At 67.8% G+C, this 115343-nt stretch carries 93 protein-coding genes and 1 tRNA gene (2 of these 94 cut by a window edge); 36 read left to right on the forward strand and 58 right to left on the reverse strand.

The features are described from left to right. Positions 1-55, forward strand: the 3' end of a protein-coding gene (locus tag ASF60_RS10000) for an MOSC domain-containing protein (RefSeq protein WP_056183931.1). 716 nt of this gene lie to the left of the window's left edge; the window shows 55 of its 771 coding nt (coding positions 717-771); its start codon lies off the left edge, out of view; the stop codon is at positions 53-55. A gap of 51 nt (positions 56-106) precedes the next feature. Here ASF60_RS10000 and ASF60_RS10005 read toward each other — a convergent pair whose 3' ends face one another. The 6 genes from ASF60_RS10005 to ASF60_RS10030 are packed head-to-tail and all read right to left on the reverse strand — an operon-like array spanning position 107 to position 6379. Further along, positions 107-1651: an amidase gene (locus tag ASF60_RS10005; protein WP_056183933.1), complete on the reverse strand. Its 1545-nt coding sequence runs from the start codon at positions 1649-1651 to the stop codon at positions 107-109. A 54-nt stretch (positions 1652-1705) separates the two neighbouring features. Next, the gene (locus ASF60_RS10010; RefSeq protein WP_056183936.1) at positions 1706-2419 is read right to left on the reverse strand and encodes an ABC transporter ATP-binding protein; all 714 of its coding nucleotides are present in this window, start codon (positions 2417-2419) and stop codon (positions 1706-1708) included. Continuing rightward, positions 2416-3159: an ATP-binding cassette domain-containing protein gene (locus ASF60_RS10015; protein WP_082507844.1), complete on the reverse strand. Its 744-nt coding sequence runs from the start codon at positions 3157-3159 to the stop codon at positions 2416-2418. Before ASF60_RS10015 ends, ASF60_RS10010 begins: the two co-directional genes overlap by 4 nt. Next, the gene (locus ASF60_RS10020) at positions 3156-4247 is read right to left on the reverse strand and encodes an ABC transporter permease subunit (protein WP_056183939.1); all 1092 of its coding nucleotides are present in this window, start codon (positions 4245-4247) and stop codon (positions 3156-3158) included. The genes ASF60_RS10015 and ASF60_RS10020 overlap by 4 nt, the downstream gene beginning before the upstream one ends. Beyond that, the gene (locus tag ASF60_RS10025) at positions 4244-5116 is read right to left on the reverse strand and encodes a branched-chain amino acid ABC transporter permease (RefSeq protein WP_056183941.1); all 873 of its coding nucleotides are present in this window, start codon (positions 5114-5116) and stop codon (positions 4244-4246) included. Before ASF60_RS10025 ends, ASF60_RS10020 begins: the two co-directional genes overlap by 4 nt. 9 nt (positions 5117-5125) lie before the next feature. Continuing rightward, positions 5126-6379 carry an urea ABC transporter substrate-binding protein gene (locus ASF60_RS10030; protein WP_056183943.1) on the reverse strand — a complete coding sequence of 418 codons (1254 nt, stop codon included), beginning with the start codon at positions 6377-6379 and terminating at the stop codon, positions 5126-5128. 412 nt (positions 6380-6791) lie between these two features. On the opposite strand from ASF60_RS10030, the gene ASF60_RS10035 reads away from it, so the two are divergent. From ASF60_RS10035 to ASF60_RS10060, 6 genes are all read left to right on the forward strand, one after another. Beyond that, positions 6792-7898, forward strand: coding sequence for a ring-opening amidohydrolase (locus ASF60_RS10035; RefSeq protein ID WP_056183945.1), 1107 nt, complete (start codon positions 6792-6794; stop codon positions 7896-7898). Between the two features lie 3 nt (positions 7899-7901). Further along, positions 7902-9323 (forward strand): dihydropyrimidinase, encoded by a 1422-nt coding sequence (hydA, locus tag ASF60_RS10040; RefSeq protein WP_056183948.1) that lies wholly within the window; start codon positions 7902-7904, stop codon positions 9321-9323. Positions 9324-9399: 76 nt separating this feature from the next. Next, a complete protein-coding gene (locus ASF60_RS10045; RefSeq protein WP_056184333.1) occupies positions 9400-10392 on the forward strand; it encodes an ABC transporter ATP-binding protein in 993 nt (330 codons plus the stop codon). Between the two features lie 29 nt (positions 10393-10421). After that, complete coding sequence (locus tag ASF60_RS10050; RefSeq protein WP_056183949.1) at positions 10422-11696, forward strand: ABC transporter substrate-binding protein; 1275 nt, start codon at positions 10422-10424, stop codon at positions 11694-11696. Between the two features lie 92 nt (positions 11697-11788). Then, on the forward strand, positions 11789-12736 hold the full coding sequence (locus tag ASF60_RS10055) for an ABC transporter permease (protein ID WP_056183951.1): 948 nt from the start codon (positions 11789-11791) through the stop codon (positions 12734-12736). A 1-nt stretch (position 12737) separates the two neighbouring features. Next, complete coding sequence (locus ASF60_RS10060; protein WP_056183953.1) at positions 12738-13628, forward strand: ABC transporter permease; 891 nt, start codon at positions 12738-12740, stop codon at positions 13626-13628. Positions 13629-13954: 326 nt separating this feature from the next. On the opposite strand, the gene ASF60_RS10065 is transcribed toward ASF60_RS10060, so the two are convergent. From ASF60_RS10065 to ada, 7 genes are all read right to left on the reverse strand, one after another. Beyond that, complete coding sequence (locus ASF60_RS10065) at positions 13955-14974, reverse strand: ABC transporter ATP-binding protein (RefSeq protein WP_056183956.1); 1020 nt, start codon at positions 14972-14974, stop codon at positions 13955-13957. Then, positions 14971-16032 carry an ABC transporter ATP-binding protein gene (locus ASF60_RS10070; RefSeq protein ID WP_056183959.1) on the reverse strand — a complete coding sequence of 354 codons (1062 nt, stop codon included), beginning with the start codon at positions 16030-16032 and terminating at the stop codon, positions 14971-14973. Before ASF60_RS10070 ends, ASF60_RS10065 begins: the two co-directional genes overlap by 4 nt. Next, a complete protein-coding gene (locus ASF60_RS10075; RefSeq protein ID WP_056183960.1) occupies positions 16029-16958 on the reverse strand; it encodes an ABC transporter permease in 930 nt (309 codons plus the stop codon). The genes ASF60_RS10070 and ASF60_RS10075 overlap by 4 nt, the downstream gene beginning before the upstream one ends. Then, positions 16958-17911, reverse strand: a complete 954-nt coding sequence (locus ASF60_RS10080) for an ABC transporter permease (protein WP_056183962.1) — start codon at positions 17909-17911, stop codon at positions 16958-16960. Before ASF60_RS10080 ends, ASF60_RS10075 begins: the two co-directional genes overlap by 1 nt. 173 nt (positions 17912-18084) lie before the next feature. Beyond that, positions 18085-19701 carry an ABC transporter substrate-binding protein gene (locus ASF60_RS10085; protein WP_056183965.1) on the reverse strand — a complete coding sequence of 539 codons (1617 nt, stop codon included), beginning with the start codon at positions 19699-19701 and terminating at the stop codon, positions 18085-18087. Between the two features lie 302 nt (positions 19702-20003). After that, entirely contained in the window at positions 20004-22316 is a 2313-nt protein-coding gene (locus tag ASF60_RS10090) for a TonB-dependent receptor family protein (RefSeq protein WP_056183966.1), read from the reverse strand. A gap of 255 nt (positions 22317-22571) precedes the next feature. Then, complete coding sequence (ada, locus tag ASF60_RS10095; protein ID WP_056183968.1) at positions 22572-23693, reverse strand: bifunctional DNA-binding transcriptional regulator/O6-methylguanine-DNA methyltransferase Ada; 1122 nt, start codon at positions 23691-23693, stop codon at positions 22572-22574. A gap of 1166 nt (positions 23694-24859) precedes the next feature. Here ada and ASF60_RS10100 point away from each other — a divergent pair. Then, positions 24860-26836: an HAD-IIIC family phosphatase gene (locus ASF60_RS10100; protein WP_056183970.1), complete on the forward strand. Its 1977-nt coding sequence runs from the start codon at positions 24860-24862 to the stop codon at positions 26834-26836. Positions 26837-27122: 286 nt separating this feature from the next. On the opposite strand, the gene ASF60_RS10105 is transcribed toward ASF60_RS10100, so the two are convergent. After that, positions 27123-27197 (reverse strand) — tRNA-Val (locus ASF60_RS10105). A gap of 274 nt (positions 27198-27471) precedes the next feature. Here ASF60_RS10105 and ASF60_RS10110 point away from each other — a divergent pair. The 4 genes from ASF60_RS10110 (at position 27472) to ASF60_RS10125 (ending at position 40068) form a co-directional block, all read left to right on the forward strand. Then, positions 27472-28518: a hypothetical protein gene (locus tag ASF60_RS10110; RefSeq protein ID WP_056183971.1), complete on the forward strand. Its 1047-nt coding sequence runs from the start codon at positions 27472-27474 to the stop codon at positions 28516-28518. An 80-nt stretch (positions 28519-28598) separates the two neighbouring features. Continuing rightward, positions 28599-30719, forward strand: coding sequence for a glycosyltransferase family 2 protein (locus tag ASF60_RS10115; RefSeq protein ID WP_056183973.1), 2121 nt, complete (start codon positions 28599-28601; stop codon positions 30717-30719). A 513-nt stretch (positions 30720-31232) separates the two neighbouring features. Next, positions 31233-38654 carry a type I polyketide synthase gene (locus ASF60_RS10120; RefSeq protein WP_156633975.1) on the forward strand — a complete coding sequence of 2474 codons (7422 nt, stop codon included), beginning with the start codon at positions 31233-31235 and terminating at the stop codon, positions 38652-38654. A 37-nt stretch (positions 38655-38691) separates the two neighbouring features. Further along, positions 38692-40068, forward strand: coding sequence for an aminotransferase class I/II-fold pyridoxal phosphate-dependent enzyme (locus tag ASF60_RS10125; RefSeq protein WP_056183977.1), 1377 nt, complete (start codon positions 38692-38694; stop codon positions 40066-40068). 437 nt (positions 40069-40505) lie between these two features. Here the strand turns inward: ASF60_RS10125 and ASF60_RS10130 are convergent, their stop codons facing one another. Both ASF60_RS10130 and ASF60_RS10135 read right to left on the reverse strand, forming a co-directional pair. Then, complete coding sequence (locus ASF60_RS10130; RefSeq protein WP_082507846.1) at positions 40506-41882, reverse strand: Nramp family divalent metal transporter; 1377 nt, start codon at positions 41880-41882, stop codon at positions 40506-40508. Positions 41883-42071: 189 nt separating this feature from the next. After that, a complete protein-coding gene (locus ASF60_RS10135; protein ID WP_056183982.1) occupies positions 42072-43769 on the reverse strand; it encodes a methyl-accepting chemotaxis protein in 1698 nt (565 codons plus the stop codon). 1081 nt (positions 43770-44850) lie between these two features. On the opposite strand from ASF60_RS10135, the gene ASF60_RS10140 reads away from it, so the two are divergent. Together ASF60_RS10140 and ASF60_RS10145 are read left to right on the forward strand one after the other, a co-directional pair. Beyond that, complete coding sequence (locus ASF60_RS10140) at positions 44851-45837, forward strand: DUF2865 domain-containing protein (protein WP_056183984.1); 987 nt, start codon at positions 44851-44853, stop codon at positions 45835-45837. An 82-nt stretch (positions 45838-45919) separates the two neighbouring features. Next, on the forward strand, positions 45920-46837 hold the full coding sequence (locus ASF60_RS10145) for an MBL fold metallo-hydrolase (RefSeq protein ID WP_056183986.1): 918 nt from the start codon (positions 45920-45922) through the stop codon (positions 46835-46837). A 6-nt stretch (positions 46838-46843) separates the two neighbouring features. On the opposite strand, the gene ASF60_RS10150 is transcribed toward ASF60_RS10145, so the two are convergent. After that, positions 46844-47623 carry a DUF1499 domain-containing protein gene (locus ASF60_RS10150; RefSeq protein WP_056183988.1) on the reverse strand — a complete coding sequence of 260 codons (780 nt, stop codon included), beginning with the start codon at positions 47621-47623 and terminating at the stop codon, positions 46844-46846. 139 nt (positions 47624-47762) lie between these two features. On the opposite strand from ASF60_RS10150, the gene ASF60_RS10155 reads away from it, so the two are divergent. Continuing rightward, positions 47763-48245, forward strand: a complete 483-nt coding sequence (locus ASF60_RS10155; protein WP_056183991.1) for a MarR family winged helix-turn-helix transcriptional regulator — start codon at positions 47763-47765, stop codon at positions 48243-48245. Here ASF60_RS10155 and ASF60_RS10160 read toward each other — a convergent pair. Both ASF60_RS10160 and ASF60_RS10165 read right to left on the reverse strand, forming a co-directional pair. Then, positions 48242-48970, reverse strand: a complete 729-nt coding sequence (locus tag ASF60_RS10160; RefSeq protein ID WP_056183993.1) for an HAD family hydrolase — start codon at positions 48968-48970, stop codon at positions 48242-48244. The genes ASF60_RS10155 and ASF60_RS10160 overlap by 4 nt on opposite strands. Then, entirely contained in the window at positions 48960-49499 is a 540-nt protein-coding gene (locus tag ASF60_RS10165) for a hypothetical protein (RefSeq protein ID WP_056183995.1), read from the reverse strand. Before ASF60_RS10165 ends, ASF60_RS10160 begins: the two co-directional genes overlap by 11 nt. A gap of 117 nt (positions 49500-49616) precedes the next feature. On the opposite strand from ASF60_RS10165, the gene ASF60_RS10170 reads away from it, so the two are divergent. The 3 genes from ASF60_RS10170 (at position 49617) to ASF60_RS10175 (ending at position 52649) form a co-directional block, all read left to right on the forward strand. Next, positions 49617-51014 carry an aminotransferase gene (locus ASF60_RS10170; RefSeq protein ID WP_056183997.1) on the forward strand — a complete coding sequence of 466 codons (1398 nt, stop codon included), beginning with the start codon at positions 49617-49619 and terminating at the stop codon, positions 51012-51014. A gap of 358 nt (positions 51015-51372) precedes the next feature. Further along, positions 51373-51531 (forward strand): hypothetical protein, encoded by a 159-nt coding sequence (locus ASF60_RS24350; RefSeq protein WP_156633977.1) that lies wholly within the window; start codon positions 51373-51375, stop codon positions 51529-51531. Between the two features lie 167 nt (positions 51532-51698). Next, positions 51699-52649, forward strand: a complete 951-nt coding sequence (locus ASF60_RS10175; protein WP_056183999.1) for a metallophosphoesterase — start codon at positions 51699-51701, stop codon at positions 52647-52649. Positions 52650-52700: 51 nt separating this feature from the next. Here ASF60_RS10175 and ASF60_RS26005 read toward each other — a convergent pair whose 3' ends face one another. The 8 genes from ASF60_RS26005 to ASF60_RS10210 form a co-directional block, all read right to left on the reverse strand. Beyond that, positions 52701-52829, reverse strand: coding sequence for a hypothetical protein (locus tag ASF60_RS26005; protein WP_274533552.1), 129 nt, complete (start codon positions 52827-52829; stop codon positions 52701-52703). Positions 52830-52950: 121 nt separating this feature from the next. Beyond that, positions 52951-54483: an acyl-CoA carboxylase subunit beta gene (locus tag ASF60_RS10180; protein ID WP_056184002.1), complete on the reverse strand. Its 1533-nt coding sequence runs from the start codon at positions 54481-54483 to the stop codon at positions 52951-52953. 159 nt (positions 54484-54642) lie between these two features. Further along, positions 54643-55638 (reverse strand): phosphatase PAP2 family protein, encoded by a 996-nt coding sequence (locus ASF60_RS10185; RefSeq protein WP_082507848.1) that lies wholly within the window; start codon positions 55636-55638, stop codon positions 54643-54645. An 80-nt stretch (positions 55639-55718) separates the two neighbouring features. Next, positions 55719-56564 (reverse strand): ATP12 family chaperone protein, encoded by an 846-nt coding sequence (locus tag ASF60_RS10190; RefSeq protein ID WP_056184003.1) that lies wholly within the window; start codon positions 56562-56564, stop codon positions 55719-55721. Positions 56565-56618: 54 nt separating this feature from the next. Then, positions 56619-57296, reverse strand: a complete 678-nt coding sequence (locus ASF60_RS10195) for an HAD-IA family hydrolase (RefSeq protein ID WP_056184006.1) — start codon at positions 57294-57296, stop codon at positions 56619-56621. Between the two features lie 30 nt (positions 57297-57326). Continuing rightward, positions 57327-57803: a hypothetical protein gene (locus ASF60_RS10200; RefSeq protein ID WP_082507869.1), complete on the reverse strand. Its 477-nt coding sequence runs from the start codon at positions 57801-57803 to the stop codon at positions 57327-57329. Positions 57804-57978: 175 nt separating this feature from the next. Next, positions 57979-59409 carry an RluA family pseudouridine synthase gene (locus ASF60_RS10205; protein ID WP_056184009.1) on the reverse strand — a complete coding sequence of 477 codons (1431 nt, stop codon included), beginning with the start codon at positions 59407-59409 and terminating at the stop codon, positions 57979-57981. 90 nt (positions 59410-59499) lie between these two features. Beyond that, positions 59500-60747 carry an Hsp70 family protein gene (locus ASF60_RS10210; RefSeq protein WP_056184336.1) on the reverse strand — a complete coding sequence of 416 codons (1248 nt, stop codon included), beginning with the start codon at positions 60745-60747 and terminating at the stop codon, positions 59500-59502. A 632-nt stretch (positions 60748-61379) separates the two neighbouring features. Between ASF60_RS10210 and ASF60_RS10215 the strand changes: the two genes are divergently transcribed. Then, on the forward strand, positions 61380-63503 hold the full coding sequence (locus ASF60_RS10215) for a putative bifunctional diguanylate cyclase/phosphodiesterase (protein ID WP_244478384.1): 2124 nt from the start codon (positions 61380-61382) through the stop codon (positions 63501-63503). A gap of 63 nt (positions 63504-63566) precedes the next feature. Here ASF60_RS10215 and ASF60_RS10220 read toward each other — a convergent pair whose 3' ends face one another. The 6 genes from ASF60_RS10220 to ASF60_RS10245 all read right to left on the reverse strand — a co-directional run bounded on the left by ASF60_RS10220 (position 63567) and on the right by ASF60_RS10245 (position 71013). After that, the gene (locus tag ASF60_RS10220; RefSeq protein WP_056184012.1) at positions 63567-65063 is read right to left on the reverse strand and encodes a carboxypeptidase M32; all 1497 of its coding nucleotides are present in this window, start codon (positions 65061-65063) and stop codon (positions 63567-63569) included. Between the two features lie 231 nt (positions 65064-65294). Further along, a complete protein-coding gene (locus tag ASF60_RS10225) occupies positions 65295-66611 on the reverse strand; it encodes a replication-associated recombination protein A (RefSeq protein WP_056184340.1) in 1317 nt (438 codons plus the stop codon). A 91-nt stretch (positions 66612-66702) separates the two neighbouring features. Next, a complete protein-coding gene (locus tag ASF60_RS10230) occupies positions 66703-68181 on the reverse strand; it encodes a Do family serine endopeptidase (protein ID WP_056184014.1) in 1479 nt (492 codons plus the stop codon). Between the two features lie 121 nt (positions 68182-68302). Next, positions 68303-69010 carry a hypothetical protein gene (locus tag ASF60_RS10235; RefSeq protein WP_056184017.1) on the reverse strand — a complete coding sequence of 236 codons (708 nt, stop codon included), beginning with the start codon at positions 69008-69010 and terminating at the stop codon, positions 68303-68305. 259 nt (positions 69011-69269) lie between these two features. Next, positions 69270-69599 (reverse strand): phasin family protein, encoded by a 330-nt coding sequence (locus ASF60_RS10240; protein ID WP_244478385.1) that lies wholly within the window; start codon positions 69597-69599, stop codon positions 69270-69272. A 160-nt stretch (positions 69600-69759) separates the two neighbouring features. Continuing rightward, positions 69760-71013 carry a glycosyltransferase gene (locus ASF60_RS10245; RefSeq protein ID WP_056184022.1) on the reverse strand — a complete coding sequence of 418 codons (1254 nt, stop codon included), beginning with the start codon at positions 71011-71013 and terminating at the stop codon, positions 69760-69762. Between the two features lie 163 nt (positions 71014-71176). Here ASF60_RS10245 and ASF60_RS10250 point away from each other — a divergent pair, with 163 nt between their 5' ends. Both ASF60_RS10250 and ASF60_RS10255 read left to right on the forward strand, forming a co-directional pair. After that, entirely contained in the window at positions 71177-72451 is a 1275-nt protein-coding gene (locus tag ASF60_RS10250) for a glycosyltransferase family 4 protein (RefSeq protein ID WP_056184024.1), read from the forward strand. A gap of 125 nt (positions 72452-72576) precedes the next feature. Then, complete coding sequence (locus ASF60_RS10255) at positions 72577-72759, forward strand: hypothetical protein (protein ID WP_056184342.1); 183 nt, start codon at positions 72577-72579, stop codon at positions 72757-72759. 169 nt (positions 72760-72928) lie between these two features. Here ASF60_RS10255 and ASF60_RS10260 read toward each other — a convergent pair whose 3' ends face one another. Further along, positions 72929-74611: an acyl-CoA dehydrogenase family protein gene (locus ASF60_RS10260; RefSeq protein WP_056184026.1), complete on the reverse strand. Its 1683-nt coding sequence runs from the start codon at positions 74609-74611 to the stop codon at positions 72929-72931. 212 nt (positions 74612-74823) lie between these two features. Continuing rightward, positions 74824-75696 (reverse strand): DMT family transporter, encoded by an 873-nt coding sequence (locus ASF60_RS10265; protein WP_056184028.1) that lies wholly within the window; start codon positions 75694-75696, stop codon positions 74824-74826. Between the two features lie 156 nt (positions 75697-75852). On the opposite strand from ASF60_RS10265, the gene ASF60_RS10270 reads away from it, so the two are divergent. Further along, positions 75853-76737, forward strand: coding sequence for a YihY/virulence factor BrkB family protein (locus ASF60_RS10270; protein ID WP_056184030.1), 885 nt, complete (start codon positions 75853-75855; stop codon positions 76735-76737). 127 nt (positions 76738-76864) lie between these two features. Further along, the gene (locus tag ASF60_RS10275; RefSeq protein ID WP_056184031.1) at positions 76865-77689 is read left to right on the forward strand and encodes a transglutaminase-like domain-containing protein; all 825 of its coding nucleotides are present in this window, start codon (positions 76865-76867) and stop codon (positions 77687-77689) included. Positions 77690-77850: 161 nt separating this feature from the next. Here the strand turns inward: ASF60_RS10275 and ASF60_RS10280 are convergent, their stop codons facing one another. Beyond that, the gene (locus ASF60_RS10280; RefSeq protein WP_056184033.1) at positions 77851-79626 is read right to left on the reverse strand and encodes a glucan ABC transporter ATP-binding protein/ permease; all 1776 of its coding nucleotides are present in this window, start codon (positions 79624-79626) and stop codon (positions 77851-77853) included. Between the two features lie 247 nt (positions 79627-79873). Between ASF60_RS10280 and ASF60_RS10285 the strand changes: the two genes are divergently transcribed. From ASF60_RS10285 to ASF60_RS10295, 3 genes are all read left to right on the forward strand, one after another. Continuing rightward, positions 79874-80647: a motility protein A gene (locus ASF60_RS10285; protein ID WP_056184035.1), complete on the forward strand. Its 774-nt coding sequence runs from the start codon at positions 79874-79876 to the stop codon at positions 80645-80647. A 61-nt stretch (positions 80648-80708) separates the two neighbouring features. Continuing rightward, positions 80709-81542, forward strand: a complete 834-nt coding sequence (locus ASF60_RS10290; protein WP_056184037.1) for an OmpA/MotB family protein — start codon at positions 80709-80711, stop codon at positions 81540-81542. A 333-nt stretch (positions 81543-81875) separates the two neighbouring features. Next, entirely contained in the window at positions 81876-83567 is a 1692-nt protein-coding gene (locus ASF60_RS10295) for a methyl-accepting chemotaxis protein (RefSeq protein WP_056184039.1), read from the forward strand. Between the two features lie 124 nt (positions 83568-83691). On the opposite strand, the gene ASF60_RS10300 is transcribed toward ASF60_RS10295, so the two are convergent. Next, complete coding sequence (locus ASF60_RS10300; RefSeq protein ID WP_056184041.1) at positions 83692-84189, reverse strand: CAP domain-containing protein; 498 nt, start codon at positions 84187-84189, stop codon at positions 83692-83694. A 31-nt stretch (positions 84190-84220) separates the two neighbouring features. Then, a complete protein-coding gene (locus ASF60_RS10305; protein WP_056184044.1) occupies positions 84221-86908 on the reverse strand; it encodes a DUF3772 domain-containing protein in 2688 nt (895 codons plus the stop codon). A 599-nt stretch (positions 86909-87507) separates the two neighbouring features. Between ASF60_RS10305 and ASF60_RS10310 the strand changes: the two genes are divergently transcribed. Then, complete coding sequence (locus ASF60_RS10310) at positions 87508-88056, forward strand: HNH endonuclease (protein WP_056184046.1); 549 nt, start codon at positions 87508-87510, stop codon at positions 88054-88056. 6 nt (positions 88057-88062) lie between these two features. Here the strand turns inward: ASF60_RS10310 and ASF60_RS10315 are convergent, their stop codons facing one another. The 4 genes from ASF60_RS10315 to ASF60_RS10330 form a co-directional block, all read right to left on the reverse strand. Further along, positions 88063-88326 (reverse strand): hypothetical protein, encoded by a 264-nt coding sequence (locus tag ASF60_RS10315; protein WP_156633979.1) that lies wholly within the window; start codon positions 88324-88326, stop codon positions 88063-88065. Positions 88327-88406: 80 nt separating this feature from the next. After that, the gene (locus tag ASF60_RS10320; RefSeq protein WP_056184050.1) at positions 88407-89330 is read right to left on the reverse strand and encodes an outer membrane protein; all 924 of its coding nucleotides are present in this window, start codon (positions 89328-89330) and stop codon (positions 88407-88409) included. Positions 89331-89532: 202 nt separating this feature from the next. Next, positions 89533-90387: an outer membrane protein gene (locus ASF60_RS10325; protein ID WP_056184052.1), complete on the reverse strand. Its 855-nt coding sequence runs from the start codon at positions 90385-90387 to the stop codon at positions 89533-89535. Positions 90388-90670: 283 nt separating this feature from the next. Beyond that, positions 90671-91552 (reverse strand): outer membrane protein, encoded by an 882-nt coding sequence (locus ASF60_RS10330; protein ID WP_056184054.1) that lies wholly within the window; start codon positions 91550-91552, stop codon positions 90671-90673. A gap of 218 nt (positions 91553-91770) precedes the next feature. Between ASF60_RS10330 and ASF60_RS10335 the strand changes: the two genes are divergently transcribed. Continuing rightward, positions 91771-92097, forward strand: coding sequence for an MmcQ/YjbR family DNA-binding protein (locus ASF60_RS10335; RefSeq protein WP_082507851.1), 327 nt, complete (start codon positions 91771-91773; stop codon positions 92095-92097). Between the two features lie 30 nt (positions 92098-92127). Here the strand turns inward: ASF60_RS10335 and glmM are convergent, their stop codons facing one another. From glmM to ASF60_RS10365, 6 genes are all read right to left on the reverse strand, one after another. Next, positions 92128-93471, reverse strand: a complete 1344-nt coding sequence (gene glmM / locus ASF60_RS10340) for a phosphoglucosamine mutase (protein ID WP_056184059.1) — start codon at positions 93469-93471, stop codon at positions 92128-92130. A gap of 238 nt (positions 93472-93709) precedes the next feature. Further along, entirely contained in the window at positions 93710-95626 is a 1917-nt protein-coding gene (ftsH, locus tag ASF60_RS10345; protein WP_056184061.1) for an ATP-dependent zinc metalloprotease FtsH, read from the reverse strand. Positions 95627-95853: 227 nt separating this feature from the next. Beyond that, the gene (gene tilS / locus ASF60_RS10350; protein ID WP_082507852.1) at positions 95854-96819 is read right to left on the reverse strand and encodes a tRNA lysidine(34) synthetase TilS; all 966 of its coding nucleotides are present in this window, start codon (positions 96817-96819) and stop codon (positions 95854-95856) included. A gap of 56 nt (positions 96820-96875) precedes the next feature. Further along, positions 96876-97838 (reverse strand): tol-pal system protein YbgF, encoded by a 963-nt coding sequence (gene ybgF / locus ASF60_RS10355; RefSeq protein WP_056184066.1) that lies wholly within the window; start codon positions 97836-97838, stop codon positions 96876-96878. A gap of 203 nt (positions 97839-98041) precedes the next feature. Continuing rightward, positions 98042-98563, reverse strand: a complete 522-nt coding sequence (gene pal, locus ASF60_RS10360) for a peptidoglycan-associated lipoprotein Pal (RefSeq protein ID WP_056184345.1) — start codon at positions 98561-98563, stop codon at positions 98042-98044. Between the two features lie 378 nt (positions 98564-98941). After that, positions 98942-99331: an Hpt domain-containing protein gene (locus ASF60_RS10365; protein ID WP_082507853.1), complete on the reverse strand. Its 390-nt coding sequence runs from the start codon at positions 99329-99331 to the stop codon at positions 98942-98944. A gap of 146 nt (positions 99332-99477) precedes the next feature. Between ASF60_RS10365 and ASF60_RS10370 the strand changes: the two genes are divergently transcribed. Continuing rightward, a complete protein-coding gene (locus ASF60_RS10370; protein WP_082507854.1) occupies positions 99478-99903 on the forward strand; it encodes a response regulator in 426 nt (141 codons plus the stop codon). Between the two features lie 10 nt (positions 99904-99913). On the opposite strand, the gene ASF60_RS10375 is transcribed toward ASF60_RS10370, so the two are convergent. Then, positions 99914-100885 carry a WcbI family polysaccharide biosynthesis putative acetyltransferase gene (locus ASF60_RS10375; protein ID WP_244478386.1) on the reverse strand — a complete coding sequence of 324 codons (972 nt, stop codon included), beginning with the start codon at positions 100883-100885 and terminating at the stop codon, positions 99914-99916. A gap of 108 nt (positions 100886-100993) precedes the next feature. On the opposite strand from ASF60_RS10375, the gene ASF60_RS10380 reads away from it, so the two are divergent. After that, positions 100994-102043 carry a GSCFA domain-containing protein gene (locus ASF60_RS10380; protein ID WP_056184348.1) on the forward strand — a complete coding sequence of 350 codons (1050 nt, stop codon included), beginning with the start codon at positions 100994-100996 and terminating at the stop codon, positions 102041-102043. A 31-nt stretch (positions 102044-102074) separates the two neighbouring features. Here the strand turns inward: ASF60_RS10380 and hemC are convergent, their stop codons facing one another. Continuing rightward, positions 102075-102998 (reverse strand): hydroxymethylbilane synthase, encoded by a 924-nt coding sequence (gene hemC, locus ASF60_RS10385; RefSeq protein ID WP_056184069.1) that lies wholly within the window; start codon positions 102996-102998, stop codon positions 102075-102077. Between the two features lie 253 nt (positions 102999-103251). On the opposite strand from hemC, the gene ASF60_RS10390 reads away from it, so the two are divergent. Then, a complete protein-coding gene (locus ASF60_RS10390; RefSeq protein WP_056184072.1) occupies positions 103252-103599 on the forward strand; it encodes a hypothetical protein in 348 nt (115 codons plus the stop codon). A 59-nt stretch (positions 103600-103658) separates the two neighbouring features. Then, positions 103659-104087: a hypothetical protein gene (locus tag ASF60_RS10395; RefSeq protein WP_056184074.1), complete on the forward strand. Its 429-nt coding sequence runs from the start codon at positions 103659-103661 to the stop codon at positions 104085-104087. Positions 104088-104093: 6 nt separating this feature from the next. On the opposite strand, the gene ASF60_RS10400 is transcribed toward ASF60_RS10395, so the two are convergent. Together ASF60_RS10400 and ASF60_RS10405 are read right to left on the reverse strand one after the other, a co-directional pair. Beyond that, positions 104094-104393 (reverse strand): antibiotic biosynthesis monooxygenase family protein, encoded by a 300-nt coding sequence (locus ASF60_RS10400; protein ID WP_056184077.1) that lies wholly within the window; start codon positions 104391-104393, stop codon positions 104094-104096. Positions 104394-104426: 33 nt separating this feature from the next. Further along, positions 104427-105293 (reverse strand): Kdo hydroxylase family protein, encoded by an 867-nt coding sequence (locus tag ASF60_RS10405; protein WP_056184080.1) that lies wholly within the window; start codon positions 105291-105293, stop codon positions 104427-104429. A gap of 326 nt (positions 105294-105619) precedes the next feature. Here ASF60_RS10405 and ASF60_RS10410 point away from each other — a divergent pair, with 326 nt between their 5' ends. Both ASF60_RS10410 and ASF60_RS10415 read left to right on the forward strand, forming a co-directional pair. Beyond that, positions 105620-106087 carry a hypothetical protein gene (locus ASF60_RS10410; protein WP_056184082.1) on the forward strand — a complete coding sequence of 156 codons (468 nt, stop codon included), beginning with the start codon at positions 105620-105622 and terminating at the stop codon, positions 106085-106087. 55 nt (positions 106088-106142) lie between these two features. Further along, complete coding sequence (locus ASF60_RS10415; protein ID WP_056184084.1) at positions 106143-106460, forward strand: hypothetical protein; 318 nt, start codon at positions 106143-106145, stop codon at positions 106458-106460. 72 nt (positions 106461-106532) lie between these two features. Here ASF60_RS10415 and ASF60_RS10420 read toward each other — a convergent pair whose 3' ends face one another. Further along, on the reverse strand, positions 106533-107006 hold the full coding sequence (locus ASF60_RS10420; protein WP_056184085.1) for an Hsp20 family protein: 474 nt from the start codon (positions 107004-107006) through the stop codon (positions 106533-106535). Between the two features lie 180 nt (positions 107007-107186). On the opposite strand from ASF60_RS10420, the gene ASF60_RS10425 reads away from it, so the two are divergent. Continuing rightward, positions 107187-108167 carry an alpha/beta fold hydrolase gene (locus tag ASF60_RS10425; RefSeq protein WP_056184087.1) on the forward strand — a complete coding sequence of 327 codons (981 nt, stop codon included), beginning with the start codon at positions 107187-107189 and terminating at the stop codon, positions 108165-108167. A gap of 3 nt (positions 108168-108170) precedes the next feature. Here ASF60_RS10425 and hisN read toward each other — a convergent pair whose 3' ends face one another. Both hisN and ASF60_RS10435 read right to left on the reverse strand, forming a co-directional pair. Next, positions 108171-108959 (reverse strand): histidinol-phosphatase, encoded by a 789-nt coding sequence (gene hisN, locus ASF60_RS10430; RefSeq protein WP_056184090.1) that lies wholly within the window; start codon positions 108957-108959, stop codon positions 108171-108173. A gap of 148 nt (positions 108960-109107) precedes the next feature. Further along, positions 109108-111081, reverse strand: a complete 1974-nt coding sequence (locus tag ASF60_RS10435; protein WP_056184091.1) for an AI-2E family transporter — start codon at positions 111079-111081, stop codon at positions 109108-109110. A gap of 589 nt (positions 111082-111670) precedes the next feature. On the opposite strand from ASF60_RS10435, the gene ASF60_RS26010 reads away from it, so the two are divergent. Further along, the gene (locus ASF60_RS26010; RefSeq protein WP_443136749.1) at positions 111671-112729 is read left to right on the forward strand and encodes a methyl-accepting chemotaxis protein; all 1059 of its coding nucleotides are present in this window, start codon (positions 111671-111673) and stop codon (positions 112727-112729) included. Between the two features lie 92 nt (positions 112730-112821). Here ASF60_RS26010 and pncB read toward each other — a convergent pair whose 3' ends face one another. The 3 genes from pncB to ASF60_RS10455 form a co-directional block, all read right to left on the reverse strand. Continuing rightward, entirely contained in the window at positions 112822-114114 is a 1293-nt protein-coding gene (gene pncB, locus ASF60_RS10445; RefSeq protein ID WP_056184095.1) for a nicotinate phosphoribosyltransferase, read from the reverse strand. 208 nt (positions 114115-114322) lie between these two features. After that, positions 114323-114826 carry a pyridoxamine 5'-phosphate oxidase family protein gene (locus ASF60_RS10450; protein WP_056184098.1) on the reverse strand — a complete coding sequence of 168 codons (504 nt, stop codon included), beginning with the start codon at positions 114824-114826 and terminating at the stop codon, positions 114323-114325. Between the two features lie 65 nt (positions 114827-114891). Next, positions 114892-115343, reverse strand: the final stretch of a protein-coding gene (locus ASF60_RS10455; RefSeq protein WP_162241303.1) for a GGDEF domain-containing protein. Its footprint extends 868 nt past the window's final position; the window shows 452 of its 1320 coding nt (coding positions 869-1320); its start codon lies beyond the right edge, outside the window — the gene reads right to left on this strand; the stop codon is at positions 114892-114894.

Here is a 115343-nt window from a genome sequence, read left to right on the forward strand (position 1 = left end):
TCTGGAGGTGCTGAACGACGGAGACCTGCAGATCGGTGACGTCGTGACGGTCTGATACGAACCTCCGCCTACGGCGGAGGGCATGAGGCAGATCGCGCCGGGTGCTTCAGCCGATGAGGGCGGGGGCGCGCCGGTGATGCGTCGCCTGTTCGTAGTCGTAGGCGTAGCCGAGGAGGTCAGCCTCGCTCCACATCCGGCCGACGAAAATCAGGTTGAACGGCGCGCCAGAGGCGTAGAAGCCGGCCGGTACCGTCACGCCGGGCAGGCCCGCGATATTGATCTCGCACACCGTGGTCTCGTTGATCGCCTGCCCGCTGTGAAGGGGCGGGAGTTCGTCGCGCATCTGTGGGAAGACGAGGCCATCGAGGGCGTTCGCCTCGAGGACCGCGTCGAAGATCGCCAGGTAGGCTTCGCGCAGGGTGAGGAAGGCCGAGAGATCGGGCGGAGTGGTCGGGTGGGCGAGGATCGGCGCGAAGGCCGGAATGGCGTGCAGATGGCGCAGAACGCCGTTCGGGCCGAAGGCATCCTCGTCCTTCGTCGCATCGGCGAAGGCCTCGACGCTGCGGAGGGCGGCGCTGGGACCGAGGCGCTGGAGGTAGAGGTGCAGATCGTAGGGCACCGATTCCATGCCGCGCGCATCGAAGTGGTTCAGGCCCGGGGTCGGACGAGCGAGCGCGGCAAAGCCGGTCTCCGCGAAGGGATCGGCCACCAGGGTGGCGCCGCGCGCGGCTATCTCTCCTTGCGCGCGCGCATAGAGGTCCGTCGCCTCGGCCGAGAGCGGCAGGTCGCGCCAGCCCGGTCCGTACAGGCCGAGGCGCCTGCCTCTCAGCGCTTCAGTATCGAGGCGCGACGTGTAGCCACCCTTCGGCCGCTTGCCGATGCCCGCCACGGTCTTGGGGTCGGCGGGGGTGTAGCCGGCCAGCACGTCGAGGGTGAGTGCGGCGTCGCGGACGCAGCGGGCGATCGGGCCGACCACGTCGCGGGTGCTGCCGGCGAGCGGCACGACGCCGGCATTGGGCACCAGGGCGAAGGTCGGCTTGATCCCGACCAGCCCTTGCGCCGAGGCGGGGTTCTGGATCGACCCGCCGGTCTCCTCGGCGAGGCCCAGCACCGCGAGGCTGGCGCCGACGGCCGTCGCCGTCCCGGCACTGCTGCCGCCGGGCAGGCTCCCGGGGGCGGCCGAGTTCAGGGTCGGGCCGGCCCAGCTGTCATTGGCGTGGCTGCCGGTGGCGCTCAGCACCGGCACGTTGGTCTTGCCGAGCATGACGCAGCCGGCGGCTCGCATCCGCGCCACCACGGGCGCGTCGGTTTCCGGGATGAGATCGACCCCGCCGGCCCGGGCGCTGAGACAGCGCCAGCCCGCAGTCGTCGGCAGCCCCGCCATGTCCATCGGGTCCTTGATCACCACGGGTACTCCCGCCAGGGGACCCAGCGCCTCGCCGGCGGCGCGACGCGCGTCGATGGCCCGGGCATCGGACAGGGCGTCCGGGTTCATGATGATGAGGGCATTGTAGCGTGGATTGTGGGTCGCGATGCGGTCGAGGAAGGCCAGCGTCAACGCCTCGGCGCTGACGCCGCTGGCGAAGGCTTCGGCCGCATCGGCCAGTGTCATCTCGATCACGTCGAAGGGAGCGGGTGTCTTGGCATCCATGCCGGATGTCTCCTGTGGCGGAAGAGGCAGCGGTCCAAGGCAGATGGGCAGGCCTCAGGCCATGCCCAGGAACTCGTCGATCATCGTCCGGTCGCGGGCGATGTCGGGCGGCACCTCGCGGGTGATGCGGCCCTTCTGGAGGATGAGCACGCGCTGCGAGAGCGAGGCGATGAAGTTCAGGTTCTGCTCCACCAGCAGTACCGTGAGTCCGCGCTGCCGACCGATCGCCTGCAGCGTCTCGATGATCTCTTCGATGATCGAGGGCTGAATGCCTTCCGTGGGCTCGTCCAGGAGGATGATGCGGGGCGATCCGCACAGGCAGCGGGCCAGCGCCAGCAATTGCTGCTCGCCCCCCGAGAGGGCGCCGCCCGGCCGGTCGAGATAGGCGTTCAGGCGGGGAAAGAGGGTCAGGATGTCGATGATCGTGGCGTCCTCCTTCTCCGGACCGAGAAGGCACCCCATCCGCAGATTCTCGTGGACGCTGAGCGCCGGAAAGATCTCGCGCCCCTGCGGCACGTAGCCGATTCCGGCTCGGGCTCTGGCCGTTGGCGAGAGGCGCGTGATGTCGCGCCCATCGAAGGTGATCGATCCGGCGGTGGCGGGCAGGTTGCCGGTGAGCGTCCGCAGCAGGGTCGACTTGCCCATGCCGTTATGGCCGAGGATGCCGACGAATTCGGCCTCGCCGACATGCAGCGAGACGCCGCCGAGGATCGGAATGCGGCCGTAGCCGGCATGCAGGTCGTGGACGTTCAGGAGCGGAGCGGTCATGCGGCCTGCTTGCCCAGGTAGACGTCGCGGACGCGGGTGTCGGCCAGCACGGCGTCAACATCCCCCTCCATCAGGATCCGGCCCTGGTTGAACACCGTCACGGTCTTGGCGATCATTCGGATGAAGGGCATGTCGTGCTCCACCACGATGACCGCGTGGGTCCGGTTGATCTCGCGGATCAGGGCGGCGGTGCGCTCGACCTCCTCCTTGGTCATCCCGGCGGCGGGTTCGTCGAGGAGGATCAGCTCGGGTTCCTGGGCCAGCACCATGGCGATCTCGACCCATTGGCGCTGGCCGTGGGCGAGCTGGCCGACGAGGCGCGTGGCGATCTCGGTGAGCTTCAGGCGGGTCAGCGTCTCCTCGACGATGGCGCGGGTGCGCGCGAGGGACTTCTTGCGGCCGGCGGCGACGAACACGTTCTCGCGCACCGAGAGGCCGTTGAAGACGTTGGGCACCTGCGTCTTGATGCCGACCCCAAGGCGCGCGATCTCGTGCGGGTGCGCGGCTGTGATGTCGGTGTCGCGGAGGTGGATTCTGCCCGCGCTGGCGGTCAGCTGACCGGTGAGCATCTTGAAGAAGGTGCTCTTTCCCGCGCCGTTCGGGCCGATTAGGCAGCGCAGCTCGACCTCGCCGAGAACGAAGTCGACCGCGTTGACGGCGGTCACGCCACCGAAGCGCATGGTGGCGCCCTTCGCTTCCAGCAGGGGGCGGATGGGGTTCGGCGTCGGCGCCATGCTCATCGGTGGACCTCCCCGGCAAGCGCCGCACCCGGAGCCGGTCCGATCGGCTTGGTCCTCAGTCGTCGTCCGGTCAGAGAGGCGCCGGCGCGTTGGAGGAGGTTGCGGGCGACCGGGACCAGCCCCTGCGGGATGAGCAGCACGAAGATGACGAGAATGACGCCCAGGCCGAGATTGGAATCGATGACGCTCTGGGAGCCGGCCTCGATGGTCAGCCACTGGATCAGGACCGCCCCGAGGATCGGCCCCAGGAGGGTGCCGAGCCCACCCACGAGCACGAAGATGATGACCTGGGCCGACATGGTCAGGCCGAACACCGTGGGGCTGATGAAGCCGCCCCAGTTGGCGAAGAGGCAGCCGGCGAGGCCCGCGATGCCGGCCGAGATCATGAAGGCGAGGAGCTTGTAGAGTCGCGGGTCGTAGCCGATGAGCTGCGCCCGCGTCTCGTTCTCGCGGATCGCCACGACGACCCGGCCGAACCGACTCGCCAGGATGGCGCGCAGGACCATGTAGACGACGATCAGGCTGCCCATTGCGGCGTACCAGATGCCTTCCGGATCAAGCTGGTTTCCCGCGTCGCCCGGCAGGTTCAGGGCGGGAATGGCCGGGATGCCGTTGAAACCCCCGAGCTCAGCCTCTCCGATCCGGTACTGGCTGCCCGAGGTGGTGTTCACGAGCTGGAACAGGATGACCGAGACCGTCAGGGTGATCACCCCGATATAGGCGTCCGAGATCCGGCCGTAGAACATGAAGTAGCCGAGCAGTCCCGCGAACAGCATCGGCACCACGATGGCGAGCAGGACCGGCAGGGTCGAGTCGCCCAGGTTCAGGACCGCGATGGCATAGGCGTAGCCTCCGAGCCCCAGGAAGGCGGCCTGTCCGAACGACATCACGCCGCCATAGCCCCAGATGAAGCCTTGGCTGAGGGCGAACATCGCCAGGGCCACGAAGCTCGTCATCTGCACGAGGCCGAAGGTGTCGAGGACGTGCGGTGCGCCGAAGAGGATAACGGCACCCGACGCGACCATGGCGAGGAAGCTCAGGGCCGCCGGACGAGCCAGGGCGCGGAGCGGCGACGGGGGACGGGTCATAGGCTGCGCCTCAGGTAGCGGCCGGTGATCCCCTGGGGCAGCACCCGGATGAGCAGGACTGCGGCGACCAGAAGGGCCACATCGCCGATGACGGGGGTGGTCTTGAACGAGACGAGTTCGTTGATGAACCCGAACAGGGTGGATGCGAGCCCCGTGCCGGTGATGATCGCCGGGCCGCCGCCCAGCACGGTGATGAAGGCGCGCGAGATGTAGGCCGCCCCCATGGCCGGGGAGATGCCGGAGATCGGTGCGAGCACGCCGCCGGCGAGACCGGCGAGGCCCGCCCCGAGGGCGAAGGTCGCCATGTAGATCCGGTCCGGCGAGACCCCCAGGGAAGCGGCCATCCGCGGGTTCTGCATGGTGGCGCGCAGGATCAGCCCGAACTTCGTGAGGCGCAGCAGCAGGTACAATCCGGCCAGCGCCGCGCAGGCCACCGCCACGATGACCAGGCTGTAGAGGCTCGCGCCGTAGCGTCCGATCTCGAAGCTGCCGACCGGCGTGGACACGCCCCGAACGACGTTGCCGTAGACCGACGTCACGAGGCCGATGAGCCCGAGGCTGATGCCCCAGGTCGCTAGCATCGTGTCCATCATGCGCCCGTAGAGAAAGCGGATGACGGTGCGCTCGAGGACAAGGCCGATGAGACCGACCACCAGGGGCGGCAGCACAAGCATGGCGACCCAGATGTTGAGGCCGGCATCGGTGGCGGCGACCGCTGTGTAAGCCCCGAGCATCATGAACTCGCCATGGGCGAGGTTGATGATCCGCATCATGCCGTAGATCACCCCCAGGCCGAGGGTGATCAGCGCCAGCGTAGCGATGCCCGCCAGGACGTTGAAGGATAAAAGGCCGACGAGATCGGGCGCCATGCTCGGCTCTCAACCCTTGAGGTCAGGGGTAAATTGCTTGTTGATCTTCGGATTCTTCAGGAGGTCGCAGGCGCCGGCCGTGTCGGCGGGAAACTGCTCCGGGAAGCTCGCGAGAATCTCCCACTTCTTGTCCTTCGGCCGGGCCAGGTAGGTGTTGCGGATGGTGTGATGGGTCGCCCCGTCCATGGTCACCTTGCCGGTCGGCCCCTCGTAGGAGATGCCGGATTCAAGGGCGGCGAGGACCTTGTCGCGGTCGAGGGAGCCGGCCTTCTTCACGCCCTCGGCCCAGAGCATGATGCCGTCATAGGTGGCGGTGTCGAGTTCACTGAGATCCGTGACATCGGCGCCGAACTTCGCCTGCATGCCCTTCACGAATTCGACGCTCCGGGCGTCCGGCAGGTCGTTATACCAGCCGTAGCAGGTGACGATGCCGTTGGTGGTCGAGGCATCCATGGTGGTGAGTTCGTCGCCCAGCCCGAAGACCGAGCTGGCGACGGGAATCCGGCTCTTCATGCCGGCAGCGTCCCATTGACGGTAGAAACCCGAATGGTTGGCGCCGACCAGGGCCGAGAGCACGAGGTCCGGCTGGGCCTGCTGGATCCGGCTGATCGCGGAGGAGAAGTTCGTCACGTCGAGGGGGAAGAAGTCGGTGCCGGCGACCGACCCGCCACCCTCGTTCATGAACTTCGTCATCCAACTCGCGGTGATGTGCCCGTAATTGTAATCCGCCGCGATGATGTAAGCCTTCTTGCCCCAGGTCTTGAGCGCGTAGTCGACGAGGTGGTTGACCGTCTGGGCCGGAGTGGTTCCCGTGCAGAAGACGTTGCGGTCGCAGACGCCGCCCTCGTACTGGGTGTTGTAGAAGTACAGGGTCTTGGAACGACCGAAAATCGGCCGGATGGCCTCGCGCGACGCCGAGGTGATGCCGCCTTGGATGACGTCGACCTTCTCTTTCAACGCCAGCTGCTGGGCGTACTGGGTGTAGAGCTGCATGCTCGACTGCGTATCGTAGGCAAAGATCTTGATCGGCCGACCCAGTAGGCCGCCAGCCTTGTTGATCAGGTCCACCGCGTATTCGGTGGTCTCGATCATCCGCTTGCCTTCCAGGCCGAGGGCGCCGCTGCCGTCGAGGAGGCTCCCGAGCTTGATCGGCTCACCGGCGGCGAGGCCGTTGCGCGCGAAGAACGGCATGGCCACCGCGCTTGCGGCAGCGGCGGTCCCCAGCTTGAGCGCGCCACGTCGGCTGATCGTCGAATGGGTCATGCGTACGCGCTCCATGGCATTGCGGCCGGGAGGGCTCGTCCGCCGGGCGGCGTCGGGACCCCTCGAAATCCGACATGGCAAGACCAATGCCAACAAATCCCACAGATCGGTCATTCGGACGAAGGAACGGATGGATTGCCGCCCGCATGTTCAGATCGGACAAACCGGCGCCATCAGTGCCGCCTCGAAAGCCACAAACCGCGCACGACCGATGCCCCCAGCCCCAGCGCGTCGCCCCGCTTTGCATCGAGCGCCGATCGCACCCGGCTCCGCCTTATCGGCAAGAGCCATACCGTTGCGGCCCCGATCACCGTTGCCGGTTCGGGAGCGCGGCGTGCGCAAACCAGCACTCGCGTGGGTCGTTCGGTCGGCCTAGCCTATGGGTCCGTTCCCGCTCTCATCCGATCGTCCCATGCCCGAATGTCTCGTCTTCCGCGTGCCGACGCGGCATCCCGCCGATGTCTCGGGTGTGATGGACCTCATCGCGTCTGGAGCCCTCGCGGCGTCGGAGATCGTTGCGATCTTCGGCAAGACCGAGGGCAACGGCTGCGTCAACGATTTCACTCGCCAGCTCGCCGTGATGGCGCTGGAAACCGCTCTGGCCGGCGCCATCGGCTGCTCGCCGGACGATGTCGGCGCGCGTATCGCCCTGGTGATGTCGGGTGGGACGGAGGGCGGCCTGTCCCCTCACCTGCTGGTTCTCGGCCGTCGCGGCGATGCCCCGATCCCCGGTGCGACGGCGCTCGCCGTCGGTACCGCCTTCACCGCCGATTTTCGGCCCGAGGAGATCGGCCGCATGGCGCAAGTGCGGGCGACGGCCGATGCTGTCGCTCTGGCCATGGCCCGGGCCGGGATCGACGGTCCCAACGACGTCCATTTCGTCCAGGTTAAATGCCCGCTCCTCACCAGTGCGCGCATTCAGGCCGCCGCGGCGCGCGGCCATGACGTCGCCACCCACGACACCTATGCGTCGATGGGGCTGTCGCGCGGCGCCTCGGCGCTCGGTATCGCGCTCGCCCTCGGCGAGGTGGCGGCCGAACATCTGTCGGACGCGGTCATCGGCGTGCGGCCGGACCTATTTTCAGGCCGTGCCAGCGCCTCGGCCGGCATCGAGCTGATGCGCAACGAGATCATCGTCCTCGGCAACGCCTTGGGTTGGGCCGGCCCTTACGCCATCGCCCACCGGGTCATGCGCGACGGCATCGATGTCTCTGCGATTCTCGGCGTGCTGGCGGATCTCGGGGTCGGCGCTGCGGGCCAACTGAGTTCCGAGGATTCCGAGCGCGTCGTCGCCCTGTTGGCGAAGGCCGAACCCTCACGGGACGGGCTGATCCGCGGGCGGCGCCACATCATGAACGATGACAGCGACATCAACGCCACGCGGCACGCCCGCGCCCTCGTGGGTGGGGTTGCCGCCGCTGCGATCGGGCGGACCGACCTCTTCGTCTCGGGCGGCGCCGAGCACCAGGGCCCGGATGGCGGCGGGCCGGTGGCGATCATCGCCCGCGTGAGGACCTGAGACATGCCCGCGTTCGACCTCGCCATCCGGGGCGGCACCCTGGTCACCGCCACCGACACGTTTCGCGCGGATCTCGGCATCCGCGATGGGCGCATCGCGGCGGTGGCCGAGCGCATCACCGATGCGGCCCGCTCCCTCGACGCCTCCGGCCTCCTCGTCTTGCCCGGCGGCATCGACAGCCACGTCCACATCGCCCAGGCATCCGGCCCCGGTATCGTCATGGCGGACGATTTCGCCTCGGCGACCCGGGCGGCGGCGGCCGGCGGCAACACCTGCGTGATGCCGTTCGCGCTTCAGCCGCGCGGTGCATCGCTGCGGGAGGCGACGCACGCCTACCGGGCGCTGGCGGAAGGGCAGTGTCACATCGACGTGGCCATTCACCTCATCGTCTCGGACCCGACCCCCGCGGTGCTGGGGCAGGAGCTGCCAGCCCTGATCGCCGAGGGCTACACGTCTTTCAAGGTCTTCATGACCTATGACGACCTCGTCCTGAACGACCGCCAGATCCTCGACGTCTTCGACCTCGCCCGTCGCGAGGGCGCGCGCGTCATGGTCCACGCGGAGGGCTACGACGCCATCCGGTACATGACCGAGCGGCTCGAGAAGGCCGGTGAGACCCGCCCCTTCGGCCATGCCTTGTCCCGGCCGCAACTGGTCGAGCGCGAGGCGGCGCATCGAGCGATCGCCCATGCCGAACTCGTCGACCTGCCGATCGTCATCGTCCACGTCTCAGGCGAGCAGGCGATGGAGCAGATTGCCTGGGCCCGGGGGCGCGGCCTGAAGGTCCACGCCGAGACCTGTCCGCAGTACCTGACGCTGACGGCCGACCACATGAAGGGTCTCGGCTCCGACGACCCGATGGAGGGGGCAAAATACGTGTGCTCGCCGCCCCCGCGCGAGGCCTCCAACCAGGCGGCGATCTGGCGCGGCATCCAGTCCGGCCTGTTCGACGTGGTCTCGTCCGACCATTGCCCATTCCGCTACGACGATCCGGCCGGCAAGTTGACCGCGAAGGGCCGGACCTCCTTCCGCTACGTGCCGAACGGCATCCCGGGTATCGAAACCCGCTTGCCCATCCTGTTTTCGGAGGGGGTCTCGGCCGGCCGCATCTCCCTCAACCGCTTCGTGGAACTGACCGCCACGAACCATGCCAAGCTGTACGGTCTCTACCCGCGCAAAGGCTCGATCGGCGTCGGGTTCGATGCCGACCTGACGCTGTGGGACCCGAACCGCCGCGAGACGATCCGGCAGGCCAACCTCCACCATCATTCGGACTACACGCCCTGGGAGGGCTTCGCGGTGACGGGCTGGCCAGTGATGACCATCGCGCGCGGCGAAATCATCGCCGAGGATGGGCGGATCACCGGCGCTTTCGGGCGAGGCCGGGTGATCGACCGGGCTGTTCAATCCGCGCCGTTGTCCTGATCGAGCGCCGCGACATCCGGGGCGAATCAGATAGCGTCTGGCCCGCGGCTTGCTGGACACGCATCGGGAGGCCAACATGGACGTCGAGCTGATCTGCCTGACCAAGCGCTACGGCAACACCGTTGCGGTGGATGGCATAGACCTGAAGGTCCGTTCGGGCGCCTATTGCTGCCTGCTCGGCCCCTCCGGCTGTGGCAAGACCACGACCCTGCGGATGATCGGCGGCCACGAGACCGTGTCCGGCGGCGACGTGGTCATCGGTCCGCGCGCCGTCGGCGATGCCACGCCGGCCGAGCGGGGCACAGCGATGATGTTCCAGAGCTACGCCCTGTTCCCCCACCTCAATTGCCGCGACAACGTCGCCTTCAGCCTGAAGATGCGGGGCGTCGCCAAGGCCGAGCGCCGCGCCAAGGCGCTGGCGATGCTGGACCTCGTGCAGATGGCGCATCTGGCCGAACGTCTGCCGGCCCAGCTCTCCGGTGGCCAGCAGCAGCGCGTGGCCCTCGCCCGCGCGCTGGTCACCGGACCCAAGGTTCTGCTCCTCGACGAACCCCTGTCGGCCCTCGATCCGTTCCTGCGCGTGCGGATGCGGACCGAGCTCAAGCGGCTACAGGCCGAACTCGGGATCACCTTCATCCACGTCACCCACAGCCAGGAGGAGGCGATGGCCCTCTCCGACATCGTGGTTGTGATGAATGGCGGGCGCATCGAGCAGGCGGCGGCCCCGCGCGACGTGTTCGAGCGCCCCGCCACCGCCTTCGTCGCCCGCTTCATCGGCGGCCACAACATCATCCGCCTGCCCGACGCGACCGAGGTCGCCGTGCGCGCCGACCGGATGCGCCTCGGTCCGGAGGCCGGTCCGGAGGCTGTGCCGGCCCGCGTCGTCTCGGTCGAGTATCAGGGCACCAGCGTGCATGTGGGCTTCGAGGCGGACGGGGTCGGGGGGACCGGCGCCACGCCGCTCACGGCCGTCATCGACGATGCGGCCTATGCTGGGCACCCCCTCGCCCTCGGCCAGACCGTTCCGCTCGGCTGGGATGCCGATGCCGCCCACCGGTTGGGTGCCTGACCCGATCTCCGTTCCGTAGAGGACCCTGCATGACGACCACGATCAAGCTGAGCCGCCGCACCCTCCTCCAGGGTGCGGGTGCCACCGGACTGGCGCTCGGTGCCGGTCCGATCACGGGCTTTCCCAACGTGATCGCCGCCGAGCCGGTGACCCTGCGCTACCTCGGCACCGCCGTGAACCAGTCCGGCGACATCGCCCGGAAGGTGAAGGAGGATCTAGGGATCACCATCGAGTACATCCCCGTCGTCACCGACGAGGTGACGAAACGCGTGGTGACGCAGCCGAACTCCTTCGACCTGCTGGATACCGAATTCTTCAGCCTGAAGAAGCTGATCCCGTCGGGCAACATCCAGGGCATGGATGCCCGCCGGATCAAGCAGGCCGACAACATCACGCCCGTCTTCACCAAGGGAGAAGTCGCAGGCAAAAAGATTGGCGACCAGGGTACGGCCCCCAAGAAGGTATTCTACCTCGAGGGACAAAATTCGAAGAATTTCGCCGGTTCGGCCACCGAGTGGATCACGCTGATCCCGACCACCTACAACGCCGACACGCTGGGCATCCGACCCGACCTGATCAAGCGCCCGATCTCGAGCTGGAAGGAACTTCTGAACCCCGAGTTCAAGGGCAAGGCCTCGATCCTCAACATCCCGTCCATCGGCATCATGGACGCCGCCATGGTGATCGAGGCGACCGGCGATTACACCTATCCCGACAAGGGCAACATGACGAAGGCCGAGATCGATCGCACCATCAAGGTGCTGATCGAGGCCAAGCGCGCCGGTCAGTTCCGCGCTTTCTGGCAGGACTTCAACGAATCCGTGAACCTGATGGCGTCGGGCGAGACGGTGATCCAGTCGATGTGGTCGCCCGCCGTCACCAAGGTGCGCTCCCAGGGCGTGGCCTGCACCTACCAGCCTCTCAAGGAGGGCTACCGCGCCTGGGCCACGGGTTTCGGCCTGCCCAAGACTCTGACCGGCCGCAAGCTCGACGCCGCCTACGACTTCATCAACTGGTTCCTGTCCGGCTGGGCCGGCGCCTACCTCAACCGCCAGGGCTATTACTCGGCGGTGCTGGAGACCGCCAAGGCGAACATGGAACCCTACGAGTGGGCCTACTGGATGGAGGGGAAGCCCGCCGAGAAGGACATCAAGGGGCCGGATGGCAGCGTGCTGGAGAAGGCCGGCGCCACCCGCGACGGCGGCTCCTTCGAGACCCGTATGGGCTCGGTCGCCTGCTGGAACGCCGTCATGGACGAGAACACCTACATGGTCCGCAAGTGGAACGAGTTCATCGCCGCGTGAGCGGGGCGTGTGACGTTGCTCTCTCCCGCCTGCTCCGCAGGCCCCCTCCCCCCGCAAGGGGTGAGGGATCGGTGTCTCACGAGGGTTGAGCCATGACCGACATCGCCCTCCCCGCCATCGCGAACACCGCGACCGCATCGGCATCGACCACAAGCCTCACGGCCAAGACGCGCCGGCGCCGGGTGCTGGCTTATCTTCAGGCCGCCCCGATGGCGCTGGTGTTTCTGGTGTTTTTCGTGGTGCCGCTGGCGCTGACCTTGATCGTCAGCTTCTGGTCGTACAACGAGTACGAAATCATCCCGGCGTTCACGGTGCAGAACTACATCGACGTGTTCGAGGGCTGCCTCAACACGGCCGATGCCTGCACCACCGTTCGGACCTACCTGTCGACCCTGAAGTTCTGCGCCCTGACCTGGGCCTGCACCCTCGTGATCGGCTTCACGGTGGCGTACTTCGTCGCCTTCCACGTCCGCTCGAAGACGATGCAGATGGCGCTGTTCCTCGTCTGCACCATTCCGTTCTGGACCTCGAACGTGATCCGGATGATCTCCTGGATCCCACTGCTCGGCCGCAACGGCCTCGTCAACGACACGCTGATGGGACTGGGCCTGATCCGGGCCCCGATCGAGGGCCTGCTCTATTCCGACTTTTCGGTGGTGCTCGCCTTCGTCCACCTGAACACGGTCTTCATGATCGTGCCGATCTTCAACAGCATGGCGCGCATCGACCGCTCGCTGATCGAGGCGGCCTATGATTCCGGGGCCACCGGATGGCAGACTCTCTGGAACGTGGTGGTACCGCTTGCCAAACCCGGCATCGCCATCGGGTCGATCTTCGTGATCACCTTGGTGATGGGCGATTTCGTCACCGTCGGCGTCATGGGCGGCCAGCAGATCGCCTCGGTCGGCAAGGTCATCCAGGTCCAGATGTCCGCGCTGCAGCTGCCGGCGGCGGCCGCCAATGCCGTGGTGCTGCTCGGCGCCGTGATGCTGATGATCGTGGCGATGACCCGCCTGATCGATCTCCGGAAGGAACTCTGAGTTGAGCGACCGGCCCCGCTCCCCGGCCTTCTACGCGTTAGCGGCGTTCTTCGCCCTGTTCGTCGCCTTTCTGTACGGGCCGACGCTGACCATCCTCGTCCTCAGCTTTCAGGGACCGCAGGGTGGCTTGACCTTTCCAATGAACGGCGTCTCGACGCACTGGTTCGGAAAGCTCTGGGCGGGCCTCGGCATTGTCGACATCTGGGGGGCGCTGTGGCGCTCGCTCCGCCTCGGCCTCGTGGTGATGGGCCTTACCGTCGTGATCGCGTTCTACGCCGGCCTCGCCTTCCGCAAGCGCTTCCGGGGCGAGGGCATGCTGTTCACGATTGCCGTGGCGAGCCTGATCGTGCCGTCCATCGTGGTCTCCCTCGGCATCGGCCTGGAATTCCGTCTCCTCGACGACGCCGTCAACTGGGCCGCGGCCGCGACCGGCTGGGGCTGGCTGCAGGAGCACGGCACCCTGATGGGGCTCTACACCTCGGCGCTGGGCGCACACCTGACTTGGACGCTGCCCTTCGGTCTCCTGATCATGTTTGCGGTCTTCAACCGGTTCGATCCGGCCTACGAAGAGGCCGCCCGTGATCTTGGCGCCACCGGTTCCCAGACCCTGCGCCACGTGGTGGTGCCGATCCTGGGGCCGTCCCTGGTCGGCGTCGCCCTGTTCGGCTTTACCCTGTCCTTCGATGAACTCGCCCGCACCAGCCAAGCCATCGGCGGCCGCAATACTCTGCCGCTGGAACTGCAGGGCCTCACCACCACCGTGACCACGCCGGAGATCTATGCGCTCGGCACCCTTACCACCGGCATGTCGCTGGCAGTGATCGGTCTGGCGCTGGGGACAAGCCTATACCTCCAGCGGCGCAAGGCGAGGGCTGGCTTGCGGCTGGGGTGACGTCGGAGGCCCGGGGCGCATCGCCCTCGCAGACCGACATTCGCCGCGGCGTTCCTCACGCGGGATCAGCGATCGCATCGACCGATTTGCCTGTCGAAACTCACGCGTAGCACCACGTCATCCCGGACCCGCGGAGCGGAGCCCGGGATCCAAAAACGCAGGTCGTGCAAGATTTTACACCGTCGGCGGCTCTGGATTCCGGGCTCGCCTGCGGCGCCGCGGAATGACGATGCGCCATGTTTCACTGTCGCATTGGCACGAAGCTCTCTCTCTGCCTGCAAACGCCGCCTGCCCGGAGACGGCAGGTCTGTGACCTCAAGTTCGCGTTACGAAACCCCTTCCAGTACCGGTGCTTTGTCCGCCTGGAAGGCCGCGTGCGCCACATCCGTGCGCCAGCAGGCGGCGCGGTGGCTGGGCTCCACGTCCACGTAAGCAGGCGCCTCGATCCGGCAGCGTTCCTCCGCAAGAAAGCAGCGCGGCGCGAAGGGGCAGCCCGGCGGGCGATTGGCCAGATCGGGAGGGCTGCCCGGAATCGTCTTGAGGCGCGTGCCCTTGGCGAGCGCTCCGTCGGCGCGGCTGCGCAGGAGGCCAATCGTATAAGGATGGTGTGGATTCAGCACCACGTCACGGGCGGAGCCTTCCTCGACGATGCGGCCGGCATACATGACGGCAATCCGGTCGGCGACCTCCACGGCGGCGCCGAGATCGTGCGTGACGAAGATCGTCGAGAGGCCGAGTTCGGCCTGCAACTCGCGGAGCAGCAGCAGGATCTGGATCTGCACCGTGGCGTCCAGCGCCGTGGTCGGTTCGTCGGCGAGCAGGACCTGGGGTCGGCAGGCGAGCGCCAGGGCGATCATCGCGCGCTGGCGCATGCCCCCCGACATCTCGTGCGGATAGGCGTCGAGGCGCCGCTCCGGGCTCGGAATGCGCACCCGCTCGAACAGTTGCAAGGCACGCTGGCGTGCCGCCCCGGCGCTGATCCGCTCGTGCTGGCGGATCGCCTCGGTGATCTGCTGGCCGACGGTATAGACCGGGTCGAGGGCCAGCAGCGGTTCCTGGAAGATCATCGCCACAGCGCGGCCGCGGAGCGCCCGCAGGGCCTTGGGCGACATCGCCATGACGTCCGCGCCACCGACCCGGATCTCGCCGCCGATCCTGGTCTTGCGCTCCGGGTTCAGGCGCATGATCGCCCGCAGGGTCACGCTCTTGCCGGAGCCGGATTCACCGATCAGCGCTACCGCTTGGCCGCGCTCCAGAGTGAGGTCCACGCCGTCGACGGCCTCGACCACGCCGCCGAATACGACCGTCAGACCCCGGATCGCGACCGCGGGTTCGGATGCGCTCATGCGGCGACCCTCCGGGCTTGTGCCAGGGAATGCCCCGAGTTCGGCTGGCGGGCGAGGCAGGCGACCCGATGGATGGAATCGAGGGCGTCCAACGGCGGAACCGTGCCGCGACAGACGGGCTCCACCAGCGCGCAGCGCGGATGGAAGCGGCACCCGGCGGGCGGGTCGATCGGGTTCGGCGGGTCGCCGGCGAGCGGCGCCACTTGCGTGCGCGCATCCGGGTCCATCGAGGGCATCGAGGACAGGAGGGCCGCCGTGTAGGGGTGGGCGGGGGCGGCCAGCACCGTGTCCGCCGGCCCGATCTCCACCACCTGGCCGAGATACATCACCGCCACCCTGTCGCAGATGAAGCGCACGACATTGAGGTCGTGACTGATGAACAGGTAGGTGAGGTTGAACTCCTGCTTCAGGTCCATCAGCAGGTTCAGCACCTGTGCCTCCACCGACTTGTCGAGGGCGGACACGGCTTCGTCGAGGACCACGAGACGCGGCTCGAGAGCCAGCGCGCGGGCGATGTTCACCCGCTGGCGCTGGCCGCCGGACAACTCGTGCGGATAGCGCGCGGCAAAGCGCGCCGGCTCCAACCCGACCCGAGCGAGCAGGCTGCGGGCGCGCTCGATGGTCCGCCGCTTCGGCACCCCGTGCACCCGCGGCCCGAAGGCGATCGAGCCCTCGACGGTCATGCGTGGGTTGAGGGAGGAGTAGCTGTCCTGGAAGACCATCTGGGCCTGAGCGCGGAAGTCGCGCAGCGGAAGCGCACGGCTGCCGATGCGCTCGCCGTCGAACAGCAGGTTTCCCTGATCGTGTGCGATCAGGCCCATGATCAGCCGGGCGGTGGTCGATTTTCCGCAGCCGGATTCGCCGACCACCCCGAGGGTTTCCCCCTTCAGGATCTCGAAATCGACGCCGTCGACAGCGCGTACCACGGCCTTGGCGCCGCCAAAGCCCTTCTTGACCGGAAAATGCTTCACGAGGCCGTCGACCGTGAGAAGCGGCTGAGCCGGCCCCCCCCGGTCGCGGGCGAGCGGAACGGTGGGGCTGCCGATGGGCATGCTCATGCCTTCACCTCCATGGCGGACCGCAATCCGTCGGAGAACAGGTTGAACGAGATCGAGACGATGAAGATGGCCAGTCCCGGCAGGGCCGCGACCATCGGATTCACGTAGATCGCCGTGCGCAGGGTGTTGAGCATCAGGCCCCATTCGGGTTCTGGCGGCTTCACCCCGAGGCCCAGGAAGGACAGGCCCGAGGCCAGGATCATCGATACGCTGATCAAGCTGGTGGCGTAGACGAAGATCGGCCCGAGCACGTTGCCGAGGACCTGCACGCGCAGGATCGTCAGGGTCGAGGCGCCCGACAGCCGGGCCGCGTCGACGTAGTCCCGGGCGCGGATCTGAGTCGTCACGCTCTCGGCCACCCGGGCGATCTGGGGGACGAACACGCAGGTCAGCGACACGATCGAGTTGAAGATGCCGGCCCCCAGCGCCCCCGACAGCGCGATGGCGAGCAGCACGGAGGGAAATGCGAAGAACACGTCCACCGTGCGCATCAGGACGGTGTTGACCCAGCCTCCGACATAGCCAGCCAGGATCCCGATGGCGGACCCGATGATGAACGCCAGGATGACCGGCGTCACACCGATGAACAGCGACAGGCGGCCGCCCAGCATCAGGCGGCTCAGCATGTCGCGGCCGAGTTCGTCGGAGCCGAGGATGTAGGTCGCATCGCCGATCGGCTTCAGGCGCCGCAGCATCGACCCGCGATACGGGTCCATCGGGGTGATCCAGGGCGAGAGCACCGCGATGGCGATGATCGCCAGGATGATGCAGGCGGCCACCATCGCCACGGGATCGCGCAGGAGCTTGTGGCCGACCTGTCCCCAGAACCCCCGCGACGGCACGAAGGCGTCCGCCGCGGCCGGTGCCGGGGCGGCTCCGCCGGCAATGTCGAGGACCGGCGCTGCGGCCTGTGTCGCGAGTGCCATCAGCCCCTCTCGATGCGCGGGTCGAGCGCCGTCTGCACGACGTCGACGATGAGGTTGAGGGCGACGAAGAACATCGCCAGGACGAGGATCGAGCCCTGAAGCAACGGCAGGTCGCGCTGGAAGATCGCGGCATTCAGGAGGAAGCCGGTGCCGGGCCAGGCGAACACGGTCTCGATCAGGATCGAGCCGCCGAGGAGGTAGCCGAGCTGCAAGCCCATGATGGCGAGTGCCGTCGGCGCGGCGTTCTTCACCACGTGCTTGAACACGCCGAACTCGCTCATGCCCTTGGCCCGGAGCGCGCCGACGAAGTCCTGGGCGAGGATGTCGCCGACTAGGGCGCGGATCGTGCGGGCGATGACACCCATGGGGATCACTGACATCGTGAGGGCCGGCAGGATGATGTAGCGCAGATGGTCGAAATCGGGTCGCCAGTTACCCGAGCCATCCGGGCCGGCGCCGGTCGGCGGCAGCCATCCGAGCTGGGCCGAGAACACGATCACCAGCACCATGCCGAGCCAGTAATGCGGCACGCTCACCCCGAAGACCGAGACCGCCGAGGCGAGCCGGTCCAGGATCGAATTGCGGAAATAGCCGGCGACGAAGCCGAACAGGCAGCCGAAGGTGAAGCCGATCAGCGTCGCTACGGAGGCCAGAATCAGGCTGTTGACCACTGCCCGGCCGACTTCCTGCACCACGGGACGGCCGGTGGCGATGGAGGTGCCGAGGTCGCCCTGGAGCACGTGCCAGAGCCAGATCACGTACTGCACCGGCAGCGGCTTGTCGTAGCCGTAGGCCGCCCGCATGGCGTCGATGGTCTCCTGCGTGGCGTCCACCGGGAGCACGGCGCTCAAGGGGTCGCCGGGGGCGAGGTGAACCAGCATGAAGCAGACGACGCTCACGCCGAGCGCCACGGGCGTGACGGTGAGCAGGCGCTGGACAATGAATTTCAGCATGAGCGCATCCGAATTTCCTCTCGGGTTACGCGGCCCTCCTCCCCCTGTAGGGAGGAGTTGGAGGTGGAGGTGGCTCCGCCGGCCTCCGCACCGTGAGGGTCACCCAACCACCCCCACCCTCAAGCCCTCCCCACAAGGGGGAGGGAGGCGTGTTCAGCCCATGATCCGTCGCATCACTTGCCCATTGAGATCGGCGAGAAGTCCTGGAACCAGTTCTGCGCCTGCACGAAGCCCTTCACCTTGGGACTCATGGCGCGCGGGTTGGTGTCGTGGGCCACCATCAGGAACAGAGCTTCGTTGACGTACTTCTCGTGGACCTTCTCCAGGACCTTGGTCTGCTCGGCCGGATCGAAGGTGGTGCGGACCTGATCGAACAGCTTGTCCATCTCAGGGTCGCAGTAATAGCCCCAGTTGGTACCGTTTGGCGCCGCCAGGTTACATTGCAGATGCCGGATGAAACCGGTGAAGGGGTCCTGGATGAAGTAGGAGAAGTTGATGCCCGTCGCCTTGCGCGACATGTCGGACTTAGCGCCGGCGCGCCACAGGTTAATCAGCGTGTTCCACTCGACCACTTCGAATTCGACCTTGATGCCGACATCCGCGAGGTTCTGCTGGATGAATTCGTTCATCGGCAGAGGCTGCATCTGGCCAGAGCCCGAGGGCGCGATCAGGATCTTGGTGACGATGGGTTTGTTGGGGCCGTAGCCGGCCTCGGCCAGCAGCTTCTTGGCGGCCTCCGGATCGTAGGTCGGCTTGAAGGTGGGCTTGCCGAACCAGGCCGAGCCCGGCGGCATAAAGCCTTGCGCCGGGATCATCAGACCGTTGAGCAACTCCTTCATGCCTTCCCGGTCGATGGCGAGGTTGGCCGCCTTGCGGACGCGGATGTCGTTCCAGGGCGAGCCCTCGACGCGTGAGAGGTGCCAGGTCCAGTTGTGCGGGTAGGCGTTGGTCACGATGCCGAAACCGGCAGCTTTGAGCGAGGCGACGGCGTCCGGCGGGGGCGCCTCGATCCAGTCGACCTGACCGGACCGGAGGGCGGCGACGCGGGCATTGGCCTCGGGCAGCGGCACCAGCACCAGCTTATCGAGCTTCGGCACCCGTGCCTTGTCCCAGTACTCCTTGTTCGGCGCCATTTCGGCGCGTTCGCGTGGGGCGAATAGGGTCAGCTTCCACGGACCCGTACCCGAGGGGGTCTTGGCGAACGCGTCCCAGCTCTTGCCGAGCTTGTCCCATTGGGCCGGCGACGAGATCATGATCCAGGCGATCTGGTAGGGCAGCGTCGCGTCCGGGTTCTTGGTGATGACCTCGAGGGTGGTCGGATCGATGGCGCGGTAGCTGGCGACGGCCGGGATGCGCGAGCGTCCCTGGGCCGACTGGCGCGGATCGAATTGCGGCGCGTCGGTCTTCAAGAGCTTGTCGAGGTTCCAGACCACCGACTCCGCCGTGAAGGGCGAGCCGTCATGAAAGGTCACGCCCTCGCGCAGCTTGAACGTCCACTTGGTGTTGTCGGCGGGATCGACGGTCCAGCTGGTGGCGAGGCCCGGCACCAGCACCGACGGCTTCGTTGCGGAGGAGAGGTCCCAATTGATCAGCCCGTCATAGACGGTGTAGCCCATGAACCGCATGCCCTCGCCGCCATTGTCGGCCTGACCGGTCGTCAACGGGATATCTGAGGCGGTCATGCCGATCTTGAGGACGCCCTGGGCCAGAGCGGCAGGCATCATCGCGCCGGACAGCAGGGCCGCTGCGAGGAGGCGGGACTTCGACCAACGAGAGACTGGAGCAAACATGCGACGGGAGGTTTCCTGGGGGAGCCAGCGGCTGACGAAGCCGTGAATGCAAACCGCCGGCCAACCCGTCTGACGTCCGCGGAGTCGTGAGGACGATCGACCGTGACGCCGTCTTCGGCACTTGCTCATTCAGACGTCGCGATAGGTTGCTCAGGTAGGAGGCAACCCCGTCGGTACGGCGCTTGTATGGCTCCGATCCGGCTCAAAATTTCGGAGCCCAAGCGCAATCCGGCCATTTAGGCGCAGCAAGTGCCTCAATAATAAGCATTTCTGTCGATGCTGGGGCCCACAGATCCGGACCGTCAGAACGACCGTTTCATCCCGCCGACGACGTTGCGCGGCGCTCCGGCGAAGATCGAGCCCGTGGTGGCCGAGAGAACATCCGCGCCGCTCTCCAAACCTGTGACGCGATTGAGCGAGCTGGCAAGGTTCTGGGCCGACGCGACATAGGTTCTGTCGAGCAGATTGCGAACCTCAAGATAGAGGCTGAGGCGCTTGGCGTAGCCGCCCGCCAAGTCCGTCGCGTAGTGAAGATTGGCGTTGAGGAGGGCGTAGCCCGGCACCCTGAGTTGGTTTCCATTGTCGATGAAGACGCCGTCCTGCACCACGGTTTCGAGAAAGGCCCCGACCCCGTTGAAGAGGCCGCCGACCTGCTCGTACCCCACCCGGGCCAGGACTTGGTGCTGCGGAACTCCGGGAATGAACTTTCCGGCCCGATTGAGGCGGGCCGCGAACGCTCCCGTGCTCACCGACTCGGAGAAGCGCGTGTAGATCTGGTTGTCGAAGGTATAGGCCAGCGTTCCGCGCCAACCGGGGGCGAAGGCCCATTCGCCGCCGAGTTCGAGCCCGCGATGTTCGGAGGCCGGTGCGTTGACGAAGGAGCTCAACCGTCCGCCGCCCGGAGCTTGCGACAGGAGTTCGTTGCGAAAGAACTCGTAGAAGCCCGTGAGGCTGACGCGCAGGGATGCCGCCGGCGTCCAGTCGGCCCCGAGATCGAAGCCGAGGTTCTCCTGTGCCTGGAGTTGGGTGTTGTTGCCAGGGAGGCCGGCGCTCGTGACGAAGAGATTGCTGCCCGTCGGCGTCGCGTAGCCCGAAGCGACCCGGGCGCGGATACTCCAGGGCTCCCCCGCTCGGAAAACCAGAGCAAGCTCCGGTGCGACGTTGAGGAAACTCCGCGAGGCGTCGATCACCGCCGCCGTGCGGCCGGTCGCACCGTAACCGTAGGCGACGTTCCGCCCGGTAATGGTGGTGTTCGTCGCGCTGAACCCGAGAATGCCGATCCAGGACTCGGACAGGGCCACCTCCGTGCGGGCGCGGCCGCCGAGATTGCTCTGGTCGCCGCGGAGATCGCCGATCTGCGCTCCCAGGGCGGGACCCTGCCCCAGAGTGCGGTTGAAGGTGGTGAGATGGTTGACAAGAATATCAGTGTTGAAGGCGATGTATCCGATTGCCGGTCGACCCATCAGATCGTAACGGCTCGTCAGATCGGTGAGGACGGTCAGGGACGGATAGGACCCGCGAAAGGCCGAGGTGTAGAACGGCTGATCGAAGTTGCGCTCGTCGAAGCCAAGCTGAGTCCGCCAGGTGGTTTGACCCTCGAAATCGTGCTCCCAGCGCAGAGCCACGACCGTGCGTCGATCGTCGCGCCCGAACGCGCCCTCGGGGGCGGTGACCGGCACGGTGGCGCCGAAGGCCCCGTTGCGCAGCAGGTTCGTGAGCGTGCAGCCCGGCGCCGCCGTCGCAGCGACGGCGCAGCCGCGTTGATAGGGGTTGAGCCGGTACTGGTCGAGGGAGGAGCGGGCGGGCAGCTCCGTTCTGAGCTGATTGTTGATCACCTTCAGCGTGAAGCGGTTGTCCGGCGTTGGGGTGTAGCTCGCCAGCACATTGATGGTCTGCGTGTCGTAGGCGCTGTGGTCCTGATAGCCATCCGCTCGCACATTGCTGGCGAACAGGCTGATCTCGATGGGCCCGCTGACGCCGCCGGCGGTGAAGGCGTTGCTCAGGGAGCCGAAGCTGCCCGCATCGGTGCCGATCTCATAACCGTCGATCTCCCGCCCGGTCCGGGTGCGGAAGGCCAGGGCGCCGCCGGTGGCGTAGTTGCCGAACAGGGCCGATTGCGGCCCCCGGAACACGTCGATGCGTCCGTAGGCACGCGGGTCCACGAGGTCGAAGCGCGAGGCGCCGTCCGGCTGGGTCAGAACGAATCCGTCCTCCAGCACGACCATGTTGCGGATGACGCCGGTGGACCGGGCATTGTTGCCGCGGATGGAGATGACGACGTCGCGGCCGCCATTGCCCTGGCGCACGCTGACGCCCGGGCTGTCGAGGAGCACCGATCCAATGCTGGTCGCCGCACGTTCGACGATGGTGCCGGGCCCCGCGATGCGGTTCGCGGCCGCTCCCGCCGGCTGCTCGATCACGCCCGGCGCTGACCCGGGCGGAGCCGACCCGGCGAACGGCACGGCGTTACGGGACTCACCCGCGACCGCGAGTTCCTCCAGGACGATACCGTCGGCCGCCGCTTCGGCCAGGACGACGACCGGTTGCAAGATCAGGGTCGGCACCGCTGTCAGCACCGCGAGCCATGCGGCTCCCCCGATGGCACCGGGCGGCATCGCCGGGCACCGGCAGTCAGGGGAGAGAGCGGCCATGTTGTGTCTCGACCACCAAGGGCCCGCGGGTGACGCCGCGCCGTGTGGGTCGGCGGGGAAACGCGGGCTGTCGCGGCCAGGATTCGAACGGGTGTTCGGCCGGCAGGCACATCCTAAAGTATGGAGGTGTGTTGTAACCCCTGATTCGGTTGTGGCGACAGCGCATGCAGCGGAGTGTGGCGCATGCATCACGCCGGCAGATGGATGGCCGTGGCCTCTTCAGGACGCGGCGTCGTCACAATCGCCGGGATCGCCCACGCATGCGCTCCTCTCACGGTCCAGGAGATCGCGTTTGCGGCCAACGCCCCAGCGATAGCCGGAGAGCGACCCATCCGACCGCACCACGCGATGGCACGGGATGGCAACCGCCAGCCGGTTGGACCCGCAGGCCAGTGCCACCGCACGTGTGGCCTTGGGCGATCCAATGGCCCGGGCGACCTCCGCATAGGTTGTCGTGGTACCGACCGGCACCGCCCGTAGGGCTTGCCAGACCCGTTGCTGAAAGGCGGTGCCGCCGATATCGAGGGGCAACTCCAGCCCGAGGCCGGGCGCCTCGACGAAGCCAACGACCTGCGCCACCCAACCGTCGAACTCGGGGTCGCCGGCCGAGAGCGTGGCCTTGGGAAACCGGTCCTCCAGGTCGCGCATCAGGGCTTCGGGATCGTCCCCGAGGAGGATCGCGCAGACTCCCCGGGCCGTGGCCGCGACCAGAATCGCCCCGAGCGAACATTGCCCCACCGCGAACCGGATCGCGATGCCGGTCCCACCCTTCCGGTAGGTCGACGGGCTCATGCCGAGCCGCTGCGTGTCCTGCGCATAGAAGCGGCTCGCCGCATTGTACCCAGCTTCGAACACGGCTTCGGTGACCGAACCGGCCTGCGGCAGGCTTCGCGCCAAGCGCTCCACGCGCTTCGCGTCCGCGTACGCCTTCGGGGTGATCCCGGTGCTGGCGCGAAACACCCGGTGAAAATGAAATGCGCTCATTCCGGCCGCCTTCGCCAGCACATCGAGGGAGGGGATGCCGTCCGACGCTTCGATCATCCGACAGACCCGGATGACGGCCTCGATCTGCCGGTCGGCCAAGGCCGCCTCATTGGGCCGACAGCGCCGGCAGGGGCGGAACCCCGCCGCTTCGGCCTCGGCGCAGGTCGCGTGAAAGCTGACGTTGCCGGGTTTCGCTGGGCGTGCGGCACAGCTCGGGCGGCAATACACGCCGGTGGTGCGGACCGCATACACGAAACGGCCATCGGCCCGGGCATCGCGGGTCGCCAGAGCCGTCCAGCGTGCCGCATCCTCGACCTCGGGAAGCGTCGGCGTGGGCTCCGCTTTGACCCGCTGCATGACGATGCGTGCTCCGTTCTCCGCGAGTGACCCGAAGCGGCGTCCCCCGACGCTCGGACCTTAGCCCCGATCCGACCCGGACCGCATCCCGATCCTTGCTGCCGAATTCTACACCGCAACGGCGGTCCGCCGCTTAGCGGGCCGAACTGATGCTTGCCCGATGCCTTCCGCTGGAATTCCCTTAGGACCCGGCTCCGTATGCGGTTGTGCTTCGTCGGACCGCACCCGGATCGCGAAGAGCATCACCGAGTGCGTCGTCGGCCAGGCCATTCGAGACCTCACCGCCGTAGACGCAAACAACCTGAAGCTGCGGAACCTTCTCGATGACATGGGCCTAAACTTGGCTCGGGACCCGGAGCAGGATCATCGCTGCATTTCGGGTGAGAATGCTCGCCGGCTGCGAGCACTCCAGCGCCACTAGGCCGAGCGTGCGCGTGACGTTGGCATCCGTCCCCGACTGCGTGGCCGAGTGCTCGCAACGGCCCCCCCGAAATTCCTGACGGGGCGCTGTCCGGTGACTCCTTGGTTCGGTTTATCACGGAGGCCGGGGGCCTCGACCGGGCAAAATCCTCCTGGGGCACTCGGAGCGTGTCTGAATCGCCAGCGTACACCGCGACCGGTCGCGCTGATTCTCTTCCGCGCGACCAAACACTCGCAGGCCTTCATTCCCGGAAGCGATTCATGATGAACATTTCACTCCTTTCCGGTGCCACGATGACCTGACCGGCGTTCGTTGGGTTGCGGCAGCTGTTGTCGCGCGTCTCAAGGGTTGGGCTGCTTCATGTCTCGGTTCACGTCGGGGACCAGAGCCGCGATCTCGCCGCTGCAACCCGGCCTTAGTGAACGTGAAACTCGGCCTGGAGCGGCAGGGCCAGGAGCGCAACGCCTTTAAGGTTGAGGTCGCTTGCCCATCCTTGATCGGAGACGCCATCCCCCGGCTTGAGGGCCGGCTCTGCGGGCTGATTTCGTTGATCCAGAACGAGGTACGGGCGACCTGTAAGAAGGTGCTTGACGCAGTCCTGGAGAGCCGCCCGCACGGGAAGGCTTTTGGCAGGCGCCACGTCTGCTCAGACGGCCTGTTGCGTCCAGGCAATATCGCATGCTGCGCGCACGCCTTAAGACGAGCGGAATGGTTGTCTCTTCGCCTGAACGATTCGGAATGATCCATGCGTAGGAAGTCGACCCCTCCCGCTGATTTCGACGCGGATTGGTACGCGAACGAATATCCGGACGTCGCCACTGCTATCGCGGCGGGACACTTGGCCGGCGCCTATCAGCACTACGTTTTGTTCGGAAAAGACGAGGGGCGAAAACCGAACGGTGCCGACTCGGACAGGGCCGCGGCTCAATTTCGGGCGATGCGCGACGCCCACGGGGGAGAGCATTACCTGACGCCCGGTGACCTCGCCGTCACCAGAGTGAGTGCCAACAGAATCCTGCTGATTGGGTCATGCTTTCTTGAGCCGATCGCCGGACACGCGTCCGATGCGCTGGATGGAACGCGCGATTTCTGGCTCGCGAACTTTCACGCCAAGCTCCCCGACGCAATGCCGCATCCGGCACCTGACTACGACTTGATCGTTCTGCAGATCCCGTTCCGCGGCCTTCTTCCCGCGAATGCAATTTGGTCGCTCGACTACGACGACGAGGCGGGCCACCACCGCGTGTTCGAGCACGCGTGTCGGATGATCGACGACTACGTTGCCGAAAATCTCAAATGGACGTTGGCCCACGGCATCCCGACCCTCGTCTGCAATCTTATGGTGCCGCAATCTGACCTGACGGGACGCCTTCTGCCCAGGTACGATCTGCGCAACACGATGTATTTCGTCGAGGAGTTGAACCGGCATATAGGCCGGACGATTCAGCAATACGCCAACGTCTACCTGCTCGACGTCGACAAGGTCTCGGCTTCGTTGGGGCGCCGATATGCGCAGGATGACGGGGTCTTTTGGTTCACCCACAGCTCGCTCATGCCGATGGGTTCGGATCAGGATGTCCGCATCGAGCCGATGGCTCACGTCTATGAGCACTATCACACCGACCTTCCGAAATTTATGAGCGCGCTCTGGCAGGAAATTGCTGCGTCCTACCGGACCCTCCGGGCGGCCGATGCCGTCAAGCTGGTGGTCGTCGACCTTGACGATACGCTCTGGCGCGGTGTGAGCGGCGACGACGCGGTGATTGGCCCCGAGATGATCGAAGGGTGGCCCCTCGGCATCATCGAGACGCTGATGCACCTGAAAAAGCGCGGCGTGATGCTCGGCATCATCAGCAAGAACGACGAGGCCCGCATCCGCTCGATCTGGCCGCGCATCTTCGGATCGCACATGTCGCTCGACGATTTTGCCGTCGTACGGATCAATTGGACTCCCAAATCCGAGAACATGGCTGCGATCCTACGCGCAGTGAACGTGCTTCCCCATTCCGTGGTCTACGTCGACGACAACCCGGTCGAGCGCGCCGAGATGGCCCACGCCTATCCTGGCATACGGGTCCTGGGCCGCTATCCGTTCTATCTCCGGCGGACACTCGCGTGGGCACCGGAAACCCAGGTCGCCAGCATCACCGACGAGTCGGGCCGTCGAACGCAGATGATCCAATCCCAGGTCGTGCGCGAGGAAGCCCGGGCGACGCTGCCCCGATCCGTGTTCCTCGCTACGCTGGAGATTGAGGTTTCGGTCTTCCCGGTGTCCTATGGTTCGGCTCGGTTCGCGAGGGCTTTCGAACTTATCAATAAAACCAACCAGTTCAACACGACGGGGCGGCGGTGGTCGGCCGATGCGATCAAGGCGGCGATGGACGCCGGCATGACCTTGGAGGCCTTCGAGGTTCGCGATCGTCTGACCAGCTATGGCTTGGTGGGGGTATGCTTGCGATCGAGGCGGAACATCGACCAGTTCGTGATGAGCTGCCGAGTGAACGGACTCGACGTCGAGATGGCTGCCCTCGCTACGATCCTGGCCGCTATCCCCGGCGACGAGGTGGTAACGGCCACGTTCAAGGAGACGCCATCAAACCTGCTGTGCCGAGATTTTTGGTCACGATGCGGGTTCACGATGGCGGGCGACGAGTGGCGGCTCCACCCGCAGAACCGTCCGTCCATTCCGGCGTTCATCCGCGTGGCGAATACGTCTAGATAACAGGCGCTGAGCGATCGGGCGGATTACACACGGGGCGTGTTCTCGCCAGCCTCAAGCATTCGGGCCAACCGCGCCATGCTCACGGCGATCCCGCGTGCGTCTTCAACCCCCGATGCTTCGGCGAATTTGACGAGTTGCCAGGGCGACGGGAGACGAAGGGGTTCGGGCGTGCTTACGAACCTAGATATGGCTGATACCGAACCTCAATCGGGTTCGCAGAACCTACGCTCACTTATCGCAGGTTTATCTCCCGGCAGGCAAAAACCTGTGACATGAAGGAGATAGATGGTGGGCGCGACAGGGATCGAACCTGTGACCCCTACCATGTCAAGGTAGTGCTCTCCCGCTGAGCTACGCGCCCTCACCGGTGCCGTCCGGCGCCGATGGAGGGGGCTATAGCGTGGGGTTTCGGGGGGCGCAAGGCCCCTGCGGAGTGGAATCTCGCGGGGGATTCGGAGAGTTGGGCCGTGTTCAGCCGAGGGCGCTGCACCGGCATCAAAAATGCGGTAAGCCGGCGCGCCTACCCGGGGAGCGACGGGGACGTCGCCTCGGAGATCGGGGTCGCATCGTGCGATTCTACTTCCGGGTCAGGGAGAGTTCCGCGCTAGGTCAAGCTTCGGGATAACGGTTGGGGAATGCGGTTCTACGTCGATTATGATCTGGGGCACCTCGTCCGGGGCTGGGTCGTGCCTGACAACCCCATGGCGATCAGCCGCGTCCGTGTGGTCGTCGACGGCCGTCGGGTCACCGACCTCGAGGCCACGATCACGGATGAATCGATCCGCGCACAGGGCTGGCACGCCACCGGCCGCTGCATCTTCGAGGCCACCGAGGCCGAGGTTCCGGGGATCAGCGCGGCGCAGCGCGTGGAGATCTACGATGCCGACACCAACGTGCTCGTTTATCGACGCGCGCCGCGCCCGGACGTCATCCGCGGCAAGGTGCTCCTCGTCGATACCAGCATCAACAGCGACAGCGCCCTCCAGTCGATTTTGTTCGAACGGTTCCAGCAGAGCTACTTCGGCATCGGCAAGCTCTCGGACGAGGTCTTGCGGGTGCTGTTCGAGAGCCCCTGGCTGACCTCGTCATTCCTGTCGGGCGCGATCGTCGTGCCGCGCTACGAGGGCTTTTTCAGCGGCGAGAACTTCCTCACCACCGCCCTGGTCCACGATCCCTTCATCGAGATGGCGAGCCGTTTGCGCTGGTTGAAGGCGCGGACTGCGATCGGCGCGGATCCGGCGCAGGCCTGGCGCTTGGGGATCATGGCCGAGGCTGCCGCCTTCACCGCCGATTACGATTTCGCGGATGGCAAGAGCCTCAAGCGCTTCTTCCGGATGCTTCCCGAAGGCGCCTACCGGCTGCTCTACAATCCCCTCACCCGGCAATTCGGCACCAAGCTGCCGGATGACCGCCTGCTGCCGGGCAATTCGATCGTGGCGATCGAGATTCTCGCCCGCATCGGCATCGTCGGACATCGCGATTATTTCGAGGCCTTCGCCGCCACGCTGTTCGATCGCCTCGGGGTCGATGCCCCGATCCCCATGCCCGCGCCGATCCCGACCGAGACGCTGGCCCTCGCCGAGCGCCTGCGTCACCTGAAGTTCGCCCAGGAGATGTTGGTGTTCGACATCGCCATGACGGACGCGGTGCGGGATGCGGTGAGCCGGGGATGGGATCGCTGACCATGGGCGCGATGCCACCTGCAGCCGCCCTCCCCCGGCCTGGCACGGGCTGGCTCATATGCGCCCTCAGGCCCCCGGTCATGCGTGACCTCGTGCCGGACGGACCTGCCTTCGACCTTGATTTGGGGACGGCCGATCTCGGGGGGGGCTGGGCGACGATCCGTTTCCGGGATGTGGGCAGCGCTGGTGTCTGCCGTCTGGTTCTCAGTGCGCGGTTCGTTGGTCCCGACGGACAGACCGGCCTCGTGGCTCTGTCCGAGGACGCCGAGGGCGGCGACCGCTTCTCCTGGACCGGGCGTCTGCCCGACGGTCTGAGCGCTCTGCGGCTGTCACCCCTGTCACGCGAGACGCCGTTTCGGCTCGACGGATTGATCATCCGGCGCAGGAGCCCGCTCGCCCTGATCGCCCTTGGCTTGCGCCGGAACCCGGCTCTGGCGGCCCGCGCCGCGTACTGGCGCGCCCTCGGCCTCAAGGTCCGCGGCCGCGCCCTGCTTCTGCGCGCCCTGAACGACCGATGCGAGACCGGCTATGAGACCTGGGTCGCCCGTTTCGACACCCTGACGGATGCCGACCGCAGCCGCATCCGTGACGAGATCGCAGCCTGGGTCGACCCGCCGCGGATTTCGGTGGTGATGCCGGTCCACGATCCCGCGCCGCGCATTCTGGACGCCGCCATCCACTCGGTTCGGGCTCAGCTCTATCCGAATTGGGATCTCTGCATCACCGACGATGCCTCGACCGATCCGGCAATTCCCCGCCTCCTCGCCCGCCATGCCGCGGACGATCCGCGTATTCGCGTCCGCCGCCGGCCCGAGAACGGGCATATCGCCCGTGCGACCAACGACGCCCTCGCGGAGGCGAGCGGAGAGTTCGTAGCTTTCCTCGATCACGACGACGTGTTGGCCGAGGCGGCGCTCTACCACGTCGCCGGTACGATCCGCGCTGCGCCGGACCTCGTGCTGATCTACAGCGACGAGGACAAGATCGATGGACGCGGGCGCCGGTTCGAGCCTCACTTCAAATCGGGGTTCGACCGCGAACTCCTCTATGGCCAGAATTACATCAACCATCTCACGGTGATCCGGGCCGACGCGATCCGGGCGGCGGGCGGTCTGCGACCCGGGTTCGAAGGGAGCCAGGATCACGACCTCCTCCTGCGGGTCACCGCCCGGCTGGCACCTGAACGCATCCGGCACATCCCGCGCGTGCTCTATCACTGGCGTGCCGCCGGTGGCTCGGGCACCTTCTCGGACCGGGCGTCGGAGCGAACGGAAGTGGCGCGCCTGAGAGCCCTCGCGGAAGTCGTCGCGCCCACGGGGGCGACTGCGACGCGCGGGCCTCTGGGCTTCAACAGGCTGGTCCGTCCGGTCCCGGAACTCGCTCCCCTGGTCTCCGTGATCATTCCGACCCGGGACCGCGCGGATCTGCTGGCCGTCGCCCTCGATGGGCTTCTGTCCGGAACCGCGTACTCGGCGCTCGAAATCCTCATCGTGGACAATGACAGCCAGGATGCGCGGACGCGCGCCCTGTTCGCACGCCATGCCGGGGATGTCCGCGTCCGCGTGCTCCCGGTGCCGGGTCCGTTCAATTTCTCCGCCCTGTCCAACCGAGGGGCGGCAGACGCCCGCGGCGCCCTCCTGCTGTTCCTCAACAACGATATCGAGGTGATCGAGCCGGGCTGGCTCCGCGAGATGGTGTCGATCGCCCTCACGCCCGATATCGGCGCCGTCGGGGCCAAGCTGCTCTATCCCGATCGGACGCTGCAGCATGGAGGGATCGTGCTGGGGATCGGCGGCGTCGCCGGTCACAGCCATCCCGGACTGCCGGACGGCGATCCCGGCTACTTCGCCCGCATGGTCTTGACCCAGGAGGTCTCGGCCGTGACCGGTGCCTGCATGCTCGTGCGGACGGAGGTCTTCGCCGCGAGCGGGGGCTTCGACGCCGAACGCCTCGCCGTGGCGTTCAACGACGTCGATCTCTGCCTGCGCCTGCGGAGGCAGGGATATCGCAATGTGTGGACGCCCCATGCCTGTTTGATTCACCACGAATCGAAGAGCCGCGGTCCCGAGGATACGCCCGAGAAGCGAGCGCGCTTCGAGAGCGAGGTCCGGGTGATGCAGGACCGCTGGGGACCGGAGCTGCGGGCCGATCCCTATTACAATCCCAATCTGTCGCGGGACGCGGCGCGTTACCGCCTCTGATGCTGCGACGCGGCGACAGCGCGTCGCACCGCAAAGTCGCCGTATTCAGCCGCTTAATCCCGATGGCCGCATGCCGCAGCGGCGTCCGCTGTGCCGACGCCGGAGTGGCGAGGCGCGTCTTTCGACACCGAAACTCAATGTTCATGCCTGATCCGCTCCCGGTGGTAGGGTCTGGCGCCGGAGCGACGGACGTGAGGTGTCCAGGCTGCCGTGAGTCGTTCTTGCCGAGACTTGGTGTGAACTTCGCCCGGCCACCGGGAATGTGGTAATTGTGGGAAATAGATCGCGGTGGAGCGAGTGGACGGCTGACGGTCCTTGGGGCCTTTGAAGCATTCAACTGCTCAGATTGATTGATGAATACGTGCAACAGGGTCGATGTTACCGAGCGTTGATCCCGTCGGTTTGGGGCTCGCAGGTTGGACACTAGCCTGGAGCCATACTAAGGAATCGGTTGGATGCCCCGGTGCGACCAGTCGATCCTACCCCCCGTTCAAGAGCGTGTGCGAACCGAACGTGACACAACGAACAGACATCGCCATCGTCGGCCGCGCCTGCCGGCTCCCCGGCGCCTCCAGTGTCGAAGGTCTTTGGCAGCTCCTCACCGAAGCGCGATGCGCGGTCGGCCGCATTCCGGATGATCGCTGGTCACTCGAGCGGTTCGGGCATCCGCGGGCGCAGGAGCGCGGCAAAAGCTACACGTGGTCGGCCGGCGTCCTCGACGACATCTGGTCGTTCGATCCCGGCGTGTTCGGAATTTCGCCCCGCGAAGCGGAGCAGATGGACCCGCAGCAGCGCCTGCTGCTGGAACTGACCTGGGAGGCCCTGGAGGATGCGGGCCTGCGTCCCTCGGATGTGGCCGGCAGCCCGATTGGCGTCTTCGTCGGCGCCTCCTCGCTGGATTACGGTAACCTGCGCGTCCTCGATACCTCTTCGGGCGATGCCTATGCGGCCACCGGCAACACGCTCTCGATCCTCTCCAACCGCATCTCCTACATCTACGACCTGAAGGGTCCGAGCTTCACGGTCGATACGGCCTGCTCGTCCTCGCTCGTGGCGCTCGATGCCGCGGTCGCAGCCCTTGCCAGCGGCCGGATCGACACCGCCGTCGTCGCCGGCGTCAACCTGCTGGCGAGCCCGTTCAATTTCATCTGCTTCTCCAACGCGCAGATGCTCTCCCGGACGGGTCTGTGCCAAGCCTTCTCGTCGAGCGCCGACGGCTACGTGCGCTCCGAAGGCGGTGTCGTCCTCGTGCTCAAATCCGCCAAGGCGGCCCTGCGCGACGGCAGCACGGTGCGCGGCGTGATCGCAGCCAGCGGCGTCAACTCGGACGGTCGCACCACCGGCATTTCGCTGCCCTCCGGCTACGCGCAGGGCGCGCTGCTGGAGCAGGTCTATCGTGAGGCCGAGATCGATCTCGACTCGGTCGTCTTCGTCGAGGCGCACGGCACCGGTACGCCCGTCGGCGACCCGATCGAGGCCAGCGCCATCGGTGGAAAGCTCGGTCGGCCGCGCAGGGAGCCCCTGCCCATCGGCTCGATCAAGAGCAATATCGGTCACACCGAGCCGGTCTCGGGTCTCGCCGGCCTGCTCAAAGCGAGCCTCGCTCTCGAGCATGATCTGTTCCCGACCTCGCTGCATGCCGCCGAGCTCAACCCCGAGATTCCGTTCCGGGATCTCAATCTCTCGGTCACGAACAAGCCCCTGCCGCTGGCACGCGATGGCAAGGTCCGCTTCGCCGGGGTGAACTCCTTCGGCTTCGGCGGCACGAACGCGCACGTCGTCCTCACCGATGCTCCGCCCGTCCGTACGGATGCGGGTGCGCCCGAGACGGTGCGGATGCCCGAGGTGCTGCTGCTCTCCGCCCAGAGCCGCGCCGCGCTCAATGAACTCGCCCTCGACTATGCCGAGCGTTTCAACGGCGCCGACAAGGGCGACGTCGCCCGGATCGCCGCCGCCGCCGCTCACCGCCGCGAGCGCTTGTCCTCGCGCCTGGCAGTCTCGCTCGATGCCGACCTTCCCGCCATCCTGCGCGCCGTCGGCGAGGCGGAAGACGCGCCGGACGCCCTTCTGGGCACCGCGGTGGACCGTGCGGCCGAGGTCGCCTTCGTGTATTCCGGCAACGGCAGTCAGTGGGCCGGCATGGGCCGCGAGGCCTACGAGGAGAACGGCGCGTTCCGCGACGCCTTCGACCGGATCGATGGTCTGTTCTTCAAGCTGTCCGACTGGTCGCTGAAGGAGGCACTGTTCGCCGAGGATCTCGACGCGCGCCTCGTCCTTACCCGCGTGTCCCAGCCGTTGATCTTCGCGATTTCGAGCGCGTCCACGACGGCGCTGCGGGCGCGTGGCCTGAAGCCGGGCTACGTCCTCGGCCACAGCGTCGGCGAAATCGCCGCCGCGGAGGCCGCCGGCATTCTCAGTCTCGAACAGGCCGTGAAGGTCATCTTCTATCGCAGCAAGCATCAGGAGACGACGCGCGGCTTCGGCACCATGGCGGTTCTGCTGGCGCCGGCCGACGAGATCGAGCTGTTCCTGAAGGATTATCCAAGTCTCGACATCGCCGCCTACAACAGCCCCAAGGCCATCACGGTGGCGGGGCCGGTGGAGGATATCGACGCCGCCATGAAGGCGCTGTCGCGCAAGCGCCGGCGCGGGCGCAAGCTCGACCTGGAATATCCCTTCCACGGTCGCCTAATGAACCCGACCGAGAAGCCGCTCCTGCGCGACCTCGCCGGGTTGAAGCCGCAGGCCGCGACGACTCCGATGGTCTCCACCGTCACCGGTAAGGTGCTGGCGGGCGACCAGTTCGGGGCCGGCTACTGGTGGCGCAACATCCGCGAGCCGGTCCGCTTCAGCGAGGCCGTGCAGGAGGCGACCCGCCAGGGTGCCCGCGTCTTCATCGAGGTCGGCCCGCGCGCGACCCTCCTGTCGCATATCGGTGACGCGATCGAGCCGTTGGGTATCGAGAACGCCACCATCGGCGTCCTGCACCGCAAGCCGGCCGGTGGCGATCCGATTGCCCGCACCGTGGCAGCCGCCCTCGTCCAGGGGGCTGCCGTCGACGAGGATACGGTGTTCGGCCACAATCCGAAGGGCGACGTCCCTCTGCCGCTCTATCCCTGGCAGCGCCGCCCGTTCCGCCTCGCCGAGACCACCGAAGGCGTCGGCGCCGCCACCCCCCGCCCCTATCACCCGCTCTACGGCTCCCGCGTCGCACCGGACGGCCTGGAATGGCACGGTCACGTCGACATCGCGACGGTGCCGGATCTCGACGATCACCGCATCGATGGGCAGGCGATCCTGCCTGGTGCGGCCTTCATCGAGATGGCGCTCGGCGTCGCCCGTGAGGTGATGAAGAGCGACACTGTGGTTCTCGCCGAGTTCGAGATCCAGTCGCCGATGGTGTTCGGCGAAGAATCCCTGCGCGAGGTCGCGGTCCGCGTCGCCGGGTCCGGCAATGCGATTCAGATCCTCAGCCGCCCGCGCCTGACCCAGGCGGCGTGGCAGATCCATGCCGCAGCCAAGATCATCGACGGCAGCTTCCCGGCGCCCGCGCCGGTGGATATCCACGTTCCGGCCGAACACGCGGTCGACGGGGCTGCCCTGTACCGACTGGCGGCCGCCTCCGGCCTCGGCTTCGGTCCGAGCTTCCGCCAGGTCGCGATCAGCGCACGCCTCGACGAGACCACCATCGTCTCGGAATTGGTGCCGGCGGACGCCGATCCTCGCTTCGGACTGGTGCCGGCGCGACTCGATTCCTGCTTCCATGGCCTCATCCTGTTGTTTGCCGGCCTGATGGGCGAAGGCTCCACCAAGGCCTATGTCCCGGTTCGCTTCGGCGAGATCCGCCTGGTGAAGCCCGGTGCCGTCGTTGCCCGAGCGATGATCAAGACCCGGCGCGCCAACGAGCGCAGCATCCTGGCCGACTTCACCCTCGTGGATGCGGACGGCGCTGTCGTCGCGACCCTGCGCGAGGGGCGGTTCCAGGCCCTGCGCGCCAAGAACGGCAGCGATCTCGCGGCCTACGCCATCGCACAGCGGCCCGAATTGGCGACCGAGCCGACGGCGATTGCGATGACGCGCGGGCAGCGCATCGCGGATGCGGTGCGTCCGGCTTTCAAGGCGTCCGTCGCTCCCGCGGAAGCTCCCTTGGCGCCCGGCCATCTCCTCCTCGAAGGATGGGCCACCTCGATGGCCTACCGCCTCGCCGAGGGCCTGCAGCGCTCCGGCACCGTGGCGATCGACGATCGGGTCCCGGAGGCGATGCGCCCCTGGCTCCTCAACGCGCTCTTCGCCCTGGAGAGCAGCGATCTCGCCACCCTCGACGGCGAGCGCTGGATCCTGCGCAAGGACGTCACCCTTCCGGCGCCCGACGAAATCATGCGCTGGATCGCGGCGGATCATCCCGAGCTGTCGGCCGAACTCGTGCTCACCGCGGATATCGGGGCCGTCGTCGGCCGTCTGCTCGCAGGTGACTTGGCCGAGGCGCCGACCCTGTCGCAGAATGCCCTCGACGCTTTCATCCTGCGCAGTGCGACGGCTCGGGCTTCGGCCGATGTCATCGCGACCCTCGCCGAGTCCGGTCGTGAGGCCCTGCCCCGTGACCGCGCGCTCCGGGTCCTGCAGGTCGGCTTCGGCCCGCTTTCGGCCCAGGCCGCTGCCTTCGCCGGAACCGTCGAGGCCCAACTCACCGTGTTCGAGGCCGACCGGCGCTTGGCGGAGCGGGCTCGTCTCGCCCTACCGCGCGGGGTCACCGTCATCGAGGATGCGGCGGAACTGGCGTCCGGGAGCTTCGATGCGATTCTGGCGAGCAACGTTCTGCACCGGTTCGAGCGCCCGCTTCTCGGCAAGATCGCCGATGCCCTGGCCACCGGTGGCTTCCTCGTCGCCGTCGAGCCCGGTGCCTCCCTGTTCCGCGACTTGGTCTTCGGACTGACGCCGGACTGGTTCGACATCGCCGCCGACATGCCGGTGGGCCGCCTCGACGACATCACCGGCTGGCAGCGCGCCCTGAGCGATACCGGACTGGTGCGGGTGGCGGTCGATCGCGCCGTCTCGGGCAACGGCGACGATCTTCTGTTCTTCGCCGAGGCTCCCGTACGGGCACGGCCGGCTCCGGGGCAGACCTTCGCCTTCGTGATCGGCTCGCACGATGCCGTCGCGGCGGAGACGGCGTCTTCGCTGGCGACACTCCTCGTGGCGAGCGGCGTCCACGTCTCGATCATTCTTGACTCCGAGCAGTCGCTGCTCGAACTCGAGCGCGAGACACCCGATACGGTCGTGTTCCTTGCCGGCGCTTTCAATCACGATGGCGCGGCGGCCGATCGTCTGCGTGAGCGCTGTCTCAGCCTGAAGCGCTGCGTCGAGCATCTCGGCAACCGTCAGACCCGACTCTGGGTGGTCTGTCCCGGCGCGACCCGCGACAGTGGAGACCCGACCGGATCGGTGGAGGCCGGTGTCTGGGCCTTCAGCCGGACGCTCGCCAACGAGGTGGCGAATCTCGACGTGCGTCGGATCGACCTCGCCGAAGCCCTGTCGACCAAGGCGGCCGCCGAGCGGCTGCGCGATCTCATCCTGTCGGGCACCCTCGAGACTGAGATCATCCTGGATCCGGACTGCACCCGCGTGATCCGGTTCTCGCCGGGCCAGCTGTCCCGCCGTCCGAACGCCGATGCGGTGCCGGCACCGGCGGCCCGTCTCGAGCGGAGCAACACCGGCGGCCTCAACGAGATGGCCTGGGGGCCGGCCGAGCGGCGCGCCCCAGGGCACGGCGAGGTCGAGATCGCGGTCGAGGCCACCGGCCTGAACTTCCGCGACGTGCTCTGGGCCCTGTCGATGCTGCCCGAGGAGATCCTCGAGGACGGCTTCGCGGGTCCGCGCCTCGGCCTCGAAGTGGCCGGCCGGGTGCTGGCCGTCGGTAAGGGCGTCGAGGCATTCAAGGTCGGCGACCGGGTCGTCGCCTTCGCGCAATCGGGCTTCGCAACTCATATCGTCGTGCCCGAACTGGTTGTCGCGCCGAGCCCGCCCGGGCTCGATGCCCAGGCAGCCGCGACCGTTCCTGTGGCCTTCCTGACGGCCTATTACGGCCTCGTCAGCTGCGCCCGCCTGCGTCGCGGCGAGTGGGTCCTGGTGCATGGCGGCGCCGGCGGCGTCGGCTTGGCCGCCCTCCAGATCGCCAAGCTCAAGGGGGCGCGGGTCATCGCCACCGCCGGCTCGCGCGAGAAGCGCGCCCTGGTCAAGGCGCTCGGGGCCGAGCACGTGCTCGACTCGCGCTCGCTCGCCTTCGTTGACGACGTTCGCCGCATCACCGGTGACGGCGTCGGCGTGGTGCTGAACAGCCTGTTCGGCGAGGCGATGGAGCGTAGCCTCAACGTTCTGAAGCCGTTCGGCCGCTTCATCGAGTTGGGCAAGCGCGACTACGTCGCCAACACCCATATCGGCCTGCGTCCGTTCCGCCGGAATCTCTCGTATTTCGGTGTCGACCTCGATCAGGTGCTCCAGCACCAGGGCGAGGATGGTGCACGGCTCTTCCGCGAGGTGATGGCCCTGTTCAAGGAAGGGGGTCTGAAGCCCCTGCCCTTCCAGCCCTTCACGGCGGACGAGGTCTCCGACGCGTTCCGGCTGATGCAGCAATCGGGACATGTGGGGAAGATCGTCATCGCGCCGCCCAAGCTCGGCAGTGTGATGCAGGCGGACAGGACCGCCTTCACGATCTCGACCGATGGGGTCCATCTGGTCACCGGCGGCCTTGGCGGCTTCGGTATCGAGGCGGCGCGCTGGCTCGCCGATCGGGGGGCGAAACACATCGTCCTCGTCGGCCGCAACGGGGCCGCAAGCTCCGAGGCGAAGCAGGTTGTGGCCGATCTCGGAGCGCGGGGTGTCAACGTCGCCGCCATGGCCTGCGACATCACCAACCGCAAGGCGGTGGATGGGCTGCTGGCCGAGGTAGAGCGCGACGGGCGGACGCTCGCCGGCGTGATCCACGGTGCGATGGTGCTCCAGGACGGCCTGATCGCGAATGTCGATGCCGCCGCCCTCGATGCGGTCATCCGCCCGAAGGTCATCGGCGCCGAGCATCTCGACGCGGCGACGCGCGGGCGCACGCTCGACTACTTCGTGATGTTCTCCTCGGCGACCACGTTCATCGGCAATCCTGGGCAGGGCGCCTACGTGGCGGCGAACGGCTTCATGGAAGGTCTCGCCCGGCGCCGGCGCAAGCTCGGACTGCCCGCCCTGGCCGTCGCCTGGGGGGCCATCGGCGATGTCGGCGTTCTCGCCCGCAACCGCGCCGTGATGGAGACCCTCGCGGGTCGCGTCGGCGTGACCCCGATGGATGCCCGTCACTGCCTCGACCTCATGGCCGACGCGCTCGAAGGCCAAGGCACCAACCCGGACGACGCCGTGATCGCCATCGCGTCGATGCATTGGGGGAAGGCGCGCGAACGCCTCGCCACGATGAAGAGCCCTAGCTACATCGAACTGGGGTCCGACCAGCAGATGGAAGCCGGAACGGTGGCGGCCATCAACATCGGCATGCTGCTGAAGACCCAGGATATCGACGCGGTGCGCAAGACGGTGGCCGATGCCATCGTGGAGGACATCGCCCGGATCCTGCGCCTGCCGAAGGACGATATCAGCCGCGTCCGCCATCTCTCCGAGATCGGCCTCGACTCGCTGATGGGCGTCGAACTCGGCGCCAGTCTGCAGGAACGCTTCGCGCTGGAGGCGCCGCCCTCAGGCATCTCCTCGGGCCTGACGGTGAACGAGTTGACCGAGACCCTGATCCAATCGATCGCGGCCCCGGTCGACGAGGCGGCCGCGGCCGTGATGAGCTTGGCTCAGCGCCACGCCAGCGAGGGCGTCGACGTCCGCACCCTCGAGCCCTTCCACGCGATGGTCGAAGAAAACAGCCTCGCGATCAAAGAGATCCTGCCGTGACCCATCTGGCCGTGACATCCCGCATGAGCGTTTCCGCATGAGCAATCCCGCGAGACCGGATGGTGGACGCGCGGCCCTGGCAGGCTTCGTGACGAACCGCCTCGGGCGCAACGCCAACCGTCCGGCCACCGCGCGCCCGGCGCCGCGGCCCTCGGGCGATTCCTCGGTGCAGAATTTCGAAACGCTGCCGGGTTATCGCGAACTGCGGCTTCAGCGTTCGGCCGCCGACCTGATCGGCCTCGGTAACCCGTTCTTCCGGGTGCACGAGACCAAGGCCGGCGCCACCACGCGCATCGCCGGCAAGTCGTTCATCAACTTCTCGTCCTACGATTACCTCGGCCTCAACGGGCATCCGGACGTCAATGCCGCGGCCGCCCGCGCCATCGAGACCTACGGGACCTCGGCCTCGGCGAGCCGCATCGTGGCCGGCGAGCGCCCGGGGCACCTCTCCCTCGAGAAGGCCCTGGCTGACCATTACGATACCGAGGCCTGCGTCGTGATGGTGAGCGGACACGCCACCAACGTCACGACGATCGGTGCCCTGCTCGAGCCCGGCGACGTGATCTTCCACGATTCCCTCAGCCACAACAGCATCGTTACCGGCGCGCAGCTCTCGGGTGCCCAGCGCCGCTCGTTCTCGCACAACGACCTCGACGCCCTGGAAACCCTGCTCGGCGCAACCCGCCACGAGCATCGCCGCGCGCTGATCGTGGTCGAGGGCCTCTACAGCATGGACGGCGACGCGCCGGACCTCGCCGCCCTCATCGCCCTCAAGCAGCGCTACGACGCCTGGCTTATGGTCGACGATGCGCACGGCCTCGGCGTCCTCGGCCGGACCGGGATCGGCCTAGCCGAGCATTGCGACGTTGATCCCCACGGCGTCGACATCTGGATGGGCACACTCTCGAAGACGCTGTCGACTTGCGGCGGTTACGTCGCCGGACCGGCCGCGCTGATCGAGTACCTCAAGTGCACGGCCGGTGGCTTTATCTACAGCGTCGGCATCTCGCCTCCGCTGGCTGCCGCTGCGGAGACGGCGCTTGAGATCATGCATGCCGAGCCACACCGCGTGGAACGGCTGCGCCAGAACGGACACCTGTTCCTGTCCTGCGCCAAGAAGCATGGTCTCGACACAGGGACGAGCCTCGGCTTGGCGGTCATCCCCGTCATCGTCGGCGACTCCCTGAAGTCGGTGACTCTGTCGGATCGCCTCTTCAAGCGCGGTATCAACGTACAGCCGATCATCCACCCGGCCGTGCCGGAGCGCGCCTCGCGCCTGCGCTTCTTCATCACGTCCGAGCATACGCCGGAGCAGATCCGCGAGACCGTCGACGCGGTCGCCGAGGAATTGGCGGCGATCGAGAAGGGCGGCTCCCTCATCGAGCAACTCATGGCCAAGCGCGGGAAGCCGTAGCCTCCGAGCCTCGACGCTCGATCCCTACCTGCGCGACTTCTGGGCACCGGCGTTCGCGCCGGTGCTTTTTTGCGCTCACACGCGATGCGGCGGATTGCCCTCAGCCCCTGAGCAGGAGACACTGACGTCGCTATGTGTCGTCTATCGCAACCGGAACCCGGCCCGGACTGCGACGTTCGTCCTCTGCCCGTCGGTCAGGAGCCCGTCATGAGACAATCGACTGTCGCCTCCATCGCGCGACGTCTGATCAAATCTGTTGCCGCAACTGGCCGGTCGCTCGTCGATGCGGTGCTGGAAGGCGCGATGCCCGCGCCGCAGCCCGTGCCGGTACGGATCAGGACCGATCGGCGTCGCTGAGGCGGTACGGCGTCCCGATCAGGTTGTGGGACAACCAGGGTGACTCGGGAGGCCGGACAGGACGTCCGGCCTTTTGTCGTTCAAGCGCCCGCAATCGTATCGAACAGCAGCTTGAGGTTCAGCACGACGATGATCGCCGCGATGATCCAGGACAGGATCTTCAGCCAGGCGGGGATGACGTGGGGACCCATCTTTGCTTTGTCGGAGACGAAGGCGACCAGCGGGATGACGGCGAATGGCAGCTGCATTGACAGCACCACCTGGCTGAGGACCAGCAGCTTCGCGGTGCCCTGTTCGCCATAGAGCGCGGTCACGACCACGACCGGCACGATGGCGATGCTGCGGGTGATCAGCCGCCGCGCCCAGTCCGGAATGCGCAGCCGGAGGAAGCCTTCCATGACGATCTGACCGGCCAGGGTCGCGGTGACCGTCGAGTTGAGGCCGGAGGCCAGCAGCGCTACGGCGAACAAGGTCGAGGCGATGCCTGCGCCGAGGAGCGGCGACAGAAGCTCGTAGGCCTGTTCGATCTCCTGGACGTCGGTCCGTCCCTGGGCGTGGAACACCGAGGCCGCCATGATCAGGATGGCGGCGTTTACGAACAGCGCGAGCATCAGGGCGATGGTGGAATCCGTCACCGCGAAGCGGATCGCGCCGCGCCGCCCGGCCTCGGTCCGGGGATAGGCCCGCGTCTGCACGATCGACGAGTGCAGGTAGAGATTGTGGGGCATCACCGTGGCCCCGATGATCCCGATGGCGATGTAGAGCGCGGCCGGATTGGTGACGATCTCGGGTGACGGCAGGAAGCCCTCGAGGACGGCCTGGATCGGCGGGGCCGCGAGGGCAATCTGCACGCCGAAGCTCACGAAGATGACCACCAGCAGGGCGATCACGAACGCCTCCAGGGCGCGGAACCCGCGCCGCATCAGGAGCAGGATCAGGAAGACGTCGAGGGCAGTCAGCGTCGCGCCGAGCACCAGCGGGATGCCGAACAGGAGCTTGAGGGCGATCGCCGTTCCGATCACTTCGGCGAGGTCGCAGGCGATGATCGCCGCTTCGCAGGCGAGCCACAGCACGATGCTGACCGGGCGGGGATAGTGATCGCGGCAGGCCTGCGCGAGGTCGCGTCCCGTGGCGATGCCGAGCCGGGCGGACAGGGCCTGCAGCACGATTGCCATGAGGTTGGAGAGCAGGATGACCGAGAGCAGCGTATAGCCGAACTGCGCGCCACCCGCGATGTCGGTGGCCCAGTTGCCCGGGTCCATGTAGCCGACCGAGACCATGTAGCCCGGGCCGATGAAGGCGAGGAGGCGGCGCAGCCAGGTGCCGGTCGCCAGCACCGGCACGCTGCCATTCATGCGTCCGAGGCTCGGCTGCGCGTGCGATGGATCGCTGAAGCGCCAGGATCGATCCGTGTCGGGGGGGGGAGACGGAAGCGTGACGGATTCGTTTCGAGCCATGCTTGCGCGCGTTTCCAGCGGGAGAACCATCGGGCAGCAGAACCATCGGCCCGTAGCGCCGCCCGGGACCTCATAGCATAGGCTATATTACGATCCAACGGCTATGTCCGGGGCTGGAGGCGACCGCGCGCAATCCGCTCGATGCCTCTCGCCGGGTGCCTGTCGCTCAACGCCTTCCGCTCGGTGCCTTCAGGATGCCAGGGCTTGCAGGTTGCGGTCGATATCGGCCACGCCGTGTGCTGCGGTCTGCATGCTCATCGAGATCTCTCGGGTGACGGCGCTCTGTTCCTCCACTGCCGAGGCCACGCCGGTCACGAAGCCCCGCACAGCCTCGATCGATTGTCCGATCGCCGTCAGGGACGTGACCACATCGCCGGAAATCGCCTGCATCGCCTTGATGTCGTCGGCGATGCGCGCGGTGGCGCTCGTGACCTGGTTCGAGAGGTTCTTGACCTCGCCGGCCACGACGGCGAAGCCGCGCCCGGCTTCGCCCGCGCGTGCGGCCTCTATGGTGGCGTTGAGCGCCAGGAGATTGATCTGCCCGCCAACGCCCTGAATCAGCTGCACGATCCCGTTCATCGAACTGGCCGCACTCGCGAGTTCGCCCGTCGAGCGATCGGCTCTCTGAGCCCGGACATCCATCTCGTCGACTTCCTGTCGGGAGCGGGCGAGGCTGCCGGCAATCTCGGAGATCGAGGCGTTCAGTTCCTCGGCGGCCGAGGCGACGGCCTGGACGTTGGTCAGGGTCTGCGTCGAGGCCTCGGCGGCCTCGATCTGCGAGCGCATCCGGGCCGAGACGTCGGTGGCGTACTTGACCACCTTGAACGGCTTGCCGCTCATGTCGAAGATTGGGTTGTAGGACGCCTGGATCCAGATCGTGCGACCGCCGGCGCCCACGCGCTGGTACACCCCGGCCTGGAATTCACCCCGGCGCAGGGCCGCCCAGAACGCTTGGTACTCGGGCGAAGCGGCATGGGCGGCATCGACGAATGTGCGGTGGTGCCGGCCGCGGATCTGATCGAGGCCATAGCCGAGGGCGGACAGGAAGTTCGCGTTGGCATCGAGTACGTGACCGTCGAGATCGAAATGGATCACACCCTGCGAACGGCCGATGGCTTCGACCTGACCCTGCAGTTCTGCGTTGCGCAGCTTCTCGGCAGTGATGTCGGTGGCGAACTTGATCACCTTGAGGGGCCGACCGGTTGGATCGAGGATCGGGTTGTAGGTCGCTTGAAGCCAGATGTCGCGGCCGTCCTTGCCGATCCGGCGGAACTCCCCCGACTGGAACTCGCCTCGCGCGAGCGCTGCCCAGAACGCCCGGTAGGGCGCCGTTTCCCGTTCGGCCGCATCGACGAAGAGGCTGTGGTGCTGGCCCTTCAGCTCCGACAAGCTGTAGCCGACCGCATCGAGAAAGTTCGCGTTGGCGGTGAGGATGGTTCCGTCGAGGGCGAATTCGATGACACCCTGCGAACGACCGATCGCCTCGACCTGACCCCGGGTGTCAGCGCTGCGCAGTTTCTCGGCCGTGACGTCGGTCGCGAACTTGACGATGCCCGTGGTTTGGCCGTCGCGGCCGGGGATCGGATTGTAGGTCGCCTGCAGCCAGATCTCGCGGCCGTTCTTGCCGAGGCGCTTGTACTCGCCGCGCTGATATTCTCCCCGTGCCAGCGCGGCCCAGAACGCCGTGTAAGCCGGGCTGTCGCGTTCCGCCGGGTCCACGAACATCCGGTGGTGCTGGCCTTGGACCTCCGCGAGATCATACCCCACCGTTCCAAGAAAGTTCGTGTTTGCGCTTATGATCGTTCCATCGGGCGCGAATTCGATCACGGCCTGAGAGCGGTCCAGAGCCTGCAGCTTCGCCGATGTCTTGTTGCCGAAGAAAGTCATGGACGGGATCCTGGGCGTGGCAGCACCCCGCTCGGCTTGGGGAGCCAACGGGCACGCAGTGAGCGCGGCGGCGATAGGAGGGAACGCTTGCGGTTGGGGTGAGGAAATCAATCGAGCGAAGTGATCTTCTCTGAGGATCAGGAACCGAGTCGAGTTGTTGGTCACCAGGCCGGATTGGGTCCGTCCTTCGTGAGCCGTTAGTCCGGTGCTTTGTAGAAATGCCTGGGTTCGGTTGGCTTCCCGACGCTTGGTATGCCTCGAAGATGCTCGCCTCTTGCCAGCCCGAGGAAACAAACCAGCCCGAATAACCAAGCTCGGTTTGTTTATCTTTTTGTTTCTTGTGTCCGATCGTTTATGCAACAGATTTATTAAATTTGATTTAAAATTCAGATAAATTCAATGTGACATGTAATCGATGGGCTTGATCTGTGATGTTATCATGCATGAAGATTTGTTTTTCCGGTGTCGAGGTAATAAATCTCAGGTCATCCATCCGCAGGCCCGAAAGTGCCCATTGAGCCGGTGCGAGCTTTTCTGCGCAGTTTCTGAAAGTCTTGCCTCATAATGAGCAGGGAACATCTTTGAAGCAGAGGCGAGAACAAGCGTTTTTTTCGAATATACAACCACAGATTATAGAACCTTTGCGTTTCACTTTTCTTCCGTCAAGCGGGTGGGAGCGCAAAGAATCCAAACGGAGTTTCATTCTAATTGGGGAGGTTGCGGTTCGGCCCCGACCCTACGGACGACATTCCGCGCCGCGAACAAACCGCAGGTCCCGGACGCTGCGCCGACGCATGCGCCCGCTTCGCTCGGACCCTAGATCGGCCGCGGCCGCCCAATGGTCCGGGACCCCCGGTCTCTCCCTGATCGGATGCCGGGGAACGGTGCCTTGCTCCGATCCCTTCGTCTCGGTTGTTTGCCGCCGTTGCGTCCGGTGCGTCCTGCTGTGTAGCTGGAGGGGCCGGACCGCCCCGGCGCCATCTTCGCCGCTTGACGCGGGGACACCATCGTCGGCGGGCATGGCCAGGGGGCCGCAGGAATGAATTGGCAGCGTCTCGCACCAGCCGGCACGCGTCAGCAAATGACGGTGACGGCCCTGGCCGGCCTGCTGCTCGGTTTCGGCGGCGTCACCGCCGGGACGACTCTGGTCCAGGCCTCCGAGCGCAGCGGCCTGTTCGGCTTCCTGGAGACGATCTTTCGCGCTTCACCGCCGGCGCCGGTCGCGATGGCACGGGTCAATCGCCGCCCGGCCCATTACGCGTCGCTTCCCGATGCCCGGCGGGTGACGGCAGCAAGGGCGATTCGCCAGACACGGCGACCCGTCGCCGACGCGTCGCCAGTGCGGCGAACTCTCAGGCGTCGCGCCGACGCACCGGCCATGGTGGTCAAGGGGAACGCTGGGGCGATTGGGGCTTTGGCTCACGCGATGCTGGGAGCACGCACGGTCTGCGTTCGGTCCTGCGACGGCTATCTGTTCCCGCTGGGCCGCCTCGCCTCCCGTGCGGACCTGCCGATCCACGAGGCCGCCTGCGCAGCCGCCTGTCCGAGCACGGCCACGCGGCTGTTCACCCTCGGAGGCCGGGACACCGAGCTCGACCGTGCGGTCGGCCTCGACGGAAAGCCTTATCGCAGCCTTGCGGTGGCCAATCTCTATCGCACGAAGCGTGTCGCGCACTGCGCCTGCCAGCCCGAGCAGGGGGTCGCCACGCCCCTGCCGATCCTCCAGGACCTGACCCTGCGTGCCGGCGACGTGGTGGCCACCGAGGCGAGTGCCGAGGTTGTCGCGCGGCGGCGGTCCGGCGGCTTCACGATGGTGGATTTTCGGGAGGCCAGTGGTCTGTCCCGCCGCGTGCGGCGGGACATCGACGCTAAGGTCGATGTGGTCCGGCGGGAGGCCGACGCCCGCGCCTTCCGCAAGGCCCTGCGCACCGCCGATCGCTCGGGTCGCGTCCGCGTGGCCGCCACCTCGGGGTTCGAGCCCGCACCTCCGCCGATCGAGGTCGAGCCGCGCTTCGTCCCGGCGCGCCCACCCACACGGATCGTGATGGCGTCGCCCTTCGTGTACTGAGCGGCCTGCCGGATGCCGCGCATTGTCCGGGGTGCGGCGATGGCATAGGCCCGCGGCGATATCCACGCGGTGAGGAGCCGGCATGAGCGAGACGCAGACCGATCCCGTTCTCGACGAAGCTCAGCCGCCGAGTGGAGAGACGGTGCGGCTGTCGCCGCTGGTCCGGCGGCGCATCGCGCCGAACGGGGGCCCGTTTACCGCCACCGGTACCTGCAGCTACATCGTGGGTGCCGAGAGCGTCGCGATCATCGATCCCGGACCGGAGAACGCGCACCACATCGCCGCGCTCCTCGAGGCCTGTGCGGGAGCCCCGGTCGCGGCCATCCTGGTCACCCACACCCACCGCGATCATTCGCCCGGCGCCCGCCTCCTTCAGGCTCGAACCGGTGCGCCGATCGTCGGGTGCGGCCCGCATCGCGCGGCACGGGCCCTGGCCGAGGGCGAGTTTCCGCATCTCGATGCCAGCGCGGACCGGGATCACCGGCCCGACCGCGAACTGCGCGCTGGCGAGATCATTGCGGGGCCGGGTTGGACCCTGGAGACCCTGGAAACCCCCGGGCACACCATGAACCATCTCGCCTTCGCCCTGCGGGAGGAGGCCGCCCTGTTCTCCGGGGATCACGTCATGGCGTGGTCGACCAGCATCGTGGCGCCGCCCGACGGCTCGATGCGGGCCTACATGGAGTCCCTCGACGCGTTGCGCACCCGCGACGAGACGATCTACTGGCCCGGCCATGGCGGCCCGGTCCGCGATCCCCGTCGCTTCGTGCGCGGCCTCGCCACGCACCGGCGCCAGCGCGAGACGGCGATCCGAGCCCGCCTGGAGGCCGGCGATCGAGATATCGGCGCCATCGTGGGAGCGATCTACCAGGGACTGAACCCAGCCCTGCGCGGTGCGGCGGCCCTGTCTGTCTTCGCCCATCTCGAGGATCTGGTCGAGCGCGACCTCGCGCGCTGCGACGGACCCGTTCTGCTCACCAGCCGTTACGCGCCGGTCTGAGGCCGGTCACTTCACCGCGATGGCGAGGTTGGCGACCTCGTCCAGATAGGCGCGGATGCGGTCGGCGTTGCTGCCGAGATCGCGGGTTCCGAGACGCGAGGCGGAGCGGACGTCGATGCGGGCGCCATCGGCGCGCGGGTGGACCCGGACCGTGACGTCGTCGGCGAGATTGAGGATCGGTCCGCGCGACACCGCCTCGATCCGTCCATTGCCGATGCGACCGCCGGGCCGGATCGCCTCGACGATCTGCCAGCGCCGGTTCACCGCCGCCTTGCGGGCAAGCTCGAAGGCTTCGTCCGCGTCGAGGTCGAGGGTGAGTGGGGCGATCTGCGGATAGGCCGCGCGCTGGGCGGCGCGGGCGGCAGGTCCGGGATCGGGCGGGTAGCGCCCGTCGCGTGCGGCGAAGGCGGCGCGGGAGCGCGAGAAGGCGGGCGGATTCTCGGTATCGGTGGTCACGTCCGCGATTCCCGGGAGCCGCAATCCGCGCAGGGCCGCGAAGGACGGGTAGGCGAGAACCAGGCTCGCCAGGAACACGCCCGCCAGCGCCGCACCGAGACCGCGCGCACCCTCGCGCCAGACCCGTACGAAGGCGATCAGCGCGAAGGCGACGGCGACTAGGGCCAGCACCAGTCCGGCGCCGAGGGTTGCCAGTGCCGGCCCCGCCTCGGCCCGGGGATCGCGCACCAGGAGCAGGGCGAACACCGTCACCAGTACGGCGAGGATCGCGACAGTGCGCGCGGCCGGGCCGGCTCGGGTAACGGGATCCTCGTAGGGCAGACGACGCATGCTGTGAGGGGATTCGCTGTCCGGAGGGTCGCGGGGCGGTGTCGGGCGAGCTTTACCGGTCCGCGACCGGCGGCGCCACCCGCACCGTGCATCGCACCGCTTCCGAGACTCGGCGCCGGTCTGCTATAGCCACGCCACGATGTCGCCAGCCCCGCCTTCCCCGACGCCCGCAGAGGCCGCCGATCCGCTGCGGGTCTGGTTCCGCTTCATCCGCCTGAACCGCCGGGTCACCGCGGCGATGGCCGGGGAACTCCGCGGTCTCGGCCTGTCCATCCCGCAATTCGATGCGCTCTCGACCCTCACCGAGCGCGAGGGCATGACGCAGCAGGACCTCGCCGCCCGGCTCTACGTCACCAAGGGCAACGTCTCGGGGCTGATCGATCGCCTCGTTGAGGCGGGCCTTGTGGAACGCCGCCCCATCCCGGGCGACCGCCGCTCGCACGCCCTTTACCTCACCCCGGGCGGAACCGACCTGGCGACCCGCGGGATCTTGGCTCAGAAGGCCTATGTCGACCGGACCCTCGGCCAGTTGCCGGCCGAGGACATCGCGGATTTCGAGCGCCTGGTACTGCGATGGCGCGATCTGGCCCGGGACCAACCAGTTTCGGACAACGAGAGTTAGAGGCCGAGCAGCGCCGGCAGGTCGGCGATCGAGTCGAGGATGTGATCGGCCAGCGGCGCCATCTCGTCGCGGGCCGCCGGGCCGAGGGGGCCGCTGAGCACGGCGATTGAAACCGCTCCGGCGCTTCGGGCCGCGACGAGGTCGTAAGGGGAATCCCCCACCATCGTGATCCGGCGCGCCGGGACGCCGAGATGATCGGCGAAGGCCGTGACCATGCCGGGCTTCGGCTTGGACCCGTGCCCGGAATCATAGCCTACGACGAAGGCGCAATGCGGATCGAGGCCCAGCGCCGCACATTGGGCCCGGGCCGAGGCTTCGGCGTCGTTGGTGGCGATGCCGAGCGCGTAGCCGGCGGCCACGAGGGTCGCGGCGAGCTGCGCGGGCGCCTTGATCGGGGTCAGCGAGGCCAGTCCCGCTGCGCGGAAGAGCGCGTCCATCTCGGCATAGAGCACCGGTCCCGCCGGGCGGCCCAGCACGTCGGCCCAGAGGGGACCGTATCCCGCCGACGAGCCGGCGATGAGCGGCGAAGTCGGCAGGAAGCGTTGCTCTTGTTCGACGTAGTGACTCACCCGCATCAGGGCCTCAAGGCGGCCCCGGTCGCCGCCCGACAGGTCGGACATCACGGCGTAGGCGGCCGGCCCCCAAGTCCGGTCGAAGTCCACCAGAGTGCCGTCCTTGTCGAACAGGATGCCGCAGATCGTGCCGCCGAGCGAATCAGGCCGCATCGCGCACCTTCTCGACTTCGATGATCACGCCCTGTGGCGTCATGCGTTCGCGGGCCACCATGCGGTCGCCGGGCTCGAACACGCCCAGAGCCACGTCGCGGTCGGGCAGCACCACGGTCGTGGTCTTGTTGAGGTGGACCAGGACGTGGCGCTTCTGGGCCAGGGACGATACGGCCCAGCGCTTGAGCTGGCCGTAATAGGGCTCGCGCCGCCAAGCGTTCGGCTGACCAGGATCGACCTGCACGTTCATGTTTCGCGAAACCGGATCGAGGCTCAGCACCATCTTGGCCCGCTCGGGCTTCCATTCCGGTCCGAGCCAGGCTTCCGTCATCCAGAGGCAGTGGAAGGCGCGGCAATGGTCGGGCCGCGTCGCGTGGATGGCGCAACCCCGTCCCTGTCGGGTGTGCCGGCACCATTGCCCCGCCATGCTTTCCACTGCCGGCACGTCGTAGACCTTGCAGCAGAGGGTGCACGATCCGCAGGCGCGGCCGGGGGCCGGATGGGCCACGATGGTTGCAGGGTCGAGCATGGCGCTTTCCATTTGTGGCCTCACGCCGGTTGCGACGTCGCGCGGGTTTGTACGGCGGGCAGCCCTCGTTACAGTCACGCACCCATGTCGGCCATCGTCCAACCGTCAGGCAAAAATATGCTCTCGAACCTCGCGACTCGCGACGTCGAAACCCTGATCCATCCCTACACCAATCTGGAGACCTTTCGGGAGACGGGACCCCTCGTGCTCGAACGCGGTCACGGGGTCTGGGTCTATGACAGCGACGGCCGGCCCTACCTGGAGGGCATGGCGGGCCTGTGGTGCACGGCGCTCGGCTACTCCAACGAAGAATTGGTCGAGGCGGCCAGCGAGCAGATGTCGCGCCTGCCTTTCACGCATCTCTTCTCGGGCCGCAGCCACGACCCGGCGATCGAGCTGGCCGAGACCCTGAAGGAGTTGATGCCGGTTCCGACCTCGAAGATCTTCTTCACCTCATCGGGCTCGGAAGCCAACGACACCCAGGTCAAGCTGACCTGGTACATGAACAATGCGCTCGGTCGCCCGCGCAAGAAAAAGATCCTTTCCCACCTCCGGGGCTATCACGGCGTCACGGTCGCCACCGCGTCGATGACCGGCCTGCCCGCCAATCACGCCGATTGGGACCTGCCGCTGCCCGGTTTCCTGCATGTGGGCTGCCCGCACCATTATCGCTTCGGTCAGGAGGGCGAGAGCGAGGACGCCTTCACCACCCGACTCGCCGCCGAACTCGAAGCGGTGATCCAGCGGGAGGGGGCGGATACCGTCGCGGCCTTCATCGCCGAACCGGTGCTGGGCGCCGGCGGCGCCATTCTGCCGCCCACGGGATACTACGCCAAGATCCAGGCGGTGCTCGCCCGGCACGACGTGCGCTTCATCGCCGACGAGGTGATCTGCGGCTTCGGGCGCCTGGGAACCTGGTTCGGCTCGGAGGCGATGGGGATGACGCCGGACAGCCTGTCCTTCGCCAAGGCGCTGACCTCGGGCTACCTGCCGCTGGGCGGCGTCTCGGTGGACGAGCCGCTCTACCGCCTGATGGTGCAGCAGAGCGCCAAGCTCGGCACCTTCGGACACGGCACCACCTATTCCGGGCATCCGGTGGCCTGCGCCGTCGCCTTGAAGACCATCGCGATCTACAAGCGCGACCGCATCGTCGAAGGCGTTGGCGAGAAGGCGCCGCATTTCCAGGCGCGCCTGTCGGCCCTCGGTCAGCATCCGCTGGTCGGCGAAGCGCGCGGCATCGGCCTCATCGGCGGCATCGAACTCGTGGCCGACAAGGCCACCAAGCGCCAGTATGAGCCGAAGGCCGGGGTTGCGGCACGCTGCGTCGCCTTCGCCCAGGCGGAGGGCCTGATCGTCCGATTCCTGGCCGGAGACCGGATCGCCATCTGCCCACCTCTTGTGATCGCGCCGTCGGAAGTGGACGCGCTGTTCGATCGGCTCAGCCGCGCCCTCGACCGGACCGTCGCCTGGATCGCCGAACAAGGGCTGGTCGCGGCTCCGGTCCCGTCGCGCTGACCGCGACAACATGCTTCGCCGATCGTCTTCGGTAAACTAGTCTTCGCAATGCATCATTATTTTGCGTTGCAATGCACCTGATGCTTAAGTGCTTTGATGAAGGGAATCGCAGCCGAAATCCTTATCAGTCGAAGGATTGTGACAGGTTTAAGCTTTCATTCAGGTTGAGGCCGGCTTTATGGTTGCATCGTTGCTCGATAAGCGTCCGGGTGGAACCAAACGGTGCCCGTGAGACGTGCATGGCTTATAATGAGGCAGATCATCTCACTAAGCTGGTCGAGCACAACAGGACATCGGTTGCATGTACCCCCGTCGACAGACTTCGAGCCAAGCTCAACGTTCGGGCCGATCCTCCATCATGGTTGATCATCAAGCCGAGACGTTCCGTCCCGTCGCGCTTCCGGCCCTGGCGGCCGCCGTACAGGTCACCGCCACGGCCCGGAAATCGGACCGGTCCGTGATCGTAAGCGGCCCGCGTTCCGCTCGCTTCGAGCACGAGGATACGCCCCTTTCCTGAGATGGTCGGATCGGTCGCCAGCACTGGCTGATTTCAACGAATCCGGTATCGCTTCGTCAATGCATCGGGCCTAACGCTAGCGTCGGGCGCGGCTGTCTCCTCGATTTCGTCACCATTGACGGCGAGGGCATGGGACCGCGCCCTTCTGGCGGTCCGGGAGCCTGACGATGCTGATCCTGCCGAGTCGCCGGCAGTTCCTGACCGGATTCGGAGCGAGTGCGGCCGCCCTGGGCGGAACCGGCGCCTATGCGTTCGGAATCGAGCCGCTCTATCGCTTGGTCGTCACATCCTACGCTCCGGCTCTACCGAACTGGACGCCGGGCCTGTCCCTGCGCGTAGCCGTGCTGGCGGATTTCCATGTCGGCGAACCATTCATGCCGCTGGACCGTATCGCCGAGATCGTCGACGCCACGAACGCGCTCAACCCCGACCTCATCCTGATGCTCGGTGATTACCCGGCCGGCCCCAGCGTGACCTTCCGCAAGGTTCCGCTGACCGATTTCGCCAAGGTGGTCGCACCCCTTCGGGCGCCGCTCGGCGTGTACTCGGTGCTGGGAAACCACGATTGGTGGGATGACGAGGAGGCGCAGGTGCGCCTCGACGGCCCCATCGCGGTGCAACGCGCATTGGAGAATGTCGGCATTCCCGTCTTCGAGAACGATGCCGTGCGCCTGGTAAAGGATGGCAAGCCGTTCTGGGTCGCCGGCGTCGGCGATCAGATCCCGTTCCTTCTCCAGCGGATCGAGCAGGGGCGCGACGACCTGCCGGGCACCCTCGCCAAGATCACCGATTCGGCACCGGTGCTCCTGATGATCCACGAGCCGGATCTCTTCCTGGACGTGCCGGACCGGGTCTCGCTGACCCTGGCTGGCCATACCCATGGCGGTCAGGTCCGCCTGTTCGGCTACTCACCGGTGATCCCCTCGGTGCGCGGAAACGACTTCGCCTACGGCCACGTGGTCCGGAAGGGACGCCACATGATCGTGTCGGGGGGGTTTGGCGTCAGCCGGATTCCGGTGCGTCTCGGCGTTCCGCCGGAGATCGTGCTTCTGGAACTCGGAGGCCCGCCCGAGTCGAGCGCGAAGACCGTCCAGCGGACCCGGATCATTCGGAGCTGAGGCCTCGGCCGGCGCGGCCCTGGAGCCGTCCGCCGGCCCTGGTCGGGCTTGCTACTTCTTGCCGGCCTTCGGTGCGGCCACCACCGTGCCCTTGGTGGACGGTGCCGCCGCGATCGTCTTCGTCACGGCCTTCTTGGGCTTCTTGGCCTCGCGACTTCCGCGCTTCTGTTCAGCCGCCATGACCTGTCTCCTCCCGGTTGTGGGTGCGGGATCATGGCACCCTTCCGCGAATAGGCCATCGGAATCTTTCGCCAAACCGGCCCGGCGCAGTGAGCGCCGGGCTTGATCGTCACATCCGGGTTCAGAGCGGGATGTTGTCGTGCTTCTTCCAGGGCTGCTCCATCTCCTTGGTGCGCAGCATGCTCAGCGCCCGGGCGATGCGCTTGCGCGTGGAGTGGGGCATGATCACCTCGTCGATGTAGCCGCGCTCGGCCGCCACGAACGGCGAGAGGAAGCGATCCTCGTACTCCGACGTGCGCTCCGCGATTTTGCCGGCATCGCCGATCTCGCTGCGGAAAATGATCTCGACGGCGCCCTTGGCACCCATCACGGCGATCTGTGCGGTGGGCCAGGCATAGTTGAGGTCGGCCCCCACGTGCTTGGAGGCCATTACGTCGTAGGCGCCGCCGAAGGCCTTCCGGGTGATGATGGTCACCAGCGGCACCGTGGCTTGACTGTAGGCGAAGAGCAGCTTGGCGCCGTGCTTGATCAGGCCGCCGTATTCCTGGGCCGTTCCCGGCAGGAAGCCCGGCACGTCGACGAAGGTCACGATCGGGATTGAGAACGCGTCGCAGAAGCGCACGAACCGGGCGGCCTTGCGGGAGGCGTCGGAATCGAGCACGCCGGCCAGCACCATCGGCTGGTTGGCGACGAAGCCCACGGTGCGGCCTTCGATGCGGCCGAAGCCCGTCATGATGTTGCGGGCGTAGGTGGCCTGGATCTCGAAGAAGTCGCCCTCGTCGGCCACGCGGCGGATCAACTCGCCCATGTCGTAGGGCTTGTTCGGATTGTCGGGGATCAGGGTGTCGAGGCTCATGTCGAGGCGGAGCGGATCGTCGAAGCTCTCGAGTTCCGGCACGCCGTCGATGTTGTTGGCGGGCAGGAAGTCGACCAGGCGGCGGATCTGCAGCAGGGCCTCGACGTCGTTCTCGAAGGAACCGTCGGCGATGGAGGACTTGGTGGTGTGAACCTTGGCGCCGCCGAGTTCCTCGGCGGTCACGACCTCGTTGGTCACCGTCTTCACCACGTCCGGTCCGGTGACGAACATGTAGCTCGTGTCGCGCACCATGAAGATGAAGTCGGTCATGGCCGGCGAGTACACGTCGCCGCCCGCGCAGGGACCCATGATGACCGAGATCTGCGGAATGACGCCGGAGGCCGCGACATTGCGGCGGAAGACCTCGCCGTAGCCGCCCAGCGCCGCGACACCCTCCTGGATGCGGGCGCCGCCGGCATCGAAGATGCCGATGATGGGCGCGCGCATCTTCAGCGCCATGTCCTGCACCTTCACGATCTTGGCGGCGTGCGTCTCGGAGAGCGAGCCGCCGAACACCGTGAAGTCCTTCGAGAACAGGAAGACGGTGCGGCCGTTGATGGTGCCCCAACCCGTGACGACGCCGTCACCGGGAATTTTCTGCTTTTCCATGCCGAAATCGGTGGAGCGATGCTGCACGAACATGTCGAATTCCTCGAACGACCCATGGTCGAGAAGGAGTTCGATGCGCTCGCGCGCCGTCAGCTTGCCCCGCTTGTGCTGGGCCACGACGCGGTTCTCGCCGCCGCCGAGGCGGGCTTGGGCGCGCCGCTCTTCGAGCTTCTCGAGAATGTCCTTCATGCGAGGATGTCCTTCATGGGGCTGCGCCTCGTGGCTTGTGCTGGCGTTTCCGGCCACGAGCCACCAGCCCCTCTCGCGGCGAGCTTGGCGGTCGGCCTGGTGGGGCCATACCACAGGGATTCTCTCACGAAAATCGATCGTTGCGTCGGAAGCGCGGGTTCAGGCGGATGTCGCCGTCAAGGCGACTGGAGCACCCGACATGACGTTCCGGCGCGTCGCGCTCCGGTTCAGGATTCGGGCCGCCGCAATCGCCGCGACCGCGATCAGGGCACCCGCACCGACATCGACGAAGTAGTGGCCGCCATCGATCGGTGTCGCGGCGATCAGCATCGCGTTGACGGCGAGGCCGGGCCAGCGCGTGATCCGTGACATCCAGAAGAAGCGCGCGAACAGGACTCCGAGTGCCGCATGGAAGCTCGGGAAGGTGATGATCCCTTCGATCTCGGCGAGGGAGATGATCCGAACTGTCCCGTCGCGCAGGCCCGACAGGGGGGCGAGATGAACGTAAGCGGCGGCCGGATTCAACCCGGGGAAATCCTGCGGACGTAGCGCAAGATGCACGAACATCGCCATTGCGGGCATCAAGCCCGAGAGCAGGACGGTGACGAGACCGGCGATCATGAAGGCCAGTACGAAGTCCCGTACGGCACTCAGGCGTCCGCTGAAGCCGAGCACGATCACCACCAGGATCATCTGCGGCATCAGGCTTTGGTAGGCCAGCGACAGGGCGAAGCCGAGTTTCGGATGGTCGTTCAGGGTATGCAGATAGGCCGGCCAGTCGAGGCCGAGAGCTTTATCCACCGCCTGGAAGGTGCCGTCCCAGAGTGGGCCGCCGGTGGCGGCCACCGCATAGGAGAGCAGGCCGGCAAAGGCACTGACCGCGATGATCTGCGCAAGACCCGACAGGGTCACGGCGAAGCGCGGCTCCGGCCGCCTCGTCAGATAGAACGTCGCCAGGAGTTCGAGCCCGGCGCAGGCCAGGGCGGGCGGCAGCGCACTCGGGAGATCGACCGCGAGTCCGGCCACGCGCATCCACAGCGTCGTGATGGCGCCGAGGATCAGGATCGCGAACCACAGGCGCGCCCGGGCATTCGGGACGTCGGATGCCGGCGTGTGCGCCTGTGCGGCAAGGCTTTTCTGGTCCCGTCCGGACATGTCACGTCGCCCCCGTGATACCGGCGGCCTAGCACGGGGGTGTTAACGGAACCCGTTCGGGCCGTGTCAGGACCGCCGCGTCACCCGGCGTCGGACAGGGCTGAGAGGTGCGCCGCGGCGTCGAATTCGGCGCGGCGCTGCGCCTGCCGGGCCGCCGCCTCTTCGTCCTGCCCCCAGACGCTCGCCTGATAGGTCTCGTCGACATGCGCCGCCGTCCAGGCCTGCGCGGGCGTGAGCCGGCCGCGCAGCACTGCGAGGGCGAGGACGAGCGATCCCGTCAGGGTGGTGAGGGTGTGGAGGGCGGCCAAACGGAAGGGGCCGTCCGTCTCGCCGATGGCCCGGCGCAGGGCCGCCACCGTGGTGTCCGGCTGGGTGACATGCATCACTCCCTCCCCGAGGATGAAGCGGGCGCCCAGGGCCTCGTGCGCCCAATCGAGCACCGGGTCCCAGGCTTCGGCCTGCGCCTGGACGAGGCGGTCCGGATCGCCGGCCCGATAGGCCAGTAGATCGGTGCCCGCATAGGCCGACAGGTCGTCCACCACGGCCTCGCGCCGCGGCGCGACCCCGTCGATGGCGGTGTTGGCGAGACGCGTCAGTGGCATTCGGGACGGGTCGATGACGTCGATCTGTGCCGCCCACTCGGCGGCCACGCCCTCGGCGAGCGCGCGCGTCGGCAGGGCCAGGGGATTACGGGCGGGGGTGTTGGCGGGACGTCCGTCCAGGGTCAGGCGGAAGCCGCCGGCGTGCTCGCCGAGGGCCGCCTCGGCATAGAAGCGCTTGGGCAGCGCTGGCTTGCCGGGGCCGCGCGCCGAACGGGTGGGATCAGGGGGGGCAGCGGAACCGGGCGCGCCGAGCCAGTCGGCGTCCGGCCCGTCACGGTTCGCCCCATCGCGGTTCGGGCCTTCGGATTTTGGATCGTCGCTCATGCAGGATCAGATAGGGCATCGGCCCGCAGCCTGCGAGACGCCGGTGCCGAAGGATCAGGCTGTCGCCGCTGTCGGATCGTGGAGCGTTCCGGTGAACAAGGCGCCGAGATCGTCCGTGGTGTCGACCACGATGGAGGCGCCCGCGCCGAAGAGGGCGCCGACCGGATGATAGCCCCAGCCGACACCGACCGCCGCCACGCCTGCGCTCACCGCCATCGCCATGTCATAGGTGGTGTCTCCGATCATCACCGTGGCGCCCGGCTCGGAGCCGGTGTCCGTCATGGCCTGGAGAAGCATCGCCGGGTCCGGTTTCGAGGGGGCGTCGTCGGCGCTCTGGGTTGTGGCGAACCAGCCCTTCCAGCCATGGGTGTCGATCAGCCGATCGACGCCGCGCCGCGCCTTGCCGGTTGCGATGCCGAGTTGCACGTCGTCGCGGGCATGCAGGCGGGTGAGAAGGTCGCCCATGCCGGGAAACAGCGGCTCCTCGTAGTTCGGATCGAGGCGCAGGATATTGAAGGCGCGCTTATAGCTCTCCGACAGACCCTCGATCGGGCCATCCTCGCCGACGAGGCGTCGAAACGCCTGCGGCAGGGACAAGCCGACCACGGAGAGTGATTCGGTGCGGCTCGGGGCCGTCAGGCCGTGCTCGGCGAAGGCCATGCCCTGCGCGGCTACGATCAGATGTTGGCTGTCGACCAGGGTTCCGTCGACGTCGAAGACGATGAGCTTCACGGGATCGGGCTCGTGCTGCGGACGATCTGATTAAGGCTGCCGGTTGGGCTGGGACTGGCCATTGCGGGGCCGATCGTAGCCGAGCTTGCAGCGGACGAGGAATCGGCGCCGAGCCCCGCCGCGCAAGCCGCGCGTGTGCGAAATGCGGTTGCACGCCGCATAGGACCGCCGACGGGGCCGGCTGGCCTGTTGCGCCGTGCCGCGCCCCGCCGATGCCCCGGCCGGCTGACTGGGCGCCGCGGAGCGCAAGCCCTGGCCCTGAGGCTGAGCAGCGGGGGGCGATTGCGGCTGCGCCGGCTGCAATCCTTGGGGTTGTTGAGGCGTGGCCGGGTTCTGAAGTGGCGCCTGGGCCTGGGGTGCCATCTGGGACGGCGCCCTGGTCTGCGCCGGCGGGGCGGCCTGCGCAAAGACCTTGCTGTCGTATGCGCCGCCCACGGTGAACACCGAGAGGGCGAGGAGCGCGAAGCCGATCGCGTTGGCGGGCTTCAGGATCGTGTCTCGAGGCATCGTGGCGCGCCGGTCCTTGGCCGGCGGCGAGGCGCCGAGCCGGGCTGTGTCGAAGAGGATAGGCCCTGGCGGGCGCTTGCCAAGGTGCAACGTGGCAAGGTTCAACACGCGTGCCCTCCCCGTTCTGGCCTTGCCGGCGCATTCTGCCCCGGCATCGGACGTCGGGATCGTGGGCTCAGGCTTCGGGGGCCTCGACGATCGGATCGTAGCGGGACGCGTCGAATCCAAGGAGGTTCCAGCTCTGCGCCATATGCGGTGGAAGCGGAGCCGTGACGTCGACGGGCTTGCCCGTGCGCGGATGGGGAATCACGATTCGGCGTGCGAGAAGATGCAGGCGATTCTGGATTCCGCCGGGCAATTCCCAGTTCTCGATGCTGAAGTATTTCGGATCGCCGACGATGGGATGGCCGATATGGGCTGCATGGGCGCGCAGCTGGTGGGTGCGTCCGGTCACCGGCTTCAGCGACAGCCAGGACAGCTTCTGGGCCGCGTTGTCGACCATGGCGTAGTAAGTCAGCGCGTGCGCAGCCCCCTCGTCGCCATGCTTGGCCACCCGCATCCGTGCATCGGCGTCCGTGGGCTCTTCCTTGGCGAGATAGGTGGAGATGCGACCCTGCGGCACGCGCGGAACCCCGGCGGTGAGAGCCCAGTAGACCTTGCGGGCCGAGCGCGAGCGGAAGCTTTTCGCCAGGGTGGCGGCGGCGAGCCGCGTCTTGGCGACGATGAGGCAGCCGGCGGTGTCCTTGTCGAGGCGGTGGACCAGGCGCGGCTTCTGGCCGTCCTTGCCCGTCAGTGCCTCCAAGAGGCCGTCCACGTGCCGCACGGTTCCGGAGCCACCCTGCACCGCGAGGCCGAAAGGCTTGTTGAGGATCATCATCTCGGCATCCTCGTAGAGGATGAGCGAGCGGATGAAATCGGCATCGGTGGCATCCCGCGCGGCAGAGCGCGGGCGCTCGCCCTGCGCCTCCAGCTTGAGGGGCGGCACGCGCACGCTCATGCCCGGCTCCAGCCGGTCGTTGGGTTTGGCACGCTTGCCATCGACCCGAAGTTCGCCCTTGCGGACGATGCTCTGGACGCGGGTGAAGGGCAGTTGCGGGAAACGAGTGGTCAGGAAGCGATCGATCCGCATGCCGGCCTCGTCCTCGTCCACGGTCAGCGTCTGAACGCCGGAGGCCAGCGTGGCGGAGGCCGCCGCGCGCTGCTCGCGCCGGGTCGGCCCCTCGGTGACGAGCGCGCCGCCGCGCGCCGTGGCCTCGGCCCGGCGCGGAGGCGTCGCCGCCGCGTCATCCGCCCGTTCGGTGCGTGGGCGGCGGACCCGGCGGGGTGCCTCGTCGATCGCCTCGAACGGCTCCGGCGCGGCATCGGCGCGGTCGCGCGGCTCCTGCCCGGGGCGCCAGGGCGCGTGCTTGGCGGCGGCGTCGCCCCGCCCCTGCGCGGCGCGCTGCGCGGCGTCGAGGGCGCTGGTGCGGGGGCCCGTCCGCTCGCGCTCCGGCCGGATGAAGGCGCCCGGCTTGCCGGGGCGGCCGGGGCGGCCTGCTGGGCCGCTGCGGCTCGGCCCGGCGCCCTTGCGCCCGGATCCCCCGCGTGATGGTGGTCGTGTGGTCATGGCCTGCTCGTATCACCGGCCAGCCTCGCGACAAAGCGCGGGTCGGTCGGGTTTTGTCGCGGAGGGATTCTCGCGTGGGCGACGTCCCGTTCAGGCCGCGCGCCGCGCCGCCTCGATGGTCAAGCCAGTCCCAACCGACCCGAAGGTGTCACCATCGACCACGCGGGCGTTCGGCACGCACGCGGTCAGGGCCGCACGGACATGGGGCAAGCCCGTCGAGCCGCCCGTGAGGAAGAGCGCATCGATGCGGTCGGCGGTCAAGCCGGCCTGCGCGAGGCAGCGTCCGATGCGCTCGGCGATGCGCCGGGCAAGCTCGTCGGTATGACGGACGAGTCCCGACCGATCGATCTCGGCCCGGAGCCCGGCCTCGACCCAATCGAGGTCGACCCGGCCCTCGCCGTCTTCGGAGGTCGCGATCTTGGCGCCCTCTACTTCCATGGCCAGGGAATGACCGCGCTCGGCCTCCACCACGGTGTGGAGCCGCGCCAGGAGATCGGGGCGGCGGGCGTCGCGGCGCACCTCCTCGATCTCCCGCAGGGTCTTGGCGTTGTAGAGGCGGTTGATGCTCGACCAGGTGGCGAGGTCGTGGAAATAGCCGGTCGGCACGTCGAGATCGCCCCGGTTCATGGCGCTGCCCAGGCCGAGCAGGGGCATCACGGTTCCGAGGCTGAGGCGACGATCGAAATCGGTACCGCCGATGCGCACGCCGTCATTGGCCAGGATGTCGTCGCTGCGCTCGCGCTTGGCATGCCGTTCCGGCGACAGGCGCACGATCGAGAAATCCGAGGTGCCGCCCCCGATATCCGCGATCAGGGCGATCTCCTCCGCGCGCACCTGCTGCTCGTAGTCGAGGGCCGCCGCGATCGGTTCGAACTGGAACGAGACGTGACGGAAGCCGATGCTGGTTGCGATCTCCCGCAGGGCGTCCTCGGCCCGGGCGTCGCCCTCCGGATCGCCGTCGACAAAGTGGACCGGGCGGCCGTGCACCACGGTGTCGAGGGACTGGCCGCTCGCCGCCTCCGCGCGGGCCTTCACGGCGCTGAGATAGCGTCCGATCACGTCGCGGAACTTGATGCGCTCGCGCCCGACCGGCGTGGTTTCCTCGAGCAGCGACGAACCGAGCACCGATTTGAGGCTTCGCATCAGCCGGCCCGGCGTGCCCTCCACGTACTCGGCCATGGCAGCGCGCCCGACGAAGGGCGGCTGTCCCGGCGGAAAGAAGATCGCGCTGGGGATCGTCACATGGCGCCCTTCGAGGGGCATGAGCTGCGGACGCTGCCCGGTCACGAGGCCGAGGGTGGTGTTCGAGGTACCGAAGTCGAGGCCGCAGGCCGCCATGATGGTCTCCGGCATCAGCGCTGGATGATAGGGCCGGCTCCCCTACAGGCTGGCTCCCGCGAGGTCCATGAGTTTTGTGCAGTGCGGCCGTGCCGGACCCGAGCCCTCCGGTGCGCGCGCGCGCGCCGCGCGACGGGAGCGCCGATTCGCCAGAGGGGCATGTCGATCACGAATTGGTGAAGTGCGGCTGTGTTCGAGCCCGCCGATGAGGTTCTGCCAGTGGATCGTATGGCCGGACGGTGCGGTGGTGCGGATTCGCGACGCCAGTCGAGGCAAGTGCATCGTCATCGAACCTTCAGGTCGTCGCGGACGGCGCGGAATCGGCTTGTCGGCCCGTGCCGAATTCTCGGCGTACGGCACCCGGACCTCATGGCATAGTACTATCATCTTGCCAGCTGCTATTGTCGTTTTTGGCAAATATAGACAATATAATCTAGGGTTGTGGGGTTTGTATTTCAGAATATCAAGCAACAAAAATCATGATTTAGAGAAAATTCAATTGTTTGAAGCACAGCGTCGGGTCTGGTCAGCACGGCATCCCAGGCGTCCGACGCTCAGGGGGCATGAGCTCTGAAGGGTCGTGCGTAACGGCTGCCGGAATGGCGGATCGTGAGGCTCGGATTCCGGGTGGGATGAAAACGATGACGGGCTGTCCGATTCTCGCAAAAGTACCGCCCGGCACCGCCATGCCGCTCGAACCTCTCGACTTCGAGCGCATGTTCGACGTCCTTCCGGTCGGCGCCATGACGTGCAACCTCGACACCTTCGAAATCGACTACGCTAATCCGTGCTCGATCGCCCTGCTTCAATCGATCCGTGAGACGCTCGGGTTCGATCCGGAGACCATCGTGGGCACCTCGATCGACGTGTTTCACCGGGATCCGCTTCACCAGCGCACGCTTCTGTCGGATTCGGGGCGGCTGCCGCACAAGGCGCGGATCTGCTTCGGACAGGAATGGCTCGACCTGCATATCCATCCCCTGCCCGACTCGACGGAACGGGTCAGCCGAGCCCTGCTGGTCTGGGCCATCGCAACCGCGGAGGTCGCCAAGGAACAGGAGGAATATCGCCTGCTGCGCATGATCGACGACATGCCGGTGGCGGTGATGACGGTCGATCCCGTCACCTTCAACATCTCCTACCTCAACGAGACCTCGAAGCGGACGTTGGGGCAGATCAAGGATCTGCTGCCGATCAAGCCGTCCGAGTTGCTCGGGGCCTCGATCGACGTCTTCCATCGCCATCCGCACCACCAGCGCCAGCTCCTGGCCGACCCCGCCAACCTTCCCCATCACGCCCGGATCAAGCTCGGGTCCGAGGTGCTGGACCTTCAGGTCTCGGCGGTGACGGGAACGGATGGTGTCTATCTCGGCCCGATGCTGACCTGGTCGGTGATCACCAAGCAGGTTGCAGCAGAAGCCCGGATTCAGCAGCTGGCGCATTTCGACACGCTCACCGCCCTGGCCAACCGCAACACCTTCCGCGAGCATCTCAAGGCCTGCCTCGCACGTCCCGATCCCAAGCTGGGCCTGCTGTTCATCGATCTCGACGGCTTCAAGTTCGTCAACGATTCCCACGGCCATCTTGTCGGAGACACGTTGCTGATCCGGGTGGCGGATCGGCTCAGGGCCTGCTGCGGACGCCCCGGAACCATGGTCGCGCGCCTGGGCGGCGATGAGTTCGCCATCCTGATCGCCGAGGCTGGCATCGAGGAGGCGCGGGACGTCGCCAGGACCCTGCTCCTCGAGATCGTCGCGCCCTATCAGATCGAGGCCGAACGCCGGCTCGAGATCGGCGCCTCGATCGGCGTGGCGGCGGCGCCGGAGCACGGAACCGATTCCGAGATCCTGCTGTCGCGGGCCGACATGGCGCTCTATGCCGCCAAGGCGGCCGGCAAGAAGACCTTCCGGGTGTTCACACCCGAACTGGAGACGCGGGTGCACGAGCGCGTGCGCCTCGAAGGCAAGCTGCGTGCGGCGCTCGCGCAGGCCGACAGCCTGTTCCTGTTCTACCAGCCGATCACCGACATCGCGACCGGACGGGTCACGGCGCGCGAAGGCCTCATCCGCTGGCATCATCGGACGCGGGGCTGGATTTCACCCGCCGAGTTCATCCCGGTCGCCGAGGAGAGCGGACTGATCGACGAACTCGGCATCTGGATCCTCAATCGCGCCTGCCGGGACGCCGCGTCCTGGGACGACGACGCGCGGGTCGCCGTCAATGTCTCGGCCAAGCAGCTCGGCAAGGGCACCCTCGCGTCGAACATCCTGGCGGCGCTCGTCGGTGCCGGCCTGGAGCCGAGCCGCCTGGAAATCGAGATCACCGAGAGTGCCCTGCTCGCCGATGAGCTCGACTGCCTCGCGGATCTGCGTCGCGTCCGCGATCTCGGCGTCCGGGTGGCGCTCGACGATTTCGGAACCGGGTTCTCGTCGCTGGCGCATCTGCGCTCCTTCCCCTTCGATAAGATCAAGATCGATGGGTCGTTCGTGCAGGATGCGGTGCAGCGTCCTGAATGCGCGGCGATCGTCGGGGTCGTCGCCGATCTCGGCCGCCGCCTCGGCGTCACCACCGTGGCCGAGGGGGTCGAAACCCAGGCCCATCTCGATCTCGTCACGGCCGAGGGCTGCACGGAGGTCCAGGGCTACCTGCTCGGTCGTCCCGTGCCCTCCGCGCGCGATGCCGCGACCATCGCGGCGCTGAACCGGCAGGCGGCCCTGCATCGGCCGACGTCCCAGGTCCGGGCGATCGCGTCGTAACGGACTCGGAGCCACCCGCCTGCGGCGATGATGCCGCCTCTGCACGCCGCTGTCACCGGAATGTCAGGACTCTCCGAGGTAGCGGTGATGCAGGTGGCGCGTGAAGTCCGCGGCGCTCAGCGGACGTCCGGTCGCGGCCAGGAGCATTTCATCGGTCTCCAGCAGACTGGCCCGCGCGTGCACACTCTCGCGCAGCCAGCTGCGCAAATCCGTGAAGTCGCCGACGGCGAGGCCGGTCAGGATGCCCGGCGCCGCCTCGCAGGCGGCCCGGAACAACTGCGCCGCAGCCATGGCGCCGAGGGTGTAGGTCGGGAAGTAGCCGAAGCTCCCGCTCGGCCAGTGGATGTCCTGGAGGCAGCCCTGGCGGTCGTCCGGCACGGTCAGGCCGAGGAGATCCCGCAGGCCGTCGTTGAAGGCACCGGGCAGGTCGTTCACCGCGAGGTCGCCCGCGATCATCGCGGTTTCGAGGTCGTAGCGCAGCAGGATATGCGCCGGATACGTGACCTCGTCGGCATCGACCCGGATGAAGCCTGGCTCGACCCGTGTGTAGAGCCCGTGGAGATTCTCGGCGGTCCAGGCCGGCCCATCCCCGCCGAAGGCTTCCCGCAGGACGGGGGCGAGGAAGCTGCAGAACGCGAACGAGCGGCAGGCCTGCATCTCCACCAGCAACGATTGGCTCTCGTGCAGGGTCATGCCCCTGGCAGTGCCTACCGGCTGATGGCGCCACGCGGCGGGGAGGCCCTGCTCGTAGAGGGCGTGCCCGGTCTCGTGCAGCACGCCCATCAGAGCGCGAGACGCATCGTCGCTGTCGTAGCGGGTGGTGATCCGCACGTCGTCGGCCGCGCCCCCGCAGAACGGATGCAGGCTCACGTCGAGGCGGCCGCGGGTCATGTCGAAGCCGACGGCCTGCATCAGGCGCTGCCCGATCGCCGCCTGCGTCTCCACCGGGAACGGACCCGGCAGCGGCAGCGGTGCCGGGCCGGAGGCCTGACGGGCGCGGACCGCTTCGATCAGGCCCGGCAGCGTCGCGCGCAGATCCGCGAACAGGGGATCGATGGTGGCGCGGCGCATGCCGGGATCGTAGCCGTCGAGGAGGGCGTCGTAGGAATCGAGGCCCAGCGCCGCCCCCTTGGCTGCACCGACCGCGCGCTGCAGGCGCAGGGTCTCGGCGAGGGCGGGCGCCAGCTGCCCGAAATCGGACTGCGCGCGGGCCTCGCGCCAGATCATCCCGGAGCGCGAGGAAGCCTTGGAGCTTGCCGCCACGAGGTCGGCCGGGACCGCCGAGGCATGGAGATAGGCGCGGCGCATCTCGCGCAGGTTCGCCCCTTCCCAGGGGTCGAGGTGCTGGCGCTCGTCATGGGCCTGGTCGATCAGGTCGCCGGTCTGCGACGCGGTGAGGATCTCGTGGGCGATGACCGAGAGCTGCGCCAACTGCTCGGCCCGCCCGTCCGCCGCACCGGCCGGCATCAGGGTCTGGCGATCCCAGTGGAGGATGCCGGCCGCGTCGCCGAGAGCGCCGAGGCGGGCAAAACGTGCGGTGAGGGTGTGGTAGGCCTGCATGGGTGGTGTCTTCGAACCTGTGAGCGTTCGCGGATCGGTTTCGCCCTCCAGCCTTCATCCCTCCCGGCCGCGCTGTCCAGCGGCCGCGCTGGCAACCGCTGGAGGTGTGGGGCAGCGGGTCGGCTCACAGCAGCCCGTATCCGCGGCAGAGCGCGACGGCCATCCACCGCTGGGTCACCCTCCGCTGGGTCATACTCGGCTTGACCATGCTCCGCCGGGCCTGCCGGCGGTTCAGTCTTCGTCGGCGCGGCGCTGGCGGCGCAGATCCTCCCAATGGGCCAGGCGGTCGCCGTAGCGCTGCTCCATGCCCCGGTCGGTGGGCGCGTAGAAGTGCTGGCGCCCGAGCTTCTCGGGCCAGTAATCCTGGCCCGAGAACGCGTCCGGCTCGTCGTGGTCGTAGCGGTAGCCCTCGCCGTAGCCGATCTTGCGCATCAGCTTGGTCGATCCGTTGAGGATGGTGCGAGGCGGCGGCAGGGAGCCGTGCTCCTTGGCCACCCGGGTGGCGGCCTTGTAGGCGTTGTAGACCGCGTTCGATTTCGGCGCGCAGGCGAGATAGACCGTGACCTGGGCCAGAGCCAGCTCGCCCTCGGGCGAGCCCAGGAAATCGAAGGCGTCCTTCGCCGCGGTGGCCACCACCAGGGCCTGCGGGTCGGCGAGCCCGATATCCTCCAACGCCATGCGCACGAGGCGGCGGGCGATGAACAGGCGGTCCTCACCCCCGTCGAGCATCCGGCAGAGATAATACAAGGCCGCGTCGGGGTCTGAGCCCCGCACGGTCTTATGCAGGGCGCTGATGAGGTTGTAGTGCCCCTCCTGGGACTTGTCGTAGATCGGCGCCCGCCGCTGAATGATCGCCTGCAACTGCTCCGCGTCGAACACCTCCTCCGGTTTCGCCGAGCGCCAGACCTCCTCGGCCAGGGTCAGGGCCGCGCGGCCATCCCCGTCGGCCATGCGGACGAGCACGCCGCGCGCCTCCTCGTCCAGGGGGAGCGGCTGCCCCGTCAGAGCTTCCGCGCGGATCAGCAGCTTGGCGATGGCGGCATCGTCCAGCGCCCGGAACAGCAGCACGCGGGCACGGGAGAGCAGCGCGGCGTTCAGCTCGAAGGACGGGTTCTCGGTGGTGGCGCCTACCAGCGTCACCGTGCCGTCCTCCATCACGGGCAGGAAGGCGTCGAGCTGCGCCCGGTTGAACCGGTGGATCTCATCCACGAAGAGCAGCGTGCCCCGTCCCATGGCCCGGCGCCCGCGCGCCGCGTCGAAGACTTTCCGAAGTTCGGCGATGCCGGAGAAGATCGCCGAGATCTGTTCGAAATGCAGGTCGGTCTCGTGCGCGAGCAGGCGCGCCACGGTGGTCTTACCGGTGCCGGGCGGCCCCCAGAACACCAGCGAGCCGAACGACCGGGCGTTGAGGAGGCGGGTCAGCGCTCCGTCCGGACCTGTCAGGTGCTCCTGGCCCACCACCTCGGCCAGGGTTTTCGGCCGCAGGGCATCGGCGAGGGGGCGGGGCGCGGCATGGGCGAGGCCGGCGGAGGCGAAGAGGTCGGACATGGGCGCATGAAGACGCGGGAGCCCGCCGCCCGCAACCGGGAAAATCATCCCCCCGGCAATCACCGCCCCCTGCCCCCCGGGACGCCGGGCGTCAGCCCCCGAACATCGACGTCATCACCTCGCCGCCGCGGTTGATCGAGACCTCCCACATGTTGAGGCTGTTGCGGGTGACCCGCTCCAGATCCTTCGTGGTGGCAATCGGCAGGCCGTTGATGGCGACGATCATGTCCCCCTTCTGCAGGCCGGCGCGGGCCGCGATCGAACCCTCATCGACGCCGGCGACCGCCACGCCCTCGGACGGGAAATCCACCTGGAGCTCTTCCGCCACGGCCGGCGAGGTGTTCACCAGGGTGGCGCCGAGGAAGGGCGACCGGGTCCGCACCTTCAGGGTGTCGCGCGGCCGGGTCTCCGGCGCCGGCCCGAGCTTGACGGCGATTGTCGAACGCCCGGTCCCGCGCAGGATGCCGAACTTGGTCTGGCCGGTGAGGCCCTTCAGGGCGAAGCGGTAGCCGAAGGCCTCCGGGTCGTCGACGACCTTGCCGTCCACGGTCAGGATGAGGTCGCCGCGCTTCAGGCCGGCCTCCTCGGCCGGGCTCTTCGGCTGCAGGCTCGCCACCAGGACGCCCGTCGGATGGTCGAGGCCCATGCTCTCGGCGATGTCGGGCGTCACGCTCTGTACGCGCGCGCCGAGCCAGGGGCGGCGCACGGCGGTGGCGCCGCCCTTGGCGGTCTCGACCACGGCCCGGACCATGCTCGCCGGGATCGCGAAGCCGATGCCGTGGCTGCCGCCCGATTGCGAGTAGATCGCGGTGTTGATGCCGACGAGCTGTCCCTGAAGATCGACCAGGGCCCCGCCGGAATTGCCTGGATTGATAGCGGCGTCGGTCTGAATGAAGAACTGATAGTCCGAGGAGCCGACCTGCGTGCGCGCCAGGGCCGAAACGATACCCTGCGTCACGGTCTGGCCGACACCGAACGGATTGCCGATCGCCATGACGAAATCGCCGACCTCGAGGGCTTCGGAATCGCCGAAGGCCATGGGGATCAGGCCGCCGGTCGGGTTCTTGATCTTGACCACGGCGAGGTCGGTGCGCGGATCGCGCAGCACGATGGTGGCCTCGAACTCGCGCCGGTCGGCGAGCGAGACCCGCACCTCGTTCATGTTCTCGATGACATGATTGTTGGTGATGACGAGGCCGGACTCGTCGACGATCACGCCGGATCCGAGCGACTTCTGGGCGCGCTCCCCGGGGGCTCCGCCGCGACCACGGCCGCCGTTCTCGCCGAAGAACCGGCGCATGAACTCGTCCATGGCGCTGCGGCTCTGACCGCGCGTCTCCACGTGCGAGGCGTAGACATTCACCACCGAGGGCGCGGCCCGTTTGACCACGGGCGCGAAGGAGAGCTGCACCTGCCCCTTGGCGAGGGGCGCTACCTTGTCGGGAAGCGCTTTGTCCGGGGACGCCTTCTCGGCAGACCCCTCCGGCGTCTTCATCATCTGCGCCGAGGCCGGCGCGGCGGCGAGCGTCGCGGTCAGCACCGGGACGAGCAGAAGGGACGAACGCGGCATGGACAACTCCCGGGGACCTGGCGTCGCAGCCATGCCCCGGTCTGGGACGTGGCCGCGACGGATGCCGGGATATCTAGACGGGTCGGGCCGGCGGCGCGAGGGGCGCCGCGTCCGGGGACGTTCAGCGCCGGACGATCGCGGCGGTGAGACGGCTGGTCCGCCGGGCGAGTGCCGCGAAGCAGCTCAGCGAGGCATCGGCCGCCCGCTGCATCTCGGAAACCTGCAGGCGGATCGCATCGGCCGGAGTCGCAGCGCCCGAGAGCGCCTTCAGATGCGCCATGGCGGCCACGCTCTCCCCGCGCAGATAGGCGAGAACCGTGGTGTTCACCTCGCCCACCTCACCCATCAGCTCCGTCAATCGGGGCGGCGTGATCGCTCCGGTCGTCGTTGGCGGGCTCGCCACGGCGGGGATCGGGGCCAGTGCGGGAGGGGTCGACGGTGCGTCGGTCGCCTCGGGAAGGGTCTGCCTCACGGTCTCGACCGTTTCGGTCGCCACCGCGACCGTCTCACGGGCGATCCGGGCCGGCTCGGGCGCCTCCTCCGGGACCACCGTGAGATCGTCCGAGAGAGGCGCGGCCTCGGCCCCGTCGCCGGGGGATTGCGTGGATGTCGGCTCGGGCGCAGGCTCAAGCTCGGGCTCGTTGCGACCCGATCCGCCCTCGCCCGCGTGGCTCGCCACCAGGGCCTCGGCCGAGACACCTTCCAGCAACGTTTCGTGAACCGACCCTGTGCCGGGCGACCGATCGTTGGTGTTGGCCGCAGCGGCCTCCGACCCCTGGGAGACCGGCACGAGGCCGGGCTTACCGTCGCCGCCGGTCACGGCCGCCACCGGGTCGGCGTCCTCGGCGTTCCTCGGTCCGCCCTCCTGAATTTCGGGGGAAGCCCCGGCCTTGTCTTGCCCGGGACTCTGATCTTTACCCGGACCCTGATTCTTGCCGTGCCCCTGAGGTGGCATCCTGCGCCGTCTCGACATGTCGCTGTCTCCTTGCCGCTCCGGGTCGATGATGAACCCGAAACGGGCCGGTGTCGCGCAGGCGTGTCGCGCAGAAGCCCCGCGCCGATGCCTGAGTTCGGGGCCGGATCGTCCCTCAGGCCGAGGGACGCAACGTGTTCTGGGCGAGGGCGCCGAGGTCCTTGGCCTGCGCCTGCAGCGTGGCGATCCGGCTGCGCAGGAATTCGCCTTGCAGCGCAAAGGCTTCGCGGAGGTCACGGGTGCGGACCAGCTTCTGGGCAAAGTCGAACGTCGCGGCCGCGTTTTCCTGAACCTGGTCGAGACCCTTGACGACGACCGTCTGCATCGATTCCTGCACCGACTTCGACGTGGTCTGCATCTGCTCTGCGGTCTTGATGGCGGTGCCGATGACATTGCCGACGGCGACCCGGGCCTCGTCGACGCTCTTCTCGGCGAGCGCGCGCATCTCGGTGGGGATCTCGAAGGTTTGACCGTTCATTGCGATACGCTCCAGAGTGCACCGAGTCGTTCGGTGCGCTGCGAGAGATTTATGTTGCGCCGCACCATTCAGGTCAATGGGTCTACGGCTGACAGGTGAAAAATTTTGCCGCTTTGCTGATCCGGGGTCACGAGGCCCGGATCGCACCGCGAAGACTTGGAACAGCGGTGCCCGGCACGGCGAGGATGCGTTCGTAGACACCGATCAGCGCGTCGGCATGCTTGGTCAGGGTCATGGGGCAGGACCAGTAGCCGGCATGCGCCGCCGCACCGAGGCGGGCGGTTCGGGTATCGTCGCGGAACAGCGCGGCGGCCCGCGCCAGGGTGTCCGGATCGGGCGAGACGGAACACCCGTTCACCCCGTCGATGACGGCATCGGATGCTCCGGAGCGATCGGAGGCGAGAACCGGAATGCCGTGGGCGAGAGCTTCGTAGACCGTGAGAGGGCCGGTCTCGTACCAGCGCGACGGCGCCGCGATGGCGCGGGCCCGCCGACGCAGCAGGGTCCAGACCGCTTCGGGAGCCTGCCAGCCGACGAGTTCGACGCCCGGCAGCGCGCGCAGTTCGTCCTCCAGGGGACCGGCCCCGATGAACAGGGCGGGCAGGCCGGCCGCCTGCGCGGCCTCCGCCACGAGGTCGGCACCCTTCTCCCGCGTCAGGCGACCGACATACGCGATGGCATCGCCCCGCGCCGGATCGGCCGGCGGCTGGCACTCAACCCGGACCGGGTTGTCGACCCGGTAATGGGTGACGTCCAACTCCTGAAGGAGGCCGCCCAGGCGCGCCACGCTCGCATCGCAGACATGGATGACAGCGAGCCGTCGGCGTTTCAGGGTCGCGCGCTGAGCCATCGAGCGACCCACCCGCACGAGCTTGTGCAGGCGGGTGCGGCCGTCACAGGGTGCTGCGATACAGGGGGCCGAGAGCGGTTTCAGGGTACAGGGCTCGGCCCGATCGAAGCGGTAATACACCCCGTTCGGACAGGCGAGGAAGTAGTCGTGCGCCGTCACCGCTACCGGTAGGTTGCGCGCGAACAGGATCGGAAACACGCTCGGCGACAGGCTGCGGGTCCATTGATGGAGATGGATCAGGTCCGGCCGCACCGGCAGGGCATCGAGGGCCGCCCCCAGGCGCGTGGCCGCCCCGGCGTCCCACAGGCCGCTGAATGCGGCCCTGTGCGCCGGTCGCGCCCAGATGTCCGTATTGCCGAGGGTGATGCGGCGGATTCGGGCATGGTCGAGGAGCGGATCCATCGGGCCATCGATGGCCTGGATGTAGGTGACGTCGATGCCGGCCTCGGCGAGGCCGCGCGCGGATTCGACCGCGACCTTTTCGGCGCCCCCGCTCGCCACCGCGAATTCGGCCAACACGACGATCTGCATGGCCCTGCCCCAGGTGACGGGTGACGCCCAAGGTGACGGGCGGGACCCAAGAATGTCGGGAGACTTCCGTCGTTCTCCGCACCCGGATCAGCGATTTACCGGAGATCAACGCACGTTCGGTAAAGATCGGACGAACTGTCGTCGTCGGCCGGGACTGTCCACCATGCATGTCGTCCTCGTCGTCGACCACGCCTACATCAATGGCGGGCAGGCCAAGGTCGCGCTGGATGCGGGCCTGGGGTTACGCGCCCGCGGACACCGCGTCACGGTGTTCGCGGCGGTCGGTCCCGCCGACCCGCGCCTGGAGGCCGCGGGCATCCGCGTCGTCTGTCTCGGCCAGGACGATGTGGGCACGACGACGAACAAGTTCGCCTTCGCCGCCCAGGCCATCTGGAATCGCCCGGCGGCCCGGCGCCTCGCCGCCGAACTGCAGGGGCTCGATCCGCACGACACGGTGGTCCACGTCCACGCCTTCGCCAAGGCCCTCTCGCCCTCGATCGGGCGCAGCCTCGCGGCCTCCGGGCTGGCGCTGCTCTACACCATGCACGAGTTCTTCCTCGTCTGCCCCAATGGCGGCTTCTACGAGTATCCCGCCGCCCGGATCTGCCAGCGCACACCGATGTCCCCGGGCTGCCTGACCACGAATTGCGATGCGCGCAGCTACCCTCGCAAGCTCCTGCGGGTGGTGCGCCACCTCGCCCTCGAGCATCTGGCTGGCATGAAGGCCCTGTTCCCCCATATCGTGACCATCAGTGCCCTGCAGGAGCGGGTGATCGCCCCCCACCTGCCACCCGCGACCCGCTTCCACCGGGTCGACAATCCCATTGCGGTCGCACAGGCGCCGCTCCGCTCCGGCCCACCCGGCGCGTGTCTGTTCGTCGGCCGCATCTCCACCGAGAAGGGCGCTCCGATCTTCGCCGAGGCGGCGCGCCGCGCCGGCATCCGCCCGGTCTTCGTTGGCGACGGTCCGGCCCGCGCCGAACTCGAGGCGCGCTATCCCGAGGCGGTGATGCTCGGCTGGCGCGACGAGGCCGGTGTCCAGGCCCTGATGCGGCAGGCCCGCGCCCTGGTCTTTCCGAGCGTCTGGTACGAGGGCCAGCCGTTGACGGTGTACGAAGCGCTCGCCTGCGGTGCGCCCGTGGTCGTCAGCGACGCCTGTGCCGGGCGGGAAGCGGTGGAGGACGGCGAGACCGGCTTCTGGTTCCGGTCCGGCGATCCCGATTCCCTCGCCGCCCACCTCGTCCGTCTCTCCGACGACAGCCTCGCGGAGCGCATGAGCCGCGCCGCCTACGAGCGCTACTGGGCGGCTCCCCTGACGCCGGATGCGCATCTCGATCGCCTGGGCCAGGTCTACGATTTCGTCCTGCGCGAATGGCGGACGGCCGACCTGCGCGGCCGGCGCGTCGCGACGCGTCCGCAGGTCCCGGCGGCACTCTGAGGGTGCCGGGCGGAACCACGGCCGCGCCATCGTGGAAACCGGAGGCGCGCCCGGCGTTGTCCCGGCTCATCGTCGAGGAAGGTGCTGGCGAGGTCGCCGGCCGCCGAGCCGAGGGAGTGCCGTGCATGGCCGATCATCAGAAGACCCCCGAGACCGACATTATCTCCACCACCGGCAAGCCTGCCCCGAAGGGGTCCGACGGGACTCGTCCCGCGAGCCAGACGGGTGAACGCGACGAGCGTCTTGACGAGGCCCTGGAGGAGACGTTTCCGTCGAGCGATCCCGTGTCGGTGAAGATCACGAAGTAGCCCTTCGCACGGCTTCCCGCTCGCTTCGGCTTCCGAAGCGGGAAACGCAGAACGCCGGGGCGACGATCGCCCCGGCGTTCTGCGTTTCTGGACGGAGACCCGGTTCGGCCCCCGACCACGACGGAGAGGGCGCTCCGCCGGATCGGGTGAGGTCGGTGCCGCTCTCGGCTCAGGCGGTTTCGAGCAGGCGGCGGGCGATGACCTGAGCCTGGATCTCGGCGGCACCTTCGAAGATCGAGAGGATGCGTGCGTCGCAGAGCACGCGGCTGACCGCGTATTCCAGCGCGAAACCGTTGCCGCCATGGATCTGCAGGGCGTTGTCGGCCGCAGCCCAGGCGACACGGGCGCCGAGCAGCTTGGCCATGCCGGCTTCGAGATCGCAGCGCTTGCCCTCGTCCTTCTCACGGGCCGAGAAGTAGGTCAGCTGGCGGGCGATGTTGATCTCCACCGCCATCATGGCGATCTTGTCGGCCACACGCGGGAAGTTGATCAGCGCCTTGCCGAACTGCACCCGATCCTCGGCGTAGCGCAGGCCGAGATCGAGGGCGTTCTGCGCCACGCCGATGGCGCGGGCCGCGGTCTGGATGCGGGCCGACTCGAAGGTCTGCATGAGCTGGGCAAAGCCCTTGCCCTCGACCTCACCGAGCAGGTTGCCCGCCGGTACTTCGAAATTGTCGAAGGCGAGCTCGTATTCCTTCATGCCGCGGTAGCCGAGCACGTGAATTTCGCCACCGGACAGGCCGGCGACCGGGAAGGGCTCGGCATCGGTGCCGCGCGGCTTCTCGGCGATGAGCAGCGACAGGCCGCGGTGGCCCTTCTCCTCGGGCTTGGTGCGCACGAGGCAGGTCATGATATCGGCGCGCACCGGATGCGTGATCCAGGTCTTGTTGCCCGAGATCTTCCAGACGTCGCCGTCCCGGACGGCCTTGGTGCGCAGCGAAGCGAGATCGGAGCCGGTGTTCGGCTCGGTGAACACGGCGGTGGGAAGCGTGTCGCCCGAGGCGATGCCGGGCAGGAAGCGGTGTTTCTGCTCCTCGGTGCCGCCACAGAGGATGAGTTCCGCCGCGATCTCCGAGCGGGTACCAAGCGAGCCGACACCGATATAGGCGCGGGACAGCTCCTCGGAGACCACGCACATCGAGATCTTCGGCAGGCCCATGCCGCCGTATTCCTCGGGGATGGTCAGGCCGAAGACGCCGAGTTCGGCCATCTTGGTGACGATCTCCATCGGGATGTAGGCGTTCTGGCTGTGCCACTCATGCGCGTGCGGCACGACTTCGGCGAGGCCGAACCGGCGCATCTCGGAGCGGATCGCCTCCATGTCCTCGTCGAGGCCGGACTTGCCGATGGTGGCCGCACCGCCGTTGTCGCGGATGCGGGCGACGAGCGCGGCGCGGTTCTCAGGGGTGTTGCCCTCGGCGATGAGAGCCTCGACCGCCTCGGTGCGGAACTTGGCCACCTCACGGGCCGCGAGGCCCAGGGAGCCGGTGGGACGCACCATCTCGCCCTGGCTCATGGGAATGCCGGAGAACATCTGGTCGAGGTATTCGCCGAGGCCGATCCGCACGAGCAGGCTCTCGGTCTCGCCGAATTCACCCGCCTCGGTCAGGCGCTGCGCGTAGGCGCCAAGCTCGCGCACGCCCTCGGCATAGGTGGCGATCCAGGCGAGCCCGTGGGTCGCGTGCTGCTCGGTCTCCATCTTCTCGGCCGAGATCTTACCCTCGTCGGACAGGATGGTGGTGCGCACCCGGCGGGTCGCCTCGGCCACCAGGCCCTTGGCCGATTCGGCCGCCTCGCGGGCCAGGGTCAGGAGATCCTGCGGTTCGGTCGAAACGACGGGGGAAGCTGACATGGCACACTCGCTGGAAAAGAGATCACGCTTTGCTGCTCATTATAGGCAGGTTTGACGAGCCTGTAGAGGCGTCTCGCCGCAGCGCGGCACTATCCCTCGTGAATTCATAATCCGCGCGGGCGAAAAACCCTGATTTCTCTTGGCAAATGGCCCAATGCTGAATTTTATTGAGATGTTTCTCAAAGAAAAAGTCACGCAGGTCCGTCGCCGAATCAGCCTCGACTGGCGATCGCGACGCCGAGGGCGGCGATGGCCATGCCCCCCATCTGGATCGGCACCAGGGCCTCGCCGAACAGAACGTAGGCCATCACGGCCGAGACCGGCGGCACCAGAAACAGGAGCGAGGCGACGCCCGCCACGGCCCCGCGCCGAATCAGAACCAGCAGCAGCAGGATACCGCCCACCGAGTTCACGACGATCGACCAGGCGAGCCCGAACCAGAGCGGCGTCGATCCATCGAAACCGCCGGTTCCGAACAGGAGTGCCGCCGGCACGGCAAGGATCGCGGCGCCCAGGAACTGAAGCGCGGCATTGCTGAGGAGGTCGCCCCCGGTGCCGTGGCGCTTCTGCCAGAGCGTCCCGCCCGTCATCGCCACCATGGCCAACAGGCATGCGGCGAGTGCCGGGACCGGGATGCCGGCGGGATCGGAGGCGCCGATCTTCGGGGCCAGCACCAGGAGCGCTCCCGAAAACCCGGTGGCGATCCCGAGCCAGCGCCGCCCGCTCACCGGCTCACCGAGAAGGCGACCGGCCAGCATCGCCGTCAACAGGGGCTGGAGGCTGCCCACGAGAGCGGCGATGCCCGCCGGCAGCCCATGCTGGACCGACCAGAACACGCCGATGACGTAGATCCCCTGCATCAGGATGCCGGCGAGGGCGGCATGAAACCAACCGGCCCGGTCGCGCGGCCAGCGTGCCCGCAGGGCGAGGGCCAGGCCCACGAGGACGAGGGCGACGCCCACCACCCGGATCGCCACGAAGGTGAAGGCCTCGGCATGCGGCGCCACGAAGCGGGCCGCGACGAAGCCCGTCGCCCAGATCAGAACGAACAGGGCCGGGATCAGGGACGAAGTGAATGGTGCCATGGCAAGGCCGCAGGCATCACAGTGCCCCCGGGATTTCAAGCCGGTTCCGCGCGGGGTCGGCCGGCGGCCCGTTGCGCAATCGGGTCCCGTTGCGTTTAGAAGACAGCCCGCCGCTTGGCGCCCCATCCTGATCGCTCAAGGACGAACCCCCGCCCCGTGAGTCGCATCCGCAAGCCTTTCGAGATCGCGAACGTCGCCGCGCAACGCTTCGTCGCCCATGACGGCTGGGCCATCGCCAGCCATATCGCGCTCTCGACTCTCACCGCCCTGTTTCCGTTCCTGATTCTGCTCGGCGCCCTGGCCGGCCTGTTCGGCACGAAGTCCCTCGCCGATGGGGCGAGCGACCTCATCTTCGATGCGTGGCCGCGCGCCGTCGCCAATCCCATCGCGGGCGAGGTGCACCGGGTGCTCACCGAGCAGCGCGGCGGGGTGCTGACCCTCGGCGCCCTGCTGGCACTGTACTTTTCGTCCTCGGGGGTCGAGAGCCTGCGGGTCGGGCTCAACCGCGCCTACGGCCTGCGCGAGGTCCGCCCGTGGTGGCTTACCCGCCTGGAATCGATCGGCTACGTCGTGTGCGGCGCCTTCGCCATGCTGGCCTTCGCGCTCCTCGTCGTGCTGGGCCCGCTGATCTGGCGCAAGGTGATCAACGTGGCGCCGGGACTGGAGCCCTTGAGCCTGACGGTGGCGATCGGCCGTATCGGCATCACCGCCTTCCTGCTCCTCACCGTGCTGGTGATCGCCCACAAGTTCGTGGCCGCGGGGCGCCGCTCGGTGCTGGCCGTGGTGCCGGGCATCGCCGTCACGCTGTTGCTCTGGTTCCTCGCCGGCCTCGGCTTCGGCTATTATCTCGACCGCTTCTCCAACGCCTACGCCTCCACCTACGGAGGGCTCGCCACCGCGATGGTGTTCCTCGTCTTCCTGTACTGGCTCGCCGCGATGTTCCTGTTCGGCGGCGAGATCAATGGCACCGTCATTGCAGCGCGGCGGGTGCGGCTCCAGGCGCGGATGCAGGAGAAGCAGGCCCGGGCCAGAGGGCTCTGACTCGGCTGCTTCATCTGCGCGCAGGGCGTGCGATGACATCCGCCTGTGACCTCGGCGGCCTAGTGTCCCCGGCCGGGCGCGGGCAGTGAGGGCTGAGCGGCGCGGCGGCGAGCCCGGGGGAGTTTCGATGCGGATCAGGTTCGGTTGCGAGATGGGCTATGATTTCCCACAGCCGACCCCCGTCATCGCCCGCCTGAACTCTTTTCCGGTCAAGGGCCTGGCGGCGGTGCCGCCGGACGTGCTCACCCTCGATCCGCCCCTTCCGGTGCGTACCTTCCGCGACGTCTTCGGCAACCGCACGGTGCGCTTCGTGGCTCCGGCCGGCGCCGTAACCCTGAGCGTTCACGCCGAGATCGACGACGATGGCGCCCTCGACCCGGTGGTCGCCGATGCGGCCGAGCATGCGGTCGAGGATCTGCCGGAGGAGGCTTTGCCCTTCCTGGTGGCGAGCCGATACTGCGAATCGGACCTGCTCTCCGACGAAGCCTGGAGCCTGTTCGGCCATCTCGAGCCCGGCTGGTCGCGGGTTCAGGCGATCTGCGACTACGTCCACGGCCACATCACCTTCGGCTACGGCTACGCCCATGTCGACCGTACCGCCGCCGATGCCTTCGCGAGTCAGCGCGGCGTGTGCCGCGATTACGCGCACCTGTTCGTCGCCTTCTGCCGGGCGCTCAACATCCCGACCCGCTACTGCACCGGCTATCTCAGCTTCATCGGCGAGCCCGAACCGCATGGGCCCGGCGACTTCGCCGCCTGGACCGAGGTGTATCTCGGGGGGGCCTGGCACGTGTTCGACCCGCGCAACAATGCACCCCGCCGCGGTCGCATCCTGGTGGCGCGCGGCCGGGACGCGGCGGACGTTCCGCTGACTCATACATTCGGCTCGAACCGCCTGACGCAGTTCCGGGTCTGGGCCGAGGACGCGCGGACGTCGGTCCCGTCGGACTGATCCCCCGCGCTCTCCGTCCTGACAAACGGGCCTCGGCGCCCCCCTGCGCGGGCTGCGTGTCCGCGCCACCCGACCCCGGCACGAAGACGCCCTCCCCCGAGGGTCGGGAGAAGGCGTCAGTCGGTGGGCCTACGGCGCGCTGGCGTCAAATACGCCGGGGGTCAGGCTGCCAGCGCCATCCCGTCCGGCTCCTGCGCCGCCATGAACTGTGCCCGGGCGAGATCGGCGAAGCGGCCGTTCTGGGCGACGAGGTCGTCGAAGGTGCCGGATTCCACGATCCGGCCCTCGTGGAAGACGAGGATGCGGTCGGCGTTGCGGATGGTGGCCAGCCGGTGAGCGATGACGAAGGTGGTGCGGCCCTCCATCACGGCCTCCAGAGCGCCCTGGAGCTTGCGCTCGGTGGTTGCATCGAGGGCGGAGGTCGCTTCGTCGAGGATCAGCACCGGCGGGTTCTTGAGCAGGGCGCGGGCGATCGACAGGCGCTGGCGCTCGCCACCGGAGAGCGAGCGGCCGCGCTCGCCGATCACCGTGTCGAGGCCGTCCGCCTGGCGGGCCATGAACTCGGTGGCCTGGGCCCGCTCGAGGGCGTCGAGCATCTCGGCATCGGTGGCGTTCGGCCGGCCGACCTGAAGGTTCTCGCGGATGGAGCGGGCGAACAGCATCGGCTCCTGGAACACCACGCCGATGTTGTGGCGCAGGCTGGACAGGCCGATGTCGCGAATGTCGGTGCCGTCGATGCGGATGGCCCCATGGTCGGGATCGAAGGCGCGGTGCAAGAGGCCGAGGGTGGTCGACTTGCCCGAGCCGGTGGTGCCCACGAGGGCGATGGTCTGGCCGGCCTGCGCGGTGAAGGAGACATCCTCCAGGGCCTTGCGGCGGGCCGTGTAGGAGAAACCGACGCTATCGAAGGCGACCTCGCCGTCGAAGCGCGCGACCTGCTGGGCGCCGGGACGGTCGTGAACGGCCGGGGTGGTGTCGAGGATCTCGAAGAACTCGTCGATCTTGGGCATCTGCTGGAACAGGCCGTTGATGCAGGTGGCGACCTGATCGAGGCGCGAAACCAGCATGGTGGCCAGGCTCATGAAGGCCACGACCTCGCCGACGCTGGCCTGGCCGTGCTGGTGCAGCGCGATGCCGGTGATGAAGATCGCCGTCATGGTCAGGGTCGCGGAGGCGCGGGTGGCGACGTTGGCGAGCGCCCACCAGGACAGGACCGGGATCTGCGCGGCGAGCAGGTTGCGGATGATGTCGTGCATCGCCTCCTTCTCGGCCTTGGCGCGGGTGAAGGACTGGATGACGGCGACGTTGCCCAGGGCGTCCGAGGCGTGCTCGGCGAGGCCCGACTGATAGGCCTCGACCCGGCCCTGCAGGGTCTCGGTGCGGCGCATGACCATCGTGGTCAGGGCGGTGAAGGCGAGCACGAGCACGACCAGGATCGAGCCGAGCTGCCAGTTCACGAACAGGGTCATGGGCAGGAGGACGATCAGCGACACGAAGGCGACGAAGTGGTCGCGGAAGAAGCCGAGCCAGAGCCAGAACATGCCGTTCGAGCCTTCCAGCATCGCCTTCAAGACGCGGCCGGAATGATTGGAGGAATGGAAGGCGAGCGGCAGCTCGAGCACGTGCTCGAAGTAGTTGGCCATGGCGGTGAGGCGGTTGCGGTGAGCCAGCCGGTCCGCGTGCAGGGCGATCGTCACGCCGGCTGCGATTGTGAACAGGCCGAAGCCCACCCAGGCGCCGATCAGGGGCGCCAGCGTGGCGAAGGCGTTGGTGCTGCTCTTCAGATGGGTGAGCTGGTCGATGATGCGGCCCATCAGCAGCGGCTCGGCGAAGGCCGCCACTGCGAGCGCCACGTTAGCGCAGGCCAGGACCGCCGCCAGACGGCGGTCGGCACCCAGGAGACCCATGACCCGTGCGTAAAGACGAACCAACGACATGATACCGTGTGCTCCGATCCCTGACCGGGTTGCGCGAACGCATCCCGGCGGAGGCCGCCAAATCCTTGGCGTGGCGTGCCTTATGTCCGGCGCTCCCTGAACAGTGCATGACGCGATCACACGGTGTTTGGCCAGAGACCGCCGGCGTTTTTACGGTTCGTTCAACCTGAATGCGTAACGGTGGGAGCGGCGCCTCGTCGTGCGGTGCCAACGCGGCATGCGGGCAGCCGCTCAGGCTCGAGTGATCATGGATCTCGCAACCGGTATCGGCCTCGTCGGCGGCTTCGCCGTCGTCTTCATCCTGATCATGATCGACGGCGGCAATTTCGCCGCCTATTTCGACAAGCACGCGGTCATCGTGATCTTCGGCGGCGCCACTGCCGCCACGATGATGCGGTTCCCGTTCTCCACCATGATGCACGGGCTGCCGATGGGCCTGCGCTACGCCTTCTCGATGCGCGCCATCAAGCCGCGCGACCTTATCGAGGAGATCACCAAGATCGCCGACGTGGTGCGCAAGTCCGGCCCGATGGCCCTGGAAAACATGGAGATCTCCGACCCCTTCCTGGCCCAGGGCGCGCGCTACATCGCCGACGGCTACGACCGCGAGTTCATCCGCGACACGATGGAGCGCGACCGCGACAACTTCCTCATGCACCTCGACGAGGGCTCGAAGATCTACCGGGCCTTCGGCGACTGCGCCCCGGCCTGGGGCATGATCGGGACGATTCTCGGCATGGTGACGATGTTCGCCAACATGTCGGACCCCTCGAAGCTCGGCCCCGCCATGGCGACCGCGCTGCTCGCCACCCTCTACGGCGCGCTGATCGCCAACATGATCACCCTGCCGCTGGCCGACAAGCTGCATGTGAAGCTGGAGGAGGAGGACGTCTCCCGCTCGCTGATCATCGACGGCATCCTGCTCATCCGCGACGCCAAGAGCGCTTCCCTGGTGCGCGAGATGCTGATCGCCTACCTGCCGCACAACCACCGTGACGAACTCGTGGCCGAGCCGGCCTGATGGCGCGGGTTCGCATCGGGCGCAGTATCACGCATGACTAAGAACAAGCGCGGTACCGCTCATGGCTAAGAAGAAGCGCGGCGGCGCGCATGGCGGCCACGGCTGGTTCGTGACCTTCGCCGACCTGATGGCGCTGCTCATGAGCTTCTTCGTCATGATCGCGGCCTATTCGACGCAGGATCAGAAGAAGATGCAGGCGGTGGCCGGCTCCATGCGCGATGCCTTCGGCGTCAACAAGGAATCGCGCTTCGCCGGCATCATCGAGAAGGACGGTCTGGCCCATGCCGACAAGGTGAAGTTCCGGCGCGACATCCCGCCGGAGCTCGCCTCCGATCACACCACGCCGCCGGCCGTGGACGGCAACGTCGACGAGGGCATGCCGGACAAGGGCTATCCCGACGGCGCGGGTCTGGCGGCCGCGAGCCTGCGCCAGGCGCTTCAGGACATGCCGGAGGTGGCCGAGCTTTCGAAGAACATCATCGTGGCGCCCTCCCAGCGCGGGGTCGACCTGTCCATCGTCGACCAGGACGGAGCCTCGATGTTTCCCGATGGATCGAGCCGACCGAACCCCCGCACCCGCCGCCTGCTCGAACGCATCGCCGTCACCCTGCGCAAGATGCCGAACCGGATCGCCATCACGGGCTACACCGCCACCGACCGGCCCGGAACGCGCGCCCCCGCCCCGCCCTGGGAACTCTCGGCCAACCGGGCGATCAGCGTGCGCGAGATCCTGGCGGGCAGCGGCGTACCCGACGACCGTTTCGCCTCCGTCGCCGGCAAGGCGGACACCGAGCCGATGTTTCCGGACAACCCCTACCTGCCCGCCAACCGCCGCGTGACCGTGACGCTGATCAGCGAATCGTCGCCTTCGCCGCGGATGAAGCACTTCCCCTGACGGTGGAGGGCGTTTCCGACCGCCGGTCGGATCGCCCCCGATGTCCCGACACCGCGTCCACCGCACAGCCTCGTCCTTCCGGCGCCCCACCCCGCGCATGGCGGCGGCCTGCCGGACGATCACCACCTCCCCCGACCGATCAGCCTACGCCGCGGCCCCGCCGCGAGCGGACGATGCTGTCGCGCTTCTTCCTCCTGGGGGCCGAAATTGATAAATGATAGGGAGGCGTAAGACATAGTTATAAAAGATAAGACTAGCTCTTCGACAAGCGGATTTTTTCGCCACAGACGGGAGCAGAAGGCTTTTTGCACCCGCAACGAAGAGACATTCTCAATGTTGTCCCGGCTCATCAACCTCAAGATCGCTGCGAAGATTGGTGCAACCCTTGCTGTTGTTCTGGCGGCTTCCACAACCGTTTCGGTTGTATCGCTCCGAAACCTTTCGGCGATTGAGGAGGCCAACCAATGGACACGCCACACCTACCAAGTGCTGGGCGAGATGAGCCGCCTCACCGGCGCGATGGTCGATCAGGAAACGGGGGTGCGCGGCTATCTCGTCTCCGGCGATGACGCCTTCCTGGCCCCTTACAAGGCGGGCCAAGCCGTCTTCGCCACCTCCCTGGGCGCGGTGCGGCAGCTGACCTCGGACAACGCCCGCCAGCAGGAGCGGCTCCGCGCCGTGGAGGGCTTCGCGCGGCAATGGCAAGGGGACGTCGCGGAGAAGGAAATCCGCCTCATGGCCAATCCGGCCACGCAGGATGAGGCGCGCCGCGTCGAGGCTTCGGGAGCCGGCAAGGCCTCGATGGACGCTCTCAGAGTCAAGGCGGCCGAGATCGTGGCCGACGAGGCGTCTTTGCTGGAGACCCGCGGGGCCGCCGCCGCCGCCGCGACCCTGGCGTCCCGGCTTGCGAACTGGATCGGGATCGGCGTCATCCTCCTGGTCTCCGCACTCAGCCTGCTGCTGCTGCATCTCGGGATTGCCCGGCCGATCCGGGCCATGACCGCCATGATGGCGCGTCTCGCGGCCGGGGACCTGTCGCTTGCGGTTCCGGGGGCCGGGCGTCGCGACGAGGTCGGCGCGATGGCGGCGGCGGTCGGCGTGTTCAAGGACAACCTGATCCGGACTGCCGAGCTGGAACGGCAGGCCGAACTGGCGCGGGCCAGCATCGAGGTCCAGCGCCAGACCGCCATGCGCGAGCTGGCCGATGGGTTCGAGCGCGCCGTGGGCGGCATCGTGGGCGCGGTGGCGGCCTCGGCCACCGAGTTGCAGGCGACCGCCCAGGTCATGAGCACGACGGCGACCGAGACCAGCAATCAGTCGACGAATGTCGCCGCCGCGGCCGAGGAAGCCGCCACCAACGTCACCACGGTGGCGTCGGCCGCGGAGGAACTCGGCTCCTCCGTCGCCGAAATCGGCCGGCAGGTCGACGGCTCGGCCCATCTCGCCAATCAGGCCGCCTCCCAGGCGGCCGAGACCACGATCCTGGTCCAGGCCCTGTCGCGGAGTGCCGCCAAGATCGGGGAGGTCGTCGGTCTGATCTCCAGCATCGCCGGGCAGACCAATCTGCTGGCGCTCAACGCCACCATCGAGGCGGCGCGGGCCGGCGAGGCGGGCCGCGGCTTCGCGGTCGTCGCGACCGAGGTCAAGGAACTGGCGAGCCAGACCGCCCGTGCCACGGACGAGATCGCCCGGCAGATCAACGAGATCCAGGATTCCACCGGCCGCGCCGTAGGCGCCATCGAGGGGATCGCCAACCAGGTCCGCGAGATGAGCGTGGTCGCCACCACCATCGCGGCGGCGGTGGAGCAACAGGGGGCTGCCACCCAGGAGATCGTGCGCAACGTCGCCCAGGCCGCCAGCGGCACGGACGTCGTGACGACCAGCATCACGGGCGTGGCCAATGCGGCCGCCGGGACGGGAGCGGCGGCCGAGCAGGTCCTGGGCGCAGCCTCCGAGTTGTCGCGCCAGAGCGAACATCTCGACGGCGAGATCCAGCGCTTCCTCGCCACCGTCCGGGCCGCCTGACAGCCTGCGGCAGCCGACCGGTCAAGGAGCCAGCCTACGTCACGAGGAATCCAAGCTTGTCGGCTTGGGTTCCCTGGCTGGCAGAACCCGTCAGGCGCACCGGCGGGAGGCTCCTGCCGGTGCGCTATTTCGCCAGCAGCAGCGCCCAGTAGACCTTGTATTTCGAGCCCGACGCGTAGGCTGTGGCGATGCCCATGCGCTGGGCGGTGGGCGACAGCATCGCGGCGTTGTGTGCCGGGCTGTCCCGCCAGCCCGAAAAGGCCTCCGCCAGGGTGTGATAGCCGGCCGACAGGTTGGCCTCAGCCGATTCGAAGCCGAGCCGCTCGACGGCGTTCTTCACGGTCTGCGCCTTGCTCGGCCGATCCGCCATCGCCATGGAGGCAGCCTCCGCCTCCGCCAGTTTCTGCAAGTCCGGATCGAGGCGCAGGGCACCCGCACCGCTGCGGGCCCGATAGGCCGAGATCATGTCACGCGCCGTCGCCGTGTCGACCTGCGCCGTCTGGGTGGTCATCGGCCAGTACAGGCTCGGAAGGGTCGCGTTCACGGGCTCCGGGGTGGCGCATCCCGTCAGGAGCCCGATCCCACCGGCGGCGAAGCCGATCCCCAATCCCTTCACCGACATCCGCCTCACCACGACCCGATCTCCCTGACGTTCAGGTTCCCGCGCGCCGGCGCGCCGCCTCGGCCGAGCGCATCGGCTCGGCCTCGTCGAGACGGTCTTCCGCGGCCCGAGCCGGACCCGCCTGCTCGCCGGGCCGCTGCGGCGGCGTGAACGTGCTGGCGATCTGGCCCATGGCGGACTGGAAGGAATCCAGCCCCTGGACCGTGACCACGCTGGAGCCCGGGCCGAGAGCCGGGATCATTCCGGCCCCAGACAAGGTCTGGAAGACAGCAAAGTTCAAATCGTTCTGCACTTTCAGGCTGAGGCTGATGTCGACGATCATCGCGATCAGCTCGAATTCCAGGAACGGGTCGCCGATCTTGCGGAACACCACCCGGGGCGGCGGCTCCTTCAGCACGTCCGGCTGGGCCTGCGCGCAGTTCATCAGCAGTTCCGCCGCCCGGACCGGGTCCTGATTGCGCAGGACGCTGACCGTGATGCTGACCCGGCCGGTCCGGTCGCCGCGCACGCGGTTCTTGACGATGCCCGAGATCAGGTTCGAGTTCGGAACGATCACGGCCGACCGGTCGAAGGTCTGGATCTCGGTGGAGCGCACCGAGATGCGCTTCACGATGCCCTCACTGTCACCGATGAGCACCTGATCGCCGACGCGGATCGGTCGCTCCCACAGCAGCAGAAGACCGGAGACGAAGTTGTTGACGATCGATTGCAGGCCGAAACCGATACCGACCGAGAGCGCGCCGGCCACGATGGTGAGCTTCTCGAGACTCAGGCCGAGATACGAGAAGGCCAGCGCCAGGGTGAGCAGGAAGCCGACATAGCCGGCGATGGTCGAGATCGAGTTGCGCAGGCCCGCGTCGAGGTCGGTGGCCGGCAGGTAGGTCTGTTCGAGCCAGCGCTGGATCGCCCGCGTCAGTGTCATGCCGAGGATCAGCAGGCCGATCGCCAGCGCGATGGTGGAGAGTGAGATCGTGACGTCACCGACCTTGAAGCCGAAGAAGGCGGTCCGCACCGAACTGAAGACGTCGGTCGAGTCGAGGCCCCAGGGGGCGAGCGCCAGCAGGGCCGCGATCAGCACCAGGACCACGCGGGCGAAGCCCGAGGCCAGCACGGCGATCTGGTTGATCGAGCGCTTGCGCAGGCCGGTATTGGCCTGGAGCGCCGTGGCGAACTTGGTGTCGTCGCCGAGCGTCCCGCCGATGAAGGTGTCGGCGCTTGAGGTCAGCAGGAACAGGAGGACCAGCAGGCCCGCCGTCCACACCAGCTGGTCGATGACGAAGGCCGCGAAGGCGACGTAGCCGACGAGGGCGGCGATCGCGATAACCACCGCGGCCGCCCAGCCGAGGAGCCGCGCCGGGCCGCCGATGCCGGTGGTGGCTTCGGGAGCCACGTAGGGACCGAAGCAGGCCTCCTCCTGCTCGGCCGAATCGGCGAAGCGGTGCAGGCCGATGGCGAGGATGAGCGCGGTCGCCAGCGCGCCGATGCCGCGCGTGGCGATCGAGATCGGTAGGGCCGCCGAGAGGCCGGAATTCAGGGCCTCGATCGACTTGACCACCGAGATGACAACGGCGATGCCGACCGCCAGTCGCGTCACCCGCGAGGCGGCCGCATCGCTCATGGTGGCGACGCGCCAGGACGGCTTGCCCGGGGAGAGCAGCCCGTCGGCCAGGGCCTCGACATAGGCCACGAAGGCGAGACCGCCTAGGATGGCGCCGGCCACCGGCAGGAGCCGCAGGGGCAGGAGGTCGGTGGCGTCCAGGGCGTAATAGACCGCGTAGCTGCCGATGATGGCCGGGATGGTTCCGAGCAGAAACACCCGCCAGGCCGCCAGGAGCTTTTTGCGCTGCGACGGGGCGACGGCCTTCGCGTCGCGGCGGCCGAGGCGGGGCGCAATGTTGCGGCGGCCGAAATACAGGGCGATCGAGATGCCGAAGGCGACCCCGAGCAGCAGGAGGTTGCCGATGGTGCCGTTGCGGGCGAACAGCGCCACGGTGTCCTCCACCGCGCTCTGGAGCGCCCGCAGATCGCGCGGGACATCCGCCGCGATCCGCATCCACAAGTCGGGGCTGACCAGGGCGGTCGAACGCTCGAACAGGCCGCGGGTGAAAGCCGCACGCCTGCGGTTGGAGACCTGGTCGATAATCTGATCGGTCTGCACCAGCAGCGAGCGAGCGAGGCGCTGGGTCTCGTCGATCTCGGCGACGGCGTGCTCGCGTTCCGTCCGCTCGCGCGCCACGTCCTCGCCCTCCTCGCCCTCCTTGGGCTTCGGACCGAGCTGGGTCAGGCGCTCCCGGGCGGCCTCCAGGCGCGGCGTGGTGATGTCGATGACGTGGCGGATCTTGTCGGCGATCCCCTCGATGCCTTCGCGGGCGCGGGTCAGGTCGCCGCTGCCGACGTTGGGCCCGCTCAGGATCTTTTCGCGTTGTTCCAAATCGGCCTTGGCTGCGTCGAGCTCGGCGCGAACGTTCTGGATCTCTTCGGAGACCGCCGGCTTCGGTACGGCCGGTTTCGCCTTGGCCTCCGCTGGCGCCGCCTTCGGGTCCGCCGGCGCGGGCTTGGTCTCCGCAGGCGCCGCAGCGGGGGCGGGCTTGGCCGGGGCCGTCGGCGTGCCCTGCGCGACCGCACCGATGGGAGCCAGCACGAGGGCCCCGAGCCAGGCGGCGATCACCGCCGCCCTCCGGATGCCCCAGGGTGTCTGGCCTCTCGGGATACCGCCCATGTCGATCCTTTCGCGCCGCGCCAACGCGCGCTCGTGGCCCGCCGTCACGCGCCGCTTCGCCGAGCCGCTGGCAACCCGCAGGGCTCGAATCGCCCCAGCAGGATCTGTGCGAGTCGGGGAGCAGGGAGCGGCTGTGGCCCGCCCCATCGCCGAGCAATGGGGCGAAAGGCTGACGAAGTGGCGGTTTCCGGGCAGAAACGCGGACCTGCGCGTCCGGGTTGTGGGCGCGACGTCGTGGAAAGCCGGAGTGACCTTCACAAGCGTGTCACGCTGATATTAGACTAAGCCCCGATGGACTTGGCCTTTTCGTTCCCGTGCGAGGAGGTGGCGACGCCCATCCGCGCCGATGAGCGTCGCCACGAACCGGGCGTTCCCGCCCGATGCGACGGCTTTTGGCCAACGTCCGGCAAATCTGCCTTCGGCGTGTCACCGCTCCGGCCCCACCAGCCCCATCGCGGACACCCGGTTCCCCCGCTCTTCCGTCGCGCGCCTCGACGCCCCGGATTGCGGAGATGTCTGATCTTTCACCAACCCGGGACGATGCGTCGGCCGATTCCTGCGCGTTGTCCCCTCGTTGACCCGTCGAGAGGGTAGCGCCGATGCTGGATCTCCAAACGCTCGTCCTGAATGCGGATTACCGGCCGCTCTCCTACAATCCGCTGTCCCTGTGGTCCTGGAAGGACGCCTTCACCGCCCTGTTCCTCGACCGGGTCACCCTGGTCGCGAGCTACGATGTCGAGGCGCGGTCCCCATCGCGGTCCCTGCGGGTTCCCAGCGTGGTCGCTCTGAAGAGCTACGTAACCCTGGCGCGCAGTCCCGCCTTCACGCGCTACAACATCTACCTGCGCGACACCTTCTCCTGTCAGTATTGCGGTTTGCGCCTGCCCTCCGGGGGCCTGACCTTCGACCATGTGGTGCCGCGCTCGCGGGGCGGCCAGTCGAGCTGGGAGAACGTCGTGGCGGCGTGCTCCCCCTGCAACCTGCGAAAGGCCAACCGCACCCCGGCCGAGGCCGACATGCCGCTCCTGCACGAGCCGCACCGGCCGACGCGGCACGAACTGCACCGCCGCCAGCCGGAATTCGACCACCGGGAGTACCACCACACCTGGCTCGATTACCTCTACTGGGACACCGAGCTGGAAAGCTGAGGCGGTCTACGGGGTGGGGAAGCGCGGCGGCGGCTCGTTATAGAGCGGAAGCGCCAGGGAGCGCGGCGCGCGAAGGACCGGCGCCAGGACCACGGTCCGAAGCGGCGGCGGCGCGACGTAGGTCGGGTCGCGATAGGCGATGTCGGGCGGAAGCAGCGGGCGCCGATAGGCCGGCCCGGGCTCTCCCCCCGCGAGAGCCATTCCGACGCCCGCGGGCATCGTGAGCACGCTGCCGACGAAGACGCTGCCGGCGAGCACGAGTCGAAGCATGGAGAACATCCCGGCGGGCGCAGGCCAACTGCGGCTGACGATCGAACCGCCAGGATAGGGGCGACTGCTTAACGGTACACTCAAAATTTCACCGCGGCACCGGCACGCACGGTGTTGATGGCGACGCGGTTGGCGGCACTCTCCTGGAAGTCGTTGAGCATCACGTACTGGTATTCGGCCCGAAGCAGGATGTTGCTGGTGAGGGCAAATTCGAGGCCGGCGCCGAGGACGAATCCGCCCATGGTCTTGGTCTTGGCGTTGCGCACCCGCCTGGTTGCCGGGATACCGGCTTCAGGGTTGTTCGGATCGAAGCCGCCATTCACGTAACCGAAATCCTTCACGGCAACGGCCTTGGCGCCCACCTGGAGGGCTTGATTGGCTTTGTAGGCGGCCGCGTCGTAGCCATGATACTGAATGGCGACCGATTGATCGACATGAACGCGGCCGATTGCCAGACCACCGGTGATGTAGGGCAGGAAGTTTCCGATCGCGTAGCCGCCACGCGCCCGCAGCGTCCCGTAATCCTCGACGCGTGAGGTGGCCGCCCCGTCGAGGGAGACGCTTTCCATGTAGCCATCGGGACTGAGCTTGAAGCGAGCGATGCTGTCGCGCGCCGAAGTGGTCCGATCGAAGCGCGTGTAATCAGCTTCGATACCGATCACCGTCTCTTCGAACTGATAGTTGAAACCAATATACGCGCCGTAGCTGGAACCCTCCGTGGTGCCGGTCCGCGAAGGGAGCAGGGTCGAGGCGCCAAAAAGGCTCTCAGCCGACGACTCCCGCAATTCGTTCAAGATCAACGGAGCGTAGACGTTCTTGAAGCCTGCGGAGGCGGACGTATACCCGCCATGCCCGCCGACATAGATGCCGTTCCAGTCGATGACCTGGATCTCGGGCTCGTAGTCCGACCCGCGCAGCACGCCGTAATCGAGGTCGGCCCCCTGCGCCGGCGCGATGACCCCGAGGGTGAAGCTGGCCAGGAGCGCGAGGGTTGCGGTACGCATCGATGTCGTCCTAACGGCGCAGCCCGATGGGTGAGAGTGCTGTGCCTGTAGCCTGGTTCTACTTGAGTAACCTTAACGCTCCGTTGCGGTTTGCGATTTGATGTAGTGGAGAGCCGTCCCGTGGCGGGACGGGACTCGGGAGGACGCGGCGCTCCGACGCTCCCCCGAACGAGGTGCGCCGAGAGCCTGTGGGTCCCCTCCCCTACTCGTAGGGATTCCGGCTCCAGCTCGGGACCGCCAGGCCGGGCAGGCGACCGGAGGCGTCGGCGAAGCGGTAGCGCAAGCCAACCCGGACCTCGTGCGAGGCCAGATCCTTCAGACGCGAATCGTACCCGAAGGCATCGACGCCGGTCTTCGCCCGGCCGAGATCGACGTAGCGGTAGCTGGTGTCGAGGCTGAGGCCATGGCCGATGTCGTAGGAGACGCCACCGGTGAGAGCCCAGGCGAGGGAGGTGACGGACCGGCTCGGCCGGCGCACCGCGTCGCGCGGGCCCGTGCCCGCATTGTTGTCGCAGAATTCGAGGATGCAGGTGGTCTGAGTGTAGGCCTTGGCGAAACGCTTGTCGGCGAAACCGATGCCGCCGCCGATATAGGGCGTCAGGCCCCACCAGGTGCCGAGATCGGCATAGACGTTGACGAGGCCGGTGAGCACGTCGATCTGGCCCGCCTCGACATTGTAGCCGGTCACGAAATTGGACCCGGACGAATAGGCGCTGTAGCGCGCGGATATGCGCTGATCGATCGTGGCGTCGACGCGGAGCCAGTTGCTGATCCGGTAGCCGATGCCGCCGCCGTAACCCGGCACGGTCTCGAGGCTCATGCGCGTCAGGGGAACGATCGGGCTGCCGTCGGCCGGTCGCGGCGTTGCATCGCGCGGCCGGGCGTAGTCGCTGACGGTGGCGTCCACGCGCAGATACCAACCCTCGCCAATCGCTACCGGTGCGATCGGCGGCGGCGGGGGCGGCAGAAGATCGGCGGCCCGTACGGTCGTGGCCCAGCCGGATGCGGAGAGTGCGAGGGCGAGTGCCGTCGCGGTGCGGAATCGGTGTGCGGCCATAACGCCCTCGAACTCACGGTACGCGTGGCAGACCGGGCGCCGGAGACGCGGTGCGGATTGCCGTTCTGGCGATCCTGCACGGGAAGCGTTAGAGAGGACTTAACCCTAACCCTCTGCTGCGAAAAGGTTTTCGTCACCTGAGGATTTCACCCCCATGCGACACAGCAGAACGGCCACGCGAGCGGTCTCCCGCTGTCGTGGCCGTTTTGGATCGGTGCTTGATGAACGTTCAGCGGTCGCGACGACGAGGGCGGCTTGGCGGCTCCCGACTGTCGTTTCCGGATCAGTACTTGCGGATCAGCGGGGCGGGCTCGGGCTGGTACTCGACGACCGCCGGGGCGACGACGCCTCCGAGCAGCCAGCGCATGCCGATCCGGACGTCGTGGGAGGTGATGTCCTTGATCTTGTAGACGGCGCCGCCGCAGCCCGGATCGTTGATGCAGGTCACCGGGTTGGAGCCGACATGGCCGAGGTTCATGTAGCGATAGCCGAGTTCCAGCTTCACGTTCGGGGTGACGCTGTAGCCGAGGCCCGCCATGGCGGCCCACGCGAAGGTGTTGGTGTTCTTGTCCTTGGCGTAGCCGTAGCCACCCGAGGCGGCGCCGAAGCCGGAATCGTTGAATCCGCTCAGGCGGTGAAAGGCGGTACCGACGCCGCCGCCGACGAAGGGCGTGACCCCGTACCAGGTGCCGAGATCGATGTAGCCGTTGGCCATCACCACCACCGACGACAGGTTGGCGTTGTAGGCGTTCACGCCCTTGCACGGATAGGCGTTGTCGCCGCCGCAGACGGAGTCGTAGCTGTCCTGGAAGCGGAACTTGCTGCCGCCCCGATATTCCGCCGTGATGTCGCCGTGGAAGTAGCTGCCGAACTGGTAACCGACGCCGCCGCCGGCGAAGTAGCTGTCCTCGACCGACTTCTGATCGTAGCGGTAGCCTGAAGGAAGGCCCTCGCCATGCACCGTCGTCGAGATGGCACCGACATTGGTCGCGCCGACTCCGACATCGCCGCGCAGGTACCAGCCGCCGCCGATCTCGACCGGCGGGGGTAGCGGCTCGGGCGGCAGCGGGGGCAGCAGATCCGCCGCTTGGGCGAGGCAGGGCGCTGCCACGCTCACAATGAGCGTGATCGAGCGCGCCAAGGCAGACAGCTTGGTGCGGCGCATCGGATGTCCTTCAATCGACCGTGTGCCGGAAGCTCAAGACGCCGGCGGGATGACGAGGACACCATGGTGGGGAAGTGTTAAATCGGATTTAACGTTAAATCTTATCCTTGCCGAAGCGTTGACACCGGTTTGGTTGTATTGCGACGGGCACTTGCGAGCATCGTCCAGCAAGAGACATCGCGCTTCACGATGACCAGGGAGACGTCGCGTTCGTGACCATGAAACCCGAGGATGTTCGGCGTCTGGCCCGTGCCCTGCCGGAAGTCGTCGAGGGCGCCCATAGCGGCCATCCCGACTTCCGCGTGTGGGGACGCATCTTCGCGACGCTCTGGGTCGAGGAAGAGCGAGTGGTTCTGCGCCTGTCGCGCGCCCAGCAGGCGGAATGGATCGAGGCTGAACCCGACCGCTTCGAGGCGATCGAGGGCGCCTGGGGCCGCCGGGGCTGGACCAATCTCAATCTCTGGGAGGCCGATGAGGACGCGCTGCTTGCGGCCCTCCTGGCCGCTTGGCGCGAAGTCGCGCCGGCGGATGAGGACCGGATTTGAGGCCGGGCTTCGATCCCGGTATCGGACCTCTCAGGCCGCCGCCCTGGTCACCGCCTCCACGACCTCGTCGACCACCTCGGAGACGAGGCGCCGGTCGTCGCCCTCGGCCATGACGCGGATCACCGTCTCTGTGCCCGAGGGGCGGATGACGAGGCGCCCCGAATTGCCGAGGCGCTCGCGGGCCTGGGCGATGGCGGTGACCACCGAATCCGCCCGCAGAGGTTCGCCGGAGCGATAGCGCACGTTCTTGAGGATCTGCGGCAACGGCTCGAAGCAGTGGCAGACCTCGCTCACGGGGCGCTCCTGCCGCTTGACGACGCTGAGCAGCTGGAGAGCGGCCACGAGGCCATCTCCGGTGGTCGCGTAGTCTGACATGATGATGTGGCCGGATTGCTCGCCGCCGAGGTTGTAGCCGTGCTCGCGCATGTGCTCGAGCACGTAGCGGTCGCCCACGGCCGTGCGGGCGAGGTTAAGCCCGATCCCGCCAAGGTAACGCTCGAGGCCGAGGTTGGACATGATGGTCGCGACCAGGCCCGGCTGGGTCAGGCGATCGTCCTCCTTCCACGAGCGGGCGACCACCGCCATCAGCTGGTCTCCGTCGACCGATTGGCCCTTCTCGTCGACGATGAGGACACGGTCGGCGTCGCCGTCGAGGGCGATGCCGATATCGGCGCGCAGTTCCCGGACTTTGGCGGAGAGCGCGGCCGGTGCGGTCGATCCGACGTCGCGGTTGATGTTGAAGCCGTCCGGCTCGACACCGATGGCGATGACCTCCGCGCCGAGTTCCCACAGGGTCTCGGGCGCCACGCGGTAGGCCGCGCCATTGGCACAGTCGACCACGATCCTCAGGCCGTCGAGGGTGATGTTGCGCGGCAGCGAACGCTTGGCGAACTCGATGTAGCGGGCATGCACGCTCTCGATGCGCTTGGCGCGTCCGAGATCGCGCGAGCCTGCGAGACGCTTGTGCAACTCGCCGTCGATCAGGGCCTCGATCTCGTGCTCGACGTCGTCGTTGAGCTTGAACCCGTCCGGCCCGAACAGCTTGATGCCGTTATCCTCGAACGGGTTGTGCGAGGCCGAGATCATCACCCCGATATCGGCGCGCATGGAGCGGGTCAGCATCGCCACAGCCGGGGTGGGCATCGGCCCGAGCTGGAGCACGTCCATCCCCACAGAGGTGAAGCCGGCGATCAGGGCGGTCTCGATCATGTAGCCCGACAGGCGGGTATCCTTGCCGATCACGACGCGATGACGATGATCGCCGCGCTGAAACACCAGGCCGGCGGCCTGACCGACCTTGAGGGCGAGTTCCGGCGTGATGACGCCGTTGGCGCGGCCCCGGATACCATCCGTGCCGAAATACTTGCGCGCCATGATCTTCGCGTCCCGTTTCTAGTCTTGAGCCGAGGAGGCCAGCTCCGTTTCCGGACGCCGTTCTCCCAGCCTCATCGGAGATGATGCGTCAGGATCTATGCACCCGACAGCCTGAAGATCCAGTTGCGGGATCACGGGCGATAGAGGAACCCGAACCAGCATTCGTGGAGACTTGATACGAACGAGCCCGCCGGAGGCGGGCTCGTGGTGTCGGAGCGATCGGTTCGCGCGGTGGCGATCAGGCCTGGGGCTGCGGCTCCAGGCCGTCGCTGCCGCGGGGACGACCGCGACCCGTGGACGGGACCGACGACCCGCGCAGGGTGGTCGGACCATCGCCCGCATCGCGGATCGGCGGTCGGCCGGCGATGAGGTTCTTGATCTCATCGCCCGAGAGGGTCTCGTACTCGAGCAGCCCCTGCGCCAAGGCCTCGAGGTCGTCCTTGTGTTCACTGAGGATGCGGCGCGCCTCTTCCAGGCCGGTCTCGACGAGGCGACGAACTTCCGCGTCGATCTTCTGGGCGGTGGCTTCCGACACCGTCTGCTGCCGGCCCATCGACATGCCGAGGAAGACCTCGTCGTTGTTCTCGCCGTACGCAACGGTGCCAAGCTCGGGCGAGAATCCCCAGCGGGTGACCATCATGCGAGCGAGGCGGGTGGCCTGCTCGATGTCGGACTGAGCGCCCGATGTCACCTTGTCGGCGCCGAAGGTCATCTCTTCGGCGATACGTCCGCCCATCATGATGGCGAGGCGCGAGGTCATCTGCTCGAACGACATCGACAGTTTGTCACGCTCGGGCAGCTGCATGACCATGCCCAGCGCCCGGCCGCGCGGAATGATCGTCGCCTTGTGGACGGGATCGGTCGCCGGCACGTTGAAGGCCACGATGGCGTGGCCGCCCTCGTGATAGGCGGTCAGGCGCTTCTCGTCCTCGGTCATGACCAGGGTCCGCCGCTCGGCGCCCATCATCACCTTGTCCTTGGCGTCCTCGAACTCGTGCATCGTGACGATGCGCTTGCCGCGACGGGCGGCGAGCAGCGCCGACTCGTTGACCAGGTTCATCAGGTCGGCACCCGAGAAGCCCGGGGTGCCGCGGGCGATGACCTTGAGGTCGACATCCGGCGCCAGCGGCACTTTGCGGACGTGGACGCGCAGGATGCGCTCACGGCCGACGACGTCGGGATTCGGCACCATGATCTGGCGATCGAAACGGCCCGGTCGCAGCAGAGCGGGATCGAGCACGTCCGGCCGGTTGGTGGCCGCGATGATGATCACGCCCTCGTTGGCCTCGAAGCCGTCCATCTCGACCAGGAGCTGGTTCAGGGTCTGCTCACGCTCGTCATTGCCACCGCCGAGGCCGGCGCCGCGATGACGGCCGACCGCATCGATCTCGTCGATGAAGATGATGCAGGGGGCGTTCTTCTTGGCCTGCTCGAACATGTCGCGCACGCGGGATGCGCCGACACCGACGAACATCTCGACGAAGTCCGAGCCCGAGATGGTGAAGAACGGCACATTGGCCTCGCCCGCGACCGCCCGGGCGATCAGGGTCTTACCCGTACCAGGGGGACCGACGAGGAGCACGCCGCGCGGGATACGGCCACCGAGGCGCTGGAACTTCTGCGGGTCGCGCAGGAACTCCACGATCTCCTGCAGATCCTCCTTGGCCTCTTCGACGCCAGCGACGTCGTCGAAGCTGACGCGGCCGGAAGCCTCGGTCAGCAGCTTGGCCTTCGATTTGCCGAAACCCATGGCGCGCCCCGCGCCGGACTGCATCTGGCGGGACAGGAAGATCCAGGCGCCGATGAACACCAGGATCGGCAACCAGCTGACCAGCAACTGGATGAACCACGGCGTGTTGTCCGATGGCGGGCGCGCGGTGATCTGCACACCCTTGCTCTGGAGCTTCGAGACGAGGCTCGGATCATTCGGGGCGTAGGAGGTGAAGTTGCCGCCGCCCACATAGGTGCCGCTGACGTCCTGCCCGGAGATCACAACCGTCTGGATCTTGCCGGAATCGGCATCGTTCAGAAGCTGGCTGTAGGCGATCTCGGAGCCGCCACCGCGATGACCCGGGTTCTGGAACAGGGTCACGAGGGCGAGCACGAGCAGGAAGATGACGACCCACAAGGCGAAATTGCGGAAATTCGGGTTCATCGATCTTTCCCTGGAGGCGTCCGGGCCCGCCGCGCGAAATGGGGCGAGTCAATCCTGACGCTCGCTCCCAATGTAGGCAGCGAGTCACCCCTTGCCAAGTCGACGTGCCGGCCATGTCATGGACCCAGCCATGGGCACGCGGCCGCAGCGACGTAGCCATGGGCGTGAAGCGGCGACAAGGCCGTGTCCGAACCTTCGGGTGACAAGCCTAATGCTTCGACACAGTCCTAATGCTGCGACGCAGTCCCGTGTGTCCGGCGCGTCGGAGCCGGTCTCAGGACGAGATCACCGGTGCGGGTCACCTCGAACAGGGTCTCGCGCAGGGTCCGACGCAGAGGCGTGCCGCTGCGCAGCGCCGGAACCAGCCCGTCGAGGACCAGACGCTCCAGACGCTCCAGGCGCTCGCGGCCGACGGAATGGTCCCACGTCGCGGTAAGGCGGGTGACGGCCAAGCTCGCGACACGAAGAAGCACCGCTTCCGGCACGGCGCGCAGGGCGGTGCCGTCGAGACGGATCGTCCCCCCGGCCTGCGACGTCGTCGCAGCCGCGAAGACCGTGCCGGCCCACGCGGCCAGGGCGGCGTCGTCTCGGCCGCAGCGCTCCGCCAGGCGGCACAGGCGGTCGGTGCTCAGTCCCTCCCGGTCGAGGTCGGGCCGCAGGCGACGCAGGCGGGCGCGGGCGTAACGGTCGTCGCCGTTCGAGGGATCGCGGATGAAGGCCAGTCCCCGCGCCGCGCAGTAATCGACGAGGTCGGCTTTCGCGAGGCCCAGGAAGGGCCGCCCCAGGCGGATCGAGGAGGTCAGATCACGGGTCGGGCGCATGCCCGCGAGGCCGGCCGGGCCGCTCCCCGCCAGCAGCCGCATCAGGACCGTCTCCGCCTGATCGTCGCGGGTGTGGCCGGTCAGCACGAGGCCGACGCCGAGGGACTCGGCATGCGCCGCCAGGAGTTCGTAGCGCGCGGCGCGCGCCGCAGCCTGCACACCACTGGCCGGCTTCGGTCCGGTCCAGACCAGCGTCCGATGCGGCAGGCCGAGGGTCCGGGCGGCCATTGCCACCGCGGCAGCCTCGGCGGCGGAGTGCGGGCGAAGGCCGTGGTCGATGGTGGCGACGTGGAGCGGCGCGGCGGACCCGGCCCGCGCGGCCGCACCCATGAGAGCCGTCGAGTCCGGCCCGCCCGAGACCGCGAGCAGCACCGCCTCGGTGCCGAGCCAGGGCCGGATCGCGGCCTCGACCGTCTCCGGCGCGATGGTCAGGCGGCGCAGCGCGCGCGCTTCTGTTCGCGGCTCACGCCCTGGCGGACGCTGGCGCTGGCCGAGGGAAACTTCCGCTCCAGTTCCGCCAGGGTCGCGCAGGCCTGTTCGCGGGCGCCGAGCGCGTTGAGCGAGGCGCCGAGCTTCAGCATGGCGTCGGGCGCCTGGGCCGAACGGGCGTAATCGGTCGAGACCTTCAGGAACTGCTCGGCCGCCTCGCGATTGCGGTTGCGCTGCAGGTAGCTCTCGCCGAGCCAGTAGGTCGCGGCCGGTACCAGCGCATCACGCGGATGGGACTGGATGAACTGACGCAGGCCCATTTCGGCCTGCTCGTACTGACGCTGCAGGATGTAGGCGTAGGCGGTCTCGTAGTCGGCGCGGGCATCGCCCGTTCCGGTGGCGGCGACGCTGCCGGGCCGCGGCGGATTCGGCAGCGCGCCCGTGGTGGGAACCCGCGCCGGCGGCGTCAGGTCCACCGGGCCGCCGAGGCCGGGCGGGGTCAGGCCGGGCTCGTCGTCGTCGGAATCCACGACCGTCGGAGGCACGCTGCGCATGCGCGGCGCCTCGGCGACGGGCGCGGTCGGCGTCCCGAGCTGCATCGGGGCGCCGGGACGACCGGGGTTCTGGTCGGGATCGAAGGCGTCGCTGCGCTTCTGCGGCTTGGCCGCGGCCGGATTGGTGCCCGCCGGGGCGCTTGGGCGTCCGCCCTTCATCTCCTGAAGCCGGAACTCCACGTCCTCCTGGAACTTGCGGAGCTGCTCTTTGAGCTGGCGATTCTCGTATTGCAGCGTCTCGATCTGCCCGGCGGTCTGACGCGACTGATTCTCCAGCCGGTTGAGCCGGACCACGAAGTCCGACGCATCCTGCGCCTGGGACGGCACCGGAGATCCCGACAGCAGAAGTCCCGAGACGAGGCCCGTCGCGACAGCGAGGCGGGTTGCGCGGAGGAGGCGGGCAAGCATGGCGGTGGTTACCGGTGGTCAAAGGACGAGGGCGTTGTCCCGGGGACAGAACCCGTCCGATACCAAATGCCGTGCCGCACGGCAAAAATGCGGCCCGGTGCGGCCCGCCCGACCTGCCCGGCGATTTTTCGAAGCGTTGTGCCTTGGCGAATACGAGACCCCGTCGCCGCACGCGCGGCACGGCGACGGGGGCGTCCGGTGGCTTACGAACCGGCGCCCCGGTCGAGCACGGTGACGGCGCGGCGGTTCTGCGACCAGCACGAGATGTCGTTGCAGACCGCCACGGGACGCTCCTTGCCGTAGGAGACCGTGCGGATGCGTCCGCCCGCGATGCCGCGCGAGGCGAGATAATCCTTGACCGACTGGGCGCGCCGCTCGCCGAGCGAGAAGTTGTACTCGCGCGTGCCGCGCTCGTCGGCGTGGCCCTCGATCAGGAAGGTGTAGCGCGGGTAGCGCTGCAGCCAGTTCGCCTGCTTGTCGAGGGTGGCGGTGGCGGTGGAGGTCAGGTCGGTGGAGTCCGATTCGAAGAACACGCGGTCGCCGATGTTCACCACGAAGTCCTGGGCGCTGCCGGGCGTATTGGCGCCGCCGTTCAGGCCGCCGCCACCGGCACCGAACCCGGACGCGTCGGCGAGATCCTTGTCATTGGTACAGGCGGCGACGCTGAGAGCGGCGCAGAGGGCGGCCGCCAGCGGAAACACGCGGAAGCGCGCGGTCATGGACATGATCCTGTTCTCCTCGGGCAGTGCCGCCAAATCGATCATGATCGGGGCGACGGCGCCTCGTGGGGCCCCCTCGGGGCCGCATGGGCGGTTCTTAGGCGATCTCGGTTAAGCGAAGGTTCCGTCAACCTTGAGCAACCCTTTTCGAATCCGGCCAGATTGCTGGGATGCGGACCCGAGCGCGGCGCGGAAAGACCGGAGGTCGATCCGCGACGACAGGGTTCGGAATCGCGCGCGATTGCGGCATCGGCAGGACATCGGCAGCACATCGGCCGGGCCGCCACCGTTAAGGATCAGGTTGTTGCGCAGCGGCAACAGGTGGGACTGAACCTGAGGTGCCGCCGGGATCGTCCGATGCGATCCGTCTTCGTCTGAGTCGCGTCAGCGGCGATCCCGAAGGATCTCGATCGCCGCGATCGCGTTGGTGGCGGCCGCCTGTGCCGCCGCAAGCGGCCGCGTCAGGTCGGCGCCCTGCAGGCAGGCCCGTTCCATCTCGGCACAGCGGCCGGACAGTTCGTTGAAGCCGAGCGACCCGCTCACCGAGAGCAGCGTGTGGGCATCGTGGCCGAGGGTGGCCCGGTCCGAGGCCGGAGCCCGCAGGCGCTGGGCGATCTCCGTCCTGAGGCGGTCGAGCAGGTCCATCAGCCGCGGACGGCCGAAGATGCCTTCGAGTTCGGTCAGGGTCCCGGGATCGTAGACCGGGCGCATCGCAGCGACCGACCCGGACCGCGCCGGGGACGTCCCGGCTTCGGGGAGCGGATGATCCGGCATGGGGCGTTCCGAGAAGTCCTGTGGCCACGTTTTTGCCGAAGCCACGACGACGCCATAACCGCGACTTCGCCGAAACACTGCATCCGTTGATCGTCACTTAACCAATATCGGACCAAGTCGAGGGTGCAAAGCCTCTGGTGCGATCGATGCGACACCGTCACGTCCTCATGGTGGAGGACAACTACCTGCTCCTCGACATGCTCACTGGCCTCTGCGAGCGGAGCGGCATTGCCGTGGTGTCGGTTTCCAGCGGCGAGGCCGCAATCGCCGCGATCCGGCGGGCCGGGACCCAGCCTGCGAGTCCCGAGGGCGGGTTCGCTCTCCTCCTCACCGACATCAACCTGCCGGGCCTCATCGACGGCTGGACGGTCGCGGACGCCTTCCGGCAGTTCAATCCGGACTGCCCGGTGATCTACACCTCGACCAGCGGCTGCAGCGACCGGCGCGCCGTGCCGGACAGCGTCTTTCTCGGCAAACCGTTTCGCATCCAGGATGTGGTGGATCTGACCGGCGCTCTGATGCGGACGGGGCCGGCCGACCGGAGCGAGGACGCCCGCGCCGCGCTGGCCTGAGCCCCGGCGATCAGGCCCGAAAGATCGCCCGGACCGCCGGATCGGCCCGCCAGGCCTCGACGCGGGTGCACGCGAGCGCCGCCGGATCGTGCCGCCGATAGATCGCGAAACTCGCCGCGACGAACGCCGGAAGGTCGTAGAGCTTCGGGAAGGCCGCGCCGCGGGCCTTGTCCTTGAACACCATCGTTCCCGGCAGGCCGTAGCGCGCGGCCAAATCCGGATAGAGCGGCCAGACGACGTCGGCGGCGAGTTCGTCGGGCAGGTAATCCTCCACCGGCACGTCGACCGGCGCGAGCCCGGCTTCGCTGGCGAGGCGGCGGGCGATGTCGGCGAGCACGAAGAGCTTGGGGTGGTTGAGCACATGCATGAAGCAGCCGCGGCGCGACCACCGGGCAAGATCCGCCTCCAGCGGAAAGACCATGTCGCGGCCGCCGCCGAGGAGGTAGGCCGCCGCCTCGTTCCAGGCCTCGTAATACCCGAGCTGCGCGTAGGTGGAGTCCCGGAACAGGGCCACGGTGTCCGCCGGACTCAGGCCCTCGAGATAGGCGCACAGGATGATGGCCGAGTGGTAGGGGCCGACCGGCGAGCGCACGAGGTGCGCTGCGGAGAGCGCGCCGACATCGCCGACATGGACCATGTCGGGGTGGTAGCCGGGAAACAGAATGGTGGGGAACAGGCGGACGCGTGGGTCGCCCTCCGCCAGGGCGTGGACGTTGCCGCCCTCGACGAAGCCCGTGGGGAAGAACTGCGTGAAGACGTGATCGAAAGCGTCCAGGTGAGTGCGCAGGCGATCGAGGGTTCCGTAGTGCCGGGTGAGACGCCCCAGGGGGATCAGCGCGACGCGAGCGGTCGGGACCAGCAGCTGCAGCGCCTGGGCGACCCCTTCGGCCTGGCAATTTCCCAGCACGGCGAGGCGCGGACCGGTGCGGGTCGGATCGACGGAGGGGGCCGCCCTGCGCCATGCTCCCGCCCAGGATCTCAACGATGAGACCGAGCGCGCCAGGGGTGCGACCCGCGCCGCGAGGGAACCCGACGGAGTGGTGGTGCGCGGCAGATGCGTGAGCGATCGGATGGAGATGCCGCCGTGGTGATGAACCCTTACGCCGATCTACCGGCCGAGCGATTCTGGCGCAAGGTGGTGGCCGGGGTGCCACCCTTCGCCCTCGCCCCGGGGCCGTCGGAGCGCTTCACCATCGCGCGAGACGCCCGGGTGGCGACGGCCGGCTCGTGCTTCGCCCAGCACGTCGCCCGCGCCCTGACCGAGGCCGGCTTCGGGCATTACCTCGCCGAGACGGCGCCCGAGGGGCTGGCCCCCGACATCGCGGCCGACCGGCAATACGGCACCTATTCGGCCCGGTACGGCAACGTCTACACCGCCCGCCAATTGCTGCAGCTCTTCGATCGCGCTTACGGGACCTACGCACCGGCCCTCGCGGCCTGGACGCGCCCGGACGGGCGCCTCGTGGACCCGTTCCGTCCGGGCATCGAACCGGACGGCTTTCCCGATCCGGAGGCCCTGGAGGCGGCGCGCGCGACGCATCTCGCCGCGGTGCGGGCGATGTTCGAGACCCTGGACGTCTTCGTCTTCACCCTCGGGCTGACCGAGGGCTGGATGCACCGGCCGGACGGCGCGATGCTGCCCGTCGCTCCCGGCGTCATCGGCGGCAGCTTCGACCCGGAGACCTACGCCTTCGTGAATGCGCGGGCGGGCGACGTGCGCGACGACATGCTGGCTTTCCTCGCGCGCCTGTTCGCAGTGAACCCGGGCGCGCGGGTGATCCTCACGGTGTCGCCGGTGCCGCTGATCGCCACCTATGCCGACCGGCACGTGCTGGTCTCGAACACCTACAGCAAGGCGGCGTTGCGGGTCGCCGCCGAGGAGATCGTCGCGGCCGAGCCGCGCGCCGTCTACTTCCCCGCCTACGAGATCGTCACCAGCACTGCCAATGCCGGCCGCTACTATGCCGACGATCTGCGCTCGGTCACGCCGGTCGCGGTGGCGCACGTGATGCGGGTCTTCCTGGAGGCCTTCACCGAAGCCGGAACGGCCCCTGCCCTCACCCATCCGCTCGGCCTCGAATACGTGCGCGCCGCTGGCATCGTCTGCGACGAGGAGGCGATCGAACGCAGCCTCGTCTGAAGGGCGTCCGGGACCTTCGAAGGCCCCGTTCCTACTGAAGATGCCGCGCGTAGGTGTCGCCCGCCGCGCGCTTCAGTTCGGCGCCGGCCTCGCGGCCGATCCGAGCCGCATCGGCGACCGGTCCGGCGCGCTGCACGCCCCAATGGGCGCTGCCGTCGGGCAGGAACAGCAGACCGTCGAGGGCCAGTGTATCGCCGGCGATCCGGGCCAGCGCCGCGATCGGCGTCCGGCACGACCCATCGAGTTCGGCCAGAAGGCCGCGTTCGGCATCCAGCTCGGCGGTGGCGCGGGCGGAGACCAGGGGGGTGAGGAGGGCGCGCACCTCGGCATCCGCCTCGCGGCACTCGATGCCGAGTGCGCCCTGGGCCACGGCCGGAAGCATCTCGCCGACGTCGAGGACGCTGCGCGCCATGTCCGCCATGCCGAGGCGTTCCAGGCCGCAGAGCGCCAGCAGGGTGGCGTCGCAGGTGCCCTCCTCCAACTTGCGCATCCGGGTGTTGGCGTTGCCGCGCAGGGGTACGATCCGCAGGTCGGGCCGCCGCATCAGCACCTGGGCCGCGCGGCGCAGGGAGGAGGTCCCCACCCGGGCGCCGGGGGCGAGATCGGCGAAGCCGGCGGCGCGCGGCGACAGGAACGCGTCGCGCGGGTCGTCGCGTTCCAGGATGCAGGCGATGACGAGCCCGTCCGGCAACCAGGTCTCGACATCCTTCATCGAATGCACGGCGACGTCGACCACGTCGGCGTACAGCGCCTGTTCCAGTTCCTTGGTGAAGAGCCCCTTGCCGCCGATCTCCGACAGCGGACGGTCGAGGATGCGGTCCGCCACGGTGTTCACCACCACGATCTCGGTCTCGAGGCCGGGATTGGCGGCGACGATCTGGTCCCGGACCATCCCGGTCTGAGCCAGGGCCATCGGGCTTCCACGCGTGCCGATGCGCAGGGGGCGTTGGATCATGGGCGAGGATCGCTCGTGTAAGGGTCGACCGGTGGCGGCGCTGGGAACCGGTGGGACATGTCGGTCCCTAGGTACGCAGTCCGTGGCCGGATGTCACCGGAAACCGGTTCGAACGGTTCGATCCGGCAAGCATTCGGAAACCACAACCCGACGTTGTCGCAGTCCCCGGGCGGATGTTAGCCCGCCCTCGACGCAAGCTCGGGTATGACGGGGTCACAACGACGTTATCAGCCGGATCGGCGGATGCTTACCGATGAAGCGCAGCAAGCTCGAAGCCTATTACGTGGAGACCTTCGGCGCCCGCGAGGCCGAAGGGGACGATGAGCCCGATCACTCCGCCTCGCCGAGGCGGCGCGACGTGCGTCCCGCCCGGAGACGGCGGAGCGGCTTCGGCGTCCTGCGCTTGTTCAAGCTCGCGCTGATGTTGGGGCCAATGTCGATCCTGCTCGGCGCGACCCTGCTGATGGATTGCCAGAGTGTCTCGCGCGGATCGTGGGTTCCCGAGATCCTGCGCAGTACGGCCTGCGCCCGACGCGATTTCGCCGGCCGGGTGCTCAACCTGGACGGCAACCTCCGCACCGTCGTGAACAGCATCCGGTAGAAATCGATGCGTCGAACCGGCCCTCGGGGTCTCGCCCGGCATCTTGAGAGGACGTCGCGATGAAGCTTCAATCCGGTGGCGTGCTCACCGACGATCCCTACGGGCTGCGGCCGGAAGCCGAGGACGCCACGGATCCCTACACCGCGCCGCCCACGGCCCGGTCCGGCGGGGCGCAACTCCGCGATACCCTTTATCGGCCCAGGCTGGTGCGGTCCTTCCACCGTGCCGCGCGCGAGGGCGAGGAAGCGGAGGTCCGCACCGTCACCCTCGGCTGGGTCGCGTCGCTCGTCCTCAACCTGTTCCTGCTCGCCGCGCCGTTCGGCCTCGTGCTCGCCCTGCCGCCGGTCCTGGCCTGCCGCGATCGGGAGGAGCAGTTCGGGTTCTTCGCCGGGGAAACCCTCACGAGCTGCAGCACCGCCGGCATTCGCGAGCGGGTCAGGAAGCTCGACGACCGCATCAAGATGCTGGTGCGTGGGTCCGGCCGCTAGACCGGCTCAGAACGCCTGGAGCGTCAGTTCGGTGTGCTCGACGCTCGGGGGCCCCTCGAAGCAGGGCGACACCATCGTCCGGTAATCCTTCCAGGCCTGGGAGCCGGTGAAGTCCACGGTGTGGTTCTCCAGGGTCTCCCATTCGATGAGCAGGCGGTAGCGCTGCGGCTTCTCGATGGAGCGACGGACCGCGAAGCTGCGACAGCCCTGGGCGGCCTTGAAGATCGCGGCGGCCTCGGCGATGCCGGCCTCGAACTCGGCCTCCAGGCCGGGCTTGACGTCGATCTGGGCGATTTCGAGGATCATGGGTCGGTCTCCGATCGTGAAAGGGCGTTGCGGTCAGCGTAAGGGGCGGCCGAGGGCCTTGGCGAGCAGGCGCTGCGGGCTGCGCTCGGGTCGGGCCTGATCGGCGACCGCGAGGTAGCCGGTCTGCTCCAGCATGTAACGGCCGCCCATGGCCCCGTGCATGACGAGGTCGGAAAAGGTCACCCAGGTCTGTCCGGGGGCGAAATGCACGTCGGCCTGCGGCGCCGTCTCCTGGTAGGTCATGTCCTGCTTCAGGGCGTCGTGCAGGTGGAGCATGAGGTGATCGTACTCGCTGCGCCGGGCCTTTGTGATCTTGAGCAGCGCCAGCATCCGGGCGGAGAGCGGCGAATAGCCCGGCAGCCGCGGCAGGAATTTCTCCGCCATCGCGGAAAAGTCCTCGCCGACGCGCCAGTGGCGCGGCTGCCCGTTGGGATTGATGTTGCGGAAGATGCGCAGGATGCGCTTCTCGCCGATCGGGTTCGACGGGAAGGCGTCCACATGCAGGCGGGTGTCGTCGCGGCGCCAGCTCAGCTTGCGCCGGTCGACGTCGAAGGGCCGGTACGTGGTGCCGGCCAGCGTGACCTTGCCGGCATAGGCCGGAAGATGCTCGGTGATCAGCGCCTCGGCGAAGGCTCGGTAGCGGATCAGGACCTGGCGCAGGGCCTCCTGCTCCTCCGGCGTGCCGGCGGCGCCCCTTAGGGTGGCGGCGGCGCCCCGGATGTTGACGTTCTTGGCCTTGCCGTCGGCGAAGGGCCGCTCGACGAAGCGCTGCTCGAAGGCGCTCAGCGGGAAGTCGAGATCCGGGAACATCAGGACCGCGCCGTTCTCCAGGGCATCCACCAGGGAAGGCGTACCAGGCGCCGGCCCGGTGCGCGAGACGGAAACGATCGGGCTGATCATCGGGCGGGATCCTCGAAAACCGCGGCAGGATCGGCGGTTTAGCCGAATGCCGCGCCGGTTGCCACGGGCGATCGCGGCGACCGGATCGGATAACCCGGGCGCGGGCTTCGAAGCGGAGCCGCCCGGCGCGGACCAGCAAGTTCCAGATGTCGGACCGCCGCTCCGGGTGCGAATACCGGTGGATGGCGCAGGTTGGTCGTTGTCAACGCGGTCGACGAGGCTCAACCCTCACCGTCTGTCCGGCGCAACCCTGGCGTTTCGGTCGCGTTGATAGAACAGCCGCGGTTCCGGCCTCACGGAACCCCGCGGCGATGAGGATGCCGACGATGGCGACGTTGAAGGAATTCGAGGAGTCCCTGCGCGAGCACGGCATGCACATGGCCCTCGCCCTGCTCGAACGTCTGCGGGAACGCGACCGGGCCACGCGCACGATCAAGCCGGCCCGCCGCCTCACCGGGCAGAAGATGACGCCGGACCTCGCCCGCGCGATCCTGGAACTGCACGCTTCCACCGGCATGACCCAGCAGGAGATCGCCTTCAAGGTCGGGGTCAATCAGGGCCGCGTCAACGAGGTGATCAAGCGCGGCAAGTGGCTCGACGACGATCCGCACGCGCCGGAAGCGATCGCCCGCGACCGGGCCAAGGCACGGCTGCGCGCCGATCCCCCGGCCCAGCGTCCCGCCGTCCAGCGCGCGGCAGCGAAGCCGGGAGCCAAACGCGCCAGGAGTGCCAAGCCGAATGCTCCCGCCCGGCGTCCTAGCCCGCAGGGTCAGCTGATCTTCGGCGACCTCTGACAGGCCGAACGGCTCGGACGGGGATCATCCGGACCATGAATCGCGTTCTCGCGGCATGAGCCGTTCCCGGACCCTTCGTGTCGTTTGCCTCGCAGGCGCGATCCTGACGATCGCCGGTCCGTCGCTGGCGCAGCGGCCCTCGACCACCGCCATGTCCTGTCGACAGGCGAAGGGATTGGTCGACCGCCAGGGCGGGCTCGTGCTCGGAACCGGCGGCCAGACCTATGACCGCTTCGTGCGTGACCGCAGCTTCTGCGAGATCACCGAGATCACGGTTCCGGCCTTCGTGCCGGCCGGCGACACGCCGCGCTGCTTCGTCGGCTATCGCTGCCGGGAGCCGAGTCGCGGGGACTGGCTCGACGACGGATTCTGAAAACCATGAAAGCGCCCCGGCCTTGCGGCCGGAGCGCCCTTCACCGCATCCTGTGTCGGAGCCGATCGCCGATCAGGCGGCCTGCTGGACGGCGCCCTTGATAACGGGGGCGTTGGACGCGCGGGTCGTCGCGATCTGAATCTGGCGTGGCTTCTTGGCTTCCGGAATCTCGCGAACCAAGTCGATGTGAAGGAGACCGTTCTCGAGAGCAGCGCCCGTCACCTGCACGTAGTCGGCAAGCTGGAACCGGCGCTCGAAGGCGCGGGCTGCGATGCCCTGGTGCAGAAACTCCGCCGGCTTGGACGGATCGGACTGACGCTCGCCCTTCAGAGTCAGCGCATTCTCCTTGACCTCGATCGACAGATCGGAGTCCGTGAAGCCGGCCACCGCCACGGTGATCCGGTAGGCGTTCTCGCCGGTGCGCTCGATATTGTAGGGCGGATAGGTCGGCGCCGCGTCGGCACTGACGAACTGGTCGAGGGCCGAGAACAGGCGGTCGAAACCGACAGTGGAACGATACAGGGGAGCAAGGTCGAACTGACGCATCACATATTCTCCATAGGAAGCAACATGCACAGTCTGGGTCCGCCCGAGGGCCGGACCAGTCGCACCGCCGTATTGGCCGGTGCCTCCGTGATATTGGCGCGGCTCTCCACGCTCGCAAGAGCCTCGACCAGCCCCGCACTCGAAATTTTTAAGCCCCTTTCCTGACGTGAGACGTCCGCGATGCTGACCCTGCGCTCCACCCCCGACAATCCCGTTCCGCCGGGCGGTGCCTTGAAGGCGGTGCGCACCGAGGACGGGATCGAATTGCGCGCCGCGCATTGGCGCCCCACCACCCGGTTGGTGAAGGGGACGGTCTGCCTGCTCCAGGGCCGGGCCGAGTTCATTGAGAAGTACTACGAGACCATCACCGACCTGCGCGGGCGCGGCTTCGCCGTCGTCGCCTTCGATTGGCGTGGACAGGGAGAGTCGCAGCGGCAGACCGACGATCCGCATCGGGGCCACGTTGCCCATTTCGACGATTACCGCCTCGACCTGAAGGCGATCGAGGAGGCGATCCTGCGCCCGTCGATGCCCCACCCGCATCTGGGTCTCGCCCATTCCATGGGCGGCGCCATCGCGCTGACCGGCGCCCATGACGGATGGCTGCCGTTCCGGCGCCTCGTCACGGTGGCGCCAATGCTGTCGATCCGCATGGTGCGCTGGCCCGCGGGCGCGGCGGTACTGGCCCGGCTCCTCCACGCGATCGGACGTGGGCGGGCCTATATCCCGTTCGGCTCGGCGGTCTCGATGGCCACGAAGCCGTACCGGAACAACCGCCTGTGCCAGGACCCGAAGCGCTATGCCCGCAATGCCGCCGCCGCACGCGACGTCGGCGCCGGCGCGGTGGGCGATCCGAGCATCGCCTGGCTCACCGGCGCCTTCCGGGCGATGAAGCGCCTCGCCGATCCGGCCGTTCCGGGACGCATCACCCTGCCGACCCTGATCATCGCCGCCGGCGCCGATCCGGTCTGCGGCACGCACATCACCGAGCGCTTCGCCCGCGGCCTCCGGGCCGGCCATATCCTGGTGCTGCCCGATGCCCGCCACGAGATCCTGTCGGAGCGGGACGCCATCCGCCAGGATTTCTGGGCCGGCTTCGATGCCTTCATGCCGGGCTCCGACACCTCCGAACCGATCGAGAAGGACCGGGTCGAGGCCTAAGCCTCAGGGGTTGAGGTGGCGCAGGGCCGCCTCGTGCAGCCGGCGGTCGCCGGCGGCGACGATGCGCCCGCCGCCCGTGGCGGGGCCGCCGTCCCAGGTCGTGACGATGCCGCCGGCCCCCTCGACGATCGGGATCAGGGCGACGATGTCGTAGGGCTTCAGGCCGGCCTCGACCACGAGGTCGATCTGCCCGGCCGCCAGCATGCAATAGGCGTAACAATCGGTGCCGTAGCGGGAGAGGCGCACCGCCTCTTCGAGGCCGAGGAAGCGCTCGCGCTCTTCGCCTTGCGCGAACAGGCGCGGGTCGGTGGTGGCGAGGATGGCCTGATCCAGGGCAGTGCCGCGCCGGGTCAGGAGCTGGCGCTCGCCGCGTGCCGAGCGCAGGCGGGCGCTGGCGCCGTCGCCGGAGAAGCGCTCGCCGAGATAGGGTTGGTGCATCAGTCCGCGCACGGCCGCACCGTGATGGGTCAGGCCGATCAGCGTGCCCCAGGTGGGCAGGCCCGAGAGGAAGGCGCGCGTCCCGTCGATGGGGTCGAGCACCCACACGCACTCGGCCTCCAGATTCTCCGAACCGAACTCTTCGCCGAGAATGCCGTGGGTCGGGAAATGACGGCGGATCATGCCGCGCATCGCCACCTCGGCGGCCCGGTCGGCCTCGGTCACGGGGTCGAAGGCGGCCCCGCCCCGCGCCTTGTCGTCCATGCCGAAGGCAGTCCGGAAGAACGGCAGGATCGCCTGCCCCGAGGCGTCCGCAAGATCGTCCATGAACCGCGCGAGATCGACCACACTCATCGGCCTGTCCTCCTTAGAAACGCGGCGCAGCGAAGCGGACCCGAGGGAGCATGGTCAAGTCCAAACATCGCCCCCGGAGAACCATGCCGGCGGCAGGGCTTCAGGGAGAGCTTCCGGCAGGGCTTCAGACAGGGCTTCCAGCAGGGCTTCAGGCGGGCATCGGCTGCACCCGGGCGAATTCGCCCTCCGGTTCCGGGGCCTTCGGCGCGGGAATGGCCTCGCCATGGGCGGCCGCCACCACCGCGTCCACGGCGGCGCGCAGCGAGGAGACGTGGATGTCGGCATCGACGGCCCGGCGCCGGGTCGCCTCGTCGAGACCGGCATCGTCGGCCTGCCACAGGCCGAGGACGAGCCGGGCGTCGGGCAGCGTCCGGCGCAGGCGCTCGGTCAGCCGGCGCAGGTGGGTCGGCTCGCCGCTGATCGCCATCGACACGATGCAGACGAGCTTGGCGGGACCGGGATCGAGGTCCGCGATCTTCGCGCGCGAAACGTCTGAGAACGGCACCACCCGGACGCCGATCCCGCGCTTGCCCAGCAGTTGCGCCAGGATCGCGCAGGCGGATTCGTCGACGAAGCTGCGTCCGGCCACGCACAGGACCGTGCCGGCGGGCCGCCACGTCTCCGGCACCGGCTCCGGGCGCGGCGCGTCCGGGTCGGCTTTGGCCTCGGTGTCGCCGCGCAAATCGTCGCGGTCCGCCATCTCCGCGATCAGGCCGCCGACGCTGGTGCGGATGTCGGTCTTCTGGTCCGTGGTGAGCACGCCGCGGGCCGCGTCCCGGGCCGCCAGTTCGAGGCCCTTCACCACCACCTCGTCGTAATAGGCGGTGAGCGAGCAGTTCTTCAGGATGAGGTCGGCATGCTCCTGCGCCTCCTCGGGGTCGTCGGCCAGGATGCGCTGGTAGAAGTTCTCCACCGGCGTCAGGGCCGGCCGGTCGCCGAACAGCACGTCGAGGAATTCGAGCTTGTCGACGTGGCGACCGAGAACCACCAGGCAGACCGTGAGCGGGGTCGAGAGCAGCAGGCCGACAGGTCCCCACAGCCAGGTCCAGAACAGAGCCGAGACTAGGACCGCGAAGGGCGACATGCCGGTCGACTGGCCGTAGAGCATCGGCTCGATGAAATGCCCGACCAGGGGCTCGAGGATCAGGAACAGGATCAGGGTTCCGATCACCATCGACCAGCCTGGGTCGACCGCGGCTGCGAGCGCGAGGGGGAACAGGGCCGAGACGAAGGCGCCCACGTAGGGCACGAAGCGCATCAGCGCCGAGAAGATGCCCCACAGGACCGGGTTCGGTACGCCGAGGATGTAGAGGCCGATGCCCACCACGAGGCCGAACGAGGCGTTCAGGGCGAGCTGGACCAGGAAGTAGCGGCTGAGGCGCTTGGCGGCATCGTCCATCGCCACGGTGGTGCGGTGGAGATCGCTGGACCCGGCCAGCCGGATCATCCGGTCGCGCAGGTCCTCGCGTTGCATCAGCAGGAAGAGCAGCACCACGAACACGATGCCGATGGTCGCCAGGGGATGCAGGATCGGCGAGAGCAGCGTGCCCGCCAGCGTCACCGGACCCGGTACGCGCTCCTTCACCTCGACCAGGATCGCCTTGTCGGGCGGGGCGGGATTGGCCTGGGGATTCGGCCCCGTGGACTTCACTTCGGGCTTCGGCTCCGGCTTCGCCTCCTCCTGGCTCTCGTGCATCGTCCGGCCGATGCTCGCGACGTAGCCGGCCAGGCGCCCGGCGGGGGTGTCGTTGAGGCCCTCGATCTTGCGCTCGATGGTGCTCCGGTAGCGCGGGACGTCCTTGGCGATGTCGGCGAGTTGGACGCCGATCAGGGTCGCCAGGGCTGCGGCAGTGCCGAGCGCGAGGACCACCGAGGTGGCGACAGACAGGAAGCGGCCGAAATGCCAGCGCCGCAGCAGGTTCACCAGTGGGCCGAGCACGAAGGAGAGCAGGATCGCGATGGCGATCGGGATCAGGACGTCGCGTCCGACATAGAGCCCGGCCATGATCAGGGCCGCGACGATCAACGGGGAGGTGAGAGCCTGGGGCGGCGTTGCGGCCGCCGCGATGCGTGTCGGTCGCGGAGGGACGAGGGACGGCTTTGGGGTCGATGTCAGGGCCATTCCGATTCCGGTTCTCGACGCAACGCGCGCGCTCCCGTCGACCGGGCTACGGCGATGAGAAGGCTGCCCGAAGAACGATGAGCTTGGCGAAAACGATCCCTCGGACCCGTTCGACTCGTCGCGAAACCGTGATCTCATGCGGAAGGCCTGCATCCGACGCATGACTGCGGGAGCGGTGCGCCTGTAAAGCACCTGTTCATGACAGGAGCGCCGGGACGGTTCGTCGATGATGGGCTGCCGATTTCGGAACGTGCGGGGCTCTTGCGTGATGAGCTGAAGATCTCACTCGGTAGCGACCGGACGAAATCTCAGGTTGTCGGGCGCTTTGTGCGATCGGACGCGGGAGCAACCGATTGGGGCAGCCGGATCGACGTTGTGACGGAGGCTGACATCTCTCCGTATCAAAATGAATATCGGTCTTCTGTATTTGGAAGAACGACACCGAGGCACAGTATCATCGCCGAAAAACAACGATAGATTGCCGTTTAAGGGAACGATAAACTTGTTCTCTTATCCCGTGTCGGAGGCTCGATGAGCGATCGACCAGGCAGAATGACTGGAGGCGGGTTTGTACGACGCGGCGATTGAGGTGGCCCCCGGATCGGATGCGTCCGACGCCACGAACCTTCGTGACATCGCGACGGAAATCGCCGCGCTGCAGCGCATCTCTTCCGACAAGAGCCGCCGCATCCAGGCGATCACCGGGCAGGTCAAGATTCTCGCGTTGAACGCCCTGATCGAGGCGGCGCGGGCCGGTGAGATGGGCCGGGGCTTCTCCGTGGTCGCGCAGGAGGTGCGGGCGATCGGTGCCGAGGTCGAGAGCGTCGCCAAGGCTCTCGAGGTCGAGCTGTCGAACCGCATCGCCGGCCTGCAGGTCCGGGTCAAAAGCTTCGCGGAGGAGTCGCAGACGACGCGGCTGATCGACCTGGCCCTGAATGCGGTCGAGTTGATCGACCGCAATCTCTATGAGCGGACCTGCGACGTGCGCTGGTGGGCGACGGATGCCGCGCTGGTCGCCTGCGCGGCGGCGCCGGCGCGCGCGACGTCCGATCACGCCACCGCCCGACTCGGCATCATTCTGGATGCCTACACGGTCTATCTCGACCTGTGGATCTGCGATCTCCAGGGCAAGGTCCTGGCCCATGGACGGCCGGACCGCTATCCCGACGTCGTGGGCCGCAATGTTGCCGATCAGGCGTGGTTCCAGCGTGCGGCCGCCCTCCCCGACGGCGACGCCTACGTGGCCGCCGACGTCATGTGTCAGCCGCTCCTGAACGGGGCGCAGGTCGCCACCTACTGCGCCAGCATCCGCCAGGAGGGCAACAGCCGGGCCGCGCCCATCGGCGTTCTGGCGATCCATTTTGACTGGCAGGCCCAGGCCCGCGCCATCGTCGAGGGCGTCCGCGTCGCCGACGAGGACCGGGCGCGGACCCGCGTCCTGCTGGTCGATGCCCGGCAGCGGGTGATCGCCGCTTCGGACGGGCGCGGCGTGCTGGAAGAAACCCTGCCGCTCGGCATCGCCGGACGGGACAGCGGTGCCGATCTCGACCCGCGGACCGGTCGCACCGTCGCCTTCCACCGCACCCCCGGCTACGAGACCTATGCGGGGCTGGGCTGGTACGGGGTGATCGTTCAATCCGCGACCTGAGGCGCGGGCTTGCGTCTCGAAGTCAGGTTCGCATTTCGGAGTCAGGCCCGCATCTGAGAGTCGGGCTTGCGTCTGGGAGTCGGGCTTGCGTCTCAGACCAGAACCGGCATCGCCGCCTGACCCTCGACGCCGAAGACCCGGGTGTAGCGGGCGATCGCCTCGGCCGGACCGATCGCCTTCGAGGGATTGTCCGAGATCTTCACGGTGGGCCGCCCGTCGGCGTCGATGACCTTGCAGACGATGGAGATCGGTTCGAGGCGGCCATCCGGCACCAGGCCGCGGAAGTCGTTGGTCAGAAGGGTGCCCCAGCCGTAGCCGATGCGCATCCGGCCGTGGAAATGGGCGTGGATCGCCTCGATGGTGTCGATGTCGAGCCCGTCGGAGAAGATCGCGAGTTTTTCGCGGGGGTCCGAGCCGCGCGAGTGCCACCAGGCGATGGCCTCCTCGCCGCCGGCGATCGGCTCCTTCGAGTCGATGCGGATGCCGGTCCAGGCGTTCATCCAGTCGGGGGCGTTCGCCAGGAAGCCCGTGGTCCCATAGGTGTCGGGCAGCATCACCAGCAGGTTGCCGGCGTAGTCCTGCTGCCAGTCGGCCAGCACGTCGTAGGGTGCGCGGGCCAAGCCCGCGTCGTCGTCGGCCAGGGCGGCGTAGACCATCGGCAGTTCGTGGGCGTTGGTGCCGACCGCCTCGACCTCGCGCCGCAGGGCGATGAGGCAGTTCGAGGTGCCGAGGAAGCGGTCGCCCAGGGCCTCGTGCATCGCCTCGACGCACCAGTCCTGCCACAGGAAGCCGTGGCGCCGGCGCGTGCCGAAATCCGCGATGGAGAGGCCGGGCAGGCGCTGCAGCCGCTCGATCTTCTCCCAGACCCGCGTCATGGCGCGGGCGTAGAGCACCTGCAGGTCGAGCTTGCCGAGATGGCGCACGACGCCGCGCGTACGCAACTCGTTGAGGATGGCGAGCGCCGGCACCTCCCACATGGTGGTTTCGAGCCAGGGGCCGTGGAAGGTCAGGACGTACTGCCCGTCTCGGGCTTCCAGCTCGTATTCGGGCAGCCGGAAGCCCTCGAGCCAATCCATGAAGTCGGCCGAGAACATCTGGCGCTGGCCGTAGAAGGTATTGCCGCGCAGCCAAGTCGACTCGCCCCGGCTCAAGCGGACCGAGCGGGCGTGATCGAGCTGCTCGCGCAACTCGCCCGCATCGACGAACTCGGCCAGGCGCACCTGCCGCGAGCGGTTCTGGATCCCGAAGGTGACGCGCGCGTCGCGATGGCGGCGAAAGATCGTCTGCGCCATCAGGAGCTTGTAGAAATCGGTGTCGAGCAGAGACCGGACGATCGGGTCGATCTTGAAGCTGTGATTGTACACCCGCGTGGCCAGATCGAGCATGGTTCGGATCACGGTCCCTGGCGCGGATCTCCGGCGTCTGCGCGCCGGAAGAGGCGCACGGCATCCGGCAACAAGTCAATCGTGCCCCGCACGGAGCAGGCATGAGGAGCGGCGCCGGGCGCGACGGGTGGGCGACCCTACGCCATCACGAAAAAGGGCGACGCGCCCCTCGGCACGCCGCCCGTTCTGGTCACGCCGGCGGATCCGCTCAGGCGAGATCGACCTTCTTGGTCTCGGTCTTCGGGGATTCACCGGTCAGCGCGGCTTTCACGTAGCCGTAGACGTGCAGCATCGTGGCGTTCGGGCTGTCCCAATACTCGCCCTTCTCGGGGTGCACGCGGATCAGGGCGACTTCCGGGTCGTCCTTGCCGTTCGGGAACCAGGTCTTCAGGCTCTCGCTCCACTTGTCGTCGATCGTCGCCTGCTCGGTGACGATCTCGGCCTTGCCGGCGATCGACACGTAGGTCTGGCTCGACGGGTCGGAATAGGCGAGGTTGATCTGGTTGTCCTTGCTGATCTCGGCCGTCTTGGGCGAATGCAGCTTGGTGAAGAACCACAGGTCGCCGTTCTCATCGGCTTCCTGGCACCACATCGGGCGGCTGTAGAGCTTCCCGTCCTGGTCGGCGGTGGTCATCATCGCGACCTTGACCTCCTTGATGAGGGCGAACAGCTTCTTGGCGCCCTCGTGGTCGCGGTGGTTGCCCTGGTGCATGGAATCGTCATCTCCAACTCGTCGAACGGCATCCCGGCGCGCTCGCACGCAACCGGATCGTGTCCTCAACGGGCGAGGGCGGCATTGGTTTCGGAGGCGAGCGCGGGGGGCTTGATCAGGGGGCCCACTTTGGTCGCCGAGGCCATCTTGGTCGGGGCCGCGGTCTGGTGCGTGACGCGCGGCGGCTGGCGGCGCATCGCCCCGAGCCGTCCGAGACGCCGGTCCTCCGGCATCATGGTGGCCCCGCCGATGTATCGCACCACGTGACAGTTTCGGCCGTGGCGCTTGGCTTCGTAGAGGGCGCCGTCCGCCTCGCGGAGAAGTTCGTCCGCCGACGTCGCCCGGCCCGACCCCGCCACCGCGATCCCGATGCTCACGGTGACGAGACCGTGGCCATCGCCGCGCCCGCCATGCGGGATGGCCAGCCCGGCGATGCCGGCCCGCAGCCGTCGCACCACGCGGTCGACCGCCCGGGCATCGCAGCCCCGCATGAGGATCGAGAATTCCTCGCCGCCGT

The organism is Methylobacterium sp. Leaf113, assembly GCF_001423325.1.
Lineage (GTDB): Bacteria > Pseudomonadota > Alphaproteobacteria > Rhizobiales > Beijerinckiaceae > Methylobacterium.

What these genes read in the sequence shown, in the direction of transcription:
- ASF60_RS10150 (WP_056183988.1), bottom strand. Translation starts at nt 47,623, where the DNA reads ATGCGTCGTCTGCCCTACGAGGATCCCGTTACCCGAGCCGGCCCGGCC.
- ASF60_RS10080 (WP_056183962.1), bottom strand. Translation starts at nt 17,911, where the DNA reads ATGCTGAAATTCATTGTCCAGCGCCTGCTCACCGTCACGCCCGTGGCG.
- ASF60_RS10075 (WP_056183960.1), bottom strand. Translation starts at nt 16,958, where the DNA reads ATGGCACTCGCGACACAGGCCGCAGCGCCGGTCCTCGACATTGCCGGC.
- hemC (WP_056184069.1), bottom strand. Translation starts at nt 102,998, where the DNA reads ATGATCCAACGCCCCCTGCGCATCGGCACGCGTGGAAGCCCGATGGCC.
- ASF60_RS10330 (WP_056184054.1), bottom strand. Translation starts at nt 91,552, where the DNA reads ATGCGCCGCACCAAGCTGTCTGCCTTGGCGCGCTCGATCACGCTCATT.
- ASF60_RS10405 (WP_056184080.1), bottom strand. Translation starts at nt 105,293, where the DNA reads ATGATCAGCCCGATCGTTTCCGTCTCGCGCACCGGGCCGGCGCCTGGT.
- ASF60_RS10155 (WP_056183991.1), top strand. Translation starts at nt 47,763, where the DNA reads ATGTCGCCAGCCCCGCCTTCCCCGACGCCCGCAGAGGCCGCCGATCCG.
- ASF60_RS10140 (WP_056183984.1), top strand. Translation starts at nt 44,851, where the DNA reads ATGACGGTGACGGCCCTGGCCGGCCTGCTGCTCGGTTTCGGCGGCGTC.
- ASF60_RS10380 (WP_056184348.1), top strand. Translation starts at nt 100,994, where the DNA reads ATGAACCCTTACGCCGATCTACCGGCCGAGCGATTCTGGCGCAAGGTG.
- ASF60_RS10390 (WP_056184072.1), top strand. Translation starts at nt 103,252, where the DNA reads ATGAAGCGCAGCAAGCTCGAAGCCTATTACGTGGAGACCTTCGGCGCC.
- ASF60_RS10045 (WP_056184333.1), top strand. Translation starts at nt 9,400, where the DNA reads ATGGACGTCGAGCTGATCTGCCTGACCAAGCGCTACGGCAACACCGTT.
- ASF60_RS10035 (WP_056183945.1), top strand. Translation starts at nt 6,792, where the DNA reads ATGCCCGAATGTCTCGTCTTCCGCGTGCCGACGCGGCATCCCGCCGAT.
- ASF60_RS10225 (WP_056184340.1), bottom strand. Translation starts at nt 66,611, where the DNA reads ATGTCCGACCTCTTCGCCTCCGCCGGCCTCGCCCATGCCGCGCCCCGC.
- ASF60_RS10015 (WP_082507844.1), bottom strand. Translation starts at nt 3,159, where the DNA reads ATGAGCATGGCGCCGACGCCGAACCCCATCCGCCCCCTGCTGGAAGCG.
- ASF60_RS10070 (WP_056183959.1), bottom strand. Translation starts at nt 16,032, where the DNA reads ATGAGCATGCCCATCGGCAGCCCCACCGTTCCGCTCGCCCGCGACCGG.
- ASF60_RS10315 (WP_156633979.1), bottom strand. Translation starts at nt 88,326, where the DNA reads ATGCTTCGACTCGTGCTCGCCGGCAGCGTCTTCGTCGGCAGCGTGCTC.
- ASF60_RS10420 (WP_056184085.1), bottom strand. Translation starts at nt 107,006, where the DNA reads ATGCGTCAGTTCGACCTTGCTCCCCTGTATCGTTCCACTGTCGGTTTC.
- ASF60_RS10190 (WP_056184003.1), bottom strand. Translation starts at nt 56,564, where the DNA reads ATGAGCGACGATCCAAAATCCGAAGGCCCGAACCGCGATGGGGCGAAC.
- ASF60_RS10365 (WP_082507853.1), bottom strand. Translation starts at nt 99,331, where the DNA reads ATGCCGGATCATCCGCTCCCCGAAGCCGGGACGTCCCCGGCGCGGTCC.
- ASF60_RS10410 (WP_056184082.1), top strand. Translation starts at nt 105,620, where the DNA reads ATGGCGACGTTGAAGGAATTCGAGGAGTCCCTGCGCGAGCACGGCATG.
- ASF60_RS10320 (WP_056184050.1), bottom strand. Translation starts at nt 89,330, where the DNA reads ATGCGTACCGCAACCCTCGCGCTCCTGGCCAGCTTCACCCTCGGGGTC.
- hydA (WP_056183948.1), top strand. Translation starts at nt 7,902, where the DNA reads ATGCCCGCGTTCGACCTCGCCATCCGGGGCGGCACCCTGGTCACCGCC.
- ASF60_RS10290 (WP_056184037.1), top strand. Translation starts at nt 80,709, where the DNA reads ATGGCTAAGAAGAAGCGCGGCGGCGCGCATGGCGGCCACGGCTGGTTC.
- ASF60_RS10415 (WP_056184084.1), top strand. Translation starts at nt 106,143, where the DNA reads ATGAGCCGTTCCCGGACCCTTCGTGTCGTTTGCCTCGCAGGCGCGATC.
- ASF60_RS10175 (WP_056183999.1), top strand. Translation starts at nt 51,699, where the DNA reads ATGCTGATCCTGCCGAGTCGCCGGCAGTTCCTGACCGGATTCGGAGCG.
- ASF60_RS10255 (WP_056184342.1), top strand. Translation starts at nt 72,577, where the DNA reads ATGGCCGATCATCAGAAGACCCCCGAGACCGACATTATCTCCACCACC.
- ASF60_RS10005 (WP_056183933.1), bottom strand. Translation starts at nt 1,651, where the DNA reads ATGGATGCCAAGACACCCGCTCCCTTCGACGTGATCGAGATGACACTG.
- ASF60_RS10130 (WP_082507846.1), bottom strand. Translation starts at nt 41,882, where the DNA reads ATGGCTCGAAACGAATCCGTCACGCTTCCGTCTCCCCCCCCCGACACG.
- ASF60_RS10165 (WP_056183995.1), bottom strand. Translation starts at nt 49,499, where the DNA reads ATGCTCGACCCTGCAACCATCGTGGCCCATCCGGCCCCCGGCCGCGCC.
- ASF60_RS10210 (WP_056184336.1), bottom strand. Translation starts at nt 60,747, where the DNA reads ATGGCGGCCTGCGGCCTCGACTTCGGTACCTCGAACACCACCCTCGGC.
- ASF60_RS10205 (WP_056184009.1), bottom strand. Translation starts at nt 59,409, where the DNA reads ATGACCACACGACCACCATCACGCGGGGGATCCGGGCGCAAGGGCGCC.
- pncB (WP_056184095.1), bottom strand. Translation starts at nt 114,114, where the DNA reads ATGCTCGATCTGGCCACGCGGGTGTACAATCACAGCTTCAAGATCGAC.
- ASF60_RS26005 (WP_274533552.1), bottom strand. Translation starts at nt 52,829, where the DNA reads ATGGCGGCTGAACAGAAGCGCGGAAGTCGCGAGGCCAAGAAGCCCAAG.
- ASF60_RS10065 (WP_056183956.1), bottom strand. Translation starts at nt 14,974, where the DNA reads ATGAGCGCATCCGAACCCGCGGTCGCGATCCGGGGTCTGACGGTCGTA.
- ASF60_RS10240 (WP_244478385.1), bottom strand. Translation starts at nt 69,599, where the DNA reads ATGCGCGCGCTCGCCGAGAAGAGCGTCGACGAGGCCCGGGTCGCCGTC.
- ASF60_RS10100 (WP_056183970.1), top strand. Translation starts at nt 24,860, where the DNA reads ATGCGTAGGAAGTCGACCCCTCCCGCTGATTTCGACGCGGATTGGTAC.
- ASF60_RS10245 (WP_056184022.1), bottom strand. Translation starts at nt 71,013, where the DNA reads ATGCAGATCGTCGTGTTGGCCGAATTCGCGGTGGCGAGCGGGGGCGCC.
- ASF60_RS10215 (WP_244478384.1), top strand. Translation starts at nt 61,380, where the DNA reads ATGAAAACGATGACGGGCTGTCCGATTCTCGCAAAAGTACCGCCCGGC.
- ybgF (WP_056184066.1), bottom strand. Translation starts at nt 97,838, where the DNA reads ATGCTTGCCCGCCTCCTCCGCGCAACCCGCCTCGCTGTCGCGACGGGC.
- ASF60_RS10325 (WP_056184052.1), bottom strand. Translation starts at nt 90,387, where the DNA reads ATGGCCGCACACCGATTCCGCACCGCGACGGCACTCGCCCTCGCACTC.
- ASF60_RS10010 (WP_056183936.1), bottom strand. Translation starts at nt 2,419, where the DNA reads ATGACCGCTCCGCTCCTGAACGTCCACGACCTGCATGCCGGCTACGGC.
- pal (WP_056184345.1), bottom strand. Translation starts at nt 98,563, where the DNA reads ATGTCCATGACCGCGCGCTTCCGCGTGTTTCCGCTGGCGGCCGCCCTC.
- ada (WP_056183968.1), bottom strand. Translation starts at nt 23,693, where the DNA reads ATGCAGCGGGTCAAAGCGGAGCCCACGCCGACGCTTCCCGAGGTCGAG.
- ASF60_RS10300 (WP_056184041.1), bottom strand. Translation starts at nt 84,189, where the DNA reads ATGTCGGTGAAGGGATTGGGGATCGGCTTCGCCGCCGGTGGGATCGGG.
- ASF60_RS10425 (WP_056184087.1), top strand. Translation starts at nt 107,187, where the DNA reads ATGCTGACCCTGCGCTCCACCCCCGACAATCCCGTTCCGCCGGGCGGT.
- ASF60_RS10310 (WP_056184046.1), top strand. Translation starts at nt 87,508, where the DNA reads ATGCTGGATCTCCAAACGCTCGTCCTGAATGCGGATTACCGGCCGCTC.
- ASF60_RS10145 (WP_056183986.1), top strand. Translation starts at nt 45,920, where the DNA reads ATGAGCGAGACGCAGACCGATCCCGTTCTCGACGAAGCTCAGCCGCCG.
- hisN (WP_056184090.1), bottom strand. Translation starts at nt 108,959, where the DNA reads ATGAGTGTGGTCGATCTCGCGCGGTTCATGGACGATCTTGCGGACGCC.
- ASF60_RS10395 (WP_056184074.1), top strand. Translation starts at nt 103,659, where the DNA reads ATGAAGCTTCAATCCGGTGGCGTGCTCACCGACGATCCCTACGGGCTG.
- ASF60_RS10025 (WP_056183941.1), bottom strand. Translation starts at nt 5,116, where the DNA reads ATGGCGCCCGATCTCGTCGGCCTTTTATCCTTCAACGTCCTGGCGGGC.
- ASF60_RS10115 (WP_056183973.1), top strand. Translation starts at nt 28,599, where the DNA reads ATGCGTGACCTCGTGCCGGACGGACCTGCCTTCGACCTTGATTTGGGG.
- ASF60_RS10435 (WP_056184091.1), bottom strand. Translation starts at nt 111,081, where the DNA reads ATGGCCCTGACATCGACCCCAAAGCCGTCCCTCGTCCCTCCGCGACCG.
- ASF60_RS10085 (WP_056183965.1), bottom strand. Translation starts at nt 19,701, where the DNA reads ATGTTTGCTCCAGTCTCTCGTTGGTCGAAGTCCCGCCTCCTCGCAGCG.
- ASF60_RS10090 (WP_056183966.1), bottom strand. Translation starts at nt 22,316, where the DNA reads ATGCCGCCCGGTGCCATCGGGGGAGCCGCATGGCTCGCGGTGCTGACA.
- ASF60_RS10400 (WP_056184077.1), bottom strand. Translation starts at nt 104,393, where the DNA reads ATGATCCTCGAAATCGCCCAGATCGACGTCAAGCCCGGCCTGGAGGCC.
- ASF60_RS10335 (WP_082507851.1), top strand. Translation starts at nt 91,771, where the DNA reads ATGAAACCCGAGGATGTTCGGCGTCTGGCCCGTGCCCTGCCGGAAGTC.
- ASF60_RS24350 (WP_156633977.1), top strand. Translation starts at nt 51,373, where the DNA reads ATGGTTGATCATCAAGCCGAGACGTTCCGTCCCGTCGCGCTTCCGGCC.
- ASF60_RS10280 (WP_056184033.1), bottom strand. Translation starts at nt 79,626, where the DNA reads ATGTCGTTGGTTCGTCTTTACGCACGGGTCATGGGTCTCCTGGGTGCC.
- ASF60_RS10260 (WP_056184026.1), bottom strand. Translation starts at nt 74,611, where the DNA reads ATGTCAGCTTCCCCCGTCGTTTCGACCGAACCGCAGGATCTCCTGACC.
- ASF60_RS10170 (WP_056183997.1), top strand. Translation starts at nt 49,617, where the DNA reads ATGCTCTCGAACCTCGCGACTCGCGACGTCGAAACCCTGATCCATCCC.
- ASF60_RS10110 (WP_056183971.1), top strand. Translation starts at nt 27,472, where the DNA reads ATGCGGTTCTACGTCGATTATGATCTGGGGCACCTCGTCCGGGGCTGG.
- ASF60_RS10050 (WP_056183949.1), top strand. Translation starts at nt 10,422, where the DNA reads ATGACGACCACGATCAAGCTGAGCCGCCGCACCCTCCTCCAGGGTGCG.
- ASF60_RS10220 (WP_056184012.1), bottom strand. Translation starts at nt 65,063, where the DNA reads ATGCAGGCCTACCACACCCTCACCGCACGTTTTGCCCGCCTCGGCGCT.
- ASF60_RS10160 (WP_056183993.1), bottom strand. Translation starts at nt 48,970, where the DNA reads ATGCGGCCTGATTCGCTCGGCGGCACGATCTGCGGCATCCTGTTCGAC.
- ASF60_RS10055 (WP_056183951.1), top strand. Translation starts at nt 11,789, where the DNA reads ATGACCGACATCGCCCTCCCCGCCATCGCGAACACCGCGACCGCATCG.
- ASF60_RS10450 (WP_056184098.1), bottom strand. Translation starts at nt 114,826, where the DNA reads ATGCACCAGGGCAACCACCGCGACCACGAGGGCGCCAAGAAGCTGTTC.
- ASF60_RS10125 (WP_056183977.1), top strand. Translation starts at nt 38,692, where the DNA reads ATGAGCAATCCCGCGAGACCGGATGGTGGACGCGCGGCCCTGGCAGGC.
- ASF60_RS10200 (WP_082507869.1), bottom strand. Translation starts at nt 57,803, where the DNA reads ATGCCTCGAGACACGATCCTGAAGCCCGCCAACGCGATCGGCTTCGCG.
- ASF60_RS10230 (WP_056184014.1), bottom strand. Translation starts at nt 68,181, where the DNA reads ATGCCGCGTTCGTCCCTTCTGCTCGTCCCGGTGCTGACCGCGACGCTC.
- ASF60_RS10305 (WP_056184044.1), bottom strand. Translation starts at nt 86,908, where the DNA reads ATGGGCGGTATCCCGAGAGGCCAGACACCCTGGGGCATCCGGAGGGCG.
- ASF60_RS10030 (WP_056183943.1), bottom strand. Translation starts at nt 6,379, where the DNA reads ATGACCCATTCGACGATCAGCCGACGTGGCGCGCTCAAGCTGGGGACC.
- ASF60_RS10250 (WP_056184024.1), top strand. Translation starts at nt 71,177, where the DNA reads ATGCATGTCGTCCTCGTCGTCGACCACGCCTACATCAATGGCGGGCAG.
- ASF60_RS10275 (WP_056184031.1), top strand. Translation starts at nt 76,865, where the DNA reads ATGCGGATCAGGTTCGGTTGCGAGATGGGCTATGATTTCCCACAGCCG.
- ASF60_RS10180 (WP_056184002.1), bottom strand. Translation starts at nt 54,483, where the DNA reads ATGAAGGACATTCTCGAGAAGCTCGAAGAGCGGCGCGCCCAAGCCCGC.
- ASF60_RS10020 (WP_056183939.1), bottom strand. Translation starts at nt 4,247, where the DNA reads ATGACCCGTCCCCCGTCGCCGCTCCGCGCCCTGGCTCGTCCGGCGGCC.
- ASF60_RS10135 (WP_056183982.1), bottom strand. Translation starts at nt 43,769, where the DNA reads ATGACTTTCTTCGGCAACAAGACATCGGCGAAGCTGCAGGCTCTGGAC.
- ASF60_RS10285 (WP_056184035.1), top strand. Translation starts at nt 79,874, where the DNA reads ATGGATCTCGCAACCGGTATCGGCCTCGTCGGCGGCTTCGCCGTCGTC.
- ftsH (WP_056184061.1), bottom strand. Translation starts at nt 95,626, where the DNA reads ATGAACCCGAATTTCCGCAATTTCGCCTTGTGGGTCGTCATCTTCCTG.
- glmM (WP_056184059.1), bottom strand. Translation starts at nt 93,471, where the DNA reads ATGGCGCGCAAGTATTTCGGCACGGATGGTATCCGGGGCCGCGCCAAC.
- ASF60_RS10370 (WP_082507854.1), top strand. Translation starts at nt 99,478, where the DNA reads ATGCGACACCGTCACGTCCTCATGGTGGAGGACAACTACCTGCTCCTC.
- ASF60_RS10185 (WP_082507848.1), bottom strand. Translation starts at nt 55,638, where the DNA reads ATGTCCGGACGGGACCAGAAAAGCCTTGCCGCACAGGCGCACACGCCG.
- ASF60_RS10295 (WP_056184039.1), top strand. Translation starts at nt 81,876, where the DNA reads ATGTTGTCCCGGCTCATCAACCTCAAGATCGCTGCGAAGATTGGTGCA.
- ASF60_RS10265 (WP_056184028.1), bottom strand. Translation starts at nt 75,696, where the DNA reads ATGGCACCATTCACTTCGTCCCTGATCCCGGCCCTGTTCGTTCTGATC.